Below are 112830 nucleotides of genomic sequence, written 5' to 3'. Positions count from 1 at the left end.
GCAGCGCAACCACTCACCTGTTGCTCGATAACGGTTGGCAGGTGGCCGCCCTTTCCCGCCGTCCCTCGCAAACGCCGGGCGTGATCCCCGTCGCAGCGGATCTGCAAGACCCGGCATCGGTCAAGCAGGCCCTCGCGGACCTCAAACCGAGCCACGTCTTCCTTACCACCTGGTCGCGTCAGGCGACCGAAGCCGAAAACATTCGCGTCAACGCGGCCATGGTGCGCAACGTGCTGGACGCCCTGAGCCCGGCGAAGAGCGTCAAACATGTCGCGCTGGTCACCGGACTGAAGCATTACCTTGGCCCGTTCGAAGCCTACGGCAAAGGCACCCTGCCGCAGACCCCGTTCCGCGAGTCCCAGGGTCGGCTGGACATCGAAAACTTTTACTACGCCCAGGAAGATGAAGTCTTTGCCGCCGCCAAACGCGATGGCTTTACCTGGAGCGTGCACCGTCCGCACACCGTCACCGGCGTCGCGGTGGGCAATGCGATGAACATGGCGACCACCCTCGCGGTGTATGCGTCGATCTGCAAAGCGACCGGCCGCCCGTTCGTGTTCCCCGGCTCTCGCATGCAGTGGGACAGCCTCACCGACATGACCGACGCCCGGCAACTGGCCAAGCAGCAGCTGTGGGCGGCGACCACGCCCGCTGCGGCGGACCAGGCGTTTAACATCACCAACGGCGACGTGTTTCGCTGGAAGTGGATGTGGGGGCAGATCGCCGAATACTTCGGTGTGCACCCTGCCGAATTCCCGGAGAAGGTTTCCCCACTGGAAGAGCAGATGGCAAACGATCAGGCCGCATGGGACGAACTGGTCCGCACTCACGGTCTGAAAGAAGCCGACATCACGCGCCTCATTTCGCCATGGCACACCGATGCCGACCTCGGCCGCCCGATCGAAGTGGTGACCGACATGTCGAAAAGCCGAGCCCTGGGCTTTAACGCGTTTCAAGCCAGCGACCAGGCGTTCTTTGACGTGTTCGATACGTTGCGGGCACAGCGCCTGATTCCGTAACGGCACCGATCACCGCCACAAAAAAACGCAGCGATGATGACCATCATCGCTGCGTTTTCGTATCCGGATCCCCTCGACAGCGAAGAAGCGAAGCTCACGCCTTTTCCAGCGCGTCCTCCTTGTGCATCGCCAGGTGGCCGGTCTTGTCACTCCTGACCTCGTACTGCGGCGCATCGGGTGAGGCATGGCGATGACGGCCCATGAACTCCACCTCCTTGGTGTGCACCTTGGTCACTTTGCCGACGACGTGCCCGGCCTCGGAATTCCAGCGCACGTGGTCACCGACCTTGAATGCATGAGCCATCGATTTTCTCCTTTAATGCCGGAAGTCAGGGCTGCCAGAGGGTCTGGCTGCCTTCGAGTTTGCGGTCCAGAAAACTCGCCGCACTGATCAGCGCGAGGTGGCTGAGGGCTTGCGGCGTGTTGCCCAGATGGTGGCCGTGGGCGTCGAACTCCTCGGCGTACAGACCCAGCGGGTTGGCGTAGCGCAGCAGTTGTTCAAACTCAAGATGCGCCTGCTCCACCCGCCCGGCGCGGGCCAGGCACTCGACGTACCAGAACGAACAGGCCACGAACGCGCCTTCCTCACCTTCAAGGCCATCCTGGTGGTCATCGTCATTGCGATAGCGGAACACCATGCCGTCGCGCACCAGCGTCCGTTCGATAGCCTCCAGGGTTTTCAGCCACTTGGGATCGCTGGCACCGACGAAGCGCACCAGCGGCATCAGCAGCATCGACGCGTCGAGGTTTTTGCTGCCCTTGTGCTGGACGAAATGGCCCAGGTCGGCGTCCCAGAAGTTGTCCCAGATGTCGTCATGGATGGCCTGGCGCGCCTTGTCCCAGCGATCGAAGGGTGCCGGCAGGGAACGTTTCAGCGACAGGCGAAGCGCGCGGTCCAGGGCGACCCAGCACATCAGCCGCGAATGCAGGAAATGCTGGTCGTCGCCACGCATCTCCCAGATCCCGACGTCCTTGCTGTTCCAGGTTTCGCACAACTCGTTCACCAGCCGGGTAACGTGCTTCCAGCCCTCGTGGGAAATGGCCTCACCGTATTTGTTGGCCAGGTACACCGCGTCAAGCAGCTCGCCATAGATGTCCAGTTGCGTCTGCTTGTAGGCCTCGTTGCCGATGCGCACCGGCGACGCACCGCCGTAGCCGCTGAGGTGATCCAGCTCTTCTTCGGGCAATTCTTCGCGGCCGTCCAGGGCGTAGAGAATGCCGAGCTTGTTGGCGTCCTCGCAGCAATCGCCCATGCGGTCGCGGACCCAGTGCATGAAAGCGTTGGCCTCCTCGGTATACCCCAGGCGCATGAAGGCGTAGACGGTGAATGAGGCGTCGCGGATCCAGGTGTAGCGGTAGTCCCAGTTGCGCTCGCCGCCCTCTTCTTCCGGCAGGCCGAAGGTCGCCGCAGCGACGATACCGCCATGCTTGCGCGAGGTCAGCAGCTTGAGCGCCAGGGCCGAGCGGTTGACCATTTCACGCCAGCGACCGCGGTAGTTGGAGTGCCGGCTCCAGTGCTGCCAGTAGTTGACGGTGTTTTTCAGATCGCAATCGCAATTGGTCGCTTTGACCAGCGGATCGTCGGCACCGCCGAGCATGAACTCGACCACATCGCCCTGCTTCATCTCGAACTCTGCCACTGCGGCCTGGCCTTCGAGCATCAATCCGGTGGTCGCCGCCAGACGCATGGCAGGCTGGCCTTGGGCCTCAAAACGAATGTCCTCACCGTCCATCTGCGCGGTGGTGTCAGCCCGGCTGTAGTCATGGCGCACCCGGCAGAGCATGCGCACCGCGGCCTGGCCATGACGAACATGAATGCGGCGGATCAGGCGCGGCAGGCTGTCTACTTCGGACGCAATGGGCATCAGGTCAGTGACCTCGACGACCGCGTCCTTGGCGATCCAGCGTGTCATCAGCACGTTGGTTTGCGGCAGATACAGCTGCTGGCGACGGGCATCCGGCAAGATCGGCGCCAGCTGGAAAATCCCTGCGTCAGGGGTGTCCAGCAGCGCGGTGAAAATACTCGGGCTGTCGAAATCGGGCCAGCAGCAGAAGTCGATGCTGCCGGTGTCGGCCACCAGCGCGGCGCTGCGCATGTCGCCGATGATGCCGTGGTCTTCGATGGCGTTCTGGGGCTCTTGTTCATCGGGGATCGGAGAGTGTTCAGCCATTGTTGCGGAACTCCGGATAGAGGCTCATGCCACCGTCGATGAACAGCGTCGTGCCATGCACATAGTCGGACGCATCCGACGCCAGCCAGACAACGGCATTGGCGACATCATCGGCCTCGCCCACGCGACCGTAGGGAATCAGCTCCAGCAGTTTCTTCTCGGCGTCGCCGCTGGTGGCCTTGGTGTTGATGGCCGTGCGAATCGCCCCGGGCGCAACGCTGTTGACGCGGATGCGCTGCTCGCCGACCTCTTGCGCAATGCTGCGCATCAACAGATCGACGCCGCCCTTTGAAGCGGCGTAATTGACGTGGCCGGCCCAGGGAATGACCTGATGCACCGAGCTCATGTGGATGATCTTGCCCCGGGCGCGGGACACCTCGGGGCGGATGTCCTGTTTGGCGAATTGCCGCACCGCAGCGCGGGCGCAGAGGAACTGGCCGGTGAGGTTAACGTTGATGACAGTGTTCCAGTCTTCGAGGGTCAGGTCGGCGAAGGCGGCATCCTTCTGCAGCCCGGAATTGGCGACGAGGATGTCCAGGCGGCCGAACGCCTTGAGGGTCTCGGCGAACAATTTCTCCACGTCCTGCTCGTTGGACACGTCGGCGCCTATGGCGATGGCCTGGCCGCCGGCGTCGATGATTTCTTGCGCAAGCTTCTGCGCGGGTTCGGGCTGCGAGTGGTAGTTGACGACCACTGCCGCGCCTGACGCTGCGAGCCCTCTGGCCGCGCCAGCACCCAGTCCTGAACTGGCGCCAGTGACAAGGGCGACCTGGCCTTTCAAGGAAATCTGCATGGAATGTGGAGCCTCATGGTGAGCGTTTTAATGCTGACTCATGGGGTTCTGCTGAAGTTCATCGGGAAAAGCGCATTGCCTGTGCTCATTTGAATGCCCTGGCAGCGAAGGAGGTGACACGTTCTACAACGCCTTTGATCAAGAGCAGTTTGTAAGGCATGTCCCCGTAACAAACCCGATCACCCCTACGCCGCGCCCAGAATCGGCCTACATCCCCGCACCAAACGAGATGATTGACTGCCGCCCGCCACCTTTCATCCCTCAACGCCCTGCATGGATGCAATGAACCCGATATCGCTCGCCTGACGATCCGACGATCAGGGGCCGGGCGCAGGAGACCGCATGCTCAACAAACTGGCCGATATCTTTTCACCTCAGAACCGCCGCCTGATCACCCTCAAAACCGTTCTTCACGGCGAGCAGGAGTTGTTGCTCGATTCATTCACCGGCCGCGAAGCACTGTCGGAGTTGTTTACCCACGAGCTGGAACTGCTCGCCCAGGATGCCCACATTGAGCTGAAGTCACTGATCGGCACGCCTGCGCAATTGCAGATCGAGCTGGCGGACGGCGGTGTGCGCTTCATAGACGGCTGTATCAGCCGCTTCAGCATGGTCAGCAGTGACGGCGGGCTGTGTCGCTACTCGGCGACGTTAAGTCCATGGCTATGGCTGCTGAGCCAACGTCAGGATTCGCGGATCTTTCAGGAGAAAACCGTTGAGGGCATTCTCCGCGCTGTGTTCGCCGCTTACGGCTCGGTGGCAAGCTTCGAACTTCGGCTGTTCGATCAGCTGAAGCCGCACAGCTATATCACTCAGTATTTCGAAAGCGATCTCGATTTCGTGCTGCGCTTGCTCGAACACGAAGGGTTATTTTTCTACTTCGAGCACAACGCCGACGGCCACAGTCTGGTGATCACCGACCGCTCACAGGAATTGGCCGAATTGCCGGAGCAGCCGCGCATCCGCTACCACCGCGCGTCCGTCACCGAACCCGAAGACGCCATCACCCAGTGGAGCGCCCATCGGCAGCTGCAATCCACCCGAATCAGCCTGCAGACCAACGATTACAAACAGCCCGCCAACGCGATGCCGGTGAGCATGGTCAGCCTCAATCGGCAGGGAGATGTGCCGCCCCTGGAGATCTACGACCGTACGCAACCCTATTCCCATCGTGATTACGTGGCGGGCGAAACGCTGCTGCGCCGGCGCATCGAAGCCCATGAGGGCTCGGGTAAAGGCTTTACTGGCGCCAGCAATTGCCGCAGTTTGCGCGCGGGCTTCACCTTCGAGCTCACTCAGCATTTCGACCATGACCTGGGCGCCCGGGAGGAACGCTGTTTCCTGCTGCTCAGCGTCGAGGATCAAGGCCGCAACAATTACCTGTCAACCAAGCCCGCCGAGTACAGCAACACCTTCAGCTGCATCCGCCGCACGATCCCCTTTCGCCCGACGCTGACGGTGCCGCGACCAGTCATTTCCGGGCCTTTGACCGCCGTGGTGGTCGGGCCGAAAAGCGATGAAGTGTTCACCGACGAGTTGGGGCAGATTCGCGTGCGCTTTCACTGGCAGCGGCATGCCGACACCACGGACAGGGCGCCGCGCGAGGACGCTGAGGACACGGCCTGGCTGCGCGTCGCGATGCCCAGCGCCGGCACGGGTTTCGGCCATCAGTACGTGCCGCGTATCGGTCAGGAAGTGTTGGTGCAACACCTTGCCGGCGACGTAGACCGGCCGGTGGTGACCGGCGTGATGTACAACGGCACCCACGCCCATCCGTATTTCAGCGGCGAGGCCGGCCTGCCCGGCAACAAGGCGCTGTCGGGCATCAAGAGTCGTGAGCACAGCGGCCGGGGCTACAACGAACTGCTGTTCGACGACACCTGCGGCGAACTGCGCACGCGGCTGGCCAGCACTCATCAGGCCACGGCGCTGAACCTGGGCAAACTGACCACCCCGCGTGTGCGGGGCAGCGCCAGACCCCGTGGCGACGGCGCGGAATTGCGCACCGACGCCGCCATCGCCCTGCGCGCCGCCCAAGGCATGTTGCTGACGACCTACGCGCGCACCCAGGCCAACGGCGCGCAACTGGATCGGCGCGAGCTGCTCGACCTGCTCGCGGAATGCGGCGAGTTGTTCAAGGCGCTCGGGCAAACAGCAGGCGCTCAGGGCAGCCAACCCATCGACGAACAAGGCTTCGAAGGCCTGCAGCAATCGCTGCGACAGTGGCCGGAACCGGACAGCGCCCTGTCCGGCGATCCTGTGCTGGCGATTGCCGCTGTCGCCGGGACGGTCAGCGCAACGCCGGCCTCCCACCTGCAGGTCGCCGGGGAAAACCACGATACCCTCGCCCGCCGCCATGTGCAGGTCACCAGCGGACAGGCGACGCGCCTCAATGCCGGGCAAGGCATCGCGTTGTTTGCCGAGGATCAAGGCATCAGCGCCATTGCCAATCGCGGCGCGGTGCGCGTTCAGGCCCAGCACGCCGACATCGCCTTGACTGCCCAGCAAAACGTGCAGATCTGCGCGCAGCAGGGGGAAGTGGTCATCAGCGCGCCCAGCCTGCGGTTCGTCGCTGATGACGGCAGCTACATCAAAATCGGCGGCGGCATCGAGATGGGCACACAGGCTAAGGTGTTAACCCATGCCAGCGCCTACCACTGGACGGGCCCGAAAACCGATCGGGTCTCGGTGACGATGCCCCCACCCGGCGATCCGATCTGCCTGAAGTGCCTGCTCAAGGCCGCACTGAACGGCGCCGCCGAGGTGACCCTGTGAACGCGCTGCCGAAATCCTATACCGCTCTGGTCGAGGCCAAAGCGCTGAGCAGCGTGATCTTGCTCGACGGGGCCATGCAGCAACGGCTTGGCGAACGACTGGCGCGGGACCCTGACGGCGCGGTGTCGCTGTTCGCCGACTATTCCAGGGCGGCCCAAGCCCTCGGGCCCTGGTTGATGACCCCGGAGCGTGCCGCAACGCTGGGCATCGATGGCTGCGCACGCAGGGTCAACTGGCTGGCGAGCGCCCTGCCGATGGACGCGGTGCGCGAGCATTTGCTGCACTGGATGCGCGGCCCGGACCCGACCGCCAGAACCTGGCAACGGCTGGCGGATGGTCGGGCGCTCACCGCGCTGATGAGCGTGTGGGTCCACAGCCAGCGCACCGCGTTTTGTCAGCCTTGGCAGGCCTGGTGTTACGGCGACCGCAACGGCATGGGTCGGCTGCTCGCCCTGCCCGACAAGCAGGAGATGTTGACGCCGGTGTCGACGGCGCTGGATGCCGTGCAGCAGCAACGTTTGCGTCTGGCGACAGCGGCGGATCGGTTGATCCACGAGCTCAAGACCACGGTTGATTTGCACGCCTCGATCAAAAATTGTCGGGAGAGCCGTCATGCCACGGTGCAGGGTGTGCTGGCCCAAGCGGCCGCTGCGGGGTATGCGGTTGAAAACGACCTTGGGCAGTTTGTGGTGTGGGCGTTGCGTACCGGCGCTACAGCGGCGCAGCGATGGGCGGGGTTGGGGGCGGTGGAACAGCGATTGACCGGCAGTGCACTGTCCGAGGCGCTTGGGGAGGACATGGGGCCAGAGAAGTTGACCCTGTGAAGCGCGCGCCGTTGGGGGTGTTTTGGGGCGTGACCGTGGTGCTGATCGGAGTGGCTCGGTGGGGGTTGATGCCGCCTTCGAAGCCAGTGTCGACAACGCGATATTTCGGCAGCAGCGTGACGCCGATGGATCACGACATGAGCGATACGTTTGTGCGGCCGGTGTTTGTTAATGGGTCGGGAGTTGGTGAAGCAGGGAGAGGCGGCGGTACTTCTTTAGGGGCGCTTAGTCTGCCGGCGCCATGGCATCCGGGTTTGACGGTTAGGGTTAAGTGGAGGCGGTGTGAACCTTATGGCGAGAGCTGTCGATGGACTGAGAAAGATGTTTTGGTTCATCCCTACGACCATTCGGGCGGTACTCGCCTTCATATTCTTGAGAACGACGACGTATTGGTTATCCCCAGCATGTTGGGTACCCGCCACCCTGATTACCCTGGCCCTGAATATCCTATTAAAAACTTTGACAAATGAAAGGCTTTATCCGTGAACATCGTTAAATGGATGAGAACTGCCTGCACTCCATCACACGAGTGCATCATGAAACGGATGAATCTAGGCACAATCTTGGGAGGAGCCGCGATATTAAGTGCAGTTATCAGCTATGCGTAATACCCACGGCCTGAGCCGGCTGTTAAGGAACTGTATTTCGGGAGCAGCGTAATTCCCATGGATCACGATACGAGCGACACATTTGTTAGACCTGTATTTCTGGACGGTAGCGGCGTTGGTAAAGCCGCGACCGTTGGTAGCACTGTGCTCGGAGCCCTGAGACTGCCTGCACCTTGGCACCCGGGACTTACCGGGAGAGTTAAATGGAGACGCTGTGAACCTTATGGAAAAAATTGCAAATGGACTGAAAAGGAGGTTTTGGTACATCCCTACGACAAAACGGGAGCTACTCATCTTCATATTATGGAAAACGATAATGTACTCATCATCCCAAGCATGATCTCGCCTCGACATCATGACTATCCTGGAACTCGTTATCCTAAAAAGGATTTCTACAAATGAAAGGAATCATCAAATGAACAACCTGAGCTGGCGGCCTTCAGAAGCACCTGAGTCATATATGATCTTTCCGAAACTATTTGCACCAAGCACAGAATTCCCGTGCAGGCTCAAACTGAACTTCTCTATTTATTTCGATGGCACGCGTAACAACAGAGACATGGATAAACCTACCAGTTCCCAAAGTAATGTTGTCAAGCTGGCAGATCTTGCGATTGAAGAGCCGGATGACTGTATTTTTCGGCTTTATATCCAGGGTGTAGGAACAAGCTTCCCTGAAATCGGTGAACCGGAACCACATCCGGAAGGTGCTAAAGACGGCTCGATGGGGGATCGGCGTATTCGCTATGCAATGTTGTATATAGCTAACAGGGTTGCCGACGTTGCTAACAATCAGTTACTCGTCGACGAAGACCCTAGATCTATCACCCACGCCGTAAAAAACGACAACCTGATCCCCCGCTGGCGCGACCAGATCACCACGATGCTGATCCCCCGCATCGGCGGCCCGAAGATCGATGAAATCACCCTCGACCTGTTCGGTTTCTCCCGAGGCGCCACCGCCGCACGCTCGTTCCTCAATCAACTGCTCAAGCACTTCGGCAACAACGACAGCACCTTCTGCGGCATCCCCCTGCGCGTGCGTTTCATGGGGTTATTCGACACCGTCGCCTCAGTCGGACTGGCCGACGCCTACCCCCTTCCGGTGGACGGCCACCAATACTGGGGCGATCAGTCGCTGCTGACCATCCCGCCTTGTGTCGAGCAATGCGTACACATGGTCGCCGCCCATGAAAACCGTGCCTCTTTCCCGGTGGACCTGATTCGCGCCGGTGAGACCTACACGCCCAACTGCCTGGAGATCGTTTACCCCGGCATGCACGCCGATGTCGGCGGCGGCTACGGGCTCAGAGACCAGGGCAAAGGTACTCAACAAGCCGACGGAAGCATGCGCCATTCCACCGCCGACAAGCTGTCGCAAATTCCGCTTAACGATATGTATGAGCGAGCGCTGAAAGCTGGCGTGCCACTGAGGAGGCTTGATAAGGCAGCCCGCCGCGATCTGTCGGACGACCTCGCCATCTCCCCCGACCTCCAGGACAGCTTCGACACCTACATGTCGCAGCTCACCGCCCTGCAACCCGGCGCACCCGTCACCCATCACTTCCTCGCCCACCGCAAGCTCTACCTGGGCTGGCGCAAGCAAGTCATCGCCGACGAGGATTTCAGTCAGCTGTCATTCGTGCGCGCCAGTGGCGATCAGGAGCGGGTAGACATGATCGAGGCCAATCGTCAGTTACGTCATCGCGTGGAGGCCTTTACCCACGACACCCAGCGGCAAAAATACCTCGAGAAGCTCCAGTACAGCCTGGCGTCGCCGCTGGAGAAAGGCTTTCACCTGGAATGGCGTCACGCCCCCGCCCTGCACCCCGAAGTCGGTCTATTTCTTGAGCAGTACGTGCATGACTCCCGCGCGCACTTCGTGCTCACCGATCCGCAAACCGAGGATGAGCGCCGGGTGTTGCACGAGTCTCTGGAGCGGCAGGACCGCGAGTACCAGCAAGCAATGACAGCGTGGCGCGCCCAGCAAAAGGCCGATGAGCGCGCCGTGATGCAGGGCAAATCCGTGGTCCCGACCGTTCGCCCTCGCGACCCTCTGAGTGGCCTGGGGCGCGAAATGCTGCGCCTGCACCGCGCCGGCCAGCCGGTCATATTCAACGACGCCACCCCCGGCACGAGCGTGGACGGCGTGAACGACAGCCGTGACCTGCTCAATCGCTATTCCGGCCGGCGCGAAGACTGGAGCTACCTGCGCCTGCGACAGGTATTTGCCGGCGCACGGGTGCACTACGCGCCTTACGCCCCACCGGCTCCAAAACCAAGACGATCCATCGTTGACCTCAGGAGAAGCGCATGACCCGTTTTTGTTCATTCAAATAGGACCTTGCTGATGATGAAAGGATGCATGAAATGAAATACCAGATTTTTCAACTACTTTATTTAACTGACGGCCGTACCGTATTCAAAAACAGGCCCTGCCCCACCGATAAGCTTCAGCGGAATTTCAAGTATTGGCTGCGGCTCGATATAAGTAAGGCGTGCAATAACACCAACGAAGAGCAGTGAGCCCGCCGATGAAAAAAATCAACCTCGGCATGTTTCTGGGCGGGGCTGCGATATTGATCGCAGTGGTTAATTATGTGAAATACCCACGGCCTGAGCCTGTTATCAAGAAACTGTATTTCGGGAGCAGCGTGATTCCCATGGACCACGACATGAGCGATACCTTTGTACGGCCGGTTTATGTCGATGGGAATTGGGTTGGCGCTGCGGGTACGGGAGGAAGCACCGTCTCTGGCGCGCTCAGTCTTCCTGCACCTTGGCACTTGGGATTAACGGTTCGCGTTAAATGGAGGCGTTGTGAACCTTATGGAAAGAATTGCAGATGGACCGAAAAAGATGTGTTGGTGCATCCCTACGACAAGTCGGGAGCTACGCACCTTCATATTCTGGAGAACGATGATGTATTGATCATCCCGAGCATGTTATCGCCACGAAACCCAGACTACCCCGGCCCTGGCCATCCAAAAAAAGACTTCTATAAGTGAAAGGATTCAAAGAATGAGCAATCTCAGCTGGCGTCCATCAGAAGCGCCCGCATCATATAGATTTTTTCCAAAGCTATTTGAGCCAACCGCTGAATTTCCATGCAGGCTTAAACTCAGTTTTTCGATCTATTTCGATGGCACTCGAAACAGTAAAGATGTAGATAAGCCAAGCCAATCTCATAGCAACATCGCCAGACTTTTTGATCGAGCGCTTGATAAAGAAGAGGAATGTATATACCGACTGTACCTACAGGGAGTAGGCACAAGCTTCCCCGAAATCGGCGAGCCGGTGCCTCATCCAGACGGAGCTAAAGCAGGGGCAATGGGCGATCGCCGTATTCGCTACGCGATGCTGTTTGTCGCCAATCGTGTGGCCGATACCGCATATGGCCGATATCTGGTGGATGAAAATCCTCAGTCCATAGCCCACGCCGTCAAGAACGACAATTTAATCCCTCGCTGGCGCGACCAGATCACCACCATGCTGATCCCCCGCATCGGCGGCCCGAAGATCGATGAAATCACCCTCGACCTGTTCGGCTTCTCAAGGGGCGCAACCGCCGCGCGCTCATTTCTCAATCAACTGCTGAAGCACTTCGGCAACAACGACAGCACCTTCTGCGGCATCCCGTTGCGCGTCCGCTTCATGGGGTTGTTCGACACCGTCGCCTCAGTCGGACTGGCCGACGCCTACCCCCTTCCGGTGGACGGCCACCAATACTGGGGCGATCAATCGCTGCTGACCATTCCACCGTGCGTAGAGCAATGCGTGCACATGGTCGCCGCCCATGAAAACCGTGCCTCTTTCCCGGTGGACCTGATTCGCGCCGGTGAGACCTATACGCCCAACTGTCTGGAGATCGTCTACCCCGGCATGCACGCCGATGTCGGCGGCGGTTACGGTCTCAGAGATCAGGGTAAAGGTACCCAACAGGCCGACGGCAGCATGCGCCATTCCACCGCTGACAAGCTGTCGCAAATTCCGCTTAACGATATGTATGAGCGAGCGCTTGAAGCTGGCGTGCCTTTGATTAGCCTCGACAAAAAAGTGCGCGGCGATCTGTCGGACGACTTCGCCATCTCCCCCGAACTCCAAGACAGCTTCGACACCTACATGTCCCAGCTCACCGCCCTGCAAACCGGCGCGCCCGTCACCCATCACTTCCTCGCCCACCGCAAGCTGTACCTGGGCTGGCGCAAGCAGGTCATCGCCGACGAGCATTTCAGTCAGCTCTCCTTCATTCGCGCCAGTGGCGATCAGGAGCGGGTGGATATGATCGAGGCCAATCGGCAGTTGCATCAGCGTATCCAGGCGTTCAGCGACGACACCCAGCGGCAAAAATACCTCGAAAAGCTGCAGTACAGCCTGGCCTCGCCCCTGGAAAAAGGCTTTCACCTGGAATGGCGTCACGCCCCTGCCCTGCACCCTGAGGTCGGCCTGTTTCTTGAGCAGTACGTGCATGACTCCCGCGCGCATTTCGTGCTCACCGATCCCCAAACCGACGATGAACGCCGGGTGTTGCACGAGTCTTTGGAACGTCAGGACCACGAGTACCAGCAGGCGTTGACGGCGTGGCGCGCCCAGCAAAAAAGCTGACGAGCGCGCCGTGATGCAGGGCAAATCCGTGGTCCCGACCGTTCCCCCTCGTGACCCTCTGAGTGGGCCGGCTCGCGAAATGCTGCGCCTGCACCGCGCCGGCCAGCCGGCCATCTTCAACGATGCCAACCCCGGCACGAGCGTGGACGGCGTGAGCGATAGCCGCGACCTGCTCAACCGCTATTCCGGCCGCCGCGAAGACTGGAGTTACCTGCGCTTGCGACAGGTGTTCGCCGGCGCTCGGGTGCACTACGCGCCTTACGCCCCACCGGCCGCAAAACCAAGACGATCCATTGTTGACCTCAGGAGAAGCGCATGAACCACAAAGGACTGTCGCAAGGATTCTTCCTCACGCTGGCCGCCTTGATGGCCTGCCTGGCAGGCTGCCAAAAAGAGCCGGAACCGGCGCCGGATAAATCCCGACCGCTGCAAACCACCGTCTGGAAACTCGCTCAACTAGACCTGGGCGGAACGCCCTATGCCCTTACCGATATTCCCCAGGAGAGCCATGTGGGTTTCGTGATCTTCAAGGCCGAAGACCAGACGCTGATCGGCTTCGCTGGCTGCCAGCAGGTCGACGGGCACTACCGCGTCGAAGGCGAGCGGCTGTTGGTAGAGGACGTCACCCTGACCGGCTCGCGCTGTCACAACCCGCGCTTCGATCACGTCGGTGACCGCTTCGCCCAGGCGTTGCGCGGCGTGACCACGTATCGCCTGGCCAGTGACGACGCCCGTCTGGAGCTGATGACCGATGGCAGCGTCACCGCCGTGCTGCTGTTCCGCCAGCCGGAAAAGGACATGTGGTGATGGATATTCAAGACACCCAAACTGGACGACCCGTGATCAAGACCCGACGCGTGATCAACCCGCCTGAATTCCTATGGCCACGAGGCTATCTTCGTGTGCTGGCGTTGCTGATCGGCCTGTGGCTCGCTTTTCTCTTTGCAGTGGCACGCAGTGTGGCTGCCAGCGGATCGCCAGTGCGGGACATGCAGCAGCTAGCCTGGAACGGCTGTATCTGGATCGTTCTGGCGCTTGCCTTCCTCTTCATGGCCTATAGCTTGATCAAGTTCATGCTGTGCGAGCGTCGCTGCGACGCAGAATCCGAGGCCCACCGTCAGTGGCTCTACGGCGAAGCGCAACTGAGTTGGGCTCTCGATATTCAAGGCACCGGGCTGGGCATGCATGGCATTACGCTGAAGCAGATATGGACCTCGCTGAGCAGTGGCGAGCAGACAGTCCCCATCGCGCCCACGGCATCGCCCCATGACTACACCACCCGGGACTGGCTCTTCCCGCTTCGACGCGCCGCGTTTCGCGGTTCCGCCGCCTACGCCGTGACGTTCTGGCCGATCCCGACGTTTGTGGTCGGCTCACTGCGCCCTGCCAACGAACAGGTCAGCGCCGCATGGATGATCAACGAAGGTCGCAACGCCGCCGTTCTCGGACAGAGCCAGTTCGTGACACAGTTCGCCGAGCGGGGTGACAAAACCCAGGCCATGATCGAGCACCTGTTTGCGTTCATGGAGAAGCATCGCCGGGTACCGCAGGCCCTGCTGGTCAGCGACGAGGAAGGTGGCTCGGCCGAAACCGACAATTCCCCCACCGCCAACACCGCCGCGCTGTTGCTGAGCAACCGCGTGTCAGGACTGGAGCGTACCTCCGTCGACACCCCTACTGGAGAGGCATTCATGCGAACGGCGCCGGGCAGGCTGTGGACGTTCTTCTGGCAGACGGACAAGGCCTATGCCATGGAATATCAACAGGCGAAGACGGCTGCGGGCGAGCCGGCCGCGATCATCCCCAGGACGATGCCGACCGACTATTGGCACGCGCACCTGCGCGATTTCTTGAAAACCTATGAAGACGACGGCCCTTATTTTGAACCCAGTGTGTGGCTGCCGGTGCGCTGGGGACGGTTCCAGCTGGAGGCGTACAACGCGGCTCCGGTGTGGGGTTATCTGCATCGGCCGATCAAGGTGGCGACCCGCCCGACCGCGGGCGCTGCGGCCACCGCGCATAACCTCCGGATGTTGGAGGACGGCTGGATTCATGCGCTGAATTCGTTGCCCGTGGACGAGCGCCCGGTGCGGGTGTTTTACGACAGCCGCCAACTGCCCGGCTTGAACACGATGCTCCTGCAAGCGCTGGCTGAGTTGAACCGCGCGGGTCAGGGCCTTGCTCCTGAGCATTCCGGCGACGTCTATGACTTAGGGCTGCGCGTGGGCGATACCGGCGTCGGCAGCACGTTGCTGCTGCTGAATGTCGCCACCGTCGCCAGTTATGAGAGCGGCGGCATCAGCGCGGTCATGTATGCCGGCGAGGATCAAAGCATCACCGTGCAGATGGTGCGCCCGCCCGATGCCCAGTGCAAAAAACAAAATCAGCGCAACGCCGAAGCGGCCGGGGATGGTTGAAAAGGCGGCGCACTCAGCTGGGTGGACTGGCTTCAGCCAAGAAGGCTGGACGCCGAACGACCGTGCTCCATAAACTGCGTCCATCTGTCGCAGACCTCTACAGCAGGGTGAAGAATGTCGGGTAACGGGGACGATGTATGAATCGCAATGAGCTGCGCAAGGCCGACATCAACCTGATGGTGGTGTTCGAAACCTTGATGCAAGAGCGTAACGTGACCCGCGCCGCCGAGAAGCTGTTCCTCGGCCAACCCACCATCAGCGCTGCCCTCAACCGCCTGCGTGCGCTGTTCAACGACCCGCTGTTCATTCGCGTCGGGCACCGCATGGAACCCACGGCGCGGGCCAACGAGATCATCAGTCACCTGTCGCCGGCGCTGGACGCCATGTCCGTGGCCCTGAGCCTCACGCGGGAATTCGATCCGGCCAGCAGCGACATGACCTTCCGCATCGGGCTGTCCGATGACGTCGAATACAGCCTGTTGCCGCCGATGCTGCGCGCGATCCGTGAAGAAGCGCCGGGCATCGTGCTGGTGATCAAGCAGGTCAATTTCTGGAATGTTTCGGAGCTGCTCATGTCCGGCGACATCACCGTCGGCGTCTGCCTGACCCGTGAGCTGCCGGCCAATGCCAAGCGAAAAATGCTGCGCATCATGCGGCCGATGGTGGTGCGGGCCGATTCTTCGCCCGAGCCAATCACCCTGGATGAATACTGCACCCGGCCCCACGTCGTGGTTTCCCACGTGGCGAACATTTCAAGCTTTGCGGATGAGTGGCTGGCGGCGATCGGGCGCAAGCGCACCGCCGTACTGTCGGTGCCGCAATACAGCACATTGCCGGCGTTGATGGAGGGGACGGATCTGCTGTGCAACTTGCCGGATCACCTGACCCGTGCCATGGCCCGGACCGGTCTGCGCGGTGAGCCGCTGCCGTTCGTGACGCCGAATCTGGAGCTGTCGATGGTCTGGCTCAGCGTCATGGACACCGACCCCGCCGAACGCTGGCTGCGCAAGCGGCTGGAGGCGTTCATGGGGGATTCAAGCGCTACCAGCTCTGCGCGGTAGCGCCTGCCCCCTTCCCGGCTAAAGCCGGTCCTACAGACAAATCGCGATCCCGCCATAGGACCGGCTTTAACCGGGAAGACCCCAGCCATATTCCCAATCAGCCAAAACGACCGGTGATGTAATCCTCGGTCTGGGTCTTGGATGGCTTGGTGAAGATGGTGTCGGTGTCGCCGTGTTCGATCAGTTCGCCCATGAACATGAACGCGGTGTAGTCCGAGCAGCGCGCGGCCTGTTGCATGTTGTGGGTGACGATGATCACGGTGAACTGCTCTTTGAGCTCGGTGATCAGCTGTTCGATGCGACCGGTGGAGATCGGGTCGAGGGCTGAAGTCGGTTCGTCCAGCAGCAGCACTTGCGGGCGCAGCGCGATGGTGCGGGCGATGCACAGGCGCTGTTGCTGACCACCGGACAGGCTCTGGGCGCTCTGCTTGAGCTTGTCTTTCACTTCATCCCACAACGCCGCGCCGCGCAGGGCCTGCTCGACGCGCTCTTCCATCTCGCGACGAGAAAGTTTCTCGTGGTGGCGCACCGCGTAGGCGATGTTGTCGTAGATCGACATCGGGAACGGCACCGGCTTCTGGAACACCATCCCGACATTGCTGCGCAGGCGGTTCATCGAGTAGCCCGGGGCGAGAATATTCTCACCGTTGAGCATCACTTCGCCTTTGGCTTCCTGCTTCGGGTACATCGAGTAAATGCGGTTGAACACGCGCAGCAGCGTGGACTTGCCGCAGCCGGACGGGCCGATGATCGCGGTGATGCGCTTCTCGGGGATGATCATGTCGACCGACTTCAGCGAACGCTGAGTGCCGTAGTAGAAATCGAGACCGCGTACCTGGATTTTGGTTTTTTCGTCGGCGAGGGAAAGGTTGTTCATCAGGACGCCCTATTGCGCAAAAGGAGAAGACGGGAACTGAGGCTCAGTACCAGCACAAACATGGTCATAATCAAGGCGCCGGCCCAGGCCAGGGAGTGCCAGTCATCGAACGGACTCATCGCGTACTGGAAGATCACCACAGGCACGCTTGCGATCGGTTTGAGCAGGTCACTGCTCCAGAACTGGTTGCCGAAGGCGGTGAACAGCAGCGGCGCGGTTTCGCCGGTGATGCGCGCCAGCGCCAGCAGAATGCCGGTCACCACGCCGGCCTTGGCGGCACGCAGGACGATCTGCAGCGTCAGCTTCCATTGCGGCACACCCAGCGCAAGCGCGGCTTCGCGCATGGTCGACGGTTGCAGCTGGAGCATTTCGTCGGTGGTGCGCACCACCACCGGGATCACCAGCAGAGCCAGGGCCAGAGCGCCGGCGATGGCGGAGAAACCCACCTGGTGGTTGGTCACGGCGCTGAGGGGCAGGATCACCGCGGTGTACACGAACAGACCGAGCACGATCGACGGCGCCGACAACAGAATGTCGTTGATGAAGCGCACCGCGTTGCCCAGCTTGGTGTTGCGGGCAAACTCTGCCAGCCAGATACCGGCCATCAAACCAATCGGCGTGCCGATCAGCAGGCCGATGCCGGACATCAGGATGCTGCCGTAGAAGGCGTTGGCCAGACCGCCGGACGAGCCCGGTGGCGGGGTCATTTCAGTGAACAGCCGCAGGTTCAGCGCTTCGAATCCGTTGACGATCGTGGTCAGCAGAATCCACACCAGCCACAACAGGCCGAAGGCCGTCGCGGCGCAACTCAGGACCATCGCGATCCTGTTCTTGATGGCGCGTGAGCGGTACAGGTTTTCGTTATCGGCCTTACTCATAGACCCTCCTTGCGCGACAGACGAGAGAGCATCAGACGGGCGATCGCCAGCACGATGAAGGTAACCACGAACAGCAGGAAGCCCAGGGCGATCAGTGCAGAACGGTGCAGGTCGGTGTAGGCCTCGCTGAACTCGTTGGCAATCACCGAAGCAATCGAGCTGCTCGGCATCATCAGCGATGCGGAGAACTGGTGCGCGTTACCCAATACGAAGGTCACCGCCATGGTTTCACCGAGCGCACGGCCCAGACCCAGGAACACACCGCCGACCACCGCCGAGCGGGTGTAAGGCAGGACGATGTCCCAGACCACTTCCCACGTCGTGCCGCCCAGGGCGTAAGCCGACTCTTTAAGGGCGATGGGCACGCTGCGGAACACTTCGGTCATGACCGAGGTGATGAACGGGATAATCATGATCGCCAGCACGATGCCGGCGGTGAGCATGCCGATGCCCAGGGGCGGGCCTTGAAACACCGGGCCGATCAGCGGCAGCGCGCCAAGGTTGTCGTTGATCCAAGGGGCCATGTACTGGGCCATGAACGGGCCGAACACGAACAGGCCCCACATGCCGTAGATGATCGAAGGAATGCCCGCCAGCAGCTCCACCGCCGAAGCGATGGGCATGCGCAACCAGGGCGGTGCGACTTCAGTCAGAAAAACCGCGATGCCGAAGCTCACCGGAACGGCGATCAGCAGGGCGAGAAAGGAGGTGACCAGCGTGCCGTAGATCGGTACCAACGCGCCGAACTTGCCGTTGACCACGTCCCATTCGGTACTGGTAAGAAATTCGAAGCCAAACGTCTTGAATGCCAGGGCACCGCCCCAGAGTGTCGAGCCGGCGATACTCGCCAGCAACAGCAGCACCAACAGAGCCGCTCCCAGCATCGTGCGCCGAAACCAGGCGTCGTGTCGGTGATCGCGGGCCGCGCGTTTTTCGCTCTCGGATATTGCATCCGGAATCACAGCGGACATGTATTGGGTGTTATCAGTCATGGTAGGTCCACTCGCAAGGAAACCCTGCCATCGAGCGCTCGGTGGCAGGGGTAAGCCGGATTACGTCGAGTTACTTGGTGAACTCGGTTTTCCAGTAGTCTTCGATCTTGCTGACCAGCGATGCAGGCAGAGGTACGTATTCCAGTTTTTCAGCGGCGCTCTGACCTTTTTCCAGGGACCATTTGAAGAAGTCGAAAGCAGCCGCGCTTTTCTCGGCGTTCTTCGGTTGCTTGTACATGATGATCCAGGTGGTCGCGGTGATCGGCCATGCCGTCTTGCCCGGCGCGTTGGTCATGATCAGGTTGAAGTCTTTGGCGTTGGCCCAGTCGGCGGTGTCGGCCGCTGCGGCAAAGGCTTTGGCGTCAGGCTTGATGAACTCGCCAGCCGAGTTTTGCAATTGGGTGAAAGCGATATCGCTCTTGGTGGCGTAGGAGTATTCAACGTAACCGATCGAGCCCTTGATCTGTTTTACGTAAGCCGCCACACCTTCGTTGCCCTTGCCGCCCACGCCCACTGGCCATTGAACGGCGGAGCCGGTGCCTGGACCGGATTTCCATGCGTCGCTGACTTTGGTCAGGTAGCTGGTGAAGTTGAAGGAAGTGCCCGAGCCGTCCGAACGGTGAACGACGGTGATGTTGGTTTCAGGCAGTTTCACGCCTTCGTTCAGTTTGACGATCGCAGGGTCGTTCCACTTGGTGATTTTGCCCTGGAAGATGTCGGCGAGGACCTGCCCGCTCAATTTCACGTCGTTGGCTTTCACGCCTTCCAGGTTGACGACCGGAACGATACCGCCGATCACGCTTGGGAATTGACCCAGACCGCCGGCCTTGAGGTCTTCCGCGGACATCGGGGCGTCGGACGCGCCGAAGTCAACGGTGGCAGCCTTGATCTGGGCGATACCGCCACCCGAACCGATCGACTGGTAGTTGACGCGATTGTCAGCAGTTTTGCTGTAGTCCTGCGACCACTGGGAGATAACCGGGAATACGAAACTCGAACCAGCGCCAGTCACATCAACGGCGTGTGCCATACCCGACAGGCACATCGAAGCCATCAGAAGCGACAGGCGTTTTTTAGTCAGCAGAATCACGGCAATACCTCAACAAGAGAATTTTGTGTGTGTGGTCACAGTTAAAGACCCGAGGCAGATTTAAAACCGGAAACATTTCTGTTTGATGACAGTCTTGAGACCGCGCGCAAAAACGGAGGCGTCTGTCAGCCATTTCTTACAGCGTGTAAATCTGAAGTGCCCGGATTTGCTGGCCGAGGCTGAAGTTGTCTAGCGGAGGGAATTTAATATCAATGCGCCATACATCGGCGTGAAAGAAAGGCGTTTTTCGGCCATTGAGCGCAACATCGGCCGCAGCAGGCCCGGCCTAAGACCTGCCCAGCGCCGTCATCGGGCGTGGGAAGAGACGACCGGTAGGCTGCGCACGGCTGATTCATCGAAGCAATGTGTATCGAGATTTTTCGGCCCGTCCCAATCCTTTCGAAAGCCAGCCTTTACATCGCTGCGGCAAGTCGCCCGATGTCTGCCATCAGCGCGTTGATCTGATCACCGCTGGCCTTGGAACAGGTGTAATAGGCCGTGACCAGCATGGGACCCCGCTCGCCGGGCCAGATGACGGCGACGTCGTTGCTGGCATTGTTGGCCCCGGAGCCGGTTTTATCGCCCACACGCCAACTGACAGGGACCCCGGCGCGCAGCTTCTTGTCCCCGGTCTGGTTGTTCACCAGCCACGCCGTCAGCTGATCCCGCGAGGCCGGCGTCAGCTTTTCACCCAGCACCAGCATGTTCAGTGTCTGCAACATGGCGACGGGGGTGGTGGTGTCGCGCAGGTCGTCCGGCCGGTTTTCATTCAGTTCGGGCTCACGGCGGTCGAGGCGGGTCTGCGTGTCCCCCATCGACCGCAACCAGGCGGTCAACCCTTCGGGACCGCCCACGCTGTCGAGCAGCACGTTGGCCGCGGTGTTGTCGCTCAGCGTCATCGCCGCCTCGCACAGCGAACCCACGCTCAGCCCCTGCCCGCCCGCATGCAGCTCGGTGGTCGGCGAATACGCCACCAGTTGCTCGGCGGAATAGGCGATGCGCCGCGACAGTTCTTCGTGCTTTTGATCGACCCGCGCCAGCACGCAGGCGGCGGCCAGGCATTTGAAGGTGCTGCACAGGGCAAAGCGTTCATCGCCGCGATGGCTGATCAGGCGCTGGCTGGAGGTGTCCAGCATGGCGACACCCAGGCGGCCGCCGTGGCGACGTTCGAGTTCGGCGAGTTGCTGCGCAATGGCCAGGTCGGAAGACGGCCCGGCGCGACGCTCGGCAGCCAGTGAGGAAAGGCTCAACAACGTGGGCACGGCCAGCAACGACGCGCCGATGAGGGTTCTGCGGGTGATCAAGATGAACGTCCTTGTGAAGGGCAACGAGCGCCGCACGGATCACGGCACTCACCCCGATGGGATGAGTCGCCGGTGAGCCGCTGCGAACGGTGAGCAAACCGGCGCACATCATCCGACCAGACGCGGCTTCATTTCAACCGTTGGCAGCGCAAACGTCCTGTTTGCCCCACCGTTGCCGTTATCGCGGCCGGTCGAATCCCGACACCGACCGCACCCACACGAACAGCCGCAGGGTCGCCGGGTTGTCGATGGGCTCGTGGTTTTCTGCAAGCTCGCCGGCCAGGGACGCCAGCGACTGCGGCAACAACCAGGAAATCTCCTGCTCGGTGGCCTGATAGGGCATCGGGGTTTCATCGTTCTCGATCGCTGGCCATGGGTTCATCGCCTTTTCTCCCGCACACGCATGGATGGTTACAGATCGAGCACCAACGGCCCTGAAGCCGGGACTGCGCAACAGATCAGCACGTGGTCCGCCGCCGGCCTTTCAGCGGGCGGAACCGGGTAATGCACCTGGCCACTGACGAGCCGGGTCTTGCAGGTGCCACAGGATCCAACGCGGCAGCTGAATTCCGGGTTCAGACCGCGGCTCTCGGCCAGTTCCAGCAAGCTGCCACCGCCGGGCCGCCAGCGTGCTTCCTTGGCAGAACGTTCGAACACCACCGGCACCGCTTCTGTCGCAGCGGGTGGTTGCTCAAAGGCGATCGCCTGGGAATCGCCGCTGCGCTTGAGGCTGGACGGGCCGAAGGTCTCGGCATGGATGCGCTCGTCGCGAATGTGCATCCCGCGCAGGCCGTCGTAGATTTCCTGGGTAAACGCGGCCGGCCCGCACACATAGAAATCGAAATCGTCGAACGGCAGCAGTGCCTTGAGCAGATCGAGGTCGATGCGGCCGCTCAGGTGAAAATCTTCACCCACACGCGCCGACGTTTCCGGCTGGCTCAGCACGCGGATCACGGTCAACTGATCGCCGACCTTCGCAATGAGTGTGTCCACTTCTTCGCGAAACGCCAGTTCGACCAGACGACGGGCACTCTGGATGAACCAGGTCGCCCGCCCTCCCCGCACCCGTTTGCCTTCGTAGATGACCTCTCGCAGCATCGACAGCATGGGCGTGACGCCAATGCCCGCACCCAGCAGCACCAACGGCCGGCGCTCTTGCGGGTCCACCACGAAACGGCCCTGGGGTGCCCGCGCCTCAAGCAGATCGCCGACCTTCACCTGATCATGCAGATACGCCGAGGCGAGTCCGTCGCGCCTGACGCTGATGCGGAAAAATCCGTCGGACGGCGCGCTGGACAGGCTGTAGGTGCGAATTACCGGCGGCGTATGGCCTTCAAGCGCCAGGCGCAGCGGCAGGTGCTGACCGGCCTTGAACGCGGGCAACCCTGCGCCGTCGGCAGGCCCGAAATAAAACGAACGGATGCCGTCACTTTCGTCCTCGATCCGCGTCACCCGCAGGGGCCGCCATTGATCGCGCAGGGCATCGGCCTGCAAACGGGCGGCGGTTTGCTGCCAGTCGCCGGTCATCAGGCTGTTCGGTGACCACCCCTGAAAGGCCCAGCGTGAGCGCAACGCCGCCGGCCGACGCGCCACCTGTTCCACCCGCACTTGCCAGAGCCGTTCGGCGCCCTGGAACGCCGCGATTTCCGGCCCTTCGAGCACCAGCGTGACAGTGCCTGCCACTTGCAACAGCTCGCCGGTCTGGAAATCAACGAACAGCAGACCGGCCTTGGGATTGAGCTGGAAGTTGCCCAGCGTGTTGAAAAACAGGTTGCCGGCGAAGTCCGGAATGGTCAGCACGTCGCCGTCCACCCGCACGAACCCGGTCTGGCCGCCGCGGTGGGACACGTCCACCGATCGATGGGGCTGCGCGCCTTCAAGGTCGACATAGCTGGCGACGAAGAACGTGTCAGCACCACGAATGGTGGCGATGGCGGCGTCATCCAGCGCGGTCAATCGCTGCACAGGGGGACGCTCCGCCACAGCTTTGAGCGGCACCTGCTTCAATGCCCGCAGCTGAATGTACTGCGGACAATTGCCATACGAGTGCTCGACGCTCACGGAAAAACCGTTTTCCCACACCTTACTGATGTGCCCGTTGAGGCGATTGCGACGGCGGGTGTGCAGGTCGATACCGAGCATGCCCACCGCCGCCCCCGGCGCGAATCCGGCGCCGGCCGGGTCTTCGGCATCGAGGCGTCGGCTGATGTCCAGACGCCTGGCATCGGGTGATTGGATGAAACCCGACTGGGCGTCCAGCAGGCTCGCCCACGGCCAGCCTTCAGGGTCCACGGCGCCAATGATCAGGTACGGCAAGTGCTCGTAGAACTCACGGTGCTGATCGGGCATGTAGTCACGAATGACGCGCTTGCCCAAGGTTTCCATGCGCTCTGCAACGCCGACCTTGGCCTGCAGAGCGCGCTCGCCGGAATGCCATGGCGATGCCGTTTCAGTGCGAATCTCGTTCATGGCGCGAACTCCCTGGCATCACGGAGGGTTACTTGACCAAGCCTGCTGCCGTGCGCGGCATGGGCGTGAAGCCCGGCAGCTTCTCGATGCGCGCGAGCCATGCCTGCACGTTGCCGTAGTCGTCCAGCGAGACGTTGCCCTCCGGCGCGTGGGCGATGTAGCTGTAGGCGGCGACATCAGCGATGGTGGCGTGATCGGTGGCGAGAAAATCGCGGCCACTCAGGTGCTGATCGATGACCAAGAGCGTCTCGTGGGCCCGCTGGATCGTGTCCTGGGGATCGAAACCGGCACCGAACACGGTGATCAGACGCGCCCGCGCCGGGCCCAGATAAATCGCGCCGGAGGCGGCAGACAACCAGCGCTGCACCTGCGCCGCGCCCTCGGGATCATTCGGCAGCCAGCGGCCCGAGGGGTCGTACTTCTTCGCCAGGTACACCAGGATCGCCGTGGAATCGGCGACGATGACCCCGTTGTCGTCAATCACCGGCACTTGGCCGAAAGCGTTGATCGCGAGGAATTCCGGCTTCCGCTGCTCGCCCTTGGCCAGGTCGACGAACTGAATGTTCGGTGCAAGACCCAGCAGCGACAACATCAACTCGGCGCGATGGGAGTGGCCGGACAGCGGAAAGTGATAGAGGGTAATGGCGGTCATGGGTGGGCTCCTGAGCAAGGTTCGACTCAGCGCGGGGCGGCGGTACTGCCGTGGTTGTGCCGCGCTGGTGAAACCGATAGTGGGCCCGACCACTGGATTGGGGAATCACCAGAAACGGCAATCCACTGTTTCACTGGGTGAAATGCTGAGGACGACATCATGTTGCTTTGCCGGCGCGCGGGGCTGACCACCCTCTATAGGCGGAATTCAGAAACATCCCCGGCCTGCTGAGCGCGATGGCCCCATTGATCGCGCACAGCCGGCCGGGGGAAACGGCCGAGGCTACTTCTACCTCACAAAGGGCTCACAGCCACTGCCGTGCCGTCAGCCACATCCCATAACCCACGGCCATCAGCGCCCAGGCCAGCAGCGGGTGAAACATCACCCGCCAGGCCAACGCCCGCGGCTCGAAACCGACGCCGTGGACGAACCCTCCGGCCACGCCCCACATGATCAGCATCAGCAGGCCGTGGGAATAACGGCCGTTGGCGTCAAGCATCGACGCGGGGTGAATCAGCAGCACCAGGCTCAGGGGCACGGCCATCAACACGGACAATGTCCGGCCGACGGCGTGCCTGAAGGGTGCGTTCAGCGCTTCAGCGGTCACGGCCGCTCTCCAGCGCGTCGGCGTCGGATGACTCCAGCCACAGCGCGTTGATGATGCCGAAGCTGCAGGCCAGCAACACGCCGAGAATCCAGGCGAAATACCACATGATTGTCTCTCCTCTTAAACGCGGGTCAGTACAGGCCGTGGGGGTTGCAATCGATGTGCGCGGTGGTGACCTTGCCCCACATTTTGGCGTAGCACCACAGCGTGTAGCAGAGGATCAACGGCACGAAGATGGACGCCGCGATCAGCATGATCATCAGGGTTTTATGGCTGGACACGGCGTCCCACACGGTCAGGCTCGACGCCGGGTCCAGGCTCGACGGCATGACGAACGGGAACAGCGCAAAGCCTGCCGTGCACAGCGCGCCGACGATCGCCAGGCTGCTGCCGATGAACGCCGTTCTGCCCTGCCCCGCACTGGCGCCGAGCAAGGTCAGCAAGCCACCGAAGATCCCCAGCAGCGGCGCGATCACCGTCAGCGGGTGCTGCTGATAATTCGCCAGCCAGCCGTGGTTGCTGGCCGTCACGGTTTTCGCCAGCGGGTTGAGCGCAGCGCCTGCATCGAACGCCGAGGTGATCGCCAGGCCTTGAATGCCGCCCAGCAACAGCCACGCGCCGGCGCCGATGAACGACAGCAAAAACAACAGCGACAGCCACTGGGCCGCACGGCGGGAGCGTCGGGCAATGGCGCCTTCGGTGCGCATCATCAGCCAGCTGCCGCCGTGCAGGCCGAGCATGCTCAGGCTGACCACCCCGGCCAGCAAGCCGAACGGGCTCAGCAGCTGCCAGAAGTTGCCGTGATAACTGGAGCGCAAGGTCTCGTCGAACTGGAACGGCACGCCCAGCAACAGGTTGCCGAACGCCACGCCGAAGACCAGCGACGGCACCACGCCACCGACGAACAGGCCCCAGTCCCAGCTCTGCCGCCAGCGGGTGTTTTCCAGTTTGCTGCGGTAGTCGAAACCCACCGGGCGCACGAACAGCGCAAACAGCACCAGCAGCAGCGCCCAGTACAAGCCGGAGAACGCAGCCGCGTACACCAGTGGCCAGGCCGCGAACAGCGCGCCGCCGGCGGTGATCAGCCAGACCTGATTGCCATCCCAGTGCGGGGCGATGGTGTTGATGACCACGCGCCGCTCGGTGTCGCTGCGCCCGACGTAGGGCATCAGCATCGCTGCGCCCAAGTCGAAGCCATCGGTGAGGGCGAAGCCGATCAGCAGCACGCCGACCAGCACCCACCAGATCATTTTCAGTGTCTCGTAATCGAACATCGGGAATTCCTCAGGCCAGGGCCGGTTGTCTGGCGTCAGCAGCGTTGCCCTGCGCGCCTTGCTCGAAGTGGTAGCGACCGGTGTGCAGGCTGCTCGGGCCGAGTCGGGCGAACTTGATCATCAGGTACATCTCGATGATCAGCAGGACGGTGTAGAAGCCGACCAGCGCCACAATCGAACCGATCACATCCGCCGCCGACAGGGTCGAGGCCGAGAGGTGCACGGGCAGCACTTCACCGATGGACCAGGGCTGACGACCGTGCTCGGCGACCCACCAGCCGGTCTGGGTGGCAATCCACGGCAGCGGCAGGCTGAACACCGCCCACTTGAGCAGCCAGCGCTCGCGGGTCTCGTTCTTGCGCGCCGAGGCCCAGAAGGCACAGGCGAACAGCAGCAGCATGAGCATCCCGCTGAGCACCATCACGCGGAAGGTCCAGAAGATCGACGCCACCTGGGGGATCGAATCCAGCGCGGCCTGTTTGATCTGCTGCTCGTTGGCGTCGACGACCTTGTCGGTGTACTTCTTCAGCAACAGGCCGTAGCCGAGGTCTTTCTTCACCCCATTGAAGGCGTCGAGGGTCTGCTCACTCTTGTCGCCGCCGCGCAGCTGGCCGAGCAGGTCGTAGGCAGTCATGCCGTTACGGATGCGGCCTTCGTGTTCGCGGACCAGGTCCTTGATGCCGGTGACCTGTTTATCCACCGAGCGTGTGGCGATGATGCCCATCACGTAGGGAATCTTGACGGCGTAATCGGTGCGCTGCTCGGCCTGGTTGGGCAGGCCGAACAAGGTGAACGCCGCCGGAGCCGGTTCGGTGTCCCATTCGGCCTCGATGGCGGCCAGCTTGGTCTTCTGTACGTCGCCGATTTCGTAGCCGGATTCGTCACCCAGCACGATCACCGACAGGATCGAAGCCAGGCCGAATGCCGAGGCGATGGCGAACGAACGCCGGGCGAAGGCGATGTCGCGGCCCTTGAGCAAATACCAGCTGGAAATCGCCAGGACGAAGATCGCGCCGGTGACGTAGCCGGAGGCCACGGTGTGGACGAATTTGACCTGGGCGACGGGGTTGAACAGCAGGTCGCTGAAGCTGGTGAGTTCCATGCGCATGGTGGTGAAGTTGAACTCGGCGCCGACCGGGTTCTGCATCCAGCCGTTGGCGATGAGGATCCACAGCGCCGACAGGTTGGAGCCGATCGCCACCAGCCAGGTGACGCTCAGGTGCTGGACGCGGGTCAGGCGGTCCCAGCCGAAGAAGAACAGGCCGATGAAGGTCGATTCGAGGAAGAACGCCATCATGCCTTCGATGGCCAGTGGCGCGCCGAAGATGTCGCCGACGTAGTGGCTGTAGTAGGCCCAGTTGGTGCCGAACTGGAATTCCATGGTCAGGCCGGTGGTGACGCCGAGGGCGAAGTTGATGCCGAACAGTTTGCCCCAGAACTGGGTCATGTCTTTGTAGATCGGCTTGCCGGTCATGACGTAGACCGATTCCATGATGGCGAGCAGGAAGGTCATGCCGAGGGTCAGCGGGACGAACAGGAAGTGGTACAGCGCGGTCATCGCGAACTGCAGCCGGGAGAGGTCGACGACTGATTCCGATATCATTTTGGGTTTTTCTCAGAGGGTGCGGGTGGGGTGCTCAGTAGGTGCAGGCCGGCTTGCACGCCGTCGTCCTTGACTTCGACCGGGGCGTCGAACCAGACGCTGCGGATGCCCATGAGCAGGACGAGTTTGATCAGGAGGATCAGACTGATGTCTTTGGCCAGGGGGTGTTTGAGGAAGTCGAAGGGGCCGGGCATGTTGAGGACTCGTCGGGGTGCGGGGTATTTTTCCTACAGACGTTTCCTACGGGTTTGATCCAGGTCAATAAGGCGCATTTGCTCTGATGTGGCAGAACGCCACAGGTCTGCCTAACGGCAGAGGGTTTCGCCTTCGGCGACTTACTTTTGAAAAGCACCAAAAGTAAGCAAAAGTGCCTGCTCCTGGCTGGGCCCTCCTGCGTCGGGTTCCCTCACTCCGACGAAGCTCCGTGGGCCCGCGCCGAACGGACATCCATGTCCGCAACGGCGCTCTCGCCGCATCCATGCGGCTCGGCCCACTCCGCGTCGTCTGCGTTCGGCCTGCACCCAAGTCGCGTTTGGCGGTGACTGGACCTTCTGTGTACGAAGATCAAAAGCAGATCAAAGGCAGATCAAAAGCTTCCCGGCTGAAGCCGGTCCTACGCACGCGACGCCCTGGTAGGACCGGCTTCAGCCGGGACTGCCAAGGGGACTGATTTATTTACAGCGCTTCACCGTAAATTAATCTGTCCCCGACTCCCCGTGGCCAAAACCGGCCTGGGCCGACCACCGCCGGTAGGGCGAAGCAACTAAACCGACCGCCACCGCCTGCCCTGTTAGGATGAACGGCAGGATGCCGTCTCAAGTGGCGGATTATTCAGCCGATATTCCGGTGTGCAAGGCAGTCGGTGACGGTTGCGCCGGTGTGTTCACGGCCCGGAATCTGTCGCTTTTGCACCCCATGAGGTAGTTATCGATGACACTCCATTCGCTCATTCACACACTGGGCAGCGCACTCTGTGTGGCGCTGTTGCTGTGCGTGGGGTCTGGCGCGTCGGGGGCTGAATCGATTAACTCGAATGCGCCTGGGGTCGAGATCCATGTCGTGACCGAAGAGCTTGCGCCCTACAACATGACCCGCGACGGGGTGCTCACCGGTATGAGCACCGAGGTGGTTCAGGCGGTGCTGAAGGAGGTCAATGTGCAGGCCCCCATTCAGTCCATGCCCTGGGCGCGGGCTTACGATCTGGCGCTGCACAACCCCAATGTGCTGATCTACTCCATCACCCGCACCGCCGAGCGCGAGCGGCTGTTCAAGTGGGTCGGGACCATTGCCGCGTCGCGCTGGTTTCTGTATTCGTCCGCCCGCCATCCCGTCACGCTGCTGAGCCTGGACGACGCCCGGGGCTGGCAGACCGCAACCGTCAATGAAGACGTTGGCGAGCAGTACCTGATGGCGCGCAGATTCGAGATCGGTCATCAGCTGCAATCGAGCAACCGCTACGAATTCAATTACCAGAAACTGCAGACCGGCCACGTAGACCTGTGGATTTCCGACGAGCTCAACGCTTACTACCTGGCCCGGCAGGTCGGCGATGACCCCGCGCGGACCCTGGTGCAATCCCTGCGCATTAAAGAGCTGGAGGAAGCCGGCGGGTTCAACATGGCGTTCAGCACCGGAACGCCCGACGCCACGGTGCAGCTGTTTCAGAAAGGCCTCGACACCCTTCGCGCCAATGGCACCTACGACGCCATCGCGCGCAGGTGGCAGTGAGCATGCAGAGCGAAACGCCTTCCGATCCACCCGGCGCACCACACCCGCCCCCGCGCAGCGCACAGCGCACCGGTTCGCTGGCGCGGCGTCTGGTGCTGGCGACGCTGGCGTTTTGCGTGCTGTTCACGGCGGCGACGGTGCTGGTGCGCACCTGGTTCGCCTGGAACACCAACCTGGCGAACATGAACGCCGAGCTGACCCTGATCGATCAGGTGTTCCAGGGCACGCTGTCCAAGGCCGTATGGGAGATGGATGATCAGGCGCTGCAGACCCAGATCGACAGCGTGGCCACGGCGGCGCCGGTGGGCCGGGTCCAGCTGAAAATCCTGCGGCCCGGCCGCGCCCCGGAAATTCTGGAGCGCCAGCACCCCGGCCACACCGGCTCGATCCGCGCCCCGACGCTGCATCGGCAGTTGACCATCGCCCCCTATCCCGGCGCCCGCGAAGTGGTCGGCGAGCTGACCATCGAAGGCGACGAAAGCCTGCTGTGGAAACGCCTGTGGAAAGAAGTCGCGGTCATCATGGTCACCCAGATCATCCAGTCCCTGGCGCTCGCCGGGCTGATCATGGGCATGTTCAACCGCTCGGTGACCCTGCACGTGCGGCGCATTGCCCGGCACCTCGAACACCTGACGCCGCTCAACCTGAAGACGCATCTGACCCTGGACCGTCGCGGCAAGGGGGGTGACGAACTCGACCTCCTCGAAGCGGGCGTCAATGACCTGCAAGACAAACTGGCCGCGCACCTGGAGCGTCAGGCCCATGACGAAATCGCCCTGGCCGCCAGCCGCGACCAACTCGCCGAACTGGTCGAGCAGCGCACCGCACAGCTCAAGGCCGCGAACACGCGACTGGAAGCCCTGACCCGCTTCGACCCGCTCACGGGCCTTGCCAACCGCCGCCATTTCGACGAGCTCAAGGAGCTGGAATTCAATCGCGCCTTGCGTCATCGCCACCCGCTTTCGGTGCTGATGTGCGACATCGATTTCTTCAAGCGTTACAACGACACCTACGGCCATGCCAGGGGCGATCAATGCCTGCGCGATGTGGCGCTGGCCATGAGCGCGCTGTTCTCGCGTTCCGGCGAACTGGTGGCGCGGCTCGGCGGTGAAGAATTCGCCGTGCTGCTGCCGGGCCAGGATGATCAACAGGCGCTGGCGTCGGCCGATCGCCTGCGCGCCCTGCTGCACCGGCAACAACTCGTGCACAGCGCTTCACCGGTCTCGCCTTTCGTGACCCTGAGCATCGGCGTGGCCGAGCTCGATCCGGCGAACATGGAGCACTTCGATCAACTGCTGCAGAGTGCCGACCGGGCGCTGTACCGGGCGAAAAGCCAGGGCCGGGACCGCTGTGTGATCTGAACCGAGAGGGATGCCATGGGAAATAATCATTGTCAGCGCAGCGTTCTGGCCGCTTTCCTGATGCTGTTCGTGGGTCTGAACGCCAGCGCCACGACGCTGCAAGTGGTCACCGAAGACTCCTCGTACAGCGCACTTGAGGGCGACAAGGTGGTCGGGGTCGCCAGTGAAGTGGTCGAGATGACCCTCGCCAAGGCGGGCATCAGCGACTACCACATGGCGCTCTATCCCTGGGCGCGGGCCTATGACATCGCCCGGCTCGAAGCGAACGTGCTGATCTACCCGATGATTCGCAACAGCGCACGTGAGGCGCTGTTCAAGTGGGTCGGCGAGCTGGAACACGTCACACCGTCGTTTTACAAACTCCGCGAGCGCCGGGATGTGGTCGTCAACGCCCTGGAGGACGCCAGCCACTACACCGTCGGGGTCGTGCGTGACGATTCGCGGCAGCAGTACCTGGAGGGCAAGGGTTTCAACAGGATGGTGGTCTCGCCCAATAATCTGGACAACCTGCGCACACTGATCAGCGGCCAGGTCGAGCTGATTCCCATGCCCGAGCGCGAAGCGCGGGAGCAGTGTGCCGATCTGCAGATCGCGTTCGAGGACCTTGAAAGCGTCTACACACTCGACGAACTGTCCAAAGGTCTGTACGTGGCCCTCAGCGCCAGCACGCCGGACGAAACGGTCCAGCGAATCGCCGCTGCATTTGCCCGGCTCAAGCAGGAAGGCACGGTCGACAAGGTGATCGCGGGGCAGTAGTTGCAGGCCACCGCGAGCGCATTACCGCCTGGGCAACCTGTATTCAGGCCCCGAAAGCCGCTGCCTCGGACATTTCACAAAGCCTTCACAATCGTTTTGGAAAACTCCGCGCGATCTGTCCCCGCCTCCCCCTTCCAGCAGCCATCGACTCGCGCTGCGGACGTCTCGGCACCCCGGATGGAGCGGCCTGGTGAACCCGCACACCCGGCACTGCGCGGCCCCTTATACGGAACTGAATTCGATGGTCAAACCGGTCACGTCCACCCGTCTGGTGATGCTGTTTTCCCTATGTCTCGTAGCGTTTTACAACCTGGCGACCTGGCGCGCACTGGTTGATCTGGCGCAGCTGCACGGCGTCAAAGCCATCGCGTTCTATGCCTCGTTTGCCTTTCTGCTGTGGGCCGCGATCACCCTGCTGCTGACGCCCTTCTCCTTCCGCCCGACGCTCAAACCGGTGCTCAGCCTGGTCGCGCTGTGCTCGGCCGCCGCCGCCTATTTCATGAACACCTACGGCATCAGCATCGACACGACGATGATGCAGAACGTGCTCGAAACCAATTTTGGCGAGGCCGAGGCCCTGTTGAGCGGCACGCTGCTTTTCTACCTGGGCCTGCTGGGCGTGCTGCCGATTGCACTGATCTGGTGGCTGCCGGTGACCTATCGCCCCGTGCTGCCCGGGCTGGTCAACAAGGTGCTGGTGTGCGTTGGCTGTGTGCTGGTGATCGCTGCCGCCGTCGGGCCCTTCTACTCAACCTACGCGCCGATCTTTCGCGATGAAGACAAGCTCACCCACTTCATCAATCCGACCAACTACCTCTACGCCATCGGCAAGCTGACCAAGCAGACCGTGGCCATCAAAGAGACCCTGAACATCCAGACCGTCGGCGCCGACGCCGCCCTCAGCCCGCAAGCGCAACAGCGGCCGAAAAAAAGCCTGATGATCTTCGTCGTCGGCGAAACGGCCCGGGCCGACCACTTCTCCCTCAACGGTTACGGGCGGGAAACCAACCCGGAACTGAAGCAGCAGGACATTCTCAATTTCACCCACGTGGCCTCGTGCGGCACCTCCACTGCCGTGTCAGTGCCGTGCCTGTTTTCGAAGTTTCCGCGCACCGATTACAGCGACAAGAAGGGCAAGACCTACGAGGGTCTGCTGGACATGCTTCAGCGCGCCGGCCTGAAGGTGCTGTGGCTGGACAACAACAGCGATTGCAAGGGCACCTGCCTGCGGGTGCCCCACAGTGACATTCCGAAAAACCAGCCGAGCCCGTTCTGCGACGGCCAGAACTGCCTCGACGAATCGCTGCTGGTGGGTTTGCAGGACTACATCGACTCGCTTCAGGACAACGCCATCATCGTCCTCCACTCCGATGGCAGCCACGGTCCGGAATACTACGACCGCTACCCCAAAAGCCTTGAGCGCTTCACCCCCGTTTGCCACACCAATCAGCTGGGCAGTTGCACGTCCGACGAGCTGAAAAACGTCTACGACAACACCATTCTCTACACCGACCATTTCCTCTCGCAGACCATCGAGTTGCTCAAGCGCAATCAGGACAAGGTCGATGCGTCGATGATCTATGTCTCGGACCACGGTGAGTCACTCGGTGAAAACGGCATCTACCTGCACGCCGCGCCCTACGCCATTGCCCCGTCAGCCCAGACCCACGTGCCGATGGTGATGTGGTTCGGCCACTCGACCCTGGAAGACGCCAGCGTCGATCGCAGCTGTCTTGCTGCCAAGCAAGACCAGCCGGACCTGAGCCATGACTACCTGTTTCATTCGGTGCTAGGCTTGCTCGGCGTCACCACCACGGAATACCAGCCGGCGCTGGACCTCTTTCACAGCTGCAAGCGCAACAAGGGATGAGTTGAAATGACCTGCCAGAACCCGTTGAAACGTCTTGATCAACCGGTGTTCTGGCGGGACGCGCAGCTGCCTTTCATCGAGGCGCGCTCCATCGATGATGGCCGCAAGGTCTGCTATTCCCGTCACGCCCACGACGTGTTTTCCATCGGCGCAATCACCGCCGGGCAAAGCACGTATCTGCACGAGAAAACCACCCAGACCATCACCACCGGCACCGTTGTGGTGATGAACCCCGGCGAGGTCCACGCCTGCAACCCCATCGACGATCAGCCGTGGTCCTACCTGATGCTGTACGTCAACGCCCCGTGGCTGGGGGCGCTTCAGCGCGATTGCGGGGTCAGCAACGGCGGCGTGTTTCGAGGATATCCGGCCACCCATTGTCGTGACCCGCTGTTGTTCAACGGGCTGCTGGAGCTGCACCGGCGGCTGGTGGATGCGCAGCTGGACACGCTGGCAAAACAGGAGGCCGCTGTGAGGTTTTTCACCCTGGTCGAACAGCGCCTGGGCGGCTCGACATTGACGCCCAAACGGACCAATCCCAAGGTCGAACGTGCGGCGCATTACATTGATGCGCATTATCTGCAGCCGATCCGGCTGGAGGACTTGTGCGCGGTGGCGAATCTGTCCGAGGCCTACCTGATTCGTGCGTTCGAGCAGCATTACCACATGACCCCGCACGCCTGGCTGGTCAACCGGCGCATCCAGCACGGCCAGGCGCAATTGCGCAGCGGCGAGCCCATCGCCGACATCGCGCAGCAGAGCGGTTTTGCTGATCAGGCGCACTTTCAGCGGGCGTTCAAAAAGCATCTGGCGGCAACGCCGGGTCAGTACAAGCCCTGATCAGCGGTTGCTGCTCGCAAGGGAGGGCTCAGACGTAAAACAGCGACACCGCGCAGCCTGCCAACAGCGCTGCCATGCTGCGGTTGAACACGCGGATGCGCCGAGGACTGCGCAGATACGGACCGAGAAAGGCACCGGCGTAGGCCCAGCAGCCCACTGACAGGTAGCACACGACGAAGTAAATCAGCGCAAACAGACCGATCAGTCGCGCTTCGCCATCGGCCACGAACGCGCCCATCCCCGCCACCGCCGCCAGCCACGCTTTCGGGTTCAGCCACTGCATCGCCGCGCCATGGAGAAACGACGGCTCGCGGGTCGGTCTGGTGACGTCGAGGCGGCCGTCGTCCATCGCCAGCTTCCACGCTAGATAGAGCAGAAACGCCACCCCGGCCCAGCGGATGATCTCGGTCAGCATCGGGTAGCGCTGCAGCACTTCATGCAGGCCGAACCCGGTGAACATCAGCAGCACGACGAAGCCCACCGTCGCGCCGAGCACGTGGCGCAAGCTGGGGATCAAGCCGAACTGCGCGCCCGAGCTGAGCGCCACGACATTCACCGGGCCCGGCGATATCGACGCCGCCAGCGCGAACGCCGCCATGGACATCATCAGGTTCATTGCACGTCTCCCCACCTCATTGACTGTGGGTTGAGTGTACGAAGGGCGCACGAGCGGGTGATTGAACAAAACTGACCAATCGCCGACAGCCTGCCGGGGTCAGTCGTGGGCCTGGGACAACGGCCGCGCCACTTCTTCGAGGGATTTACCCTCGGAGGCGACGCCCCAGATCGCCTGCACCACGGCGGCCAGCACCATCAGCGCGGCGCCAATCAGGTAGCCGAAAAACACCGGGGCCCGCTCATGGGTATCGATCAGCTCACCAAACAGCATTGGGCCGACGATGCCGCCCAGCGCCGTGCCGAACGCGTAAAACACGGCGATGGCCAGCGCGCGGATTTCCAGCGGAAAGGTTTCGGCGACGGTGAGATACGCCGAACTGGCCGCTGCCGAGGCGAAGAAGAAAATGATCATCCAGGCGATGGCCTGCTGCGTGACATCCAGAACGCCCTGCTGGAACAGATAGCCGCTAATGGTCAGCAGGACCCCGGACACGGCGTAGGTCAGGCTGATCATCACCCGCCGACCGACCACATCGAACAGCCGGCCCAGCAGCAAGGGCCCGCAGAAATTGCCCAACGCCAGCGGCAGCACGTACCAGCCGATCGAGGCGGACGGCACTTGGTAGAACTCGGTGAGCACCAGCGCGTAGGTGAAGAAAATCGCGTTGTAAAAGAACGCCTGGGCGGTCAGCAACGTCAGGCCCACCAAGGCGCGACGGCGGTAGGTGTTGAACAGCGTATGGAAAATCTCTTTCAGCGGCGTGTGGTCCCGTGCATGCAGACGCAAGGGCGGGCCCGTTGGCGCTGACAGGTCATGGCCCTGGCGACGCAGGCGTTCTTCGATGCCTTCCACGATCACCCTCGCCTCCTCGCCCTGGCCATGGATCAGCAACCAGCGTGGGCTTTCCGGCAGCCACAGGCGCATCAGCAGAATGATCAGGCCGAGCACCGCGCCGATGCCGAAACACAGGCGCCAGCCCATGTCCGCGCCGACCCACGGGGCGTCCAGCAGCACGATGGAGCCGACCGCGCCCAGGGCCGCGCCGATCCAGAAGGTGCCGTTGATGGTCAGGTCGACCCAGCCCCGAAACCGTGCCGGCGTGAATTCCTGGATGGTCGAGTTGATCGCCGTGTACTCGCCGCCGATGCCCATCCCGGTGAGAAAGCGGAACAGCAGGAAACTCCAGAGGCTGAAGGAAAACGCCGTGGCGGCGGTGGCGGTGATGTACAGCGCGAGGGTGATGAAGAACAGCTTGCGCCGGCCCAGACGGTCGGTCAGCCAGCCAAAGAACAACGCCCCCAGCACCGCGCCGCAGATGTAGGCGCCGCCGGCCAGACCGATGTCGGCGTTGGTCAGGTGCAGGACGGGGCTGTCTTTCAACGCCCCGGACACCGAGCCCGCCAGCGTCACTTCGAGCCCGTCGAGCAGCCAGGTGATGCCCAGCGCAAACACCAGCAACGTGTGAAAGCGCCCCCACGGCAGACGATCGAGCCGGGCCGGGAGATCCGTTTCGAACACCTCCCCTTTGCTGTCTGCCGCTCCTGCCTGCACGCCGCTGATCGCCATGACTCGTCCCCGTGGATCGGAAGTGATCTGTGGGTTCAGAGTTCGCGGGGGACGTGGGAGTTCAGCGGGGTGTTGCCCGATATCTTCGGCACGCCACCGAACCTGTGGGACCGAGCTTGCTCAGGAAGGGGCCGGAGCAGTCAGCTACTTTTTTCGGTGGGTGAGAGCAAGCCTTCGCGAGCAAGCTCGCTCCCACAGGATCGCGGCCGGCTCGGTGGCAGAGAGTGACAGAGCGAGTGGCAAAGCAGGGCAAAGGGGACCAGGGGCAAAGGGGACTGATTTATTTACAGCGTTTCATCGTAAATGAATCTGTCCCCGGCTGGATTCAACATTGAGGCTGCCGGTACTGGCGCCTTCCCGGCTGAAGCCGGTCCTACAGTCAACGCCAATCCTGCTGGATGCATGCGATGCCATCGTAGGACCGGCTTTAGCCGGGAAGGGGCCAGTGCGGGTGCTGACATTCGATCGGTACCAAGCGGCGCACGCTAGATCTGCATCAACTGCTGGGCGTAGGCGTGGAGGACCTCTCGCTGGATCATGAAGCTGGCGTATTTGCCCTCGCGCAGGGTGGCGATGAGGCCGGCGCGCTCGAGCTCTTTGGTGTGGTGGGAAACGGTAGCGGCGCTGACCGGATTGACCTTCAGCACCTCGGCGCAGGGCAGCGCCTGTTCGCTGTTGCCAATCTGAACCAGTATCCGGAAGCGGCGGCTGTCAGCCAGCGCCCGGGCTATCAATGCGATTTGCGACTCACTCAACGGAAACTGCTGTGCCGTGCTCTCGATCATCGTGACGCCTCAGTAAAAACCTCCTTGTCCAGAGATACTGCGGAATAAACCGACAGGCTAATGACGGTGGGCACTGGCGGTCAATACTATGGAGGCTCACGGCAAAAGATGGTTCAGCGCCGTGAGGATTCGCCTGCGAACAACTCGACGCTGCCCGCTGACCTGCGTAGGGTTTTCTGGCATCCTGCGCGCCCTTTTCCCCTGCGATCGACCGCCATGCCTGCACCCTCCGACCTCATCTACGGGCTTGAAGACCGGCCGCATTTCACCGCCGCGATCTTCGCGGCGTTGCAGCACGTGCTGGCCAGTTTCGTCGGCATCATTACCCCAACCCTCATCGTCGGCAGCGTGCTCGGGCTCGACAGCGAAGTGCCCTACCTGATCAGCATGGCGCTGTTCGTCTCCGGGCTGGGCACCTTTGTTCAGGCCAAACGCTTCGGCCCTATCGGCTCGGGGCTGCTGTGCCTGCAGGGCACCAGCTTTTCCTTCCTCAGCGTGATTCTAAGCGCCGGGTTTCTGGTCAAGAGTCGCGGCGGCGGCACCGACGAAATTCTCTCGACGATCTTCGGCGTGTGCTTTTGCGCCGCGTTCGTCGAGGTGGTCCTCAGCCAGTTCATCGGCAAGTTGCGCAAGCTGATCACCCCGGTGGTCACCGGCACGATCATTACCTTGATGGGCCTGTCGTTATTGAAGGTGGCGATGACCGACATGGCCGGCGGCTTCGGCGCCAGCGATTTGGGCTCGGCGGCGAACATGGGCCTGGCCGGTCTGGTGCTGATCACCATCGTGGTGCTCAACCGGTTCAATATTCCGTTACTGCGCCTGAGCGCGATCATCATCGCCCTGACCCTGGGCTTCGCGGTCGCTTGGCTTATGGGTCGGGTGGATTTCGCGCAGATGCCTCAGGTGCCGGTGATGAGCCTTCCGGTGCCGTTCAAATACGGGTTTTCCTTCGATCTGCTGGCGTTCATCCCGATCGCGGTGATCTTTCTCGTGTCGCCGCTGGAGGCCGCCGGCGACCTCACCGCCAATTCGATGATCTCCCGGCAACCGGTGAGCGGGCCGGTGTACATCCGCCGGATCAAATCAGGGCTGCTGGCGGACGGCCTGAATTCGGCGCTGGCCGCGACCTTCAACAGCCTGCCCATGGTGACCTTCGCGCAGAACAACGGGGTTATTCAGCTGACCGGTGTGGCAAGCCGCTACGTGGCGTTTTTCATCGCCGGGATTCTAGTGCTGCTGGGCCTGTTTCCGATCATCGGCGCCGTGCTGCAACTGATGCCGAAGCCGGTGCTGGGTGGCGCGACCCTGATCATGTTCGGCACGGTCGCGGTGGCGGGGATCAAGATCCTGTCGGAGGCCGGCCTGCATCGGCGCAATATGCTGATCGTGGCGATTTCCCTGGGCATGGGCCTGGGCGTCGCTGCCGTGCCGGAAGTCTTGCGCGAGCTGCCCAAGGCGCTGCACAACATTTTCGAATCGCCCATCACCGTCGGCGCGTTCTGCGCGATCATCCTCAATATCTTCCTGCCGGAGGAGTACCAGGAGCCGGAGCTTACTGAGTTCGACCCGGAAGCCGCGACCTTGAAGGTGCTGCAGGACCCGCCCCTCGGCTCTCGGGGAGACTTTGACGCAGAACCTGCCGGAGAACCTCTTGGGGCCCGCGAGGTCGCACAGTTGAATCGTCAGGACGTTTGAAGGGGCGTGTTGCGCCCCAGCTGCCTGCCACGGGAGTCACCGATGCCGCTACGCCCGATCCGCACCCTCCTCGCCGGCCTGGCCATGGTTCTGGCACTGAGTGCCTGCGCGCTGTTTCCCAACCGCGACCCGCTGAACATCAACGTGGTGGGCGTTGATCCCCTGCCCGGCCAGGATCTGGAAATTCGCTTCGCCGTGAAGCTGCGCCTGCAGAACCCCAATGACACCGACATCCAGTACGACGGCGTGGCGCTGAATCTGGACGTCAACGGTCGCTTGCTGGCGTCTGGCGTCAGCGATCAGAAAGGTACGATCGGGCGGTTCTCCGAAGGCGTGCTGACGGTCCCGGTCACCGTTTCAGCCTTTGCCGCCTTGCGCCAGGCGGTGGGCCTCGCCGATCAGCAGCGCCTCGACAACCTGCCCTACGAACTGCACGGCAAGCTGGCTGGCGGGCTGTTCGGCACGATGCGCTTTGAGGACAGCGGCACGCTGAGCCTGCCGAAACCGGCCAGCGGCAGTTGGTGATGGCGGACTGCGTGACCGGCTTTACGCTTTTAGTGGGACCTGCTTTAGCCGGGAAGGCGTGAGGCACCACACCGCAAAAATCAGGCAAAAGTAACGTCGCCAGGACCGGCCTCTTCCCGGCTAAAGCCGGTCCTACAATGGGCGGGATCGAATGCCTCAGCCCCGCGCCGCTGCCACCTGACGATTGACCTCGGCGCGCACCATGTTGGCGTACTCCGGCGGCGACATGGCGTCGAGTTCGCCGCGCACCCACTCCGACCATTTGCCCTTGCGCTTGGCCCGCTCGCCCATCAGCCGGGCGGCGTCAGCCTTGGCCTTGCCCAGATTGCTCTGCCACAGATCGAACAGGCGAGACTTTTCGTCCTCGATGGCGGCGCGTTCCGGAAGGGTTTTGTTGGCCAGGTTGTAGCTCATGGTATGTACCTCGATGTGCAAAACGAAACGCATAAACGGAGCCGGTGGCCGGCTCGAAAAACGTCAGCATCTTACACCCGCGGACGGTGAATCCCGACCCCATTCGTTGTACTTTTTGGTCGCTGGCAGAATTGGGCTGCAACTTTTGGGGCGCTCAAAACTCCATTGCACACTGCTATAACCACTGAAAGGAAATTTGCCATGGCTCGTAAAACTGCTGCTCAGAACGCCGCTGTCGAACAGATCAAGGATCAAGCGTTCAGCGAACTGGCCGCCCTCATTGAAGAGTCCGATAAACTGCTCAAGGACAGCGCCTCGCTGGTTGGCGAAGAAGCCGACACCGTGCGCGCCCAATTGAGCCAGAAGCTCAAGCAGGCCATGGAATCGGTGGGCAGCGTGCGCGAACGCGCCAAGCCAGCCGTTGATGCCACCGAAAACTACATCGGCGGTCACCCATGGCAGACCGTGGCGATCTCGGCAGGCTTCGGTCTGGTGGTGGGTCTGCTGCTGGGCCGTCGTTGATTAGCGACGTCTGATTCTGTAGCCAGACTCGCTTTGGCCGGTGGCATCGCCTGATGCCACCGGCTTTAAATCCTCAAGATCGAGGCGAGATCACTTCCAGCTGTGACAGGCGGTGGCCTTTGACCATCGCGGCATCGATCTCTGTCTTGGCCTTATCGGCGTCTGCCTGAGACTCGAACGGCCCGATCATCACCACTTCCCTGCCATCGACCTTCACCACATAAGACGGGTAATGGTGCTCGACCAGCCAATAGGTCATGTCGCTCAGCGCTTCTTTCAAATGGACACGAATGGTCCATTGCGGCGAAGCCGGCGTCGGCGCTTCCGCGGTCGAATCAGTGCTCGGAACCTGGGCGGGCGTTGCGGGCTTGCCGCCATCACAACCCGCCAGCATCAACACCGCCACCATCATTGCCATCTTGCGCACGTCTGTCGCTCCTCGTTTGAAGTGGCGGGAGTCTACCACCGCAGGCGAGTGCGAGTTTAACGTCCAGCCGGTACACTGCTCGGCGACCGCCCTGAACGGGTCTTCAACCCTCACCGGTGACCGAGCCCCTGGAAGATTGCTGCCGGGCCCACAAATAACCGAACGCGATGATGGCACTGTGGTCAATCTCTCAAGTCTTTTCGCAGGCTCACCTTGATGACGTTCATTTCCGATAATGCCAGCCTGCGCCTCACCGACCGGGTACTGCTGCCCGCCCGCCCCACAGGCGCGCAATCGACAACAGCCGATCTATCGCGAACACGCCCATGAATTCCGCGACGCCCACGCCGATGACTGACATTTCTCACCGCCAGGCTCATGCCCCCGAGCAGCCGACCGCGCCAATGATCGCCGAGCCCCATAGCCACGGTGATCAGTGGATCATTTGCGAGCACTGCGACTCGGTCTATGAGTCCATGCCCCTGAACAAGGGCGAGGCAGCCTATTGCCTGCGCTGCGCCGCGATCCTGCGTCGCAGCCATCGGCTGACCCTCGAGCAACTGCTTGCCCTGAGCATTGCGGCCTGCATTCTGTTCATCTTCGCCAACGTATTCCCGGTCATCACCATCAGCATGCAGGGCCTGCACAACGAGGTAACGCTGTGGGGTTCGGTTCAGGCGCTGGCCCAGGGGCAGATCACGTTGATTGCGCTGGTGGCCGGGCTGGCCATCATTCTTGCCCCGGCACTGCAGATCGCCTTGTTGTTCTGGGTGCTGGCCCATGCCCATCGCGGCGAAATCGCCCCCGGCTTCAAAATGTGCATGCGCACCCTCGAACACCTGCGGCCCTGGAGCATGCTGGAGGTATGCCTGCTGGGGATTCTGGTGGCCATCGTCAAACTGGCGGGCATGCTCGATGTGCACGCAGGCGTCGGCCTGTGGGCCATGGCGATGCTGATGGTGCTGATCCTGCTGATCGCCGGCAAGGACATCCGCCGCCTGTGGGATGAACTGGGAGTCCAACCTGAATGAACGACATTCCCTACGCTCGGGAGTACAAGATCACCCTGTGCCACGTGTGCAGTTACGTCTGTGCGGAAGAGGCCCATGAATGCCCGCGCTGCAACTCGCCCGTGCATCGGCGCAAGCCCAACAGCCTGACGCGCACCTGGGCCTTTCTGATCGCCGGTCTGATCTTCTATATCCCGGCCAATCTGTTGCCGGTGATGTACACGACGATGCTGGGCAGCAGCAGCGAGAACACCATCATGAGCGGGGTGATCGAGTTCGCCGAAAGCGGCTCGTGGGACATCGCCATTCTGATTTTCATCGCCAGCGTGGTCGTGCCCTGCATCAAGTTTCTGGTACTGGGGCTGATGCTGGTGACCTGCCAGCGCCGCAGCACCTGGGCGATGCGCGAACGTTCGCGGCTGTTTCGTTTCATTGAGTTGATCGGCTACTGGTCCATGCTTGATGTGCTGGTGGTCGCGCTGGTGGCAGCCCTTGTTCAGTTTCGCGGGCTCAGCACCATCGAGCCGCGCCTTGGCATTCTGTTTTTTGGTTTGGTGGTGGTGATGACCATGCTTGCCGCCATGACGTTCGATCCCCGGCTAATCTGGGACGCAGAGGTTGAAGATGTCCGATAACACCCTACCCCCCTCCCCGCCGACTCGACCGCAAGTCAAAGCGCGCAAGATGCGCGTTTCGCTGGTCTGGCTGGTGCCGATCGTCGCGGCCCTGATCGGCCTGTCGATGGTGGTTCATGACTTCCTCAACGTCGGCCCCAAAGTGGTGGTGAGCTTTCTCACGGCAGAGGGCCTGGAAGCCAAGAAGACCCAGGTCAAGTATAAGAACGTAGTCATCGGCATCGTCACCGACATCGAACTCAGCGATGACCGCACCCACGTGCTGGCGAGCATCGACCTGAACCAGTCGGCCGCGCCGTTCACCCGCGCCGATACGCAGTACTGGGTGGTGCGTCCGCGCATCGGTGCCCACGGCGTCACCGGTGTCGACACGCTGTTGTCGGGGGCTTTCATCGGTGCCGACGCGGGCAGCTCGGAAGAAACCAAAAAAGACTTCACCGGCCTGGAAACCCCGCCCGCCGTGACCTTCGGCGAGAAAGGCAAACGCTTCATTCTGCACACCGACGACCTCGGCTCGCTGGACATCGGCTCGCCGGTGTACTTCCGCCGCATCCAGGTGGGCCAGGTCGTGGCCTACGAACTGGCGAAGGACGGCAAGGGCGTCGACGTCGAAATCTTCGTCGGCGCGCCCAATGATCAATTCGTGCTCACCGACTCGCGCTTCTGGAACGCCAGCGGCGTGGACGTGACCCTCGGCGCCTCGGGCCTGAAAGTGTCGACCCAGTCCATGGCGTCGATCCTCTCCGGCGGTATCGCCTTCCGCGAACCCAAATACAGCCCCGACGCCAAGCCAGCCGACGGCAACGCCGAATTCAAACTGTTCGAAGACCAGACCACGGCACTGGCGCCGCCCGATGGCGAACCCAAATACATCCGCATGCGCTTCAACCAGTCGCTGCGCGGCCTGGTGGTCAATGCGCCGGTGGATTTCCTTGGCGTCAATATCGGCCGTGTGGTGTCGGTGGACCTCGACTATGACGCTGCCACGGGCACATTCCCCGGCATCGTCGGTGCGGTCATTTATCCCCAGCGCCTCGGTGCGGCCAATGACAAGCTCAAAGAGCAGGCAGGCGCTGGCGATGACGAAGAGCAGACCTCAAGGATTCTCGGGAAGTTCGTCGAACGCGGGCTGCGGGCGCAAGTGCGTACCGGCAACCTGTTGACCGGCCAGCTGTACGTCGCGATGGATTTCGATCCCAAGGCGGCGAAGATTTCCTACAACGCCAAGGCGCGGCCGCTGGAGATCCCGACGGTGCCAGGCAGTTTCGACAAACTGCAGGAGCAGTTGCAGGCGTTCGTCGACAAACTGGGCAAGATCCCCCTCGACGACCTGGCGAAGAACCTCAACGGCAGCCTGATCGAACTTCAGAAAACCATGAAGCAGGTCAACAGCGATGTGTTGCCGCAGATGCGCGGCGCGCTGCAGCAAGCGCAGAAAACCTTGGGCACGGCCAACGAAGCGTTGTCGGATGACTCGCCTGCGCGTCAGCAACTGGGTCAGGCCATGGACGAAGTCCAGCGCACGGCGCGCTCGGTCCGTGTGTTGACCGATTTCCTCAGCCGTCACCCTGAATCGCTGATTCGCGGTCGTACCGGCGATGCGGCGCCCGGCTCGTACAAAGGATCATCCTCTTCCCGTGAAATTGCTCCGGAGCCTGCTCAATGACCTTGCGTAACTCGTTCCTCGCCCTGACCTGTGTGCTGGGTGTGACGGCCTGCTCCTCCACGCCGACCCACTATTACACGCTGATCGCGCCGGCCACTCCGACGCCTGCAAGTGTGGGTCAGACGCCGTTCCAGTTTGAAATGCAGGCGGTGCTCATGGCGGTTCAGGTCGATCAGCCGCCGCTGGTCATCCGGCAGGGCAACGGCAGCCTGGCGATTCTGGAGAATGAGCGCTGGGGCGCCCCATTGGGCGATGAGTTCCATGACGCGCTGACCGGGCAACTGGAGCGCCGCTTCGGCTCACGGGACTTGGCGGGCTTGCCCAAACAACGTGATCAACCGGTGCTGTCGGTCCGAACCGACGTACGTCGCTTTGAATCGGTGCTGGATCAATATGCGCTGATCGATGTCGTCTGGAACCTGAGCCTGCGAGGCATCGGGGCCGAGCCCGGTACCCGGCGGCAAACCCTCACCTGCAGCAGCGTCATCAGGCAACCGGCGAGCATCGGCATGGAAAATCTGGTCATCGCGCACCAGAAAGCCGTGTCAACGCTGGCCGACACCATCGCCCGCACCGCCACGCAATGGGCGCGTCAACCCGACGCCCGCTGCCCTTCCTGAGAGCATCGACGCCGGGGCTGCAGAGGCCCCGGCTGTTTACCGCCCTTCGCTCCCTCGCACCCCCGCTCAGAACGCCGAACAGTCCACATAAAAGCACTTCATTCGGGCAGTTATCGTACAACTGTTTGAGAATAATCCTACAAACCGGTATGTTTGGATCCACATTCCAACCAGATGGTTGTATTGTCTGGCCCGGTATGAGTTGGTTAAACCTCATCAGCCGCACCCGTTTGCGTTGATCTGCTCATTCTCGCGCCGAGTCGATTCATGAATTCGCAATCAGCTGCTTAACGTCAGGGATCGTCAAATGGAGTTGATCACATGAACGGCATAGGCCTGCGACTCAGGCAGGAACGCACCAGACTGAAGCTGTCACAGAGCGCATTGGGAGCGATCGGTGGCGTCGAGACGAACGCTCAGGGCAATTACGAGAACGGCACTCGATCGCCCAAGGCCGATTATCTGCTTCGCATTGCGCAAGCCGGTGTCGACCTCAACTACGTCCTGAGCGGCAACCGATCTTCTGCGGACGTCATGAATACGGCGGCTGTGATTGATCCTGAGGGGAAGCCGGACGTCTATCCGCATCTGACCAAAGTCACCCACCAGCTGCACCGTAACCTCTATGGCCTCATCGACGCCTCGTTGCAACTGACGCAACTCATTGAGGTGCGCAACCACGACGCCCGGTTTAACGAGGCCAAAGTGCAGCTGGAGACGATACGGGTTGAAGCGCAGTCGCTGGCCCAGGCGACGATGAAGTTGATCTTCGAGACCTCGAAGCTGGTGTAAGGCGGCTTCGTAGCAGGCTTGCGCTGTGTGGGGAGGGCCTCTCCCTACACAACGCACGCCTGGAAACTCCGAATCAGCGACGCTTCAACCGGTCGATGATCACCGCCAGCAGCAGGATCGTGCCGCGAATCACGTATTGGTAGAAGGTGTCGATGTTCTTCAGGTTCATGGCGTTCTCGATAATCGCCAGAATCAGCACCCCGGCGATGACATGGCGAATCATGCCGATGCCGCCACTGAGGGAAACCCCGCCCAGTACGCACGCGGAAATCACCGTCAGCTCGAAACCCTGGCCGATCATTGGCTGACCCGAGGTCATGCGCGAGGCCAGCACCACACCGGCCAGCGCGCCAATCAAGCCGTGCACGGCGAAGATGATGATCTTGGTCCGATCAACGTGGACGCCTGCCAGCAGCGCCGCTTCCTGGTTGCCGCCGATGGCCAGCGTGTTGCGGCCGTAGGTGGTGTAGTTCAGTAGCCAGCCGAAGAATATAAAGCAGACGATGGTGATCAGAATCGGCACCGGCACACCGAACAGCTGACCGTTACCGAACACGAAGAAGGCCTCGTCGCCCACGCCCACGGCTTTACCGTTGGAGAAGATATAGGCCAGCCCCCGCACGATCTGCATGGTCGCCAGGGTGGTGATCAACGCATTGATGCGCAACTTCGCGATGACGATGCCGTTGATCAGCCCGACCAGCAAACCCATGGCCAGAGCAGCCGATACGCCGAGAAACACGCTGTCGGTGTCGCGAATGACGATCCCGGCAATGACCCCGGAGCATGCCAGCACCGAACCGACCGACAGGTCGAAATGCCCGGACGCCAGGCAGTAGAGCATGGTGCAGGCGGCGATGCCGACCGTGGAGATCGCCAGGCCCAGGCCGCGCATGTTCAGCGGCGACATGAAGTTGTCGATCAGCAGCGCACAGAGCACAAAAATGCCCAGGGCGGCCATGAGCATGGCCCAGTCGTCGACGAATCGACGCAAGTTCATGCCTTGGCGGGGAGCCGTCAGGCTGGATTCGGTAGACATACGCACCTCGTTCTTATTTTTCATAGCCAGTTTTCATAGCCAGGTTCAACCGCGCGTACGCGGCAATGCCAGTTGCAGAAGACGCTGTTCATTAGCCTCTTCCCGGGACAATTCGCCGGTGATGGCGCCTTCACTCATGACCAGAATGCGATCGGAAATGCCCATCACCTCCATCAGGTCGCTGGACACCACGATGACCGCGATGCCATCGGCGGCCAGGTTATGGATGATCTGATAGATCTCGGATTTCGCGCCGATGTCGATGCCGCGGGTGGGCTCGTCCAGCAGCAGCACCTTCATTGGCATCGACAGCCAGCGGCCCAGAATGGCCTTCTGCTGATTGCCACCCGACAGGAACAGCATCTGCTGCTCGGGCGAAGGCGTCTTGACGTTCATTGATTTGATCTGGTGCCGGGCGTTGTCCCGCTCCCAGCGCCCCTGGATCAGGCAACCCAGGCTGAGGTGCCGAGGCCGCGCGCCGATGTTGATGTTCTCCGCGACACTGGAGAGCGGCACGATGCCTTCTTTCTTGCGGTCTTCCGGGCACAGCAGAATGCCGGCGTCGATGGCGTCACGGGGTGAACGCAGGTTCAGCGGCTTGCCTTCCAGCTGCAAGGTCCCGGCCTGACTGCGCGTGAGCCCCGACAGCATGCGAAACATCTCGGTCCGACCGGCACCGACCAGGCCGAAAAAGCCGAGAATCTCGCCCTTCTCCACGGCAAAACTGGCGGGCTCCTGCAAGCCCGGACCCATCAGGCCGGTCACCCGCAGGCTCGGCCCCTGGTGCTGACGCGGCCGATAGTTATAGATGTCCTGAATATCGCGCCCGACCATGCAGGTCACCAGGCGGTCATGGTCCAGATCGGCCATGTCCTCGAAGGTGCGCACGAAGCGGCCGTCTTTGAACACGGTGACGGCGTCGCAGACGCGGAAGATTTCTTCCATCCGGTGGGAAACGTAAAGAATGACCCGGCCTTCATCACGCAGCCGGGTGATGATCGCCATCAGACGATCGATCTCCCGCGCCGACAGGCTGCTGGTGGGTTCGTCGAACGCGATGACGTGGGCATTGCGCGACATGGCCTTGGCGATTTCCACCAGTTGCCGTTGACCCAGGGACAGATCACCCAGGCGCGTGTTCGGGTCGATCTCGTCGGCCAGGCCTTTGAGCAGTTCCCGCGCGCGGCGGACCATCGCCCGACGGTTGATCATGCCCCAGCGATTGGGCATGTGACCAAGCAGCAGGTTTTCCGCCACCGACATTTCCGGGACCAGATGCAGTTCCTGGTGAATCACCGCCACGCCGGCCGCGATGCTGTCGGCAGTGGATTTGAACGCCAGGTGCTGATCGCCGATCTGCAGATCGCCGCTGTTGGGTTGGTAGGAGCCGCCGAGAATCTTCAGCAGCGTCGATTTACCCGCGCCGTTCTCGCCCATCAGCGCGTGAACGCTGCCTGGCCGAGCTTCGAAATTGATGTCCGACAGCGCCTTCACGCCGGGGAAGGTTTTAGCGATCCCGTTGAAGCGCAGGCTGCCGCCGTGCTGGATCTGTTGCTGAACCGATGCCTGTTGCATGAACCACCTCCACCCCGCCCCACCCTTGTCGGGTGGAGCGAGGCCTCGCAGATATCCGCCTGATTGCCAGGCGTCCCGACTCGACTGCCGCGCTTACTTGTACAAACCGAGCGGGGTCAGCACGTCCTTGAAGTTGCCGCGATGAATCAGGGTCACGTCATCCATGGCGGTGTATTTAGGCGGTTCTTTGCCGGTGGTGACCCACTCGTACACCATCAGCGCCGTGTTATAGCCCTCTTTGTCAGGGCTTGGCAGCATCGACCCGTAGAAGCCGCTTTCCTTCTTCTTCAGTTCATCGATGGCGTCAGTGCCATTGATACCGATGCCGATCACGTTGGCCGGTGCGAAACCTGCCCCCGCCGTGGCCCGCACGCCACCCAGAACGGTGTTGTCGTTCATGCCGCCGACAATGAGGTTTTTCGCCCCGCTTGGAAGCTTGGGCAGGGCAGCGCCGGTGGAATCCATGCTGCCCGGCACATCGAGGGTCTTCTGTGGTGCGAAGAGGATGTGATCCTCAGGCAGCCCGGCTTTCTTCAACGCATCCACCGAACCGTCGGTGCGCTTCTTGCCGGTGTCCAGCTCGTTGTAGGTGTTGATGATCGCGTAGGTTTCTTTCCAGTCCCACTTGCGATTCTTCGCTTCGTCGGCCATGGCGGCGCCCTGTTTCTGGCCGACTTCGAACGCGGCCATGCCCAGGTACGGCACGTCTTCCATGAACTTGCCTTTGGCATCGACGAAACGGTCATCGACGGCCATGACTTTCAAGCCGTTGGCCTTGGCTTTGGCGACGATGGACGGGCCGAGGGAAACATCAGGCGGGCAGATGACAAACCCTTTGGCGCCGTTGGCGGCGAGGCTGTCGATGGCAGAGAGTGTTTTTTCACCGTCGGGAACGGCGATTTTGATGACTTCGAAACCGTGTTCTTTACCGGCCTTTTCGGCGAACTGCCATTCGGTCTGGAACCAGGGCTCTTCAGCCTGCTTGACCAGAAAACCAATCTTGACCTTTTCGGCGTCGGCGGCGGATGCACCGGCGCTCATGCCCAGAATGGCGGTGGCAACAGCAGCACAGCACAGGGAACGAATCCCGTGGCGACTCAACATAGCTAACTCCTTATTTTTATTGACTAGCTACAGCGTTCAGCAGTGAGTGTCGGGGCGGCATACAGCTGGAAACAGTGCAGGCCGCTCGACTGAAAACAGTCATATCATATTATCAATGAAGCCTATGTAACCGAGTGTCACACCCCTTGAGCACAGGGTTTGGATCATCCCGCGAAGCGGTGTGAGGCCATGCCCTTGACGCCGATTTCCATCTGAATCACAGACCCGTCCAGCTCCAGTGCGCCCTCCGCAGGCCGCGCGCTGGTCACAAATAAAGTGGTCATGTCGGGCCCGCCGAACACGCAGCTGGTCGGGTGACTGACCGGCAGTTCGACGATCCGGTCAACGCTGCCATCGGGGGCAAAGCGGATCAGGCAACCGCCATCCCAGCGGGCGTTCCAGACAAACCCGTCTTCGTCCATCGCCGAGCCATCGGGTGCGCCGCGAGCATGCTCATGGGCCCAGACTTCCCGCTCGCCGAGGGAATGATCATCGTTGATCGGGTAGCGATAGATCACGCCGTCCAGGGTGTCGGCGGTCAGCACCGCTGAACCGTTTTCCGGCCAGACCAGGGTGTTGACGATGCCCTGACCTTGGACCAAAGGAGCGACCGAGCCATCGCTGTCGACGCGGTAAAGCCCGCCCGAGCGACGCTCGATAGGCAAGTCGTTGCCCTGCTCGTCCAGGTTGTTCTGCATCGTCCCCAGCCACAGTCTGCCGTGCCGGTCGCAACGGGCTTCATTGGAACGGTTGCCCGGCACCGGGTCGGCTGCGCACAGCAGAGAAACAACGGGCTGATGGAACGGGGAATCAAGGTCGAGACGATGGACGCCGCTGGCGAGGGTGACCAGTGCATCACCTTGCGTGGTGGGGATGAAGGCCGAAACCGGCTCGCTGAATTGCCAGTGGGACAGCGTGCCTGCATGCAGGCGCAACGCACGGAAGCCGGCGATATCGACCCAGTACAACGCCTGCTGGGCATGATCCCAGAACGGCCCTTCGGCCAATTTGAAACGCTGGTCACAGACCGGCAGCCACTTCATGAACAATTTCCTGCTTATTATTGTAGGTCCGTGAGCCACTCAAAAAGCTCACCTGTCGAACGTCAAACTGGCCTGTTCAAGACTCGCGCGCCAGCGGTTGTTCCCGTGAACGCGCAATCACTTCACCCGCGTTTTCAATCAGGCTCATGCAAGCCCAGACACCCCGCGCCGAATCCCGGTTGGCGATGGCATCCGCCAGATCCTTATGCAGCGGCAAGGTTCTGCCGAGCTCTCCGGGCACCCCCGACGACACTTCGAACGAGATCGCCAGCAAGGCACCCAGTGCCGGCAACATCTGCTCGATGAACTGGTTATGACTCGCCGCCAGCACCGCTTCATGGAAACGTTGGTCCGCAGCGTTGTAATCACTCGGGTCCGCGACGCTGGCTGCAAGCCGCGCATAGGCCGCGTGAATCCCGGCAATCTGCTCCGGTGTCGCCCTTTCGCAGGCCCAACGCACCGCCATCGGTTCTATGGCGCGCCTCAAATCCAGCAGGTCCAGCACAAAACTTTGGGGCAGGCCTTTGGCCGCCAACCAGCCCACCACTTGTGGGTCGAACAGATTCCAGCTGCGTACCGGCATGACCCGCGTACCCACTTTGGGCCCGACCTCCAGCAACCCTTTGGCCACCAGTGTTTTGATGGCTTCGCGAATCACCGTACGGCTGACCCCGAATTCTTCACCCAATGCCGCTTCAACCTTCAGCGACTGGCCCGGCGTTACATTGCCTTGAGCAATCCAGGCTCCCAGACGGTCTACCGTCGACGCGTGAAAACTGCTGCTCATTGATCCGCCCCTGTCTGCGTTGTGTTCCGCAAATCGAGGCTAATGATCATACGATTAGGAGTCAAACGCCTGTACAGACGGCCAATCCTGGGCTAGACCTTCCCGGGTCGTAACCGACACGGCCTTTCGCCAAATAGTATTACAATTTATTTTTAAAGCGAGTGCTTTTGATCTATAACTCGAAATATCAGGGCCGACCGGCTCAAATAGTATGACCAATCAGCCGTAGCTGCGCCTTCTTCGGTGGCGACGGGCCGCAGCATCCTGAGCAACAAGGATGCTGCCCTGAGCGGTACCCGCGACAACGTCCACAGCAACATGCTCATAACTACCTCCCATAAGAAGAAAGGATCAACGCAATGAGAAAGACGCTCATACCTGCCCTAGGCCTGTCGCTGATGGCCGCCGCCCTGCAAGTGCACGCCGCCGGACTGACCACCGAACACGGTGCGTTCGGCAAACTCGCCGATGGCACCCCGGTCGAGAAATACACCCTGCGCAACAGCCAGGGCATGCAGGCGACCGTGATCACTTACGGCGGCACGCTGCAGTCGCTGCTGGTACCGGACAAGCACGGCAAGGCTGAGGACGTGGTCCTGGGCTTCGATGACGTGGACGGCTACGTCAAAGGCACCGCGTTTTTCGGCGCCACCATCGGCCGCTTCGGCAATCGCCTGGCCGGCGGCAAGTTCTCCCTGGATGGCAAGAGCTATCAGGTGCCGCTGAACGACAAGACCAATTCCCTGCATGGCGGCCCGAAAGGCTTCGACAAGCAGATCTGGAAGGCAGAAGAGGTCAAGGACAAAGGCTCGGTCGGGGTCAAGCTGACCTATGTCTCCGTCGATGGCGAGATGGGTTTCCCCGGGACATTGAAAACCGAAGTCACCTACAGCCTGAACGACAAGAACGAGTTGCGCATTCAGTACCACGCCACAACTGACAAGCCGACCGTGCTCAACCTTACCAACCACAGCTACTTCAACCTGGCCGGCGCTGGCAACGGTGACATCCTCGACCAGGTGGCCGTGGTGCACGCAGCACGCTATACGCCGGTGAACGAGACGCTGATCCCGACGGGTGAGCTGGCGCCTGTGGCGGGCACACCGCTGGACTTCCTCAAGCCTGTCGCCTTCGGCAAGCGCATCCGTGAAGACAACGTGCAGCTCAAGTTCGCCGAAGCCACGCAGGGCGGCTACGACCACAACTGGGTGCTCGACACCAAGGGCAAGCTGTCGAATCTGGCAGCGGACGTGGTCGATCCGAAGTCCGGTCGCCGTTTGCAGCTATTCACCACCGAGCCTGGCGTTCAGCTGTACACAGGCAACTTCCTCGACGGCACCGTCAAAGGCAAAGGCGGCAAGATCTACCCGCACTGGGGCGCATTCACCCTGGAAACCCAGCACTACCCGGACTCGCCCAATCAGCCAGCCTTCCCTTCCACTCGCCTGGACCCGGGCAAGTCTTACACTCAGACCACTGTGTTCAAATTCCTGAACAAGTAACCATTTGAGTGTAAAAAAGGTGCGGCAGGACGGCTTTCATCGTCGTCCCCGCCGCATCGCGTCCTGCTTCATGCCGCCATGGCGCCGCTGAAACCGCTCAACACCGGGGGTTTGCCATCCATTTGTGAGGGTGGCCGACGGTTCGCTCACCGTTCTGTACTAAAGCTAACCGTTTGGCTTAGAACGGTAATTTCGAGTGAATTTTCCCGGCGGTGACGACTCAGTTACAAAGAGAGTGACTGATAGGGAGGTTTGCAAGCGTGGCACAGTACAAGCATTTCAGAATCGATTATCTGCTGCACGGCAGTTACAAAAGCTTTTACATCAGCGCCGAAGCCATGGACAACGCGTCGGCCTGGCACTGGGCCTCGGTGGATGCCGGGTTCGGTCAGATTCCAAAATACCGCTCGGACCGAGTCCCTAAAGTGACCAAGCCAAAAGCCGAGCAACTGGGTTTGACCGATGTTGAGTGGGCCGAGTCCTGATCAGCTGATCAGGACTTCTTACCCGCTAACCTGTTCGCTTAACCACCTGATTGCTCCCTACGGGAATCTGCCTTGGCAGGGCGTCATTGTCGTCGTCCTGCCGGGCATACCGTCGGCCCATCCCTCCCCCGCGTTAACCCGCTCAGTCCAAGCCTGATCCGAAGAGAATTCTGACGATTAACTCGCCCCATCGACGCCATTAGCAAACCTGATCATTAAACGACCATTGCAGCTAAAGCCTTGCAACTACAGGCTTACAGAAACTTATCCACAGAGATATTCACGCTTTCCGTGGACAACTTTTTCAACGAAATGGCGTTGACTTTATTGCCCTCTCCAGCGTAGCCAGCTTTCTAAAAAAGAGCCTGTCCATCCCGACGACAGCCTGCTTCAAGCGGCGCTGAGCACCCTTGCCAGTGTGGCCTTGACCTTGCCAATCCCGTCGTGCAGCGCCTGCTCGATTTCCGCCATCGTAATGACCGCTGCCGACTTGCCGGCGGCCGGATTCACCACCAGCGCCAGGCAGGCGTATTCCAGTTCGAGCTCACGGGCCAGGGCCGCTTCCGGCATGCCGGTCATGCCGACGATGTCACAGCCGTCGCGCTCCAGACGCGCGATCTCGGCCACGGATTCCAGGCGCGGGCCCTGGGTGCAGGCGTACACGCCGAAGTCGCTATGGGCGCACCCTTCAGCGGCCAGTGCTGCAATCAGTCGAGCCCGCAGTGGCGCGCTGTAGGGGAAACTGAAATCGATGTGGGTCACGTGCTCCAGGTCATCGGCAAAGAACGTATGTTCGCGACCGCTGGTGTAGTCCACCAGATCATGGGGCACGCAGAAATGGCCGGTGCCCATGTCGGGATGAATCCCGCCGACGGCGTTGACCGCCAGAATCGCCTCGGCCCCGGCCTGCTTCAGGGCCCAGATGTTGGCGCGGTAGTTGACCTTGTGCGGCGGAAAGCGGTGCGGGTGCCCGTGACGCGCCAGAAACATCACCTCGCGGCCGGCGTATTCGCCCAGATGGATATCGCCCGACGGCGTGCCGTACGGGGTATTCACTGACAGGGACTGACGAATCGTCAGCCCGTCAAGCTGGGTCAGGCCGGTGCCGCCGATAATTGCGTAAACAGTCATGGGGATTCCTTATTCGATCAGTTGAGCAGCGCGCAGGGCACTCAGCGCCGCCAGCCAGCTGGGGTGCTGCCGGTATTCGGTGGACGCCATGCCCTGGCCGCGCATTCTGTGAAGTCGCGCCGCAGGAGGCGAGACTTTCATGCGCTGCGCCGCGCTCAACGCGAGCTCAGCCGCCGCCCGGTCGTTGCAGACCAATCCCATGTCACAGCCTGCGCCAAGCGCTGCCTCGATGCGGCTGGCAGCATCACCGACAACATGGGCGCCGGCCATCGACAGGTCATCGCTGAAGATCACGCCATCGAAGCCCAGCTCGCCACGCAGGATGTCCTGCAGCCAGCGGCGGGAAAAGCCCGCCGGTTGCGAATCGACCTGGGGATAGATCACGTGGGCAGGCATGACTGCGGCCAGGTGTTTGCTCAAGCGCTGAAAGGGCACCAGGTCATTGGCGCGGATGGTTTCCAGACTGCGCTCGTCATGGGGGATGGCCACGTGAGAGTCAGCCTCGGCCCAGCCATGCCCGGGAAAATGCTTGCCCGTGGCGGCCATGCCCGCCGCGTTCATGCCACGGATAAAAGCGCCCGCCAGCATGGCAGCCCGCTCGGGGTCGCCTTCGAATGACCGGGTGCCGACCACCGCACTGCGTTGATAGTCCAGATCCAGCACCGGCGCAAAGCTGAGGTCCAGCCCCACCGCCAGCACTTCGGTTGCCATCAGCCAGCCGCAATGCTCGGCGAGGCTGTCGGCATCCGGATGAGCCGCAATGGCGCGCATCGGCGGCAGTCGCACAAACCCCTGGCGCAAGCGCTGCACCCGTCCGCCCTCTTGATCGACAGCGAGCAGCAATTCGGGACGAATGGCACGAATGGACGCGCAGAGTTCACGGACCTGCCGTGGACTTTCGATGTTGCGCGCGAAAATGATCAGGCCGCCCACTTCGGGCTGACGCAGAAACTGACGGTCTTCGGAGGTCAGCCAGGTACCGGCGACATCAACCATCAGGGAGCCTTGCAGGCCAGAACTCATAGGAAGATCCTTCAACTACCAATGCTCAGGCCGGCATGGTGAGGGATCGAAGGATGTGATGCAAATTCCGCCATCGCCAGCCAGTGGCGGGCCTCAGACCTTGGCAGGCATCGGCGTCGAGGTTTTGATCCGGGGGCGCAGTTGCGCGGTGAGCATGGCGTTGTCGGTGACGCCCGATTCAGCGCGCATACCGGCCGCCAGGAACGGCACCATGAGGCGCATGACCTGCTCGATGGACGTGTTGACGCCGAAATCGGTCTCGGCAATGGCCCGCAGTGCTTTGATACCGGACATGCTGAACGCGGCAGCGCCCAGCATGAAGTGGACCCGCCAGAACAGCTCGATGGGGGGAATGCGCGGTGCGGCTTCATTGACCAGCAGCATGTAACGACGGAACACCTTGCCGTACATGTCTTCGAGGTAACGGCGCAAGTGACCCTGGCTCTGACTGAACGCGAGGCCCAGCAGGCGCATGAAGATGGACAGGTCGTTGTTGCTGCGCGGCTGAACCACCAGCGCTTGTTCGACGAGGATTTCCAGCAACTCTTCAAGGGTGGGTTTGTGTTCAGGCTTGGCCTGACGGCGTTCCAGCTCGCGGTCGAGACTGACGCAGAACGGCCCGAGGAAGCGGGAGAATACCGCCTGGATGAGGGCCTTCTTTGAACCGAAGTGGTAGTTCACCGCTGCCAGATTGACTGACGCCTTGCTGGTGATGAGCCGCAACGAGGTTTCGGCAAAACCCTTCTCGGCAAACAGCTGCTCCGCTGCATCGAGAATTCGTTCAACTGTTTCCGACTGAGCCATGGTTCAACGCCTGACAAACACGTGTTTGAAACATACGTTTCATACACGGCACTGTCAACCCTGAGCGTCGCTTTCCGTCCGGTCAGTCACGGGCATTTAACCATACAAACCGGGGCCTGTAGCCATTCATGGCACGGGGTGATTACAGACGTCGCGAAAAGGATCATTGCCAAGACCCAAGCACTGTATATAATCCCAGTCACTGTATAAAAAGCCAGAGCGATGCACATGATCAAACTGACGTCACGCCAAGCCGAGATTCTGGACTTCATCAAGCGCTGCCTGGAAGACAACGGCTACCCGCCGACCCGCGCCGAGATCGCTCAGGAGCTGGGCTTCAAATCGCCCAACGCTGCCGAAGAGCACTTGAAAGCACTCGCGCGCAAAGGCGCCATCGAAATGACCCCGGGCGCTTCCCGCGGTATTCGCATTCCCGGCTTCGAAGCCAAACCCGATGACAGCGGCCTGCCGATCATTGGCCGCGTCGCAGCGGGTGCGCCGATCCTGGCCCAGCAACACATCGAAGAATCCCTCGCCATCAACCCGGCCTTCTTTCACCCGAGTGCAGATTACCTGCTGCGGGTACACGGGATGAGCATGAAAGATGTCGGCATTCTCGACGGCGACCTGCTGGCCGTCCACACCACCCGCGAAGCGCGCAACGGCCAGATCGTAGTGGCGCGAATCGGCGACGAAGTCACGGTCAAACGCTTCAAGCGTGAGGGCAACAAGGTCTGGCTGCTGGCCGAGAACGCCGACTTCGCACCGATCGAAGTGAATCTCAAAGATCAGGATCTTGTCATTGAAGGCTTGAGCGTCGGCGTGATACGTCGATAAGGAGAACGTAGATGCAGCTCCCACAGACACCGCAACAACATGCACAACTGCCACTGTTCGAAGCATTCATGGCGCCCGGCCTGCCCATGCTCGACGTCCCGCTGCTGCAGGTCCCGACGCTGGCAGAGATTGCCGAGTCGCCCTGGAGCAACGAGCCGGAAGTCTTCAGTGAATTGTCTTTGCGCGGCGCTGCCGGGAACTGCCTCAACTTGCTGGCGCCGATTCTGCGTGAGCTGAGCCAGGACACCAATGATCGCTGGCTGACGCTGGTGGCACCGCCTGCCAGTGTGACCCAGGCTTGGCTGCGTGACGCCGGTTTGAATCGGGAACGTATTATTCTGATGCACCCGCGAGGAACCCAGAGTGCGCTGGAACTGACCCGTGAAGTCTTGCGCCTGGGCCGCAGCCATACGGTGGTCAGCTGGATCAATCCGATCTCGGGCAATGCGCGCCAGCAACTGGCAAGCGCAGCACGTATCGGCGACGCGCAGAGCCTCAACATTCGGCTGGGCTGATCACGTCGGCAGCACTATTCAGGGTATTTAGAGCATGTAGGCGCTTCTTGAGGATCGAGAAGCGGGATAGCGTGTGAGCGACCGGCAGATTCCGAGGATCAATGCAGGACGCGCGGCCCGTCTTCATCCTTGGTCAACTCACCTTCGGCCAGCCGACCTGCCATCTGCACACCCACGCTGAGCATCGCCTTGGCGACCTCAACGTGTTGACCCTGCAAAAACGCCTTGGCGTCTTCGGAGAAATTCAGCGTGACGAGGGACCCTTCGTCTTCAGCGCGGCGCAGTTCGATGCGGCCGTCAGGCAGTTCAACAATTTCCAGAAACGAAGTTGGCATCAGAGCAGTTCTCCACGAAAGGCCGGCATTGTAACAGCCAGACGACTCAGCCCCTAGCCCATCGATCACTCCGTATCAGCACTCGCTCAGGCCTTCTCTGAACCGGATGGCCAGGCTTTTGATCTGCTGACGCCAGCTCTCCATCTCTTCCCGCGTCAATGGCTGCTCAGGCTCTTCTTCGGCGCCCACTGAAATGATCAAAGGCTGCGTGACATCGCCTTTCGGCTTTCGCGGCGCGCTGGGCGGCATAAACAGCGCACGGTACGAAGCCAGCAACTGCGCCAGCCACGTTTCGCGGTTGTGGGCGAGCTCGACCAATTCGCCCATTTCCGGAATGGCGATGGCTTCCAGTACCTTCGGTGACAGCAGGTCCTCTGCACGCGGCGTACTGGCCTGCGGCAGCCGGTAGTAGCCGGCGATTTCATGGCACAGCCCCAGCAACGCACCATACAAATGAAAGATCGCGGACTCACGCTCGGCCTGCTCAAGCCCTTGGGCGTTCATGGCGCGACTGTCTCTGGCCTTGGCCATCGCTTCCAGGGCGAGACCTGCAAAGAAAATCTTCTGATTGGTGCGGGTATAGAGTTCGTGAGCCATGACAGCGGCCTCTGTAGAGATGAGTGAATCGCAACGCGCCTGCGGCCGGTCAACCGCAGACAAAAAAATCCCTCGGAGCGCAAGAGCACGCCGAGGGATTCTTTTAACGCAAAGCGTCGGGGCTGACCAGTCGGATCGAGATCAAACGATCAACGCTTGTCCTCGACCTTCCACTTGCCGCCGTCGTAAAAAGCACGCCAGCCAGTAGGCTTGCCCTCCACTTCGGTCTGCACGTACTGCTCCTTGGATTTGCGGCTGTAGCGGATCACTGCCGGACGACCATCGGGGTCCTTCTTTGGCGCTTCGCACAAGAAGTGGTACTTAGGATCGATCTCGTCCTTGTGCGGCGCAATTTCCATGACCAGGGGTGCACGGGTCTCGCGGTTTTTCGGGAACTGGCTGGCCGCCAGGAACAACCCGGAAGCACCGTCGCGCAGGATGTAGGTGTCGTCGACCTTGTCGCATTTGAGCTCCGGCATCTTCACCGGGTCCATCTTCGGCGGTGCGGCTTCACCGCTTTTCAGCAGCTTGCGGGTGTTCTTGCAGTTGGTGCAGCCGAAGAACTTGCCGAAACGGCCGGTCTTGAGCTGCATTTCGCCGCCGCACTTGTCGCACTCGACGCTCGGGCCCTCGTAGCCCTTGATGCGGTACGTGCCCTCTTCGATCTCGTAACCCGAGCAATCCGGGTTGTTGCCGCAGATGTGCAGCTTGTGCTTCTCATCTAGCAGGTACGCATCCATCGCGGTGCTGCAGATCGGGCAGCGATGCTTGCCACGCAGTACGCGGGATTCGGACTCGCCCTCATCGTCGTCGGCGATTTCGTCGCCCGGCGTGAGGTTGACCGTGGCCTTGCAGCGCTCTTTCGGCGGCAGGCTGTAGCCCGAGCAGCCGAGGAACACGCCGGTGGACGCGGTACGAATCTGCATCGGGCGGCCGCAGACCTTGCACGGGATGTCAGTCATCACCGGCTGGTTGGCGCGCATGCCGCTGTCGGGTGCTTCGGCCACTTCGAGTTTCTTCTTGAAGTCACCGTAGAACTCGTCGAGGACGTTCTTCCAGTCGCGCTGCCCGTGGGCCACGTCGTCGAGGTTTTCTTCCATGCCGGCGGTAAAGCCGTAGTCCATCAGGTTCGAGAAGCTTTCGGACAAACGCTCGGTGACGATATCGCCCATCTTTTCGGAATAGAAACGACGGTTGTGCAGGGCCACGTAACCACGGTCCTGAATCGTCGAAATGATCGCCGCGTAGGTCGATGGACGACCGATGCCGCGTTTTTCCATTTCCTTGACCAGGCTCGCTTCCGAGTAACGCGCAGGCGGCTTGGTGAAATGCTGGCTCGGGTCGAGCTTGATCAGCTTCAGCTTGTCGCCCTGGGCCATGTCCGGCAGTACGTCATCATCGCCCGGCTTGCTCATTTGCGGCAGCACGCGGGTGTAGCCGTCGAACTTCAGGATGCGGCCCTTGGCGCGCAGCTCGAAATCGCCAGCCGCGACGCTGACAGTGGTCGACAGGTATTGCGCAGGCGGCATCTGGCAGGCCACGAACTGGCGCCAGATCAGCTCGTACAGACGCTCGGCGTCGCGTTCCATGCCGGTCAGCTTGCTCGGGTGCGTGTTGACGTCGGAGGGACGAATCGCTTCGTGAGCCTCTTGCGCGCCTTCCTTGCTGCTGTAGACAATCGGCGATTCCGGCAGGTACTTCTTGCCGAACTCGGTTTCGATGTAGGTGCGGGCCATGGCCACAGCGTCAGCCGACAGGTTGGTCGAGTCCGTACGCATGTAGGTGATGTAACCGGCTTCGTACAGACGCTGGGCCATCATCATGGTTTTCTTCACGCCGTAGCCCAGGCGGTTGCTCGCAGCCTGTTGCAGCGTGGACGTGATGAAGGGCGCCGACGGCTTGCTGCTGGTCGGTTTGTCCTCACGCTTGCTGATGCTGTAGGCCGAAGCCTTGAGCTTCTCCAGCGCCGCCATGGCGGTCGCTTCATTCAGCGGCTTGAAGGCTTCGCCTTTCTCGCGAGCGACTTCGAAGCGAACGTTGGCGCCCTTGGCGGTGCCGAGGTCTGCGTGGATCTCCCAGTACTCTTCCGGGTTGAACGCACGGATTTCACGCTCGCGCTCCACCACCAGCTTCACTGCCACGGACTGCACACGGCCGGCCGACAGACCGCGAGCGATCTTCTGCCACAGCAGCGGCGACACCATGTAACCGACGACGCGGTCGAGGAAACGGCGTGCCTGCTGCGCATTCACGCGGTCGATATCGAGCTCGCCCGGCTTCGAGAAGGCTTCCTGAATGGCTTTTTTGGTGATCTCGTTGAAGACCACACGCTTGTAGCGCGAATCGTCGCCGCCAATGGCTTCGCGCAGGTGCCAGGCAATGGCTTCCCCTTCGCGGTCCAAGTCCGTCGCGAGATAGATGGTGTCGGCGTCTTTGGCCAGGCGGCGCAATTCGTCGATCACCTTCTCCTTGCCGGGAAGGATTTCGTACTTGGCCTTCCAGCCGTGATCCGGATCGACACCCATGCGCGCCACGAGCTGGCGCTTGGCCTTTTCCTTGGGCGACAGGACGGGCGCTTCGGCCACGGCCTTGCCGCGCTTGGCAGCAGGCTCTTTGGAGGCGCTAGCCGAACCGCTGGTGGGCAGGTCTCGGATATGGCCGATACTCGACTTCACCACGTACTGGTTGCCCAGGTACTTGTTGATGGTCTTGGCCTTAGCCGGGGATTCCACAATGACCAGCGATTTGCCCATGGATCGGAAAATTCCTAATGCGAGTAAAAAAGACGTCAGAGCCGTCGAGGCCCCGCTATATATAGTGGCTGAAAGGTGAGGTCAAGCAATGGCTGCTGCGAGGTCCCGCCTCAGGGCCGGGGAAAAAGATCCGGTTCGGCCTGGACCAAAGCAAAGCGCGGCACTTGCTCGCCGTCAACCTCAACTGACTGCAGAAACATGCTCAAAGGGCGTACCCACAGGCCGTATTCGCCGTACAGCGCCTGATAGCACACCACTTCTTCTTCGGTCTCCGAATGCCGCGCGACACCGATAACACGGTATTCAGGGCCTTTGTAGTGACGGTAGAGACCTGGCTGTAGCGGCATGCGGGGAACCTCGGGTGTGACAAGAAAAAAAATGGCGAAAATACATTTCCGGAAAAAAACAAAAGCCGGGGCACCAGGCCCCGGCTCGCACACTGACACCGTTTAGACGCGTTCGAATACGGTGGTGATGCCCTGACCCAGACCGATGCACATGGTGGCAACACCCAGGGTGCCGCCATTCTGCTTCATCACGTTGAGCAAGGTGCCGGAAATCCGCGCCCCCGAGCAACCGAACGGGTGACCCAAGGCGATGGCGCCGCCGTGCAGGTTAACCTTCTCGTCCATCTTGTCGAGCACTTTCAGATCTTTCAGCACCGGCAGGGCCTGCGCAGCGAACGCTTCGTTAAGCTCGAAGTAGTCGATATCGGCGATGCTCAGCCCGGCGCGCTTGAGCGCTTTCTGCGTCGCCGGAACCGGTCCGTAGCCCATGATTGCAGGGTCGACACCGGCCACTGCCATCGAGCGGATCACCGCCAGGGGCTGGATGCCGAGGTCCATGGCGCGCTGGCCGGACATCACGATCATGCACGACGCACCGTCGGTGATTTGGGACGAGGTGCCGGCCGTGACCGTACCGCCTTTCGGGTTGAACGCAGGCTTGAGGGCCGCCAGGCTTTCCAGCGTCGTCTCCGGACGAATGGTCTCGTCGTAGTCGAATATCTTCAGGAAACCGTTCTCGTCGTAGCCCTGCATCGGGATGATTTCGTCCTTGAATTTCCCTTCCAGCGTGGCCTTCTGCGCGAGTCTGTGGGAACGCACACCGAACGCATCCTGCGCCTCACGGGTGATGCCGTGCATCTTGCCCAGCATTTCGGCGGTCAGGCCCATCATGCCGGAGGCTTTGGCGGCGTACAGCGACATGTGCGGGTTCGGGTCGACACCGTGCATCATGCCGACGTGGCCCATGTGCTCGACACCGCCGATGACGAAGACGTCACCGTTGTTGCTCATGATGGCCTGCGCCGCCGTGTGCAGCGCGCTCATGGACGAACCACACAGACGGCTGACCGTCTGTGCTGCGGAGGTGTGCGGAATCTGGGTCATCAGCGACGCCATGCGCGCGATGTTCCAGCCCTGCTCCAGGGTCTGGTTGACGCAGCCCCAGATCACGTCCTCGACTTCCGCCGGGTCAACCTTGTTGTTGCGTTCCAGCAATTTGCTGATCAGGTGCGCCGACATGTCTTCGGCGCGGGTATTGCGGTGCATGCCACCCTTGGAGCGGCCCATCGGTGTGCGACCGAAGTCGACAATCACGACGTCTCTCGGATTCAAGCTCATATCTTCACCTGTTCGTTGGGCACTTAGCCGAAGAAGCGCTGGCCGGTCTTGGCCATTTCACGCAGCTTCGCAGTGGGGTGGTACAGAGCGCCCAGATCAGCGTATTGGTCAGCCAGGGCGACGAATTCAGCAACACCGATCGAATCGATGTAGCGCAGCGCGCCACCGCGGAACGGAGGGAAGCCGATGCCGTAGATCAGGCCCATGTCGGCCTCGGCCGCCGTGTCGACGATGCCGTCTTCCAGGCAACGCACGGTTTCAAGGCAGAGCGGGATCATCATCCAGTTGATGATGTCTTCGTCGCTGACTTCACGCTGCTCGTAGATCACTGGCTTGAGCACTTCCAGCACGGAAGCGTCGACCACTTTCTTCGGCTTGCCCTGCTTGTCGGTCTCGTAGACGTAGAAGCCCTTGCCATTCTTCTGGCCCAGGCGATTGGCGTCGTACAAGGCGTCGACAGCGGTGCGGCGATCGTCCTTCATGCGGTCCGGGAAACCTTCAGCCATGACGTCGCGACCGTGGTGGCCGGTGTCGATGCCGACCACGTCCATCAGGTACGCCGGGCCCATTGGCCAGCCGAATTTTTCCATGACCTTGTCGATGCGCACGAAGTCGACACCGGCGCTGACCAGCTTGGCGAAACCGCCGAAGTACGGGAACAGGATGCGATTGACCAAAAAGCCCGGGCAGTCGTTGACCACGATCGGGTTCTTGCCCATTTTCTTGGCGTAGGCCACGGTGGTCGCCACGGCGACTTCGCTGGACTTCTCGCCACGGATGACTTCGACCAGCGGCATCATGTGCACCGGGTTGAAGAAGTGCATGCCGACGAAGTTTTCCGGACGCTTGAGGGCCTTGGCCAGCAAGCTGATGGAGATCGTCGAGGTGTTGGAAGCGAGAATGGTGTCTTCACCCACCTGCCCTTCCACTTCGGCCAGCACGGCTTGCTTGACCTTCGGATTCTCGACCACGGCTTCGACGACGAGGTCGACGGTGCCGAAATCGCCGTAGGACAGCGTAGGACGAATCGCGTTGAGCGCTTCGGCCATCTTCGCGGAGGTCAGACGGCCTTTTTCGACGCGCTTGCCCAGCAGCTTCGATGCTTCGCCCAGGCCCAGTGCGATGGCTTCTTCACGGATGTCCTTCATCAGGATCGGCGTGCCTTTGACCGCCGACTGATAGGCGATGCCGCCGCCCATGATGCCGGCGCCCAGTACGGCGGCCTGCTTCACGTCCTTGGCCACTTCGTCGTAGACCTTGGCTTTCTTTTTCAGCTCCTGATCGTTCAGGAACAGGCCGATCAGGCTCGCGGCGGCCGAGGTCTTGGCCATCTTCACGAAACCGGCCGCTTCCACTTCCAGCGCTTTGTCGCGACCGAAATTGGCGGCTTTCTGGATGGTCTTGATCGCTTCGACCGGAGCCGGGTAGTTCGGGCCGGCCTGGCCTGCCACGAAACCCTTGGCTGTTTCAAAGGCCATCATTTGCTCAATGGCGTTGAGCTTGAGCTTGTCCAGCTTCGGCTGACGCTTGGCCTTGAAGTCGAACTCGCCGGAGATGGCGCGTTTGATCAGGTCCAGAGCAGCTTCCTGCAGTTTGCCCGGGGCGACCACTGCATCGACGGCGCCCACTTTCAGTGCGTCTTCGGCGCTGTTGTCTTTGCCGGACGCGATCCACTCGACGGCGTTATCGACACCGATCAGACGTGGCAAACGGACTGTACCGCCGAAGCCCGGGTAGATGCCGAGTTTGACTTCTGGCAAGCCGACCTTGGCGGTGGCGGACATGACGCGGAAGTCAGCGGCCAGGCACATCTCCAGACCGCCGCCCAGCGCGATGCCGTTGATGGCCGCGAGGGTCGGTACGTTGAGGTCTTCGAAGGCGCTGAAAATCTTGTTGGCTTCGAGGTTGCCGGCGACGAGTTCAGCGTCCGGCAGCTTGAAGTTATCGACGAATTCGGTGATGTCGGCGCCGACGATGAACACGTCCTTGCCGCTGGTGACGATGACGCCCTTGATCGAGCTGTCGGCCTTGATGGCTTCGATGGCCTGACTGAGGTCGTTGAGGGTGAGACGATTGAACTTGTTGACGGACTCACCCTTGAGGTCGAACTGCAGTTCGACGATGCCACTTTCAAGAGCCTTAACCGTGATGGCTTTACCTTCGTAAATCATCAACTGATCTCCACGATATGGAAGCTGAACAATACGCATCAGACGCTGAGATCCGGCGCTATGCACGACGTTGCCGTCGAGGCGAAACACCAAACGCCAGTCACCCCGTCGACGCGATTCGAGCGTCTGTCAGAGCATTCCTACGGCAAACGCTCAATTCATACGCCCGTTTGATTTGGGTGCGGCTACCTTCTGCCATATTCCAGCAATTGTCAATTCAGCAGACAGCGGGCAAAACAGGCAAATCGCAGGTAAAAAGCGCGCCTGATACGGGCCCATTCAAGGTAATGATTGCCTTGGTGGCGAAAGCCGCTGATCAAGCGCTGGCGCGTGGAGAAGCTTGGCACGGAGGGAATAAAAAGCAGCAGGGCAGCAGACAAATGCACCATTAAGGTCTACATTCAGCGCACTGCGCATCAAGACGGGTCATTTAAGCGTCGCCACCAAGCGATAGGTGACCCCGGTCGCGGCATTGCACCGCACCGCACAGGAATTACGGCCTGCCTGGCCAACCCCGGCCCGATGTTGTTATCGGGCTTTTTAATGCCCGCGATTCGGGCATCGGGGCGGATTACGCCAGGGCCTTCAGCACCGCTGCAATGTGCTGCAACACTTCGGGTTCGCCACGCTCGGCCCAGTACAGGGCAATCAGCTGCTTGCCCGCTTCCACCTTGTAGACGTCTGCCGGCAGCGTCATGAACTGCTCAAGCAGCCGCGGATCTTCACACGGCTCGCGCCACTGGTTAAGCCACACGCCCGGTTCCATCTGCCAGTACACCCAGACATCGGGCGCACGTGCGGTACGAGGCCGGTGATACTGCGGGCACGGGCTCGGCGGCTCGGTCGGCAACCAGTGCGGCCACTCCTGGGGGATCAACTGCATGGCCAGCCCCATTCGACGCGCCTGCATGCGCATGGCCATTCTGCCGCTCTGGGAGCGCGACGGGCGCAGCCAGACCATCGGACTTAAAACCACCGCGATGATTGACAGAACGATCCACACCGTCATATTTGTACGCCCCCCGCGGCGGCAAGCGGCGGGCGGACCACATCGGCGTGCCAGAGGCGCGTGAAAAGAGCCATAATCAAAACCATCGCAAACCTCAGAAGGAAAACCCCATGTCCTATGTACATATTCTGGTAGCCGTGGACCTCACTGAAGAGTGCGATCCGGTGATCAAAAAAGCCATGGCGCTGGCATTGGCCGGCGGCTCCAAGCTTTCGCTGGTGCACATCGTCGAACCCATGGCCATGGCCTTCGGTGGCGATGTCCCCATGGACCTGTCGCAGCTGCAACAACAGCAGTTCGATCAGGCCAAGGAAAAGCTGGAAGCGCTGAAACGCAAATACCCTGACGTCAAAACCGGCGACAGCCATCTCACCTATGGCCAGCCGCGTCAGGAAATCCACAACCTGGCGAAGGAGCACCAGGTCGACCTGATCGTTGTCGGCAGCCATGGCCGACACGGTCTGTCGCTGCTGCTCGGTTCAACCGCCAATGACGTGCTGCACGGCGCACCGTGCGACGTACTGGCTGTGCGACTGGTCAAGCGCGTCGACTGATTCAGGCCCGCAAACAAAAGCCCGGCCCTTGAAAAAGGACCGGGCTTTTTTATGGCCGCAGGTGACCGATCACTCGTCCAGCTCGGCCCAACGCTCAAGCAGCCCGTCCAGTTCGCCTTGCAGGCTTTCCAGCTGCGCCATCACGGCAGTGGTTTGCTCTGCAGGACGCTGATAGAAACCGGCCTCGGCCATCTCGGCAGTGAGCGCAGCCATTTGCGCTTCAACAGCGTCGATCTGTGCGGGCAGCGCTTCCAGCTCGCGTTGCAGCTTATAGCTGAGCTTCTTTTTCGCGACCGGCATTTCGGCCGCCGCGACGGGTGCTGCCTGAACCACGGCAGTGGCCAGCTCGGACTTGCCGGACTTGCTGTCGGTGACGCCCAGCAGACGCGGTGAGCCGCCCTGACGAATCCAGTCCTGATAACCACCAACGAACTCGCGGACCTTGCCCTCGCCTTCGAACACCAGGGTGCTGGTGACGACGTTATCGAGGAATGCCCGGTCGTGGCTGACCATCAGCACCGTGCCCTTGAAGGTCAGCAGCACTTCTTCAAGGAGCTCGAGGGTCTCGACGTCCAGGTCGTTGGTCGGTTCGTCGAGCACCAGCAAGTTGGCCGGTTTGCTGAACAGTTTGGCAAGCAGCAGACGCGCCCGCTCACCGCCCGACAATGCCTTGACTGGCGTCCGCGCCCGCTGCGGGCTGAACAGGAAATCGCCCAGGTAGCTGAGGACGTGACGGCTCTGGCCGTCGATGTCGATGAAGTCGCGCCCTTCGGCGACGTTATCGATCACGGTCTTTTCCAGATCGAGCTGGTGACGCAACTGGTCGAAGTAGGCGACGTCCAGACGGGTGCCGACTTCCACCTTGCCACTGGTGGGCTGGAGGTTGTCGAGCATCAGCTTGAGCAGCGTGGTCTTGCCGGTGCCGTTGGCGCCGAGCAGACCGATACGGTCTTCGCGCTGCAGGACCATGGAGAAGTCCTTGATCAGCATCGGGCCGCCCGGGTGAGCGAAGCTGACGTTGTCGAGCACCATCACCTGCTTGCCGGATTTGTCTGCGGTGTCGAGCTGAATGTTGGCCTTGCCGGTGCGTTCGCGGCGGTCGCTGCGCTCGACGCGCAATGCCTTCAGGGCGCGTACGCGGCCTTCGTTACGGGTACGACGGGCCTTGATGCCCTGACGAATCCACACTTCTTCCTGGGCCAGACGCTTGTCGAACAGCGCGTTGGCGGTTTCTTCCGCCGCGAGCATGGCTTCCTTGTGCACCAGGAAGCTGGCGTAGTCGCCATCCCAGTCGATCAGGCCGCCACGGTCGAGCTCCAGAATGCGGGTCGCGAGGTTCTGCAGGAAGGACCGGTCGTGGGTGATGAACAACACCGCGCCCTGGAATTCCTTCAAGGCTTCTTCGAGCCAGGCAATCGCGCCGATGTCGAGGTGGTTGGTCGGTTCGTCGAGCATCAGCAGATCAGGCTCGGACACCAGCGCCTGGGCCAGCAACACGCGACGACGCCAGCCACCGGACAGTTCGGCGAGGGTCTTGTCGGCCGGCAGTTGCAGACGGCTGAGGGTGCTGTCCACCAACTGCTGCAGGCGCCAGCCGTCACGGGCTTCGAGGTCCGACTGCACGTGCATCAGCTTGTCGAGGTCTTCGGCAGTGACGATGTTCTGGCTCAGGTGGTGGTACTGAGCGAGCAGCTCGCCCACGCCGTCCAGGCCTTCGGCCACCACGTCAAACACGGTACGGCCGTCAGCGACCGGCAACTCCTGGGGGAGCTCGCCGATCTTCAGGCCGGGGGCGCGCCAGACATTGCCGTCGTCGGGCATCTGAATGCCTTTGACGAGCTTCAACATGCTGGACTTGCCCGTGCCGTTACGGCCAATGATGCAGACCCGCTCACCACGGGCGATCTGCCAGGACACCTTGTCCAACAACGGCATGGCGCCGAACGCAAGGGACACATCGCTGAATTTGAGCAGGGTCATGAGCTTCTCCAAAAACCGGGCGCGCATTCTACCTGAGATAACCCGGCAGAGGGGCGGCTAATCGATGACAGGACGTCGTCCGCACCCGGTGGCCGGCCGATTGTAGGCCGGGTTTGTTTCCATCCATCACGACGGGCGAGGCAGCGCTTCAACCCGCGCGGGCAACAGGCTAAGCTAGCCGCACTTTTCACGATGCATCTGAACGGAAGTCTCATGCGCAGTCGTTTCTTCAGCCTTTTGTCCTGCTTGCTTCTGTCGGCCACCGCTGCCCAGTCCGTCCACGCGGTCGATCTCACCACCCAGCGTCAGTATTACGATGAAGCCAAACGCGCTTTGGCCAAGGGCGACGGCGGCCCTTATCGCACCTATGCCGCCGCGCTGGCGGATTACCCCCTCGAGCCGTATCTGGCCTACGACGAACTCACCGCACGCCTGAACAGCGCGAGTGACGAGGAAGTCGAAAAATTCTTCGCCGAGCATGGCGACCTGCCTCAAGCCAACTATATGAAGCTGCGTTGGCTGCGACTGCTGGCCTCGCGCGGTGACTGGCAGCCCTTCGTCAAGTATTACGACCCCAAGCTGAATTTCGTCGAACTCGACTGCCTGTACGGCTCCTATCAGCTCAGCCATAACCAGCGCTCAGAAGGCTATGCCAACGCCGAGAAGACCTGGATGACGGGCAAGACGCTGCCGGCAGCCTGCGACACGTTCTTCACCCAGTGGGCGGTCGAAGGGCAGCTGACCGAGCAGAAACGCTGGCAGCGTGCCAAGCTCGCCGCCCAGGGGCGCAACTACGCGCTGGCCAATCAACTGGTCAACAGCATGACCACCCTCGCGCCCCAAGGCCGTTTGCTGATCGCCGTGGCGCAGAAGCCGGAAATGGTCAACAACCAGGGCCAGTTCATGCCGGCCGACGAGGCCATGTCCGATGTGGTCGGGCTGGGCCTGCGTCGCCTCGCCAAGCAGGACCCGCAGCGGGCCATGGAACTGCTCGACAGTTACGCGCCGGTGCTGCATTTCTCCCATGAAGAACAGGTGCAGATCGCCAAGGAAATCGGCCTGACCCTCGCCCGCAGTTACGACGGCCGTGCCCTTGAGGTCATGACCAAGTACGACCCGGACCTGCGCGACAACACCGTCACCGAATGGCGCCTGCGCCTGTTGCTGCGGCTGGGCCGCTGGAGTGACGCGTACGAGCTGACCCGTCGCCTGCCCCAGGACCTGGCGACCACCAACCGCTGGCGTTACTGGCAGGCCCGCTCCCTGGAACTGGCCCAGCCCAACAGCCCACTGCTGCCGGGGCTGTACAAGGCGGTCGCGAAGGAGCGTGATTTCTACGGTTTCCTCGCCGCCGACCGCACCCAGACGCCGTACATGCTTAATAACAAGCCGTTGGCGATGAGTCAGGCGCTGATGACCAAGGTGCGCAACACCCCGGGTGTGCGCCGCGCGCTGGAGTTCTACGATCGCGGGCAGATCGTCGACGGTCGCCGCGAGTGGTACCACGTCACCCGTCGCTTCAGCCGGGACGAAATGGTTGCCCAGGCCAAACTGGCGTACGACATGCACTGGTACTTCCCGGCGATTCGCACCATCAGCCAGGCGCAGTACTGGGACGACCTCGACATTCGTTTCCCGATGGCCCACCGCGACACCCTGGTGCGTGAAGCGCAGGTTCGCGGGCTGCATTCAAGCTGGGTATTTGCGATCACTCGACAGGAAAGCGCGTTCATGGACGACGCCCGCTCCGGCGTCGGTGCCGCAGGCTTGATGCAACTGATGCCTGCGACGGCCAAAGAGACCGCACGCAAATTCAGTATTCCGCTGGCCTCGCCGGCGCAGGTGCTCGATCCGGACAAGAACATCCAGCTCGGCGCCGCGTACCTGAGCCAGGTCCATGCGCAGTTCAATGGCAACCGGGTGCTGGCTTCGGCGGCGTATAACGCAGGCCCGGGACGTGTCCGTCAGTGGCTGAGGGGCGCCAACCACCTGGCCTTCGACGTCTGGGTCGAGAGCATTCCGTTCGACGAGACCCGTCAGTACGTGCAGAACGTGCTGTCTTACGCGGTGATCTACGGCCAGAAGCTCAACTCGCCGCAGCCGCTGGTGGACTGGCATGAACGGTTCTTTGATGATTTGTAAGGCTGCGCGGTCGTAGGACCGGCTTTAGCCGGGAAGACATCGGGCTGCACGGCGGAGATTCGCGGCGTGACTGCCGGCCTCTTCCCGGCTAAAGCCGGTCCTACAGTGCGAATCGAGTGCATTTTGTAGGACCGGCTTTAGCCGGGAAAGCTTAAGAGCAAGCGCTCAACTACTCCAGCACCTCAACCTCCATCCCCACCTCGACCTGCCCCGGTCCATTACTCACCAGGTTCTGCCCAAACCAGATCTGACCCTCCCGCTCCCGATACGTCTTCAGCGTCGTCATCGGTTCGCGGTCGGCGCTACGTTCACCGGTTGCCGGATCTATCGTCGTCAGAATGCAGCGCGAGCAGGGCTTTAACACCCGCAATTCAACGCCGCCAATTCGAATCCGCTTCCAGCCATCCTCCGCAAACGCCTCGGAGCCAGTGACAACCAGATTCGGGCGAAACCGCAGCATCTCCAGCGGGCGGCCGACCTTCTGCGATAAATCATCCAGCGAGGACTGGCCGATCAACAGCAGCGGGAAACCGTCAGCAAACCCGACCTTGTCTTCGATCGCCCCGTAACCGGAAGGCAACCCGCGAGCGCGGGCCTTCGGCACATGCACCAGCCGTGTCGGCTTGCCCACCAGGGCACTGACCCAACGCGCCGCGTCTTCGCCCGCGTCCGGCACACGAAAACTGTCGCGCCAGATCGTGATGCCGCGCAGATTGGCCTCTTCATCGGCTGGCACCGGCACATTCAGACTGCCCAGACCGGGGGCCGACAACGTCACGCCATCGCCCTGCCACAGCACCGACAGCTGCGACATCTGCGGCAGCACACGCTGGCTGTAAAAGCGCCCGGTGGCCTCATCCACCAGCATCCAGCGGCGATCACCACTCATGCCCAACTCATCGAAACTGGCCTGCTGCAACGGCTCGGCCATGCAGGATTTGAGGGGGTACCGATACAGTGCGCTGAGGTGAAACATGTACGCGTCCTTATGCCAGAGCGGAAAGCCACCACTCTATACGAGACGCCGGAAAACCAAGCGGTACAGATGCAAAAAAGCCCCTCCATACAGCAAGGGGCTTGAAACAGAACCGGATCAGTTGTCGAGCATGAGCCGCTCGCGGACCACATCGACCAGCTTGTCCGGCTGGAATTTGGAGAGGAAATTATCGCAGCCGACCTTCTTGACCATGGACTCGTTGAAGCTGCCGGACAGCGAGGTATGCAGCACCACATAGAGGCCGCGCAGGCGGGGGTCGTTGCGGATTTCCGTGGTCAGGCGGTAGCCGTCCATTTCCGGCATCTCGGCGTCGGTAAACACCATAAGCAGCTTGTCGGTCATCACTTCGCCGGTGTCCGCCCAGCCCTTGAGCATGTTCAGGGCTTTCAACCCGTCACGGGCGACGTGCATTTTCACGCCGAGCTGACCCAAAGTGTCACGCAACTGCGAGAGCGCCACGTTGGAGTCGTCCACCAGCAGCACTTCGCGGCCAATGGCGCGGGTGAGGACCGGATCTTCCAGCTTGTCGCGGGAGACCTTTGCGCTGTACGGCACTATCTCGGCGAGAACTTTCTCCACGTCGATGATCTCCACCAACTGGTCATCGACCTTGCTGATGGCGGTCAGGTAGTGCTGACGCCCGGCGCTGGTCGGTGGTGGCAGGATCGCCTCCCAGTTCATGTTGACGATGCGGTCGACGCCGCCCACCAGAAAGGCCTGAACCGAGCGGTTGTATTCGGTCACGATGATCGTGCTCGAAGGGCCCGGCACCAACGGGCGCATGCCGATGGCCTGGGACAGGTCGATGACCGGCAGGGTCTGGCCGCGCAGGTTGACCACGCCGCACACGAACGGATGACGCTGGGGCATCAGCGTCAGCTTGGGCAGTTGCAGGACTTCCTGAACCTTGAATACGTTGATCGCGAACAACTGCCGGCCAGCCAGGCGGAACATGAGGATTTCCAGGCGGTTCTCACCTACCAGCTGTGTACGTTGGTCTACTGTGTCGAGAATGCCAGCCATCTGTTGCTCCTGGAGCAGGGTTCAAGTAAGTCCGCCTACCCTTTATCGGCAGCCCCATGACAGACCTTAATCGGAATAGAATGCGCACGGCGCAATTGATGTCACATTAACATCACCAAAAGCCCGTCGACAGACCCGAGCGCTGGCAGACCGGCGAACGGCGTGGCTTTCAGACGCGCGGCCCGATGACGACCTGCTGCAGAGCGACACCGCGAGTAGGGGTAACCCTTAAGGGCAATCGGGGCGAACCCGATATTCGGCCTTCCCAATAGCCATTACTGTGACGCCCTTCTCGTAAATGAATGGAGTCAGGCATGCGGTTGCGCTCGCGGAAGTATCCCCCTCAGTGGCCGGCCGCCTTGCAACGGACCGTTCTCGCGAGCCCTGTGGGCAGATGATCGTCCGACGCGCTCATGCCGATTGCCCCGCCCTGCCCGACCATTCGCAACAATCAGAAACGCCCTACAGACTTTCCAGTGCCTTCAACATTAACTTTGGGCCACTCGCCCCACGCGACCTGACGTCGCCATTTGAGAAGAGTGGAGATTGCACATGCTGAACGGCAATGAATGGCAGCAGTTGCATGCAGAGTTTCTCAGCGACACCCAGACACTCATGTGCCGCGCCGATGAATGCCTCAGCCATCTGGAATTGATCAGCGATGATCGTGACGCGATGGAATGCCTGCTCACCACACTGCAACAGATTGCCGGCGAGGCAGACACCCATGGCGTTGAAACCGTCTGTGATTTCGCCCGCCAGTTGCGTTACCTCCTTTACTTCGCCCACGCTGCCGGGCAATTGCAGCCAAAGGCATTGCACACCCTCAAATGTTGTTTCGAGCTGATGGCCTGGCAGCTTGAGCTCATCGACCCCCACACTGGATCGCTGGCGCTTGACGACTGCGAGCAGCGCGATTTGCTGGACGCATTCGCCTGCCAGTGCGGGGCCGGCACGCGGGCGCAAAACGTCGCCGTCAACCCGGGCTGGACGGTCAGTGGCGGGAAGTACGACGGGCTCGCACCCGAGCGTGCCGATCACCGTGAAGCGCCATGAATTGCTGCTGATAGCGCCCATCGCACGCCCGTCCCGCACTTGAAAAGCTGGCTGAACGGACCCTCGGCGTTGTGATGGGTGTCAATCAGTGCTCAACCTCAGCCCTCAATAAAACCGACAATTAAGGTACTATCGGCGCGCTCGAAGGGACGCTTGAAGCAGCGCTTTTTCGGTCCATTCGAACAGTCGTCTGGACGCGCTATACCCCTACACAGGAAGTTCAGCATTGGGTTGTTCGCAGTGCTCGTTCAAATGGCCTGACAGATCCGTCAGGTGTAGACATCCATTATCGATGGCTTCATTCGCTATGCATGGCAGCAGGAAATTACGTGGCGTTCATCGGATGAACCCCGGCAGCATGATTCGCTGGGCAGCCTTGCTCGGCCTGGCGACCACGGGCTGCAATGTGGTCGCGTATCTGGCGAGCGGCGCGCTGCCGCTGGGGTTGGCGCTTATCAACGGGCTGGCGTTTGCCGGCCTCTGCTACAGCCTGACCCGCCCGAACCGGACCATTCAGTTTCAGCCCAGGGAACTGGCCGAGCACATGCTGCAGGTTCAGGAAACCGAGCGGCATCGTCTGAGCCGCGAGCTGCACGATGACATCGGCCAGATGCTCACGGCGGCAAAAATGCAGAGTGACTGGCTTCAGCGCCGCGCGCCGCAGGCATTGCACGCGCAGTGCACAACGCTCATCAACACCCTCGATGAAACCCTGGCGAAGGTTCGCGACGTGTCCGCCATCCTCAACCCCCGCCAGTTGACCAGCCTGGGACTGGAAGCCAGCCTGCGCGCGCATTTGCTGCGCACGCTGTCGGCCACGTCCGTGCAGTGGAGCCTGGAATGCCAGCAGCGCCTGGACGGTATTCCCGAAGAAATCGCCGTGGCGGCCTTCCGGATTACCCAGGAGGCCGTCACCAACATGCTGCGCCACGCCCAGGCAAAAAACCTGCGCGTGCAACTGCAGCGTCGTCCGGAAGGGTTGTCGCTGAGCATTCGCGATGATGGCCTCGGGTTCGCCCCGGCGCTGAGCCCCGCTGGACAGGGACAGCGCGGTATGGCCGGCATGGCGGAGCGCGCGAGCCTGTTGGGCGGTGAATTGAGCGTCGCAAGCGAGCCCGGACAAGGCACCTCCATTCAGGCATTGTTTCCGTGGGCGCCGCGTGTTCGCGGACGCGCCAATGGCAGCAAGCCGTGAGGGTCTGCAACGTGCTGCTGGTGGATGATCACGCGCTGATCCGCGCCGGTGTTCGCGCGCTGGTGTCAGACATTCCGGGTTACGCAGTCATTGGTGAGGCCAGCGACGGCCATCAGTTGCTGGAAATGAGCCTGCAGCTGAAACCCGACATCATTTTGCTCGACATCTCCATGGGCGACAGCGACGGTCTGGAGGCCCTGCAACGCCTGCGCCGGACGCTTCCGCACAGCAGGGTGCTGATTCTGTCGATGCACACCGAGCCGTGCCTGATCATGGGCGCGCTGGCCAGCGGCGCCCACGGCTATCTTCTCAAGGATGCGACCGCCAGCGAGATCGAGCACGCGCTGAACGCCCTGCGCGATGGCGAACGCTACCTGAGCCCGGCCATCGCTCACACGGTCATCAGCCAGGCGCTGGTCAGCAGCCAAATCGCGCCTGCCGAACCCGCCGAGAACCACAACCTCACCGCGCGGCAGCTGGAAATCCTGCGGCTGGTCGTGCGGGGTACCTCCACCCGCGAGATCGCTGCCGGCCTCGGCCTGAGCGTCAAAACGGTGGAAACCCATCGCGCGCAAATCATGAAGCGGCTGCACATCTATGACGTGCCCGGGCTGGTGCTGTTCTGTGTGAGGGAGCGAATCATCAGCCTGGATGACTGACGGCGCCGGATGAGCACGCGTGCGCGGCTCATCCGACATTTCAAGGCTCAGGCGAGCTGTCGCGTCTGCCCCAGCAGCGGCGAATGCGACGGCAGGTGAACGCGCAACGCACCCGCTCGCGCCTCGAAACGGTTTGCTTCGCCGCTCAGGGGTTCGCCGTCGAGGTTGATATTCAGCCCCTGCGCCGACTTGAGCTCCACCCACGGCAGCCGCGCCCGAACGAACATGTTGTCGAGGCCCAGACCGCCTTCGAGCAGGCTCTTCAGGGTGCTCACCACCTCCTGGGGCGCTGGCAGAATGCTGATGTCCAGCAGCCCGTCATCGGCCAGGGCTTCCGGGCACAACGGATGGCCACCGCCCGCCTGACGACCGTTGCCGATCCCCAGCGCCAGCATCTCGCCCTTCCAGTGAAAGTCCGGGCCGTTGAATTCGCCGTAGGCGGCCTTCAACTCACTGAAACGTGTGAGGCCGGTGAACAGATAGGCCGCACCGCCGAGGATTTTTTTGAGGTCTTCGGAGGTGTTGGCGGTGACCTGGCTGCCAAACCCGCCGGTGGCCATGTTGAGGAACATTTGCCCGCCCACGGCCCCCATGTCGACCGGGCGCGCCGGCACGTCCAGCAGGTCGAGGGCCTGATCGGGTTCCAGCGGCACGCCCGCCGAACGGGCGAAGTCGTTGGCGGTGCCCAGCGGCATGATCACCAGGCTGGCGTCGACTTCAGACAGCGCCAGCGCCTCCGCCACGTCCCGCAGCGTGCCATCGCCGCCACCGGCGATGATGTGCCGATGACCGGCCTCCAGCCCCTCACGTACCAGGCGCTGGGCATCCCCCGCTTCCCAGGTCACGCGCACGTCCAGTTCCCAGCCATGTTTGCGCTTGCGCTCCACCGCCTCGCGGACATCCTCGTTGAGCGCCTGCTTGCCGTGAAGAATCAGTAATGCCCTGCGCGCTGTCATATCCCTTCCTTCTACCTGTACGAATTGATGCGTGATGTGTTGACCGCGCCCGCTGCAAAAAAAGCCCGTGGGGGAAAAATCTTTTGAGCCAGCGTCCCGGATGAGAGACGTTTTAAATACCTCCGGACAGCCGTGAAATGGCAGGTCGAGAGCCCAGTGATGGCAAAAAGCCTTGCGCGGCAGGGACTTAGACAAGGCTGCTCCTTCTCTGCCCTGCGCCCCGATGCTGCCACTGCCAGAGCGCATTCGGCCAGCGCCCCGCAGATAAGGGACGAGAGGCGTTAATTCTGCGTTACAGACCCTTGAAATGCATCGGAGGAAAGCGCTTAATCGACAAATAATTGGCTAATTTGACCGGTCCTGAATTAAAAGTCAGTAAATTGACTTTTTACCGATTGGCCTGGCATGCCGCCGAGTCATTGATTCACGGATCGAAAAGGCGAGAAACGACATGCAACTGATTCCCTGCATTATTGCTGGCGGCGCCGGCACCCGGCTGTGGCCTGTTTCACGGGAGGCGATGCCCAAACCCTTCATACGCCTGCCGGACGGCGAAAGCCTGCTGCAGAAGACGTTCAACCGCGCCAGCCAGCTGGACGGCGTTGGAAGCGTTCTCACCGTCACCAATCGGGATGTGTATTTCCGCACTGTCGATGACTATCGGCTGCTGAACAAGCACCAATTGGCGCTCGAGTTTCTGCTCGAGCCGTTCGGCCGCAACACTGCCCCTGCCATCGCTGCGGCGGCGCTGCACGTTCAGGCGCGCTACGGCGACGACGCGCAGCTGCTGATCCTGCCGGCTGACCAACTCATCAGTGACGTCGCCGCCTTCGAGACGGCCGTGCAAAGCGCACGCAAACTGGCCGACGAAGGCTGGCTGGTGACGTTCGGGCTGATTCCCTCCCGCGCAGACACCGGTTTTGGTTACATCGAGAAAGGCCAGGCCCTCGGTGGCGAGGCCTACCAGGTCGCGCGCTTCGTCGAGAAACCCGACGCCGTCACCGCCCAGGACTATCTCGCAGGCGGTCTGCATTTGTGGAACGCCGGGATGTTCTGCATGCGCGTCGATGTGCTGCTGAACGAAATGGACACTCACGCGCCGGAGGTGCTGGCCGCCGTGCGCCATTGCCTGTCGCAGTGCAACACCAAGGAAGGCCGCAACGAGTTGCAGATCGAACTGGACAGCACGACCTTCGCCCAGGCACCGGACATTTCCATCGATTACGCGTTGATGGAGCGTTCGCAGAAGGTCGCGGTGGTGCCCTGCGAGATGGGCTGGAGCGATATCGGTTCGTGGCGCGCCATTCGCGAGCTGGCCCCGGCGGATGAAAACGGCAACCAGTGCAACGGCCAGGTGGTGCTGCACGACGTGACCAACTGCTACATCGACTCGAAAAAGCGCCTGGTGGGTGCGGTGGGTCTGGACAATCTGATCATCATCGACACGCCGGATGCTTTGTTGATCGCCGACGCCGATCGCAGTCAGGAGGTCAAGATCATCGCTCAGGAGCTCAAGCGTCAGGGCCATCCGGCGTATCTGTTGCACAACACCGTTACCCGGCCGTGGGGGACTTATACGGTGCTTGAGGAGGGCAAGCGCTTCAAGATCAAGCGCATCGTGGTGAAACCGCAGGCGTCTTTGTCGCTTCAGATGCATCACCACCGCAGCGAGCACTGGATTGTGGTCAGTGGCATGGCGCGTGTTACGAATGGCGAGAAGGAGTTCATGCTCGACACCAATGAGTCGACGTTCATTCAGCCCGGCCACACCCATCGTTTGGTCAATCCGGGGGTGATTGACCTGGTGATGATCGAGGTGCAGAGCGGGGAGTATCTGGGGGAAGACGATATCGTGCGGTTTACCGATGTGTATGGGCGGGTGCCTGAGGCTGCGAAAGCTTAGGCGTAGCCTCATTAGATCAAGATCAAGATCAAAGGCGTCTGCCTGGGGGCAGACTGTTTCGCCTTCGGCGAGTTACTTGGAAAAGCACCCCAAGTAACCAAGGGTGCTTGCTCCTGGTTGGGCCCTTCGTTCCTCAGGGTTCCTTCACTCCGGTCCCGCTCCGTGGGCCCTGCGTTCAGCCTGCACCAAAGTCGCGTTTCGCGGTGTCTGGGCTAGCGCGTATAAAATCAAAAGCGAAGGCAAGAGCAGAAGCTTCCCGGCTAAAGCCGGTCCTACGACGCGTGCAGTCAATAGGCCTCACTTGATCGTGCCCACGCTCCGCGTGGGAATGCAGCCGTGACGCTCCGCGTCAACTCCCCCGGCCTGAATGCGCGTTGTCTGCGGGACGCGGAGCGTCCGGAGGGGCGTTACCACGCGGAGCGTGGGAACGATCAGAGCAACCGCCCCTTTCCCGGCTAAAGCCGGTCCCACCACAGACCGCGCGCTCCCGTAGGACCGGCTTCAGCCGGGAAGCTTTTGATCTGCTTAAACGCGCCTTTGATCTTGATCTTCATACAAAAAAGGCTCAAACACCGCTAATCGCGATTTGGGTGCAGGCTGAACGCAGGTCTCGCGCAGTGGGCCGAGCCGCAGGGATGCGGCGAGAGCGCCGTCAGGACATGGATGTCCGTTCGGCGCGGGCCCACGGAGCGAGACCGGAGTGAAGGAACCCCGACGCAGGAGGGGCCCAACCAGGAGCACAAGCCCTTGGTTACTTGGGGCTTTATCAAGTAACTCGCCAAAGGCGAAACTGTCTGCCCCCAGGCAGACGCTTTTGATCTTCATACGCCCTTGACGTACTCAATAAACCTCATCACCGCCGGCGCCTTCTCGTGGCGTCGGTGGATCAGCGACAACGACGAGCTCGGCTGACAATCCTCAATCCGCCGATACACCACATTCGGCAAACGAATATGATCAACCACCGACTCCGGCACCACCGCCACCCCCTGCCCCAGACTCACCAACGCAATCACCGACACCAGCCCTCCCGGCTGCGGACCCAGCGTCGGCGCAAAACCGCCGTGGGCCGCCACCTCCAGCGTGCCGGAAATCTGCTCGGGGAGAATGAACGTCTCGTTCTGCAGATTCACCGCAGTGATGACCTTCAGCTTGCCCAGCCACGAACTGTCCGGCAGCGCCAGGGCGAAACCCTCCGTCAGCAACTCCACGGCGCTCAAGGCATCCGGCAGCTGCATGGGAGAACGGATAAAACCCACGTCCAGCCGCCCCTCCTCGATCAGCCGCGGCAGCGTCGGCATCAGGTGCTCGTTGATGCTGAATTCAACCGCCCCATAGCGCTGCCGAAACTGACTGACGTGTTGCTGCAACACCCCGGAAAACACCGCTGAGGCGACGTAGCCCAACTCGATCCTGCCGGCCTCGCCACGGCCGGCGCGCTGGACGTTGTACTGCGCGGTTTCAAACTGACGCACCGCCAGCTCCGCCTCGATCTGCAGCGCGCGCCCGGCCTCCGTCAGCCTCACCTCCCGCTGTTCCCGCAGAAACAGTCGGGTGCCCAAGGCATTTTCCAGGTCCTGAATCTGACGCGTCAGCGTCGGCGGCGCGATGCCCAACTGCTCGGCCGCGCGGGTGAAATGCCGATGGCGGGCGACCGCCAGAAAGTAGCGAAAATGGCGGATTTCCATGGAGCGTTACCTGGCAGGTAATGAAAACGCGAGGCGCGGGTAACAGAGCATAGGGCATATCCGCTTACTCTGTTGCGGCGAAGCACCACCCCGCCCCACTTCTTCACCACCCGCGTTAGTCCGCACCTAACAGCCCCCCCGGAGCCCCGCACATGTCTCGACCCAGTCCCCGCATGACCCTGCTCACGGCCTCCGGCGTGTGCGCGTTGATCGTCCTCGACACCAATATTGTCGTCGTGACCCTGCCGAGCATCGCGCGGGACCTGAATGCCGGGTTCGCCGACATCGAGTGGGTCGTCAGCGCCTACATGCTGGCCTTCGCCGCGCTGCTGCTGCCGGCGGGCAGTCTGGCGGATCGCTTTGGCCGCAAGCGCATGCTGGTCACCGGGCTGGTGCTGTTCATTCTGGCCTCGCTGGGCTGCGGCGCGGCGGCGGACATTCTGTTCCTCGACATCGCCCGGGCGATCAAGGGCGTTGGCGCGGCCTTGCTGCTGACCTCGGCGCTGGCGACCATCGGCCACGTTTTCCACGATGAAGCCGAGCGCGCCAAAGCCTGGGCGTTCTGGGGCGCCTGCATGGGCGTGGCCATGACCGCAGCGCCCACGGTGGGCGGGCTGATCGCCGACCTGATTGGCTGGCGCTGGATTTTCTACCTGAACCTGCCGGTGGGGTTGGGCTTGCTGCTGATGGTGTTGCGTAACATCGAGGAGACGCGCAACGAGCAGTCGGCGCGTCTCGACCCGTGGGGCAGCCTGTTTTTCAGCGCCAGCCTGCTGAGCCTGATCTGGGGCCTGATCGAAGCCAACCGAATCGGCTGGGACCACCCGCTCACGTCTATGCGTCTGGCAGCGGGGGCCGTGCTCCTCGTGCTGTTCGTCATCGCCGAGCGCCTGCAACGGCGGCCGATGGTCGATTTGCAGCTGTTCAACTACCCGCGCTTCATCGGCGCCCTGCTCGGGATGTTCGCCTACGCCGGCTGCGCCCAGGTGATGATGACGTTGCTGCCGTTTTACCTGCAAAACGGTCTGGGCTTCAGCGCCATCGGCTCGGGGCTGGGGATGCTGCCCTTCGCGATCACCATGTTGCTGCTGCCGCGCTTCGGGCCGACGCTTTCACGCCACCTGTCGCCGGCCGCCATGATGGCGCTGGGCCTGACCCTCGTCGGCATCGGCAACCTGCTGTGCGCCTGGGCCACAGGGATTGGCGGCTACCCGGCGTTCGCGGCGGCGATGGCGGTGACCGGTGCGGGCGCGGGCTTGCTCAATGGCGACACGCAGAAAAACATCATGGCCTGCGTGCCACGGGAACGCACCGGCATGGCGTCGGGGATGAGCACGACCATGCGTTTCAGCGCGATCATGCTGGCGATCGGCGTCTACGGCGCGCTGCTCGCCAGTCATACGCTCGGTTCGCTGAAAGACTCACTGACGACTGTCACGCCCCGTCTTCTCGATCAGGCCGAGCACATCGCGTCACGGGTGGTGGCCGGCGACATGCACGCCGCGCTGCAAACCATGGATGCCGGCGCGCGGGGCATGATTGAGCCGCTGGCCCGGGATGCCTTCGTCTCGGGCTTCGGCTCGGTGCTGTGGGTGGCAGGTCTGATCGCGCTGTTCGCGGCGGTGCTGGTGGGCACGTTGATGCGCAAACCGATTCCGCTGATGCACCTGAAGACCGCCTGATCGACGGAAACGATCAGGCCAGCGTCAACGGGCAGCGAGGGCCCACACCCGGGCGATATCCCGCACGCGGTCGTGGAGCAACGTCGCCGCGTTGGCGCAGGCGAATTCCAGCGTCATCGGCCCGCTTGTCACGGCGAATGCGGCGCTGATGCCGTGGGCATACAGGTCGGTGTAGCCCTCGCCCAGTGTCCCGGCCAGCACAATGACCGGCACGTTGTTGCGCTGCGCTATCCGGGCGACGCCGAACGGCGTTTTGCCGCGCAAGGTCTGGGCGTCGAAACGGCCTTCGCCAGTGATCACCAGGTCTGCACCCTCCAGCGCCTCGGCCAGCCCGGTCAGGTCGGCCACCACCTCCACACCGGGGCGGAACGACGCGTTCAAATAGGCCTTGGCCGCGAAGCCCATGCCGCCTGCTGCGCCGCTTCCCGGATATTCGCTCTCGTCGCGGCCCAGCGCCTGAGCCGAGTGCTCGGCGAAATGCCCCAGCGCTGCGTCTAGCGCCAGCACCTGTTCGGGCGACGCGCCCTTCTGCGGGCCGAATATGTGCGAGGCGCCTTGCATGCCGCAGAGGGGATTGTTGACGTCGGCGGCGACTTCGAACTGCACGCTGTTCAAGCGCGGGTCGAGCCCGGTCAGGTCGATTCGCGCCAGTTGCGCCAGGGCCAGACCACCGGCCGGTAGGGCCTGGTCGTCGTGATCAAGAAAGCGCGCGCCCAGCGCCGAGAGCATGCCAGTGCCGGCATCATTGGTCGCGCTGCCGCCGATGGCCAGAATCACCCGCTCGGCGCCGGCATCCAGAGCGGCCTTGATCAGCTCGCCGGTGCCGAATGTGCTGGTGGTGGTTGCGTCGCGCTGGTCCAGGCTCAGCAGTTGCAAACCGCTGGCCATGGCCATTTCGATGATCGCCGTGCGCGTTTCGGCCAGCCACCCCCACTGTGCCTGCACCGATTGAGTCAGCGGTCCGCTGACCTGATTGCTCATCCATTCACCGTCGCACGCCGCCAAGACCGCTTCGATGGTGCCCTCCCCGCCATCGGCCATCGGGCACTCGACCAGTTCTGCGTCTGGCCAGACATCCCTCAGCCCGCGGGCAATGGCTTGGGCGACACTCTGGGCGCTGAGGCTGTCTTTGAAAGAGTCCGGGGCGATGACGATTTTCATATTGTTCTCCTTGTCTGATGGCCGATCTTCGCACCGTGGGGCGACTTTACCGCCTTACGCTTGCACAACAGGTGGCTCTCTCGGTTGTTCATACGAACAAAGCCGCGAAAGCCTCTTACCTGACGGCCATCTGCGCGCCTGCCAGCTTAGGGGACTGATTTATTTACAGCGCTTCACCGTAAATCAATCTGTCCCCGCCCCCCAAAAGCCCTCACCTGGCCACCATCTGCGCGCCGAGGTACAGGCGCAAGAGATCTTCGGTCCGGTAGGGATCACAACCGGTCAGTTCGGTGATTTTCTCGAGCCGGTAACGCAGGCTGTTGCGATGGATGCCCAGCGCGTCGGCGCAGGCCTGGCTTTCGCCGCTGTAATCGAACCAGGCGCGCAGGGTGTCGAGCAACTGCGGGTTGTCGAGCAGGCGCTGAATCGGCTCGGCGATGCCTTCGGCCAACCAGTCGTGGCGGTTGCGCCAAAACAGCAGCGCGACGCGATGGCTGGCCAGACGCAGGAGTTTGACGGCCGGCCGCAGGTGGCGTGCGTATTCGAGCAGGTCGCGGGTGGCGGTGCACGCGGCGCGCAGGGAGGGGAGGTCTGACGATGGCTCGACGGTCGCCATGCGCTGCACTGGCCAGCCTTGTTCGTTGAAAAGCGCCAGTAACACGTTGTCATCACGGTCTTTGCCCAGCGCACGGCACCAGTAAATTAACCCCGGCTCGCACGGCAGGCACCAGCTGTTGGCGTAGCGCCCCGACAGCCACGCACTCATGGCAGCGGCATAGGTGGCGTCTTCAGGCAGTTCGAGCAACGCGGCCTGGCGCGGCAACTGCGGCTGCAGACCCAACTGTTCAGCTTCGGCGACCAAGTGGGCAGCGCTGTCGCCGAGCAATAACTGCGACAGCAAGTCTTCACTGCGCTGATGCCGCCACTGCTGATCAGCCTGCTGGCGTCGATGCTCCATGAGCATCTCGGCGGTCATCTTCACCAGCTCCGCGTAGACCCGCACCTCATCCGGCTCGCCGGTGATACCGAGCACGCCGATCAGTTTCTGATCCAGCATCAATGGCAGATTCACCCCCGGGCGCACGCCGTCGAGCTGCCGCGCCGTGTGCGAATCGATCTCCACCACGCGGCTGTTGGCGAGGACCAGTTGCGCCCCCTCATGCCGGGTGTACAACCGCTCCACCTCGCCGCTGCCAATGATGATGCCCAGGTAATCCATGACATTGACGTTGCACGGCAAAATCGCCATCGCCCGGTCGACGATGTCCTGGGCGAGGGCGTGGTCAAGGGCGAACATGAGGGGTGGCTGCACAGCAAAGGGAATGAGGGTTCATACACATCAGGTCTTGTTTTTGTGGGTGGTGGGAGTCTGCCTGAATTTTTCCAAGACTTCTCGCGCCAGTCCTGAGTGCATCGATATCCAACAGCGAGAGGCCGTGGCAGAGTGCGACCGTACCTTTATGGCCCTATCGAGTAATGCCTATTTATGTTGAGAACTGCCATCAAAAAGCTGCACCGTGTCACCCTCCTCCTCTGCGCCATGACTCTTCAGGCCTGCGCCTCCAGCGAGCCGCCTTTGGGGCAGGCGAGTTTTGCCGAGTATCGCCAGCAGACCATTGACTGGATGCAGGAGAACCGCACCTTTCAGACGACCGATCACCCTGCCGAGATCGAATGGAATGCGCCTCGGGAATGGCGGCCCGAAGCGCCAGCCACTCGGGGGATTCTGTTGGTGCATGGCTTGGGCGACTCGCCCTGGTCGTTCAATGACGTCGGCGAGGCGCTCGCCGCGCAGGGGTTTCTGGTGCGCACAGTGTTGCTGCCGGGGCATGGCAGCAAGCCGGCGGACATGCTGGATGTGACGCTCAAGCAGTGGCAGCAGGTGGTGCGCGAGCAGACGCAGCTTCTTGAGCGGGAGGTGCCGACGGTGTATCTGGGCGGGTTTTCGACCGGGGCGAATCTGGTGCTGGATTACGCCTACGAGCACTCGAATATCGCCGGCCTGGTGCTGTTCTCTCCGGCGTTCAAACCGGCGAACACCTACGCGTGGGTCACCCAATACATCGGCTGGTTTAGGCCCTGGCTGGCAAAACCGGATGATGGCGTGCGCCCGATGCAGACGCCGGTCCGCTACCTGAACGTGCCCACCAACGGTTTCGCCCAGTTCTATCGCAGCGCGCTGCTGGCGCAGAAGCATCTCGACAAAGGGGCCTACGACAAGCCGGTCTTCGTCGCCATCACCGAGCACGATTCGGTGCTGGACACCGCTTACGTGCTGGACACCTTCAACGCGCGCTTCATCCATCCGCTCAGCCGGCTGATCTGGTATGGCAACGAACCGGCACCGGGGCAGAAAAACCCGAAGGTAGTGGTCCGCAACGACTTCCTGCCCGAATACCGCATCGCCCGGTTCTCGCACATGGGGCTGATGTTCTCCCCGGCGAATCCGCTGTATGGCGTGAACGGCAGCCAGCGGATCTGCTGGAACGGCCAGTCATCCGCCGACATGCAAAAGTGCCTGAATGGCGAGCCGGTGTGGTATTCCGATTGGGGCTATCGAGAGCCAGGCAAGGTCTTCGCGCGGCTGACGTTCAATCCGTATTTCGAGTGGCAGTCGGGGGTGATGATGGAGGTGCTGGCGTACCCATAGTAGAACCGCGCACGCTTCGTAGGACCGGCTTCAGCCGGGAAAAGGCCGGTGTGAGCGCCACGAATTTTGCGGTGTGACGCCCGACGCTTTCCCGGCTAAAGCCAGTCCTACAGGACGACCGCGTTCAAACAGTAGGACCGGCTTCAGCCGGGAAGAGGCCGGTGTGAGCGCCACACATTTCGAGCGATAAAGACCTTCACTCAACCGGCGCCAGCCGTTCTCGGCTGTTGCTCAGGTGCGTCCACATCGCGGCGCGGGCGGCGTCGGGGTCCTGGCGGCGGATGGCGGCGAGGATGGCTTCGTGTTCGAGGTTGGCCAGATACGCACTGTGGGTGAGGCTCGCGCCGGCCCGTTCGCTGGTGGCAATGCGGCTGCGGGGGATGACGGCGATGCCGAGGTTTTGCAGGATCTCCACGAAATAAGGATTGCCGGTCGCTTCGGCGATCAGCAGATGAAAGCGCCGGTCTGCTTCGACGCAGCTGTCCTCCTTGGCCAGCAGGTCCTGATAATCATCCAGCGCGGCGCGCATCGCCGTCAGCTGGGCCTGACTCCGGCGTTGCGCGGCCAGGGCGACGGCCTGGGTTTCCAGGCCCATGCGCAGCTCGATAATGTGCCGCACACTGAACGCCGTCTCCACCTTCAGGTGCAGCCCGCTCTGCTCCGAACGCGCCAGCACGTAGGTGCCTTTACCCTGATGGGTCTCGACCAGCCCGGACGCCTGCAATTTGGAAATCGCCTCACGCACCACCGTGCGGCTTACGCCGTGCTCGCGGACAATCTCGCTCTCGGACGGCAGTTTCGCGCCGGGCGCAATGGTGCCCATCAAAATCCGCTGACTCAGGTCGGTGACCAGGTCCGTCGCCAGGCTGTGTTGGCGTCGCTTGGGTGGCAAGGGTCCGGTGCTGTTCAAAAAAGGTCGTCCTATAAGTATTGAAATAACGACGGCTGGCAACGCCTGCCGTCCACTTGTATTTTCCTGACACCCCAGGCTCGTCACTCGTATCAAACCACTCGCTGGAAACCCAAGGCGATACGACCGGGGCCCTTGGAAACACAGCCACTCAGCACCCCACACCCACTCATCCAACTTGTCAGACAAGCGAGACTAGCCCGACGAAATACTTCCCGCAAGCCCCGCAAATACGGTTGCCAAGGCGATCATTACTTGTATGATGACTGGCAACAGGGCCTACACACCTTGTCACACACAACTTGCTTAATTACCCGCATAAAAATAATCAGTGGGAGTTACCAGAGTGAACACATCCTCATCACGGGCGGATGACGCCACCGATTCCGTCCTGCAATCGGCGGTTTCGAAAGTCAAACGACACATCCTGCCGCTGTTCGTCATCATGTTCATCGTCAACTACATCGACCGGGTCAACATCGGCTTCGTGCGTAGTCACATGGAACATGACCTGGGTATCGGCGCGGCCGCCTACGGCTTCGGTGCCGGCCTGTTCTTCATCGCGTATGCGATGTTTGAAGTCCCCTCCAACATCCTCCTGCAGAAAGTCGGCGCGCGCATCTGGCTGACCCGCATCATGCTGACCTGGGGCATCGTCGCGGCGTGCATGGCGTTCATCCAGACCGAAACCCACTTCTACATCCTGCGCTTCTTGCTGGGCGTGGCCGAAGCCGGGTTCTTCCCGGGCGTGATCTACTACTTCACGCGCTGGTTGCCCGGCGTCGAGCGTGGCAAGGCCATCGCCATCTTCCTCAGCGGCTCGGCCTTTGCGTCGGTGATCTCCGGCCCGCTCTCCGGCCTGCTGCTGCAGATCGACGCGCTGGGCTTCCACGGCTGGCAGTGGATGTACTTCATCGAAGGCATGTTCTCCGTCGGCCTGTGCTTCTTCGTCTGGTTCTGGCTTGACTCCAAACCCCACGACGCGAAATGGCTGACCGAGGCCGAGAAAGACGCGCTGGTCAACACCATCGACGCTGAACAGAAAGCTCGCGAAGCGGCCAACCCGGTCAAGCTGTCCATCGGCAAACTGCTCAAGGACCCGCAGATCATCCTGTTCTGCCTGATGTACTTCTTCATCCAGCTGACGATCTACGCGGCGACGTTCTGGCTGCCGAGCATCATCAAGAAGATGGGCGATCTCACCGACTTCCAGGTCGGTCTGTTCAACTCGATCCCGTGGTTCATCGCCATCGTCTGCATGTACGGTTTTGCCTCGCTGTCGGCCAAGTGGAAACACCAGCAGGCGTGGGTTGCCGTGGCCCTGTTGATCGCGGCGGCCGGAATGTTCATGTCGACCACGGGCGGTCCGGTGTTCGCCTTCGTCGCCATCTGCTTCGCGGCGATGGGCTTCAAATCGGCATCGTCGCTGTTCTGGCCGATCCCCCAGGGCTATCTGGATGCACGGATCGCCGCCGGCGTCATCGCGTTGATCAACTCGGTGGGCAACCTCGGCGGCTTCGTTGCGCCGACCACCTTCGGCATCCTCGAACAGCAGACCGGTTCGATCCAGGGCGGCCTTTATGGCCTGACCGTCACCTCGATCATCGCCGCCATTCTGGTGTTTACCGTGCGCACGACGCCCAAGCCCGGCGCGGTGCCGGTGGCCAAGGTCGACGTCACACCCAGCCACACTTGAGCCAAGCGCTTGGGCCCTGAGCTCTGAGCAATGAAGACCGTAAAGACAGCGCCCCCGCCGCGCTGGGTACTCACAAGGATTTAGACATGAACACACAGCATTCCGGCAGCACCCCCGTCATCACCGACATGCAGGTCATTCCGGTGGCCGGCCACGACGACATGCTGCTCAACCTCAGCGGCGCCCACGGTCCGTATTTCACCCGCAATATCGTCATCCTCAAGGACAACGCCGGCCACACCGGCGTGGGTGAAATCCCTGGCGGTGAGAAAATCCGCCAGACCCTCGAAGACGCCCGCTCCCTGGTGGTCGGCAGCAGCATCGGCAACTACCAGAAGATCCTCAACGACGTGCGCCGCACCTTCGCCGAGCGCGATGCCGGCGGTCGCGGCCTGCAGACCTTCGACCTGCGCATCACCATCCACGCGGTCACCGGCATTGAAGCTGCAGTGCTGGATCTGCTCGGTCAGCACCTTGAGGTGCCGGTCGCGGCGCTGCTCGGCGAGGGCCAGCAGCGTGACGAAGTGAAGATGCTCGGTTACCTGTTCTACGTCGGTGACCAGACGAAAACCAACCTGCCCTATCGCACCGAAGCCGACGCGGACAACGAGTGGTTTCGCGTCCGCCACGAAGAAGCCCTGACCCCGGAAGCCGTCGTGCGTCTGGCCGAGGCGGCTTATGCGCACTACGGTTTCGAGGACTTCAAGCTCAAGGGCGGCGTGCTCAGCGGCGATGCGGAAATCGAAGCGGTGACGGCGCTGGCCGAACGTTTTCCGAAAGCGCGCATCACCCTCGACCCGAACGGCGCCTGGTCACTGAAAGAAGCGGTGCGTCTGTGCCGCGATCAGCACAAGGTGCTGGCCTACGCCGAAGACCCCTGTGGCGCAGAGAACGGTTATTCGGGCCGCGAAGTGATGGCTGAATTCCGTCGCGCCACCGGCCTGCGTACCGCCACCAACATGATCGCCACCGACTGGCGCGAAATGGGTCATGCCATCCAGCTTCAATCTGTGGACATCCCGCTCGCCGACCCGCACTTCTGGACCATGCAGGGTTCGGTGCGCGTCGCGCAGATGTGCAACGAATGGGGCCTGACCTGGGGCTCGCACTCCAACAACCACTTCGATATCTCCTTGGCGATGTTCACCCACGCGGCCGCCGCTGCGCCGGGCAACATCACCGCCATCGACACCCACTGGATCTGGCAGGACGGCCAGCGCCTGACCAAGGCGCCGCTGCAGATCATCGGCGGCAGCGTTCAGGTGCCGAAGAAGCCCGGGCTGGGGGTCGAGATCGACATGGACCAGGTGGCCAAGGCCCACGAGCTGTACAAAGGCATGGGCCTCGGCGCGCGGGATGACAGCGTGGCGATGCAGTTTCTGGTGCCCAACTGGACGTTCAACAACAAGCAGCCGTGTCTGGTTCGCTGATTCAGTGATTTCAACCGGTCAACCTCCCACTGGACGGGCCGGTTAACAGATTCACCTAAACTGCCAAATGGCGACCGGCGCGTAACCCCTTGCGCGCCGTTTTTCTTCATCATCTGCTGTAGCGGCCGCGTGCTACTGTTCGCGCATCTCACTGCCGTGAATTCCTCTATGTCCCGCCTTGCCAAGACCCACCCCCGCCTGACCATCGCCACCCTTGTGGGCGTCGCTGCCGGTATCGCCAGCGCGTTCGTCGCCCCCGACATTTCAGTCATCAGCAAATGCCTGATCGGCTGGAACGTCGCCGGCTGGCTGTACATGGCGATGATCATGCGCCGCACCTTCAAATCCAGCGCGGAGGACGTGCGCCGGGTGGCCGAAATCGAGGACGAAAACGCCGGCGTGGTGCTGTTCGTCGTCTGCGTGGCGGCCATTGCCAGCCTGGCGGCAATCATCCTCGAACTGGCCGGCATTCAGGACATGAAGGACGCCGATAAAGCGCTGCATTACGCCTTCACCGGCTTCACCATCCTCGGCTCCTGGCTGCTGATCGGCGTGGTCTTCAGCCTGCACTACGCCCGGGTGTTCTACACCTGGAACGGCGACAAGCCGGCGTTGCGCTTTGCCGATGGCGAAGAGAACCCGGACTACTGGGACTTTCTGTATTTCTCCTTCACCTTGTGCGTTGCGGTGCAGACCTCCGACGTCGGCGTCGCCACGCGCGGCCTGCGCAAAGTGGTGCTGGCGCAGTCGCTGATCGGGTTCGTGTTCAACACCTCGATTCTGGGGTTCTCGATCAACATCGCGGCGGGGTTGTTTAACTGACATTCAGCGCAGGTACCAGCACCTTCACGAGCAAGCTCACTCCCACACACGGACTTCCAGACCGCCCCGCGCAGGCGTACTGTGACCGCCACAAATCCAACATCGCTGCTGAACGAGGCCTCGCTCAATGACTCAGGATTCCGGGCTGAAGATTGCCGTACTCGACGACTGGCAATCGGTCGCCGAACACGTTGTGGACTGGACCGTATTGCAGCGGATCGGCGAGGTCAGTTTTCTCCATGACTACCCGGCGGATACCGACGCCATGGTCGCCCGCCTCAAGGACTTTCAGATCCTCTGCGTGATGCGCGAGCGCACGGTTTTCGATGACGCCCTGCTCAGTCAGCTGCCGAACCTGAAACTGCTGGTGACCGGCGGCATGCGCAACGCGGCGCTGGACCTCAAGGCCGCCGCGCGCCTGGGCATCACCGTGGTCGGCACCGACAGCTATAAGTACGCGGCGCCTGAACTGACCTGGGCGCTGATCATGGGCGTGACCCGCAACCTGGTCGACGAAGCCAATTCCCTGCGCGCGGGCGACTGGCAGATCGGCATCGGCAGCGACTTGTACGGCAGGACCCTGGGCATCGTCGGGCTGGGCAGCATCGGCCAGAAAATCGCCCGCTACGGCAAGGCTTTCGACATGAAGGTGATCGCCTGGAGCGAGAACCTCACCGCTGAACGGGCCGCCGAGCATGGCGTGACCTACGTCAGCAAGCAGGAACTGTTCGAGCAAGCGGACGTGGTCTCGGTGAACTTGGTGCTCAGCGAGCGCAGCCGCGGGCTGGTCGATGCCGATTCGCTAAACCGCATGAAGCCGACGGCGTATCTGGTGAACACCGCCCGCGGGCCGATCGTCGACGAGGACGCGCTGATCGAGGTGCTCAAACAGAATAAAATCGCCGGCGCCGCCCTGGACGTTTACAGCGTCGAGCCGCTGCCCGCCGATCACCCGTTTCGCACGTTGCCCAACGTCCTGGCCACACCCCACGTGGGCTACGTGACCGAGAACAACTACCGGATGTTTTTCAACCAGATGATCGAGGCCATTCAGGCCTGGCACGCCGGCGCGCCGATCCGCGTGTTGGCCTGACCGCGAACCGACTCATTGCCCCAAGACTCACTGCATCAAGGACTCAGATGATGACCACGCCGCTTTCCCGATTGCCCTCCGACCCACGCGCCGCGTTGCTGGTGATCGACATGCAATACGACTTCATGCCCGGCGGCGCGCTGGTCGTGGCCGAAGGCGATGCCCTGGTGCCGTTGATCAACCGCCTCGGCGCGCAGTTTCGCAACGTGGTCATGGCCCAGGACTGGCACCCGCGCGGGCATGTGTCGTTTGCGTCGAGCCACGCCGGGCGCGCGCCGTTTGACAGCATCACCCTGCCCTACGGCGCGCAGACGCTGTGGCCCGATCACTGCGTGCAAGGCAGCCACGGTGCCCGGTTGCACGCCGACCTGGACATCACCCACGCACAGTTGATCCTGCGCAAGGGCTGCAACGCCGGCATCGACAGCTATTCCGCGTTTGTCGAAGCCGACCGCACCACGCGCACCGGGCTGGCCGGCTACCTGAGCGAGCGTGGCATCGACAGCGTGTTCGTGGTCGGCCTCGCCCTGGATTTCTGCGTGGCCTGGACCGCGCTGGACGCCAGGGCGGCGGGTTTCAACACCTGGGTGATCGCCGATGCGTGCAAGGCCATCGACCTGAACGGCTCGCTGGACCAGGCCTGGAAAGACATGGCCCTCGCGGGCGTCAACCGGATCGACAGTGCAGAGCTGACTGACTAGATGGCTCAATCCTGCCCTTCTGCAAAGCGCTTCAACCCTTCCCCCTCCATCCGGTAGCGCACCCACTCGTCCTGGGGCTCGGCGCCGATCGATTTATAGAAGTCGATCGCCGGCTGGTTCCAGTCCAGCACGCTCCATTCCAGACGGCCGCAGCCGCTGTCCTGGGCGATCCGGGCCAGATGGCGCAGCAGCTTCTTGCCCGCGCCGACACCCCGCTGCGCGGCCGACACGTACAGATCCTCAAGGTACAGGCCCTTGCGACCCAGCCAGGTGGAGTAGCTCAGGAAGTACACGGCGAAACCGATGGGCTGGCCCTCCAGCAGACAGATCAGCGCCTTGGCCGGAGAGGCTTCGTCGAACAGACTGCGCTCGATGTCGGCGACACTGGCCTTGACCTCGTGCTCGGCTTTTTCGTAGATCGCAAGCTCGGTGATGAAGCCCAGAATGACGGCGGCGTCGGCACGGGCGGCGTCGCGAATGTGAAGGGTCAAAAGAGGTTCTCCCACATCAATGAAAAGGCTGCCGCCGTTGGCGAACGACGGGTAACGGATTGTGTCTCAAGCAGCAGCGCCGCGCAGCAAGCTTGTGCAAGCGAACCGTCGCCTCCCGAGCACTCTTGAACCGAGCACTCTCCCAAAGAACACGTTTCAACGTGCACTGACACCCAAAGGATCGCCATGGAACACGAACCAGACGGCAAGACCCCCGGCCTGACGCCGGAAGAAGAACGCGACATCGACGAAAACCAGCCGCCCCGGGCCGCCGTCCTTCACGAAACCATCCGCATGCAGGGCGATCAGGAACTGGAGCGTAACGTCGCTGCACTGTTCTGGTCGGCACTCGCGGCCGGGCTGACCATGGGCCTGTCCCTGATGGCGATGGGGTTGTTGAACTCGCGACTGCCCGATGCCGAAGGTTTCAAAGTCATCGCCAGCCTCGGTTACAGCGCAGGGTTTCTGGCGGTGATTCTTGCTCGTCAGCAACTGTTCACCGAAAACACCCTGACTGCCGTGTTGCCAGTGATGAGCAAGCCGACGCTGAACAATGTCGTGCGTCTGTTGCGGCTGTGGACCGTGGTGCTGGTGGGCAACCTGTGCGGCACGTTGCTGGTGGCCTACGTCATGCTGCATCTGCCGATCTTCGACACCAAGACCGATCAGGCCTTCCTCGAAATCGGCCGCAAGGTGATGGAGAACGACACCTGGCAAATGTTCTCCAAAGGCATCATTTCCGGCTGGATGATCGCCACCATGGTGTGGATGATCCCGTCCATGGAAAGCGCGAAAATCGGCATCATCGTGATGATCACCTACCTGATGGCGCTGGGGGATTTCACCCACATTGTCGTTGGCTCGGCTGAGGTGTCTTATCTGGTGTTCGCCGGCGAACTGCCGTGGAAGGATTTCTGGATGATCTTCGCCGGCCCGACACTGGCCGGTAACATCATCGGCGGCAGCTTCATTTTCGCGTTGATCAGCCATGCGCAGATCCGCAGCGAAGGCGAAACGCCGGACAAGAAAGGCAAGAAGAAAGCGCTGGACGAAAAGCTGAAGCAAGAGCTGGGTCAGCCCAAAGCAGAATCGGATCGCAAAGGCGCGTAAGGCAACTGTAGGAGTGACCGGGGTGGCGCTCCACCTTGCTCGCGAAGCGTCCGACCAGACAAAACATGGTCGCCTGACGGAATGCATTCGCGAGCAAGCTCACTCCCACTAATTGACAGCACGATCAGAATTCTCCAGCGTGCCCCCTCCCCTCGGCTAGCACCAAAAAGTCCCTCATGCCCTTCTTAAATTATTTTTAAGAAATCCCGACTACGTTTAAAGGCAAAATGCAGGCTTCTGTCCTCTCACGTGGCCCTGACCTCACATGACGCGAATTCTGACAATCGAAGACGATGCCGTCACCGCGAAGGAAATCGTTGCCGAACTGAGCAGCCACGGCCTGCAAGTGGACTGGGTCGACAACGGTCGCGAGGGCCTCGTCCGTGCGGTCAGCGGCGATTACGACCTGATCACCCTCGACCGCATGCTGCCGGAAGTCGACGGCCTGGCGATTGTCACCACCATGCGCGCCCTGGGCATTGCCACGCCCATTCTGATGATCAGCGCGCTGTCGGACGTCGATGAGCGGGTGCGAGGGCTGCGTGCCGGTGGCGATGATTACCTGTCCAAACCCTTCGCCTCCGATGAAATGGCCGCGCGCGTGGAAGTCCTGCTGCGCCGCAGCAATCCGGTGACCCAGGCCGAGACCATGCTCAAGGTCGCCGACCTCGAACTCAATCTGATCACCCGCGAAGCCAGCCGCGCCGGGCAGCCCCTTAACCTGCTGCCGACCGAATACAAGCTGCTGGAATTCCTGATGCGCAACAGCGGGCAGATCATCACCCGCATGATGATTTTCGAAGAAGTCTGGGGTTATCACTTCGACCCGGGCACCAACCTGATAGACGTGCACATCGGTCGCTTGCGCAAGAAAATCGATCCCCCTACCCTGACGCCGCTGATACGTACCGTTCGAGGCTCAGGTTATGTCATTGCCGAACCCGTCTAAGGGCTGGCGCTCCTCCAGCAGCCGGCTGCTGGCGCTGTACAGTTTCCTGTTTGTGGCCTGGAGCAGCATCCTCATGGGGGTGCTGTACTGGGAAGTCACCAGTTACCTCAACACCCTTGCCCGCCACTCGTTGATGCAGCGCCAACAGTTGTTCTCGCGCTTTGAAGGCGCGCAGCTCGACGATGCGTTGCGCACCAGCGACAAATTCGACATGCGCTCGGTCGACGCCTACGGCCTGTTCGACAAGGACATGAAGCCCATCAGCGGCCCGATCCAGAGCATTCCCGACGGCCTCAAGCTGACCGGCGAAATCCAGGAACTGAACACCTGCATCGATTCCGACGACCCGGACCTGCCCAGCTCGGGCTGCGACGCCGTGGCGATCCATACGCTGGATGATCGCTGGCTGATTCTGGTGCGCGACAACGGTTCGCTGTTCGCTGTGACCACGCTGATCCTGCGCGCGCTGCTGTGGGGAATTTCGCTGACGATCATTCCGGGCATCGCCGGCTGGCACCTGCTGGGACGCCGGCCGCTGCAGCGCATCCGGGCGATCCAGGCCAGCGCCGAAGCGATCGTCACCGGCGACCTGGCCCGCCGCCTGCCCGTCTCGGACCGACGCGACGAGCTGGACATGCTCGCCGACATCGTCAACGCCATGCTCGACCGCATCGAGCGCCTGATGAACGAGGTCAAGGGCGTCTGCGACAACATCGCCCACGACCTGCGCACCCCGCTCACCCGGCTGCGCGCGCAGCTTTATCGAATCCAGCAGCAGTCCCCGGAAGACTCGGCGCTGGGCGAGCAGATGGCCCAGGTGATCGCCGACGCCGACACACTGATGGCGCGCTTTCGCGGATTGCTGCGGATTTCCGAACTGGAAGATCACCAGCGGCGTTCGGCTTTCGGTCAGCTGGACCCGCAGCCGCTGTTGCAGGAGCTGCACGATTTCTACCTGCCGCTGGCCGAAGAAGGCCGTGTCTCGTTGCAGCTGAAAGTCGCCGAGCGCCTGCCGCCGATGGTGGGTGATCGGGCCCTGCTGTTCGAGGCGCTGTCGAACCTGCTGAGCAACTCGATCAAATTCACCCCGCCGGGCGGGCAAGTGCTGCTCATCGCCCGCGCCGAAGGTGACACCACCTTCATCGAAGTACAGGACACCGGCCCCGGCATCCCCGACGCCGAACGCGAAGCGGTGTTCAAGCGCTTCTATCGCAGCGAAAACGGCAATCAGCAAAGCGGCTTTGGCCTGGGATTGTCCATCGTCGCCGCCATCGTCAACCTCCACGGCTTCAAACTGCGCATCGGCAGCAGCCCGTCCGGCGGCGCGAGCCTGGTGCTGGAATGCCGACGGGTGTTGGCGTTGGGGTAAAAAGACTGGGGCTGCAAGCTGCAAGCTGCAAGCAAAACGACAAAGCCGCCTCGAGGGCGGCTTTGTTAATTGGGGGCGGGGTTACATTTTCCGGGCTTGCTCGATGATCTTTTCCTGCCGCGCCCAGGCTTTCTCCATGACCTCCAGATAAACCCGTTCCTTCTCCTCGAAGGTGGCGTTGCGGACGAAGTCGGAAAACGGCGTCGACTTCACTGTTTTGAGTTTTTGTGGAGTAGCCATTATTCGTACCTCCTGGAATTCAGCCTGCGTTCAAGCGATGCCCGATCATAGGTTTCGGGTATGTGGGTGTCAATTTGCTGGATGTTCTGCCGGTAAGACTTGGTAGAACCATCATGATTCTTGATAAAAACATCCACGGTCACTGCATGGCCAAACTCGTATTTCAAACGGTTCACCACCTCCCGAGCCGCAAAGTATTGATCCACGAACCCCTGCATAGGGATGTTCCGGCCCTCCACTTTCTCGCGCGCCTGAACGAACTCCCAGGCTCTCTCGGGGTTTTGATAGACATAGAGCACCAACACGAACCGACCCCGCTTGAGCGAGCGCCGGATGTTGAGTGAAACCGTGTCGAAATTCGATGCCGTGCCGTCCAGCAGAAACGATTGCTGCAGCCGCAACGCCTCATCGTGAACGGCAGACACCAAAACAGAAACCGCTCGTTGAAACAGAGAAGAATTACTTCCCGTGTAGCCCGGCAATTCGGCGCGATAGGTATCCGGGTCGATCCGCAGCACTGATCCGCCGAATCGGCCGAGAAACTCCAGGGATGCTTCGGTTTTACCAGCCCCGGGTGAGCCCGCCATAAACACCGATACAGGCGAATCCTCCGAAAGGTATATCGAAGGATCCGTCAGCCTCTTTGCAATCTCCTTCCTGTTCGCCTTGGCAAAAACAACAGCCTCTTCTGATATCCGTCGATCATCCGTATCCACAGTCACCCATCCTTTTATGAAGTCACGACAGTCCAGCGCCGCGCAGTATTCACGGGCGCTTCGACTGCGCCTATCCGACGTCACAAAACGAAACAGGATGCGCTGGTGAGCATTCACCGATGTGGATTCGTGCACACTGCCACGCAGCAAACACGAATCCTGTGGGAGCGAGCTTGCTCGCGAATAGGCCGGTACAGCCGCTCATTATCCGGCAGCCGGAATGCCGTCTTCGTGAGCAAGGTAGGTCGCCACCCCGGTCACCCCCCACATGGATCAGGTGTGCCGCGTGACAGTGCGCGACATCACCCGAACCACAAAGCAGCTTCCCCATCACCCCGGCATACAGGTGAAATCCACGCTGTGCCCCAGGGATTTCCCTTTCGCATCCTCAAGCTTCACCCGGTATTCCTCGCCCAGACTCGACTCCACCAGCTTGTAATGCTCGCCTGCCTGGAACTGGTCGTATTTGATGCCGGTCTGGCAGTTCATCTCATCATTGTCGCCGCTGCGTTCGACGATCAGGTTGACGTCGAGGGTATGGACGCCGGGTTTGACTTCGAAGAAGCGCCCGTCATTCAGGCGCTTGCCGTCCAGGTCCTCGGCCATCAGCACGTCGGCGGGCTGTTCCTGCAAGCTGATCCACGCCTCGCCCGGGTCGGCTTTGGGCATGGGACCGGCGCAGGCGGACAGCACCGCAACCAGGCTGAACATCGGGACCAGCAATAACGATGTGGCTTTCATGACACGACCTCGGCAGTTGAAAAAATCCCTGATGTGCAGGGTGAATTTCGAGGTGCGCAGGGTGCGTGGGCCACGGATGAACAACAAATGAATCCCCCATGAAAGCGCCATGCTCGCCGCACTAACGATTTGTTCATCTGGCTGAAAGCCGCGTGTTAGGTACGTCCCCCAAGACTGCGCCCATTCGAAATGGGAGGTTTACGGCATGCTCGGGCTGGTCAGGACTGCATTGCTAAAGCCGTACACGTTTATCGTGTTGGCGATTTTCATCTGTATTGTCGGGCCGATGGCGGCCCTTAAAACGCCCACCGATGTGTTTCCGGACATCGGCATTCCAGTGGTCGCGGTGGCCTGGCAATACGCCGGGCTGTCGCCGGATGCCATGGCCGGTCGGGTGATCTACACCTACGAGCGCTCGCTGAGCACCACGGTCAACGACATCGAACACATCGAGTCGCAGTCGCTGCCCGGCATGGGCATCGTCAAGATTTTCTTTCAGCCGGGCGTGGATATCCGCACCGCCAACGCCCAGGTCACGGCGGTCTCACAGACCGTGCTCAAGCAAATGCCGGCGGGCATCACGCCGCCGCTGATCCTCAACTACAGCGCCTCGACCGTGCCGATCCTGCAGATGGCCTTTTCCAGCCCGACGCTGTCGGAAGCGAAGATTCGCGACCTGGTGCAGAACAGCGTCCGCCTGCCCCTCAGCGCCGTGCCGCGGCTGGCGATGCCGACGCCCATGGGCGGCAAGCAGCGGCAGATCACCCTGGACCTCGACCCGCAGGCGCTGGCCGCCAAAGGCCTGTCCGCGCAAGACGTCGGCAACGCACTGGCCGCCGGTAACCAGATCATCCCGGTGGGCACGGCGAAGATGGGCAGCGACGAATACACTGTGCTGCTCAACAACAGCCCCAAGGCCATCGACGAACTCAATGACCTGCCGATCAAGACCGTCGACGGCGCGCTGATCACCATCGGCCAGGTGGCCCACGTGCGCGACGGTTCGCCGCCGCAGACCAATATCGTGCGCGTTGATGGCCGCCGCGCCGTGCTGATGCCGGCACTGAAGAACGGCAACATCTCAACCCTGTCCATCGTCGACAACATCCGCAACATGCTGCCGCTGATCAACGAGACCCTGCCGCCCGCCCTGAAAACTTCGTTGCTGGGCGATGCCTCGGTGTTCGTCAAAGCGTCGGTGGGGAGTGTGGCCCGGGAAGGCATCATCGCCGCCTTGCTGACCAGCGTGATGATTCTGCTGTTTCTCGGCAGCTGGCGCTCGACGCTGATCATCGCGGCGTCAATTCCCCTGGCGGTGCTCTCGGCCATCGCGCTGCTTTCCGTGACCGGACAAACCCTGAACGTGATGACCCTCGGCGGCTTGGCGCTGGCGGTGGGGGTTCTGGTGGACGACGCAACGGTGACCATCGAGAACATCAACTGGCACCTGGAGCAGGGCAAGGCGGTGAAGGACGCGATCATGGACGGTGCGCGGCAGATCGTCGGCCCCGCGTTCGTGTCGCTGCTGTGCATCTGCATCGTCTTCGTGCCGATGTTCATGCTGCAAGGGATCGCCGGTTATTTGTTCCGGCCGATGGCGCTGGCGGTGATCTTCGCCATGGCCAGCTCGTTCCTGCTGTCGCGCACCCTGGTGCCGACCCTGGCGATGTTTCTACTCAAACCCCACGTGCTGGAAACCGGCCCGGGCCATCACCCGGAAGACCCGTTCATCAATCACCACGAAGGCGATCAGCATGGCCGACAAGGCAACCTGATCCTGCGCGGCGCGTTGAAGTTTCAGCAGGGTTTCGAGGCACGTTTCTCAACGATTCGCGACACCTACCACGGCCTTCTTGGGCTGGCATTGCAGCGGCGAAAAGCGTTTCTCCTCGGCTTTCTCGCCTGCGTGCTCGCCAGTTTTGCGCTGCTGCCCAGCCTGGGCGAAGACTTCTTCCCGGCCACCGACGCCGGCGCGCTGTCGATGCACGTGCGCCTGCCACTGGGCACGCGCATCGAAGAAAGCGCGGCGGCGTTCGACCGCATCGAGCAGCGCATCCGCGAGATCATCCCGGCGGATGAGCTGGACACGGTGATCGACAACATCGGCATCCCCCTGAGCGGCATCGACATGGCCTACAGCAGCAGCGGCACCATCGGACCGCAGGATGGCGACATTCAGGTCACCCTCAAGGCCGATCACGCGCCAACCGCCGATTACGTCAAACGCCTGCGCGAAGCCCTGCCGCAAAGCTTCCCCGGCAGCCAGTTCGCCTTCATGCCCGCCGACATCAGCAGCCAGATCCTCAACTTCGGCGCCCCGGCTCCGCTGGACCTGAAAATCTCCGGCCCCAACGGCGACGCCAACCGCGCCTACGCACTGGAACTGCAGCGCCTTTTGCAACATGTGCCGGGCATCGCCGACCTGCGCATTCAGCAATCCACCGGTTACCCGTCGTTGCAGGTGAACGTCGATCGACTGCGGGCCAAGCAACTGGGGATCACCGAAAAAGACGTCACCACCAGCCTCGGCGCTTCCCTGGCCGGGACCTCCCAAGTGGCGCCGACGTACTGGCTGAACCCGAAAAACGGCGTCTCGTATTCGGTGGTCGCGGCGACACCGCAGTACCGTCTCGACAGCCTGCCGAGCCTCGAAGCCCTGCCGATTACCGGCAGCAACGGGCAGTCGCAGATTCTCGGCGGCCTGGCGACGATCAGCCGCGCCGACAGCCCGGCGGTGGTCACCCACTACAACATTCAGCCGACCCTGGACCTGTTCGCCAACGTGCAGGGCCGCGACCTCGGCGGCGTGGCGGCGGACATCCAGAAGGTCATCGACGAGACCGCGCACCTGCGGCCCAAAGGCGCGACGGTCAGCCTGCACGGACAGATCGATGCGTTGCATGAAGCGTTCAGCGGTTTGAGCCTGGGCCTGCTCGGCGCGGTAGTGCTGATCTACTTGCTCATCGTGGTCAACTTTCAATCGTGGATCGATCCGTTCGTGATCATCACCGCCCTCCCCGCCGCGCTGGCCGGCATCGTCTGGATGCTGTTCCTCAGCGGCACGTCGCTGTCGGTACCGGCGCTAACCGGGGCGATCCTCTGCATGGGCGTGGCCACCGCCAACTCGATTCTGGTGGTGAGTTTCTGCCGCGAGCGCCTTGCCGAACACGGCGATGCCCTGCTCGCCGCGATGGAGGCTGGCTACACGCGCTTCCGCCCGGTGTGCATGACCGCGCTGGCGATGATCATCGGCATGCTGCCGCTGGCGATTTCCCAGGAACAGAACGCGCCGCTCGGCCGTGCGGTGATCGGCGGCCTGATCCTCGCCACCACTGCGACCCTGCTGTTCGTGCCGGTGGTGTTCAGCCTCGTCCATCGCCACTCAACACCCTTGCCTGCGAATGCCCTTGATGGAGAAACATCCCATGTCGTCTGAACACGCCCCTTCGCGCAAACGCCTGATGTTGCTCGGCATTGGCGGCCTGACTTTGGCGGCGCTGCTGGTCGCCAATGGCCTCGCCGCACGCACCCGCGAGGCACACGCCGTCGACGCCTGGACCGAGCGGCAATCGGTGCCCGTTGTCAGCGTTGTCGTGCCGACCCAAAGCGACCAAGGCAACACCCTGCGCCTGCCCGCGCGCCTCGAGGCCTGGAGCAATGCGGCGATCAACGCGCGGGTCAGCGGTTACCTGAAAGACTGGGACGCCGACATCGGCAGCCATGTGCAGGCCGGTCAGGTACTGGCCCACATCGACAGCCCCGAACTCGACCAGCAACTGGCTCAGGCCCGGGCGCGTCTGGCCCAGCAACACGCCAGCGCGCGCATCGCCCAGACCACGGCGGCACGCTGGCAGCACCTGCTGACAACCCATTCGGTGTCGCAACAGGAAGTGGATGAAAAAGTCTCCACCGCCGTCGCCGCCAATGCCGATGTGCAAGCGGCAAACGCCGACTATCAAAGGATCGTAGCGCTGGAGGATTACAAGACCATTCGCGCGCCATTCAGTGGCACTGTCACCGCGCGCAATACCGACATCGGGCAGTTGATCAAAGCCGATGACGGCGGCGCCCGCCCGCTGTTCAGCCTCGCCGACACCCATCGCCTGCGGCTGTATGTGCCGATCCCGCAGAACTACGCCAGCGTGGTCCGCCCCGGCATGCAGGTTCAGCTAAGCGTGCCCGAGCATCCGGGTCAGACCTACAGGGCGACATTGCTGGGGGATTCCACGGCGGTGGATCCGCGCTCCGGCACCCTGCTGGCCCAGTTCATCGCCGACAACCCGGACGGCGCGCTGATGCCCGGCGACTACGCCGACGCCACGCTGCCGGTAAACAACGCCAGCGGCGGGCTGAGCATTCCGGCCAGCGCGCTGATCTTCCGCGCCAAAGGCACCCAGGTTGCCACCCTCGACCGCACCGGCCATGTGCACCTGCGCGACATCCACATCGCGATGGATCTGGGGGACCGGCTGATCATCGATCAAGGCCTCAAGCCGGCCGATCACGTCATCGATAACCCGCCCGATGCGCTGCGGGAGAACGATGCCGTGCAACTGGCGGACGCCGGAGGTGACCATGCGCACAAGGCTTGAAGCGCTGGCGCTGGCCATTGCCGTGACGCTGCAGGGCTGTTCGCTCGCACCGGTTTATCAGGCGCCGGCGGTTCAACTGCCCGCGCATTTCGCCGAGGACGCCGGCCCCTGGCATCCGGCGCAGCCTGCCGATACGGTGCAAGCCCAGTGGTGGGAAGCGTTCGAGGACGCGCAACTGAATGATCTGCAACAACGGCTGCTCAATGCCAACGCGGATTTGACGGCCGCGCTGGCGCACTACGACGCCGCGCTGGCGTATGCGGCTCAGTTGCACGCGGGGCTGATGCCTCAGGTCAACGCCAGTTTGAGCCCGGTTCGCCAACGGCAGTCGGATCGACGACCACTGCGCAGCGGCACACAGCCCTCGATCTACAACAGCGACACCGCCGGGTTCAGCCTCAATTTCGACCCGGACCTGTGGGGCAAGATCCGCAACCAGGTGGCGGCCGGCGACGCCCAGGCCCAAGCCTCGGCGGACGATCTGGCGGTCGCGCGCCTGAGCCTGCAACGCCAGTTGGCGACGCTGTATGTGCAGGTGCGCGGGCTGGACGCGCAAAGCCGCATCCTGCAGACCTCGCTGGACGATTACACCCAGGCCCTGCAACTGACCGGCGATCGCTACGAGGGGAAGATCGCGTCGGCACTGGACCTGACCCGTGCGCAAAGCCAGCTCGCCGAGGCCCGGGCGCAGCTGGATGACGTCAACGCCCAGCGCGACCTCAGCGAACACGCCATCGCCGAACTGGTGGGCGCGATGCCCGGAGATGTTCATCTGGCCCAGAACGCGCAACCGCTGAAACTGCCCGGCATCCCCCACACTTTGCCCGGCAGCCTGCTGCAACAGCGCCCCGACGTCGCCGCCGCAGAGCGTCGCGTGTTCGCCGCCAACGCCAACATCGGCGTGGCGAAAGCGGCGTGGTACCCGGACTTCAGCCTGACCGGCCTGCTCGGCGGGCAAACCCAGGGCAGCGGCAATCTGCTGGCGGCAGCCAATCGTTACTGGGCGCTGGGGCCGCTGGTCAACCTGCCGATTTTCGACGGCGGCCGCCGCAGCGCGAACGAGCGGCAAGCCAAGGCCGAATTCGAAGAAGCCGCCGCGCACTACCACAGCCAGGTGCTCAAGGCGGTGTGCGAGGTGGAAGACAATCTGGGTCAGCTGCGCGATCTGCAGCGCGAGTCCGAGGACCAGCGCGCCGCCGTCGACGCCGCACAAAGCGCCGAACAGATGGCGATGAGCAGCTACCAGGCCGGGGCCGCGAGTTACCTGGATGTAGTGACCGCGCAAACTGCGGCGCTTCAGGCACAACGGCGGTTGCAGGTGGTTGAGACCAGCAGATTGCAGGCCAGTGTCGGGCTGATGGCGGCGTTGGGTGGGGGGTGGAAAAGCGGGTGAGTTTGTCGGCGCCGGCGCTGATCTTCCCGCTGAAAGATCCCGGGACACGTGGGAGTGACCGGGGTGGCGCTCGATCCTGTTCACGAAGAGGCCGAGGCATTCAGCCACATTTTCTGCCGGCTGAAAGTGAGCCTTCGCGAGCAAGCTCGACTCCCACGGGATGGTGGTTCGGCTCGATATTTCGGCCAGTTCGGGGGACCTGTGGGAGTGAGCTTGCTCACGAAGGGGCCGGGCCATTCAGCCACATTCTCTGCCGGCTGAAAGTGAGCCTTCGCGAGCAAGCTCGACTCCCACGGGATGGTGGTTCGGCTCGATATTTCGGCCAGTTCGGGGGACTTGTGGGAGTGAGCTTGTTCACGAAGGGGCCGGGGCATTCAGCCACTTTTCTGGTGACTGAAAGTAAGTCTTCGCGAGCAAGCTCGACTCCCACGGGATGGTGGTTCGGCTCGATATTTCGGCCAGTTCGGGGGACCTGTGGGAGTGACCGCGGTGGAGGTCCACCTTGTTCACGAAGACTCATTGATGGGCAATGACTCAGGCAGATCATTGTTGATTCCTAATAAAAGCTTAAGAAACTCACTCCCGGACTCTCCGAACTCCACCCCTGAACCTGGCAACCCAAAGGAGTCCCATAGTGGATAATCTCCGACCCGGCTGACTAACCCTGCCCGGAGAGGATTGGCCACGATATAGCGGGCGAAGTGAATCAGATCATCCTCATGGCGTGCGGCTGCATCGTGATATCCAGGCTGCCACAGTCGCCCCTGATTGCCGGTGACCCTGTTCACCGCAATGGCGGTCTTCGACTTGATTCGCTGAACAATGCCCGCAAGCGAGCCATGATGAAGCTTCACTAACCAGTGAAAATGGTCAGGCATCACAACCCACGCCAGCGTTTTTGCAAATCCGCACTCGTGCACCTCTCTCATTTCCTTTACGAGCAGCCGACCCACCCGCCAATCACTAAAATCATCTCTCATACGGTCAAGCCGGGAGGTAACCAGATAGATCCTCCCCATTTCGGAATACCGCCCTATGCGCAAGCTGTGCGAACGCGCTTTCGTGACCATGCTGACTACCTCGACTGTGGATGCACAAACCACGGTAGCCGCTTCATGAGCCATGCCTGTGAGGGTGTATTTCACGCTATGTCCTGTTCATCCAACGCGGATGCACCCGGCCGCGCAAACAACAACGCCTCCACAAGGGAGGCGTTGGGTCTTACAGGTCGAGGGCTATGAAGCACGCACCTCAGGCAAGATCAAAGCGGTCCAGCTCCATCACTTTGGTCCACGCAGCGACGAAGTCCTCGACGAACTTCTGTTGCCCGTCCTCACTGGCGTACACCTCAGCCACTGCCCGCAACTGGGCGTGTGAACTGAACACCAGGTCGACGCGGGTGCCGGTCCATTTGACGGCGCCGGTGTTGCGGTCGCGGGCTTCGAACAGCTGGTCGCCACCCGACACGCCCTTCCACTCCACCCCCATGTCCAACAGATGCTTGAAGAAGTCGTTGGTGAGGACACCTGGCCTTTCGGTCAGGACACCGTGCTGGCTGTGGCCGGCATTGATGTCCAGCACGCGCAGGCCGCCGAGCAGGACGGTCATCTGCGGTGCCGTCAGGTTCAGCAATTGGGCCTTGTCCACCAGCAGTTTTTCCGCCGAAACGCGGTAATGGCCCTTGAGGTAATTGCGGAAACCATCGGCGATGGGCTCGAGGAAGCCAAAGGACTCGACGTCTGTCTGCTCTTGCGAAGCATCCGCACGCCCAGGGGTGAACGGCACGGTGACGTGATGACCGGCATTTTTCGCCGCCTGTTCGATACCGACGCTGCCGCCGAGAACAATCAGATCAGCCAGCGAAATCTGCTTGCCGCTGGACTGGGCGCTGTTGAACTCATCGCGGACACGCTCCAGTGCTTCCAGCACGACCGCCAGATTGGCCGGCTGGTTGACCGCCCAGTCTTTCTGCGGGGCAAGACGCAGACGGCCGCCGTTGGCGCCACCACGTTTGTCGGAGCCACGGAAGGTGGACGCCGCCGCCCAGGCAGTGCCGACCAGTTGCGAAACCGACAGCCCGGACGCGATGATTTTTTCCTTCAGTGCGGCAATGTCGCTGGCGTCCACCAGCGGGTGGTTGACCTCCGGAATCGGGTCCTGCCAGAGCAGTTCTTCGCCTGGCATTTCCGGGCCGAGGTAACGGGCCAGTGGCCCCATGTCACGGTGGGTCAACTTGAACCAGGCGCGGGCGAACGCGTCGGCCAACTGGTCGGGGTTTTCCAGGAAGCGACGGGAGATCAGCTCGTAGGCAGGGTCCACGCGCAGGGCCAGGTCGGACGTCAGCATGCGCGGTTCCTGGCGCTTGGACGGGTCATGGGCATGAGGAATCCTGCCCGCGCCCTCGCCATTTTTCGGCCGCCACTGATGGGCGCCGGCCGGACTCTTGGTCAGCTCCCACTCGAAGCCAAACAGGTTTTCCAGGTATTCGTTGCTCCAACGGGTCGGGGTCGAGGTCCAGGTCACTTCCAGACCACTGGTGATGGTGTCGCCGGCCTTGCCGGAGCCGAAACTGTTACGCCAGCCCAGGCCCTGTTCTTCAAGGCCTGCGGCTTCCGGCTCTGCCCCGACGTTGTCCGCCGGCCCGGCACCGTGGGTCTTGCCGAAGGCGTGGCCACCCGCGATCAAGGCAACGGTTTCCTCATCGTTCATGGCCATGCGGCCGAAGGTCTCGCGAATATCCCGCGCCGATGCGGCAGGGTCCGGCACGCCTTCCGGGCCTTCAGGGTTCACGTAGATCAGGCCCATCTGCACGGCCGCCAGCGGGTTTTCGAGATTGCGCTCACCGTTGGCGGTGCGGGTCTGCTCTTCGCTGTGGTGCTCGGGCTCTGCAACGAGTGTGCCCTCGCCCGGCTGTTGCATGTCTTTGTGCGCGCCATACCGGTCTTCACCGCCCAGCCAGGTGGTTTCGGCGCCCCAATACACGTCCTCGTCCGGTTCCCAGACATCGGCGCGCCCGCCGGAATAACCGAAGGTCTTGAAGCCCATGGATTCCAGCGCCACGTTACCGGTGAGCACGATCAGGTCGGCCCAGGAAATCTTGCTGCCGTATTTTTGCTTCACCGGCCAGATCAGGCGGCGTGCCTTGTCGAGGTTGACGTTGTCCGGCCAGCTGTTGAGCGGCGCAAACCGCTGCTGCCCGGCCCCTGCACCCCCACGGCCGTCACCGGTGCGATAGGTCCCGGCACTGTGCCAGGCCATGCGAACGAACAGTGGACCGTAATGCCCGAAGTCGGCAGGCCACCAGTCCTGGGATTGGGTCATGACCTCAAGGAGGTCGCGTTTGACCGCGGCAAAATCGAGGCTTTTGAATGCTTTGGCGTAGTCGAAGCCCTCGCCCATCGGGTCAGTCAAGGAGGAGTGCTGATGAAGAATCTTGAGATTCAGCTGGTTCGGCCACCAGTCACGGTTTGTCGTCCCGCCTCCGGCTGCGTGGTTGAACGGGCATTTCGATTCAGTCGACATGGTCTAATCACCTTCTTGTTTACTTTTTACTTTTCAGCCATCTGCGAGACGGCTAACGCTAGCACTCGCACAAGACTAGCCGACTCGGGCCAATCGTCTAATAGGCAAATGTTTTGGCGACCATAGAGTGATTCTGTTAGCGGAGTATTTAACCCGGATGCTTGTATTTTCCGGCGCTTGGGCCTAACTGTACGTGGAGCATCACGTGCAGATTGCAGCATCAGGTGCAGAGCCGGCGTCGACCGGCGTTTTGATCACCGTGGCAACATCCAGGAGATTTTGGCATGGCCACCACCGCTTCACTGGCCCCGCTGTTCCGGCAATCAGTGGGCTTTGATCGCTTCAATGATTTTTTCGAGTCTGCGCTGCACAGCGAAATCAACGCCAGCGGCCCCCCTCACAACGTCGAACGATACGGCACCGATCATTACCGGATCGTGATTGCCACGGCCGGGCTCGCCGCTGCCGACCTTGACCTGACCCTGGAAAGAAATGTCCTCACGGTTTGCGGGGGTGAGGCGCACACCGACGGCGGCGTGACCTACCTGCATCAAGGCATCGCCCACGGCCCGTTCCGGCTGGTCTTCCATCTGGCCGATCACATCGAGGTACAGGGTGCGACGTTCAAGAATGGTTTGCTGATCGTCTTCCTGCTGCGCGTCGAACCCCAAGGGGCCAAGGCGAGACGGATCAGTATCCACAGCCCGGGGGATGATCCCGACCGGCCGCACATCAGCCGGCCTTGATCACGTTGATATACCGCCTGATTTCTCTGGATCAGGCTTCGATCAGCGCGAAATCAAACAGCACCCGGGGCGCCTCGATCAGCAGCGAGCGCATCAATTGGGCGGTGCAGCCCAAGGCCTGCAACTGCTCGACCACCGAGCCATAGCTCACCGCGCGTTCATGCTGAGTGTGCGGCCAGTCACTGCCCCAGACCAGCCGCTGCCTGCCGAACGCATCGATCAATAACGGCAGCGCGGCACGGGCGAAATCGAGGTTTTCCCGGGCGCTGCCTTCCAGCCGGTAAATGCCCGACACCTTCATCCACAGTTGACCGCTGCGGCCCAGCTCCAGCATCTGGCGAAAGCCGGGCTGTTCGAGGCCCAGTCGGGCATCAGGCCGGCCGAAGTGGTCGATCACGATCTTCATCCCGAAGGGCATCAGCCCGGCCAGCAGCGCCGGCATATCGGCGACGTGGCGGTGCACTTCAACGTGCCAGCCGAGGGCTGCGATGTGCCCGAAAAACACCTGCCACTGCGGCTCGGAAAAGTCCGGCAGCGCCTTGCCCATCAGGTTCAGACGCACGCCGACGACGCCCAGCCTATCCATCTCGTCCAACGCGGCGCGGCTGATGTCACGCTCGACCACCACCACACCGCGCAGTTGACCCGGCGCCTGCTGAAGGGCGTCGAGCAAGTAGCGGTTATCGGTGCCGAGAAAACTCGGTTGCACCAGCACGCCATGGCTGAGGCCGTGCTGATCAAGTTGATGTCGGTACATCGCCAGCGTGGCGTCGTAGTCGGGTGAATAGCGTCGTGCCGATGCCAGGTCCAGCTTCCTGCTGAATATGTGTGCGTGACCGTCGATACCAAGGATGGACGGAGGAAGCGCGGAAAAAAGGTCGGACATGGATCTCATCTGTCAAAAGGTGCGCGACGCAACAGGCGGCGCGCGGAAGGAAAACTCAGGCGCGGGCGGTTTCGCTGCGTGTCTCTGCGGCGGCGCCGGCCATGGGGCTGGCTTCCAGGCTGCGACCGCGGGTTTCTGGCAGGCACAACGCGGCAATCACGGCGACGCCATAGGCGATCCCGGCGTCGATGCCGATGGCCGAACCCAGCGACATCGATTCGCTCATGTGGCCCACCAGAAACGGGAAGACCGATGACAGCACGCGGCCGAAGTTGTAGCAGAAGCCCACCCCTGCCCCGCGCACGTCAGCCGGATAAAGCTCGTTGAACAGCGCGCCGAGGCTGGCCGGGATGCCGGCGGCGAAGAAGCCCAGCGGGAAACCCAGGAACAGCATCTGCGTGTTGGTCAGCGGCAGGAATACGTAGCACTGCACGGTGATCACGCAGCACAGGGCGAACAGCACGATGTTCAGACGACGGCCGATGCCGTCGATGAGAAAGCCGCTGGCGATGCAGCCGCACCAGAACGCCACGATGATCACCGCCAGGTAGCCGCCGGAGTTGAGCACCGAGAGGTTGCGTTCGGTTTTCAGGAACGTCGGCAGCCAGGTCATCACCGCGTGGTATCCGCCGTGGGCGCCGAGGCCGAGCAAGCCGCCGAGCAGCGTCACGCGGATCAGTTCCGGGCGGAAGATGCCGGCCAGTGACGTGAAAAAGCTCTGGGGGATGGCGTTGTCTTTTTGCAGGCGCTGGAAGCTGTCCGGCTCCTCGACGTTTCGCCGCACCCAGATGATCAGCAGCGACGGCAGCAGGCCGACCAGAAACATCACCCGCCAGGCCATGTCCTGAGGCACAAAAGAATAGATCAGGGTAAACACGCCGACGGCCAGGCCCCAGCCCACCGCCCAGGCGCTCTGCACGGTGCCCATGACCTTGCCGCGGTATTTCGGGTTGATGGTCTCGGCCATCAATACGGCGCCTGCGGCCCACTCGCCACCGATGCCGAAGCCCTGCAACGCCTTGACGATCAGCAGCGAGCTGAAGCCGGTCACGAACGCCGACAGAAAGGTGAAGAACGAGAACCAGAGGATCATCCACTGCAGCGTGCGCACCCGGCCGTAGCGGTCGGACAGCGTGCCACCGACCCAGCCGCCGAGGGCCGAGGTGATCAGCGTCACGCCACTGATCAGGCCGGCGTCACCCTTGGTCAACGCGAAGGCGGCGATCAGCGCCGGGATCGCCAGGCCGAACATCTGGACTTCCAGGGCGTCCAGCGACCACCCGCCGAAGCAGGCCCAGAACGTTTTGCGCTCCCGAGGGGTGACGTGGCGATACCAGTTGAACATGGTTTTTGTCCTTATGAGGGTGGAGCGGCAGGTGTTGTAGTGCCCGTTCTGCGTGACGGGCTCCGGTGCAGCTGTTGGCGCTCGACGGCGCGGGTCAGCGGATGTCGACGCTGTAGCGGAAGTGGCTGGCATGGCCGCGTGAACGGCGCCATTCCAGCGGCTCGCCGGCGTAGTTGCGCGCCAGACGCTCGATCACCACCACCGGGCTGTTGACCGGCACCTGCAGCAAACGGGCGTGGGTCTCGTTGAGGGCTTCGGCGGTCAGGGTTTCTTCGGCGTAGGCCACCACCTGGCCGCATTGCTCTTCGTAGATCGGATAGAGCAGCGGGCCCTGGCGGCTGAGGTCGATTTCCAGCAGGGTCTGAAATTGCACCTGGGGCAGCCAGATTTCTTCGGCGAGCACGGGCTGAGCGTCGAGCAGCCGCAGGCGGATCAGGCGAATCACCGGCGCATCCAGCGGCAGACCGAGGGCCTGGGAAACGGCCGAGGGCGCGGTGACGGCTTCGATGGAGAGGATGCGGCTTTCGGGCACCTGGCGTTCGCCGGAAACGCTTTGAAAGCGGAAGAACCGGAACAGCGAGGACTGGAACTGTGGCCGGCGAATGAAGGTGCCCCGGCCCTGTTGGCGCTCGAGGATGTTTTCGTTGACCAGCATGTCGATGGCTTTGCGCACGGTGCCGGTGGACAGGCAGTACTCGCTGGACAGCGCAGCTTCGGTGGGAATGGCCTCGCCCGGCCGCCAGCGGTTGTTGGCGATCTGCTCGGCGAGCTGGTCGCGCAGGCGTTGGTAAAGCGGCAAGCGGACATCGCTGGAGAGTCGGTTCATGGAGGCGCTTCGCTGTTGTAGTTATTTAGTCATCTATATGAATCTGCGCTGAGTATTGTCCCGTTGCAAATGGCCGTCAAGGGAGGGAATGGGGGTTGGCGGATGAATGGCGGCGTAGTGCGTTTTTGGTGGGTACGCAAAAACGGCAGAGGTCGGTCTGCCGTTAGGGTGGGGTGCAGCGGGGAGGATCGGGTGTGGGCAGATCCAGCGGCTCAATCAGGTGGGCGAGATGGTTGCCAGGGCACCGATCATAAGGGTCAGGGCGAGAAAGCCGAACAGGAAGATGGCGAGCTTGGCCATAGAGTCTCCAATGTGAGCTGGGGGTACAGAGGATTCGAGCCGGGTGATAGCGTCCGGTCGGGCTCGATCGGTCGGCCGGGGTTGGAGTGATTTTGAGGGCTGACGCTGTTTCAGTACAGATTCAGGTACGGCTTATAAATACAGATCAGATGAGTCCGCACTTACGTCAAGATCAAGAGCATCTGCCTAACGGCAGATCGTTTCGCCTTCGGCGAGTTACTTTTAAAAAGCACTAAAAGTAACCAAAAGTGCCTGCTCTCGGTTTGGCCCGACTTCGTCGGGTTCCCTCACTCCGACGACGCTCCGTGGGCCCGCGCCGAACGGACATCCATGTCCTGGCGGCGCGCTCGCGGCATCCATGCCGCTCGGCCCACTCCCCGTCGCCTGCGTTCGGCCTGCACCCAAGTCGCGATTGACGGTGTCTGGGCTGGCTGTGTAGGAAGATCAAGATCAAGAGCAGATCAAAAGCTTCCCGGCTAAAGCCGGTCCTACGGTCGGGGGTCTCCACCGCTTTCACTGAATGCACCCGCTGCTGTAAGTCGGACCGGCTTCAGCCGGGAAGAGGCCGGAATGAGCGTCACAAGATGTCCGATCGTTCCCGTGCTCCGCGTGGGAATGCATCCTGTGACGCTCCGCGTCACCCTGCGGCTGACATGACACCCCACCAATCGCGCTGCTACGCTCCCTGCCCTTTCTCCACTTCAGGCGCCAGCCATGCCCATCATCCGCCCCATGACCCTGGACGATTACGACGCCATCACCCAACTGATGCGCGACACGCCGGGCATTTCCCTGCGTGACGCCGACTCCCGCGAGTCCACCGAGCGGTATCTATTGCGCAACCCTGGGTTGAGCTTCGTCGCAGAGGAAGATTCGCGCATCTGCGGCTGTGTCATGTCGGGCCATGACGGTCGGCGCGGGTATTTGCAGCATTTGCTGGTGCTGCCTGAGTATCGGCGGCAGGGGATCGCGCAGGCACTGGTCGAGCGCTGCCTGGTCAGCCTGGAGGCCGAAGGCATTCACAAATGCCACATCGACGTGCTTAAGACCAACCCGTCGGCGGCAACCTATTGGGCGAATCAGGGCTGGCAGCTGCGGGTCGATATCCACCGCTTTTC

General features: G+C 61.8%; 103 protein-coding genes and 1 pseudogene (2 of these 104 running past the window's edge). 51 read left to right on the top strand and 53 right to left on the bottom strand.

Annotation, left to right across the window (positions count from 1 at the left end; translation table 11 throughout):
- Positions 1-1019: the 3' portion of an SDR family oxidoreductase gene (locus tag SLW75_RS07430; protein ID WP_410934053.1), read on the top strand. It extends 43 nt beyond the left edge of the window; the window shows 1019 of its 1062 coding nt (coding positions 44-1062); the start codon falls outside the window, past its left edge; its stop codon occupies positions 1017-1019.
- A 94-nt stretch (positions 1020-1113) separates the two neighbouring features.
- On the opposite strand, the gene SLW75_RS07425 is transcribed toward SLW75_RS07430, so the two are convergent.
- From SLW75_RS07425 to SLW75_RS07415, 3 genes are read right to left on the bottom strand one after another with little or no spacing between them, the layout of a single operon-like run.
- The gene (locus SLW75_RS07425) at positions 1114-1323 is read right to left on the bottom strand and encodes a DUF2945 domain-containing protein (protein ID WP_065988534.1); all 210 of its coding nucleotides are present in this window, start codon (positions 1321-1323) and stop codon (positions 1114-1116) included.
- Between the two features lie 25 nt (positions 1324-1348).
- Entirely contained in the window at positions 1349-3190 is a 1842-nt protein-coding gene (locus SLW75_RS07420; protein ID WP_410934052.1) for a glycoside hydrolase family 15 protein, read from the bottom strand.
- Entirely contained in the window at positions 3183-3983 is an 801-nt protein-coding gene (locus SLW75_RS07415) for a glucose 1-dehydrogenase (protein ID WP_065988535.1), read from the bottom strand. The genes SLW75_RS07420 and SLW75_RS07415 overlap by 8 nt, the downstream gene beginning before the upstream one ends.
- 342 nt (positions 3984-4325) lie before the next feature.
- Between SLW75_RS07415 and SLW75_RS07410 the strand changes: the two genes are divergently transcribed.
- The 11 genes from SLW75_RS07410 to SLW75_RS07360 all read left to right on the top strand — a co-directional run bounded on the left by SLW75_RS07410 (position 4326) and on the right by SLW75_RS07360 (position 16273).
- Entirely contained in the window at positions 4326-6758 is a 2433-nt protein-coding gene (locus SLW75_RS07410) for a type VI secretion system Vgr family protein (RefSeq protein ID WP_410934051.1), read from the top strand.
- Positions 6755-7582, top strand: coding sequence for a DUF4123 domain-containing protein (locus tag SLW75_RS07405; protein ID WP_410934050.1), 828 nt, complete (start codon positions 6755-6757; stop codon positions 7580-7582). Before SLW75_RS07410 ends, SLW75_RS07405 begins: the two co-directional genes overlap by 4 nt.
- A gap of 137 nt (positions 7583-7719) precedes the next feature.
- Positions 7720-8052 (top strand): DUF3304 domain-containing protein, encoded by a 333-nt coding sequence (locus SLW75_RS07400; protein WP_410934049.1) that lies wholly within the window; start codon positions 7720-7722, stop codon positions 8050-8052.
- 195 nt (positions 8053-8247) lie between these two features.
- On the top strand, positions 8248-8592 hold the full coding sequence (locus tag SLW75_RS07395; RefSeq protein WP_410934048.1) for a DUF3304 domain-containing protein: 345 nt from the start codon (positions 8248-8250) through the stop codon (positions 8590-8592).
- Positions 8546-10507 (top strand): T6SS phospholipase effector Tle1-like catalytic domain-containing protein, encoded by a 1962-nt coding sequence (locus tag SLW75_RS07390; protein WP_410934047.1) that lies wholly within the window; start codon positions 8546-8548, stop codon positions 10505-10507. Before SLW75_RS07395 ends, SLW75_RS07390 begins: the two co-directional genes overlap by 47 nt.
- Before the next feature lie 217 nt (positions 10508-10724).
- Complete coding sequence (locus SLW75_RS07385; RefSeq protein ID WP_410934046.1) at positions 10725-11198, top strand: DUF3304 domain-containing protein; 474 nt, start codon at positions 10725-10727, stop codon at positions 11196-11198.
- Positions 11199-11211: 13 nt separating this feature from the next.
- Complete coding sequence (locus SLW75_RS07380) at positions 11212-12795, top strand: T6SS phospholipase effector Tle1-like catalytic domain-containing protein (RefSeq protein WP_410934045.1); 1584 nt, start codon at positions 11212-11214, stop codon at positions 12793-12795.
- A 79-nt stretch (positions 12796-12874) separates the two neighbouring features.
- The gene (locus SLW75_RS07375; protein WP_410934044.1) at positions 12875-13114 is read left to right on the top strand and encodes a hypothetical protein; all 240 of its coding nucleotides are present in this window, start codon (positions 12875-12877) and stop codon (positions 13112-13114) included.
- Entirely contained in the window at positions 13111-13602 is a 492-nt protein-coding gene (locus SLW75_RS07370; protein ID WP_410934043.1) for an META domain-containing protein, read from the top strand. The genes SLW75_RS07375 and SLW75_RS07370 overlap by 4 nt, the downstream gene beginning before the upstream one ends.
- Positions 13602-15212: a DUF2875 family protein gene (locus SLW75_RS07365; protein ID WP_410934370.1), complete on the top strand. Its 1611-nt coding sequence runs from the start codon at positions 13602-13604 to the stop codon at positions 15210-15212. The genes SLW75_RS07370 and SLW75_RS07365 overlap by 1 nt, the downstream gene beginning before the upstream one ends.
- A gap of 137 nt (positions 15213-15349) precedes the next feature.
- Positions 15350-16273: a LysR family transcriptional regulator gene (locus SLW75_RS07360; protein WP_065988536.1), complete on the top strand. Its 924-nt coding sequence runs from the start codon at positions 15350-15352 to the stop codon at positions 16271-16273.
- A gap of 97 nt (positions 16274-16370) precedes the next feature.
- Here the strand turns inward: SLW75_RS07360 and pstB are convergent, their stop codons facing one another.
- The 13 genes from pstB to cydP all read right to left on the bottom strand — a co-directional run bounded on the left by pstB (position 16371) and on the right by cydP (position 28213).
- Positions 16371-17150, bottom strand: a complete 780-nt coding sequence (gene pstB / locus SLW75_RS07355; protein WP_065988537.1) for a phosphate ABC transporter ATP-binding protein PstB — start codon at positions 17148-17150, stop codon at positions 16371-16373.
- Positions 17150-18028 carry a phosphate ABC transporter permease PstA gene (pstA, locus tag SLW75_RS07350; RefSeq protein WP_065988538.1) on the bottom strand — a complete coding sequence of 293 codons (879 nt, stop codon included), beginning with the start codon at positions 18026-18028 and terminating at the stop codon, positions 17150-17152. Before pstA ends, pstB begins: the two co-directional genes overlap by 1 nt.
- On the bottom strand, positions 18025-19020 hold the full coding sequence (gene pstC / locus SLW75_RS07345; protein ID WP_065988539.1) for a phosphate ABC transporter permease subunit PstC: 996 nt from the start codon (positions 19018-19020) through the stop codon (positions 18025-18027). The genes pstA and pstC overlap by 4 nt, the downstream gene beginning before the upstream one ends.
- A gap of 70 nt (positions 19021-19090) precedes the next feature.
- Positions 19091-20110, bottom strand: coding sequence for a phosphate ABC transporter substrate-binding protein PstS (gene pstS, locus SLW75_RS07340; RefSeq protein ID WP_192130204.1), 1020 nt, complete (start codon positions 20108-20110; stop codon positions 19091-19093).
- A 413-nt stretch (positions 20111-20523) separates the two neighbouring features.
- On the bottom strand, positions 20524-21414 hold the full coding sequence (bla, locus tag SLW75_RS07335; RefSeq protein WP_410934042.1) for a class A beta-lactamase: 891 nt from the start codon (positions 21412-21414) through the stop codon (positions 20524-20526).
- A 178-nt stretch (positions 21415-21592) separates the two neighbouring features.
- Positions 21593-21796 (bottom strand): hypothetical protein, encoded by a 204-nt coding sequence (locus SLW75_RS07330; protein WP_410934041.1) that lies wholly within the window; start codon positions 21794-21796, stop codon positions 21593-21595.
- Positions 21797-21825: 29 nt separating this feature from the next.
- Complete coding sequence (locus SLW75_RS07325; protein ID WP_410934040.1) at positions 21826-23883, bottom strand: pyridoxamine 5'-phosphate oxidase family protein; 2058 nt, start codon at positions 23881-23883, stop codon at positions 21826-21828.
- A 28-nt stretch (positions 23884-23911) separates the two neighbouring features.
- The gene (locus SLW75_RS07320; RefSeq protein ID WP_410934039.1) at positions 23912-24535 is read right to left on the bottom strand and encodes a glutathione S-transferase family protein; all 624 of its coding nucleotides are present in this window, start codon (positions 24533-24535) and stop codon (positions 23912-23914) included.
- A 304-nt stretch (positions 24536-24839) separates the two neighbouring features.
- On the bottom strand, positions 24840-25142 hold the full coding sequence (locus SLW75_RS07315) for a cyd operon YbgE family protein (RefSeq protein ID WP_065988545.1): 303 nt from the start codon (positions 25140-25142) through the stop codon (positions 24840-24842).
- Positions 25132-25248 carry a cytochrome bd-I oxidase subunit CydX gene (cydX, locus tag SLW75_RS07310; RefSeq protein WP_296308816.1) on the bottom strand — a complete coding sequence of 39 codons (117 nt, stop codon included), beginning with the start codon at positions 25246-25248 and terminating at the stop codon, positions 25132-25134. Before cydX ends, SLW75_RS07315 begins: the two co-directional genes overlap by 11 nt.
- Before the next feature lie 25 nt (positions 25249-25273).
- Positions 25274-26416 carry a cytochrome d ubiquinol oxidase subunit II gene (gene cydB, locus SLW75_RS07305; RefSeq protein WP_410934038.1) on the bottom strand — a complete coding sequence of 381 codons (1143 nt, stop codon included), beginning with the start codon at positions 26414-26416 and terminating at the stop codon, positions 25274-25276.
- A gap of 10 nt (positions 26417-26426) precedes the next feature.
- Positions 26427-28019, bottom strand: coding sequence for a cytochrome ubiquinol oxidase subunit I (locus SLW75_RS07300; protein WP_410934037.1), 1593 nt, complete (start codon positions 28017-28019; stop codon positions 26427-26429).
- Positions 28016-28213, bottom strand: a complete 198-nt coding sequence (gene cydP / locus SLW75_RS07295) for a cytochrome oxidase putative small subunit CydP (protein WP_065988549.1) — start codon at positions 28211-28213, stop codon at positions 28016-28018. Before cydP ends, SLW75_RS07300 begins: the two co-directional genes overlap by 4 nt.
- A gap of 736 nt (positions 28214-28949) precedes the next feature.
- Here cydP and SLW75_RS07290 point away from each other — a divergent pair.
- The 5 genes from SLW75_RS07290 to SLW75_RS07270 all read left to right on the top strand — a co-directional run bounded on the left by SLW75_RS07290 (position 28950) and on the right by SLW75_RS07270 (position 34574).
- The gene (locus SLW75_RS07290; RefSeq protein WP_410934036.1) at positions 28950-29747 is read left to right on the top strand and encodes a substrate-binding periplasmic protein; all 798 of its coding nucleotides are present in this window, start codon (positions 28950-28952) and stop codon (positions 29745-29747) included.
- A 2-nt stretch (positions 29748-29749) separates the two neighbouring features.
- Positions 29750-31108, top strand: a complete 1359-nt coding sequence (locus SLW75_RS07285) for a diguanylate cyclase (protein ID WP_083233084.1) — start codon at positions 29750-29752, stop codon at positions 31106-31108.
- Positions 31109-31123: 15 nt separating this feature from the next.
- Positions 31124-31864, top strand: coding sequence for a substrate-binding periplasmic protein (locus SLW75_RS07280; RefSeq protein ID WP_410934035.1), 741 nt, complete (start codon positions 31124-31126; stop codon positions 31862-31864).
- 241 nt (positions 31865-32105) lie between these two features.
- The gene (locus SLW75_RS07275) at positions 32106-33734 is read left to right on the top strand and encodes a phosphoethanolamine transferase (protein WP_410934369.1); all 1629 of its coding nucleotides are present in this window, start codon (positions 32106-32108) and stop codon (positions 33732-33734) included.
- 6 nt (positions 33735-33740) lie between these two features.
- Positions 33741-34574 (top strand): AraC family transcriptional regulator, encoded by an 834-nt coding sequence (locus SLW75_RS07270; RefSeq protein ID WP_410934034.1) that lies wholly within the window; start codon positions 33741-33743, stop codon positions 34572-34574.
- Positions 34575-34602: 28 nt separating this feature from the next.
- Here the strand turns inward: SLW75_RS07270 and SLW75_RS07265 are convergent, their stop codons facing one another.
- The 3 genes from SLW75_RS07265 to SLW75_RS07255 all read right to left on the bottom strand — a co-directional run bounded on the left by SLW75_RS07265 (position 34603) and on the right by SLW75_RS07255 (position 37544).
- Positions 34603-35190 carry a LysE family translocator gene (locus tag SLW75_RS07265; protein ID WP_410934033.1) on the bottom strand — a complete coding sequence of 196 codons (588 nt, stop codon included), beginning with the start codon at positions 35188-35190 and terminating at the stop codon, positions 34603-34605.
- A 99-nt stretch (positions 35191-35289) separates the two neighbouring features.
- Positions 35290-36759, bottom strand: coding sequence for an MFS transporter (locus tag SLW75_RS07260; protein ID WP_410934032.1), 1470 nt, complete (start codon positions 36757-36759; stop codon positions 35290-35292).
- Between the two features lie 485 nt (positions 36760-37244).
- The gene (locus SLW75_RS07255) at positions 37245-37544 is read right to left on the bottom strand and encodes an ArsR/SmtB family transcription factor (protein WP_065988555.1); all 300 of its coding nucleotides are present in this window, start codon (positions 37542-37544) and stop codon (positions 37245-37247) included.
- 216 nt (positions 37545-37760) lie between these two features.
- Between SLW75_RS07255 and SLW75_RS07250 the strand changes: the two genes are divergently transcribed.
- Positions 37761-39242, top strand: a complete 1482-nt coding sequence (locus SLW75_RS07250) for a nucleobase:cation symporter-2 family protein (RefSeq protein ID WP_410934031.1) — start codon at positions 37761-37763, stop codon at positions 39240-39242.
- A 42-nt stretch (positions 39243-39284) separates the two neighbouring features.
- Complete coding sequence (locus SLW75_RS07245) at positions 39285-39767, top strand: LEA type 2 family protein (protein WP_410934030.1); 483 nt, start codon at positions 39285-39287, stop codon at positions 39765-39767.
- Positions 39768-39923: 156 nt separating this feature from the next.
- Here SLW75_RS07245 and SLW75_RS07240 read toward each other — a convergent pair whose 3' ends face one another.
- Positions 39924-40181, bottom strand: coding sequence for a hypothetical protein (locus SLW75_RS07240; RefSeq protein ID WP_065988751.1), 258 nt, complete (start codon positions 40179-40181; stop codon positions 39924-39926).
- Between the two features lie 201 nt (positions 40182-40382).
- Between SLW75_RS07240 and SLW75_RS07235 the strand changes: the two genes are divergently transcribed.
- The gene (locus tag SLW75_RS07235) at positions 40383-40703 is read left to right on the top strand and encodes a YqjD family protein (RefSeq protein ID WP_065988557.1); all 321 of its coding nucleotides are present in this window, start codon (positions 40383-40385) and stop codon (positions 40701-40703) included.
- Between the two features lie 73 nt (positions 40704-40776).
- Here SLW75_RS07235 and SLW75_RS07230 read toward each other — a convergent pair whose 3' ends face one another.
- Entirely contained in the window at positions 40777-41130 is a 354-nt protein-coding gene (locus SLW75_RS07230; protein ID WP_410934029.1) for an SPOR domain-containing protein, read from the bottom strand.
- Positions 41131-41534: 404 nt separating this feature from the next.
- Between SLW75_RS07230 and SLW75_RS07225 the strand changes: the two genes are divergently transcribed.
- From SLW75_RS07225 to SLW75_RS07205, 5 genes are all read left to right on the top strand, one after another.
- Positions 41535-42161 carry a paraquat-inducible protein A gene (locus SLW75_RS07225; RefSeq protein WP_065988752.1) on the top strand — a complete coding sequence of 209 codons (627 nt, stop codon included), beginning with the start codon at positions 41535-41537 and terminating at the stop codon, positions 42159-42161.
- A complete protein-coding gene (locus SLW75_RS07220) occupies positions 42158-42775 on the top strand; it encodes a paraquat-inducible protein A (protein ID WP_410934028.1) in 618 nt (205 codons plus the stop codon). Before SLW75_RS07225 ends, SLW75_RS07220 begins: the two co-directional genes overlap by 4 nt.
- Positions 42765-44441 carry an intermembrane transport protein PqiB gene (locus SLW75_RS07215; RefSeq protein WP_065988560.1) on the top strand — a complete coding sequence of 559 codons (1677 nt, stop codon included), beginning with the start codon at positions 42765-42767 and terminating at the stop codon, positions 44439-44441. The genes SLW75_RS07220 and SLW75_RS07215 overlap by 11 nt, the downstream gene beginning before the upstream one ends.
- Positions 44438-45061 (top strand): membrane integrity-associated transporter subunit PqiC, encoded by a 624-nt coding sequence (locus tag SLW75_RS07210; protein WP_065988561.1) that lies wholly within the window; start codon positions 44438-44440, stop codon positions 45059-45061. Before SLW75_RS07215 ends, SLW75_RS07210 begins: the two co-directional genes overlap by 4 nt.
- 321 nt (positions 45062-45382) lie before the next feature.
- Positions 45383-45853, top strand: coding sequence for a helix-turn-helix domain-containing protein (locus tag SLW75_RS07205; RefSeq protein ID WP_410934027.1), 471 nt, complete (start codon positions 45383-45385; stop codon positions 45851-45853).
- A 73-nt stretch (positions 45854-45926) separates the two neighbouring features.
- On the opposite strand, the gene araH is transcribed toward SLW75_RS07205, so the two are convergent.
- The 5 genes from araH to SLW75_RS07180 all read right to left on the bottom strand — a co-directional run bounded on the left by araH (position 45927) and on the right by SLW75_RS07180 (position 51401).
- Positions 45927-46892, bottom strand: a complete 966-nt coding sequence (araH, locus tag SLW75_RS07200; protein ID WP_065988753.1) for an L-arabinose ABC transporter permease AraH — start codon at positions 46890-46892, stop codon at positions 45927-45929.
- 45 nt (positions 46893-46937) lie between these two features.
- Positions 46938-48467 (bottom strand): L-arabinose ABC transporter ATP-binding protein AraG, encoded by a 1530-nt coding sequence (gene araG / locus SLW75_RS07195; protein WP_065988563.1) that lies wholly within the window; start codon positions 48465-48467, stop codon positions 46938-46940.
- Positions 48468-48560: 93 nt separating this feature from the next.
- Positions 48561-49571 carry a substrate-binding domain-containing protein gene (locus SLW75_RS07190; RefSeq protein WP_065988564.1) on the bottom strand — a complete coding sequence of 337 codons (1011 nt, stop codon included), beginning with the start codon at positions 49569-49571 and terminating at the stop codon, positions 48561-48563.
- A gap of 164 nt (positions 49572-49735) precedes the next feature.
- Entirely contained in the window at positions 49736-50614 is an 879-nt protein-coding gene (locus SLW75_RS07185; protein WP_410934026.1) for an SMP-30/gluconolactonase/LRE family protein, read from the bottom strand.
- Between the two features lie 76 nt (positions 50615-50690).
- Positions 50691-51401 (bottom strand): FadR/GntR family transcriptional regulator, encoded by a 711-nt coding sequence (locus SLW75_RS07180; RefSeq protein WP_192130186.1) that lies wholly within the window; start codon positions 51399-51401, stop codon positions 50691-50693.
- A 359-nt stretch (positions 51402-51760) separates the two neighbouring features.
- Here SLW75_RS07180 and SLW75_RS07175 point away from each other — a divergent pair, with 359 nt between their 5' ends.
- Complete coding sequence (locus SLW75_RS07175) at positions 51761-52903, top strand: aldose epimerase family protein (RefSeq protein WP_065988567.1); 1143 nt, start codon at positions 51761-51763, stop codon at positions 52901-52903.
- A gap of 260 nt (positions 52904-53163) precedes the next feature.
- On the top strand, positions 53164-53388 hold the full coding sequence (locus tag SLW75_RS07170) for a DUF6555 family protein (protein WP_037011182.1): 225 nt from the start codon (positions 53164-53166) through the stop codon (positions 53386-53388).
- 390 nt (positions 53389-53778) lie between these two features.
- On the opposite strand, the gene SLW75_RS07165 is transcribed toward SLW75_RS07170, so the two are convergent.
- The 3 genes from SLW75_RS07165 to SLW75_RS07155 form a co-directional block, all read right to left on the bottom strand.
- Positions 53779-54519: an S-methyl-5'-thioinosine phosphorylase gene (locus tag SLW75_RS07165; RefSeq protein ID WP_065988568.1), complete on the bottom strand. Its 741-nt coding sequence runs from the start codon at positions 54517-54519 to the stop codon at positions 53779-53781.
- A 9-nt stretch (positions 54520-54528) separates the two neighbouring features.
- Positions 54529-55530 (bottom strand): beta-N-acetylhexosaminidase, encoded by a 1002-nt coding sequence (gene nagZ / locus SLW75_RS07160; protein ID WP_410934368.1) that lies wholly within the window; start codon positions 55528-55530, stop codon positions 54529-54531.
- Between the two features lie 105 nt (positions 55531-55635).
- Positions 55636-56346 (bottom strand): TetR family transcriptional regulator, encoded by a 711-nt coding sequence (locus SLW75_RS07155; RefSeq protein WP_410934025.1) that lies wholly within the window; start codon positions 56344-56346, stop codon positions 55636-55638.
- Between the two features lie 228 nt (positions 56347-56574).
- On the opposite strand from SLW75_RS07155, the gene lexA reads away from it, so the two are divergent.
- Positions 56575-57183: a transcriptional repressor LexA gene (gene lexA, locus SLW75_RS07150; protein WP_065988571.1), complete on the top strand. Its 609-nt coding sequence runs from the start codon at positions 56575-56577 to the stop codon at positions 57181-57183.
- Positions 57184-57194: 11 nt separating this feature from the next.
- Positions 57195-57698: an SOS-induced cell division inhibitor SulA gene (sulA, locus tag SLW75_RS07145; protein WP_065988572.1), complete on the top strand. Its 504-nt coding sequence runs from the start codon at positions 57195-57197 to the stop codon at positions 57696-57698.
- 98 nt (positions 57699-57796) lie between these two features.
- On the opposite strand, the gene SLW75_RS07140 is transcribed toward sulA, so the two are convergent.
- From SLW75_RS07140 to fadB, 6 genes are all read right to left on the bottom strand, one after another.
- Positions 57797-58033 (bottom strand): hypothetical protein, encoded by a 237-nt coding sequence (locus SLW75_RS07140; protein ID WP_065988573.1) that lies wholly within the window; start codon positions 58031-58033, stop codon positions 57797-57799.
- Between the two features lie 75 nt (positions 58034-58108).
- A complete protein-coding gene (locus SLW75_RS07135) occupies positions 58109-58630 on the bottom strand; it encodes a DUF6586 family protein (RefSeq protein ID WP_065988574.1) in 522 nt (173 codons plus the stop codon).
- Positions 58631-58779: 149 nt separating this feature from the next.
- Positions 58780-61383 carry a type I DNA topoisomerase gene (gene topA / locus SLW75_RS07130; protein ID WP_065988575.1) on the bottom strand — a complete coding sequence of 868 codons (2604 nt, stop codon included), beginning with the start codon at positions 61381-61383 and terminating at the stop codon, positions 58780-58782.
- A 110-nt stretch (positions 61384-61493) separates the two neighbouring features.
- Entirely contained in the window at positions 61494-61730 is a 237-nt protein-coding gene (locus SLW75_RS07125) for a DUF1653 domain-containing protein (RefSeq protein WP_065988576.1), read from the bottom strand.
- A gap of 102 nt (positions 61731-61832) precedes the next feature.
- Complete coding sequence (fadA, locus tag SLW75_RS07120) at positions 61833-63008, bottom strand: acetyl-CoA C-acyltransferase FadA (protein WP_065988577.1); 1176 nt, start codon at positions 63006-63008, stop codon at positions 61833-61835.
- 23 nt (positions 63009-63031) lie between these two features.
- A complete protein-coding gene (gene fadB / locus SLW75_RS07115) occupies positions 63032-65179 on the bottom strand; it encodes a fatty acid oxidation complex subunit alpha FadB (RefSeq protein WP_192130181.1) in 2148 nt (715 codons plus the stop codon).
- A 17-nt stretch (positions 65180-65196) separates the two neighbouring features.
- On the opposite strand from fadB, the gene SLW75_RS07110 reads away from it, so the two are divergent.
- Complete coding sequence (locus tag SLW75_RS07110; protein WP_410934024.1) at positions 65197-65571, top strand: hypothetical protein; 375 nt, start codon at positions 65197-65199, stop codon at positions 65569-65571.
- A 179-nt stretch (positions 65572-65750) separates the two neighbouring features.
- Here the strand turns inward: SLW75_RS07110 and SLW75_RS07105 are convergent, their stop codons facing one another.
- The gene (locus SLW75_RS07105) at positions 65751-66188 is read right to left on the bottom strand and encodes a hypothetical protein (RefSeq protein WP_410934023.1); all 438 of its coding nucleotides are present in this window, start codon (positions 66186-66188) and stop codon (positions 65751-65753) included.
- Between the two features lie 110 nt (positions 66189-66298).
- Here SLW75_RS07105 and SLW75_RS07100 point away from each other — a divergent pair, with 110 nt between their 5' ends.
- Entirely contained in the window at positions 66299-66742 is a 444-nt protein-coding gene (locus SLW75_RS07100; protein WP_192130178.1) for a universal stress protein, read from the top strand.
- A gap of 69 nt (positions 66743-66811) precedes the next feature.
- Here the strand turns inward: SLW75_RS07100 and SLW75_RS07095 are convergent, their stop codons facing one another.
- A complete protein-coding gene (locus tag SLW75_RS07095) occupies positions 66812-68722 on the bottom strand; it encodes an ATP-binding cassette domain-containing protein (protein ID WP_282371897.1) in 1911 nt (636 codons plus the stop codon).
- Positions 68723-68935: 213 nt separating this feature from the next.
- Here SLW75_RS07095 and SLW75_RS07090 point away from each other — a divergent pair, with 213 nt between their 5' ends.
- Positions 68936-70864, top strand: a complete 1929-nt coding sequence (locus SLW75_RS07090) for a transglycosylase SLT domain-containing protein (protein WP_410934022.1) — start codon at positions 68936-68938, stop codon at positions 70862-70864.
- Positions 70865-71033: 169 nt separating this feature from the next.
- On the opposite strand, the gene SLW75_RS07085 is transcribed toward SLW75_RS07090, so the two are convergent.
- Together SLW75_RS07085 and SLW75_RS07080 are read right to left on the bottom strand one after the other, a co-directional pair.
- Positions 71034-71840 (bottom strand): MOSC domain-containing protein, encoded by an 807-nt coding sequence (locus SLW75_RS07085; RefSeq protein WP_410934021.1) that lies wholly within the window; start codon positions 71838-71840, stop codon positions 71034-71036.
- Positions 71841-71957: 117 nt separating this feature from the next.
- Positions 71958-72884: a chemotaxis protein CheV gene (locus SLW75_RS07080; RefSeq protein WP_065988584.1), complete on the bottom strand. Its 927-nt coding sequence runs from the start codon at positions 72882-72884 to the stop codon at positions 71958-71960.
- Positions 72885-73436: 552 nt separating this feature from the next.
- Between SLW75_RS07080 and SLW75_RS07075 the strand changes: the two genes are divergently transcribed.
- The 3 genes from SLW75_RS07075 to SLW75_RS07065 all read left to right on the top strand — a co-directional run bounded on the left by SLW75_RS07075 (position 73437) and on the right by SLW75_RS07065 (position 75794).
- The gene (locus tag SLW75_RS07075; RefSeq protein WP_410934020.1) at positions 73437-73940 is read left to right on the top strand and encodes a hypothetical protein; all 504 of its coding nucleotides are present in this window, start codon (positions 73437-73439) and stop codon (positions 73938-73940) included.
- A 358-nt stretch (positions 73941-74298) separates the two neighbouring features.
- Entirely contained in the window at positions 74299-75135 is an 837-nt protein-coding gene (locus SLW75_RS07070; protein WP_244160343.1) for a sensor histidine kinase, read from the top strand.
- On the top strand, positions 75132-75794 hold the full coding sequence (locus SLW75_RS07065; protein ID WP_192130172.1) for a response regulator transcription factor: 663 nt from the start codon (positions 75132-75134) through the stop codon (positions 75792-75794). The genes SLW75_RS07070 and SLW75_RS07065 overlap by 4 nt, the downstream gene beginning before the upstream one ends.
- A gap of 47 nt (positions 75795-75841) precedes the next feature.
- On the opposite strand, the gene yegS is transcribed toward SLW75_RS07065, so the two are convergent.
- The gene (yegS, locus tag SLW75_RS07060) at positions 75842-76750 is read right to left on the bottom strand and encodes a lipid kinase YegS (protein ID WP_065988588.1); all 909 of its coding nucleotides are present in this window, start codon (positions 76748-76750) and stop codon (positions 75842-75844) included.
- Positions 76751-77201: 451 nt separating this feature from the next.
- Here yegS and SLW75_RS07055 point away from each other — a divergent pair, with 451 nt between their 5' ends.
- Positions 77202-78653: a mannose-1-phosphate guanylyltransferase/mannose-6-phosphate isomerase gene (locus SLW75_RS07055; protein ID WP_410934019.1), complete on the top strand. Its 1452-nt coding sequence runs from the start codon at positions 77202-77204 to the stop codon at positions 78651-78653.
- Between the two features lie 821 nt (positions 78654-79474).
- Here SLW75_RS07055 and SLW75_RS07050 read toward each other — a convergent pair.
- Positions 79475-80341: a LysR family transcriptional regulator gene (locus SLW75_RS07050; RefSeq protein WP_410934018.1), complete on the bottom strand. Its 867-nt coding sequence runs from the start codon at positions 80339-80341 to the stop codon at positions 79475-79477.
- 152 nt (positions 80342-80493) lie between these two features.
- Here SLW75_RS07050 and SLW75_RS07045 point away from each other — a divergent pair, with 152 nt between their 5' ends.
- Positions 80494-82023, top strand: a complete 1530-nt coding sequence (locus SLW75_RS07045) for an MFS transporter (protein WP_410934017.1) — start codon at positions 80494-80496, stop codon at positions 82021-82023.
- A gap of 24 nt (positions 82024-82047) precedes the next feature.
- Here SLW75_RS07045 and SLW75_RS07040 read toward each other — a convergent pair whose 3' ends face one another.
- Together SLW75_RS07040 and SLW75_RS07035 are read right to left on the bottom strand one after the other, a co-directional pair.
- On the bottom strand, positions 82048-83184 hold the full coding sequence (locus tag SLW75_RS07040; RefSeq protein WP_410934016.1) for a glycerate kinase: 1137 nt from the start codon (positions 83182-83184) through the stop codon (positions 82048-82050).
- 211 nt (positions 83185-83395) lie between these two features.
- The gene (locus SLW75_RS07035; RefSeq protein WP_410934015.1) at positions 83396-84481 is read right to left on the bottom strand and encodes a CdaR family transcriptional regulator; all 1086 of its coding nucleotides are present in this window, start codon (positions 84479-84481) and stop codon (positions 83396-83398) included.
- A gap of 189 nt (positions 84482-84670) precedes the next feature.
- Here SLW75_RS07035 and SLW75_RS07030 point away from each other — a divergent pair, with 189 nt between their 5' ends.
- Complete coding sequence (locus SLW75_RS07030) at positions 84671-85834, top strand: alpha/beta fold hydrolase (protein WP_410934014.1); 1164 nt, start codon at positions 84671-84673, stop codon at positions 85832-85834.
- A 196-nt stretch (positions 85835-86030) separates the two neighbouring features.
- Here the strand turns inward: SLW75_RS07030 and SLW75_RS07025 are convergent, their stop codons facing one another.
- Entirely contained in the window at positions 86031-86744 is a 714-nt protein-coding gene (locus SLW75_RS07025; RefSeq protein ID WP_065988595.1) for a FadR/GntR family transcriptional regulator, read from the bottom strand.
- 346 nt (positions 86745-87090) lie between these two features.
- Between SLW75_RS07025 and SLW75_RS07020 the strand changes: the two genes are divergently transcribed.
- The 5 genes from SLW75_RS07020 (at position 87091) to pncA (ending at position 92486) form a co-directional block, all read left to right on the top strand.
- Positions 87091-88440, top strand: coding sequence for an MFS transporter (locus tag SLW75_RS07020; protein ID WP_065988596.1), 1350 nt, complete (start codon positions 87091-87093; stop codon positions 88438-88440).
- 86 nt (positions 88441-88526) lie between these two features.
- Positions 88527-89870, top strand: coding sequence for a glucarate dehydratase (gene gudD / locus SLW75_RS07015; RefSeq protein WP_410934013.1), 1344 nt, complete (start codon positions 88527-88529; stop codon positions 89868-89870).
- A 168-nt stretch (positions 89871-90038) separates the two neighbouring features.
- Complete coding sequence (locus SLW75_RS07010) at positions 90039-90692, top strand: DUF1345 domain-containing protein (RefSeq protein ID WP_065988598.1); 654 nt, start codon at positions 90039-90041, stop codon at positions 90690-90692.
- 127 nt (positions 90693-90819) lie between these two features.
- A complete protein-coding gene (locus SLW75_RS07005; protein WP_065988599.1) occupies positions 90820-91785 on the top strand; it encodes a D-2-hydroxyacid dehydrogenase family protein in 966 nt (321 codons plus the stop codon).
- A 50-nt stretch (positions 91786-91835) separates the two neighbouring features.
- Positions 91836-92486 (top strand): bifunctional nicotinamidase/pyrazinamidase, encoded by a 651-nt coding sequence (pncA, locus tag SLW75_RS07000; protein ID WP_065988600.1) that lies wholly within the window; start codon positions 91836-91838, stop codon positions 92484-92486.
- A 5-nt stretch (positions 92487-92491) separates the two neighbouring features.
- On the opposite strand, the gene SLW75_RS06995 is transcribed toward pncA, so the two are convergent.
- Entirely contained in the window at positions 92492-92977 is a 486-nt protein-coding gene (locus SLW75_RS06995; protein ID WP_065988601.1) for a GNAT family N-acetyltransferase, read from the bottom strand.
- 186 nt (positions 92978-93163) lie between these two features.
- Here SLW75_RS06995 and SLW75_RS06990 point away from each other — a divergent pair, with 186 nt between their 5' ends.
- The 3 genes from SLW75_RS06990 (at position 93164) to SLW75_RS06980 (ending at position 96405) form a co-directional block, all read left to right on the top strand.
- Positions 93164-94087 (top strand): formate/nitrite transporter family protein, encoded by a 924-nt coding sequence (locus tag SLW75_RS06990; protein WP_065988602.1) that lies wholly within the window; start codon positions 93164-93166, stop codon positions 94085-94087.
- A gap of 265 nt (positions 94088-94352) precedes the next feature.
- Positions 94353-95036 (top strand): response regulator transcription factor, encoded by a 684-nt coding sequence (locus SLW75_RS06985; protein WP_065988603.1) that lies wholly within the window; start codon positions 94353-94355, stop codon positions 95034-95036.
- Positions 95014-96405 carry a sensor histidine kinase gene (locus SLW75_RS06980; protein ID WP_065988604.1) on the top strand — a complete coding sequence of 464 codons (1392 nt, stop codon included), beginning with the start codon at positions 95014-95016 and terminating at the stop codon, positions 96403-96405. Before SLW75_RS06985 ends, SLW75_RS06980 begins: the two co-directional genes overlap by 23 nt.
- 81 nt (positions 96406-96486) lie before the next feature.
- Here the strand turns inward: SLW75_RS06980 and SLW75_RS06975 are convergent, their stop codons facing one another.
- The 3 genes from SLW75_RS06975 to SLW75_RS06965 all read right to left on the bottom strand — a co-directional run bounded on the left by SLW75_RS06975 (position 96487) and on the right by SLW75_RS06965 (position 98102).
- On the bottom strand, positions 96487-96645 hold the full coding sequence (locus SLW75_RS06975) for a hypothetical protein (protein ID WP_410934012.1): 159 nt from the start codon (positions 96643-96645) through the stop codon (positions 96487-96489).
- Entirely contained in the window at positions 96645-97511 is an 867-nt protein-coding gene (locus SLW75_RS06970) for a zeta toxin family protein (protein ID WP_410934011.1), read from the bottom strand. The genes SLW75_RS06975 and SLW75_RS06970 overlap by 1 nt, the downstream gene beginning before the upstream one ends.
- 180 nt (positions 97512-97691) lie before the next feature.
- Positions 97692-98102 (bottom strand): hypothetical protein, encoded by a 411-nt coding sequence (locus SLW75_RS06965; RefSeq protein ID WP_410934367.1) that lies wholly within the window; start codon positions 98100-98102, stop codon positions 97692-97694.
- A gap of 205 nt (positions 98103-98307) precedes the next feature.
- On the opposite strand from SLW75_RS06965, the gene SLW75_RS06960 reads away from it, so the two are divergent.
- Genes SLW75_RS06960 through SLW75_RS06950 form a run of 3 tightly spaced genes read left to right on the top strand, consistent with a single transcriptional unit; the run spans position 98308 to position 104087 of the window.
- Positions 98308-101538 carry an efflux RND transporter permease subunit gene (locus tag SLW75_RS06960; protein ID WP_410934010.1) on the top strand — a complete coding sequence of 1077 codons (3231 nt, stop codon included), beginning with the start codon at positions 98308-98310 and terminating at the stop codon, positions 101536-101538.
- On the top strand, positions 101528-102694 hold the full coding sequence (locus SLW75_RS06955) for an efflux RND transporter periplasmic adaptor subunit (RefSeq protein WP_410934009.1): 1167 nt from the start codon (positions 101528-101530) through the stop codon (positions 102692-102694). The genes SLW75_RS06960 and SLW75_RS06955 overlap by 11 nt, the downstream gene beginning before the upstream one ends.
- A complete protein-coding gene (locus SLW75_RS06950; protein WP_410934008.1) occupies positions 102678-104087 on the top strand; it encodes an efflux transporter outer membrane subunit in 1410 nt (469 codons plus the stop codon). The genes SLW75_RS06955 and SLW75_RS06950 overlap by 17 nt, the downstream gene beginning before the upstream one ends.
- A gap of 614 nt (positions 104088-104701) precedes the next feature.
- Here SLW75_RS06950 and SLW75_RS06945 read toward each other — a convergent pair.
- Positions 104702-105157: pseudogene (locus tag SLW75_RS06945) on the bottom strand (REP-associated tyrosine transposase); the annotation flags it as partial.
- Positions 105158-105338: 181 nt separating this feature from the next.
- The gene (gene katG / locus SLW75_RS06940; RefSeq protein ID WP_192130153.1) at positions 105339-107609 is read right to left on the bottom strand and encodes a catalase/peroxidase HPI; all 2271 of its coding nucleotides are present in this window, start codon (positions 107607-107609) and stop codon (positions 105339-105341) included.
- Positions 107610-107893: 284 nt separating this feature from the next.
- On the opposite strand from katG, the gene SLW75_RS06935 reads away from it, so the two are divergent.
- Positions 107894-108355, top strand: coding sequence for an Hsp20 family protein (locus SLW75_RS06935; protein WP_065988612.1), 462 nt, complete (start codon positions 107894-107896; stop codon positions 108353-108355).
- A gap of 31 nt (positions 108356-108386) precedes the next feature.
- On the opposite strand, the gene SLW75_RS06930 is transcribed toward SLW75_RS06935, so the two are convergent.
- Genes SLW75_RS06930 through SLW75_RS06920 form a run of 3 tightly spaced genes read right to left on the bottom strand, consistent with a single transcriptional unit; the run spans position 108387 to position 111412 of the window.
- On the bottom strand, positions 108387-109241 hold the full coding sequence (locus SLW75_RS06930; protein WP_410934007.1) for an amidohydrolase family protein: 855 nt from the start codon (positions 109239-109241) through the stop codon (positions 108387-108389).
- 55 nt (positions 109242-109296) lie between these two features.
- Complete coding sequence (locus tag SLW75_RS06925) at positions 109297-110718, bottom strand: MFS transporter (RefSeq protein ID WP_410934006.1); 1422 nt, start codon at positions 110716-110718, stop codon at positions 109297-109299.
- The gene (locus tag SLW75_RS06920) at positions 110681-111412 is read right to left on the bottom strand and encodes a GntR family transcriptional regulator (protein ID WP_410934005.1); all 732 of its coding nucleotides are present in this window, start codon (positions 111410-111412) and stop codon (positions 110681-110683) included. Before SLW75_RS06920 ends, SLW75_RS06925 begins: the two co-directional genes overlap by 38 nt.
- A 1014-nt stretch (positions 111413-112426) precedes the next feature.
- Here SLW75_RS06920 and SLW75_RS06915 point away from each other — a divergent pair.
- Positions 112427-112830: the 5' portion of a GNAT family N-acetyltransferase gene (locus SLW75_RS06915; protein ID WP_410934004.1), read on the top strand. 31 nt of this gene lie beyond the right edge of the window; 404 of the gene's 435 nt are visible here — the first part of the coding sequence; the start codon lies at positions 112427-112429; its stop codon lies beyond the right edge, outside the window.

This window comes from Pseudomonas sp. W5-01, from assembly GCF_046540435.1.
In the GTDB taxonomy this organism is placed as follows: Bacteria; Pseudomonadota; Gammaproteobacteria; order Pseudomonadales; family Pseudomonadaceae; genus Aquipseudomonas; species Aquipseudomonas graminis_B.
The sequence above is the reverse complement of the archived record's forward strand: the minus strand, read 5'-3'. Positions and strand labels throughout refer to the sequence as shown.

What these genes read in the sequence shown, in the direction of transcription:
- SLW75_RS07425 (WP_065988534.1), bottom strand. Translation starts at nt 1,323, where the DNA reads ATGGCTCATGCATTCAAGGTCGGTGACCACGTGCGCTGGAATTCCGAG.
- SLW75_RS07420 (WP_410934052.1), bottom strand. Translation starts at nt 3,190, where the DNA reads ATGGCTGAACACTCTCCGATCCCCGATGAACAAGAGCCCCAGAACGCC.
- SLW75_RS07415 (WP_065988535.1), bottom strand. Translation starts at nt 3,983, where the DNA reads ATGCAGATTTCCTTGAAAGGCCAGGTCGCCCTTGTCACTGGCGCCAGT.
- SLW75_RS07410 (WP_410934051.1), top strand. Translation starts at nt 4,326, where the DNA reads ATGCTCAACAAACTGGCCGATATCTTTTCACCTCAGAACCGCCGCCTG.
- SLW75_RS07400 (WP_410934049.1), top strand. Translation starts at nt 7,720, where the DNA reads ATGAGCGATACGTTTGTGCGGCCGGTGTTTGTTAATGGGTCGGGAGTT.
- SLW75_RS07395 (WP_410934048.1), top strand. Translation starts at nt 8,248, where the DNA reads ATGGATCACGATACGAGCGACACATTTGTTAGACCTGTATTTCTGGAC.
- SLW75_RS07390 (WP_410934047.1), top strand. Translation starts at nt 8,546, where the DNA reads ATGACTATCCTGGAACTCGTTATCCTAAAAAGGATTTCTACAAATGAA.
- SLW75_RS07385 (WP_410934046.1), top strand. Translation starts at nt 10,725, where the DNA reads ATGAAAAAAATCAACCTCGGCATGTTTCTGGGCGGGGCTGCGATATTG.
- SLW75_RS07380 (WP_410934045.1), top strand. Translation starts at nt 11,212, where the DNA reads ATGAGCAATCTCAGCTGGCGTCCATCAGAAGCGCCCGCATCATATAGA.
- SLW75_RS07375 (WP_410934044.1), top strand. Translation starts at nt 12,875, where the DNA reads ATGCTGCGCCTGCACCGCGCCGGCCAGCCGGCCATCTTCAACGATGCC.
- SLW75_RS07370 (WP_410934043.1), top strand. Translation starts at nt 13,111, where the DNA reads ATGAACCACAAAGGACTGTCGCAAGGATTCTTCCTCACGCTGGCCGCC.
- SLW75_RS07365 (WP_410934370.1), top strand. Translation starts at nt 13,602, where the DNA reads ATGGATATTCAAGACACCCAAACTGGACGACCCGTGATCAAGACCCGA.
- SLW75_RS07360 (WP_065988536.1), top strand. Translation starts at nt 15,350, where the DNA reads ATGAATCGCAATGAGCTGCGCAAGGCCGACATCAACCTGATGGTGGTG.
- pstB (WP_065988537.1), bottom strand. Translation starts at nt 17,150, where the DNA reads ATGAACAACCTTTCCCTCGCCGACGAAAAAACCAAAATCCAGGTACGC.
- pstA (WP_065988538.1), bottom strand. Translation starts at nt 18,028, where the DNA reads ATGAGTAAGGCCGATAACGAAAACCTGTACCGCTCACGCGCCATCAAG.
- pstC (WP_065988539.1), bottom strand. Translation starts at nt 19,020, where the DNA reads ATGACTGATAACACCCAATACATGTCCGCTGTGATTCCGGATGCAATA.
- SLW75_RS07330 (WP_410934041.1), bottom strand. Translation starts at nt 21,796, where the DNA reads ATGAACCCATGGCCAGCGATCGAGAACGATGAAACCCCGATGCCCTAT.
- SLW75_RS07325 (WP_410934040.1), bottom strand. Translation starts at nt 23,883, where the DNA reads ATGAACGAGATTCGCACTGAAACGGCATCGCCATGGCATTCCGGCGAG.
- SLW75_RS07320 (WP_410934039.1), bottom strand. Translation starts at nt 24,535, where the DNA reads ATGACCGCCATTACCCTCTATCACTTTCCGCTGTCCGGCCACTCCCAT.
- cydX (WP_296308816.1), bottom strand. Translation starts at nt 25,248, where the DNA reads ATGTGGTATTTCGCCTGGATTCTCGGCGTGTTGCTGGCCTGCAGCTTC.
- cydB (WP_410934038.1), bottom strand. Translation starts at nt 26,416, where the DNA reads ATGTTCGATTACGAGACACTGAAAATGATCTGGTGGGTGCTGGTCGGC.
- SLW75_RS07300 (WP_410934037.1), bottom strand. Translation starts at nt 28,019, where the DNA reads ATGATATCGGAATCAGTCGTCGACCTCTCCCGGCTGCAGTTCGCGATG.
- cydP (WP_065988549.1), bottom strand. Translation starts at nt 28,213, where the DNA reads ATGCCCGGCCCCTTCGACTTCCTCAAACACCCCCTGGCCAAAGACATC.
- SLW75_RS07290 (WP_410934036.1), top strand. Translation starts at nt 28,950, where the DNA reads ATGACACTCCATTCGCTCATTCACACACTGGGCAGCGCACTCTGTGTG.
- SLW75_RS07285 (WP_083233084.1), top strand. Translation starts at nt 29,750, where the DNA reads ATGCAGAGCGAAACGCCTTCCGATCCACCCGGCGCACCACACCCGCCC.
- SLW75_RS07280 (WP_410934035.1), top strand. Translation starts at nt 31,124, where the DNA reads ATGGGAAATAATCATTGTCAGCGCAGCGTTCTGGCCGCTTTCCTGATG.
- SLW75_RS07275 (WP_410934369.1), top strand. Translation starts at nt 32,106, where the DNA reads ATGGTCAAACCGGTCACGTCCACCCGTCTGGTGATGCTGTTTTCCCTA.
- SLW75_RS07270 (WP_410934034.1), top strand. Translation starts at nt 33,741, where the DNA reads ATGACCTGCCAGAACCCGTTGAAACGTCTTGATCAACCGGTGTTCTGG.
- SLW75_RS07265 (WP_410934033.1), bottom strand. Translation starts at nt 35,190, where the DNA reads ATGAACCTGATGATGTCCATGGCGGCGTTCGCGCTGGCGGCGTCGATA.
- SLW75_RS07260 (WP_410934032.1), bottom strand. Translation starts at nt 36,759, where the DNA reads ATGGCGATCAGCGGCGTGCAGGCAGGAGCGGCAGACAGCAAAGGGGAG.
- SLW75_RS07255 (WP_065988555.1), bottom strand. Translation starts at nt 37,544, where the DNA reads ATGATCGAGAGCACGGCACAGCAGTTTCCGTTGAGTGAGTCGCAAATC.
- SLW75_RS07250 (WP_410934031.1), top strand. Translation starts at nt 37,761, where the DNA reads ATGCCTGCACCCTCCGACCTCATCTACGGGCTTGAAGACCGGCCGCAT.
- SLW75_RS07245 (WP_410934030.1), top strand. Translation starts at nt 39,285, where the DNA reads ATGCCGCTACGCCCGATCCGCACCCTCCTCGCCGGCCTGGCCATGGTT.
- SLW75_RS07240 (WP_065988751.1), bottom strand. Translation starts at nt 40,181, where the DNA reads ATGAGCTACAACCTGGCCAACAAAACCCTTCCGGAACGCGCCGCCATC.
- SLW75_RS07235 (WP_065988557.1), top strand. Translation starts at nt 40,383, where the DNA reads ATGGCTCGTAAAACTGCTGCTCAGAACGCCGCTGTCGAACAGATCAAG.
- SLW75_RS07225 (WP_065988752.1), top strand. Translation starts at nt 41,535, where the DNA reads ATGATCGCCGAGCCCCATAGCCACGGTGATCAGTGGATCATTTGCGAG.
- SLW75_RS07220 (WP_410934028.1), top strand. Translation starts at nt 42,158, where the DNA reads ATGAACGACATTCCCTACGCTCGGGAGTACAAGATCACCCTGTGCCAC.
- SLW75_RS07215 (WP_065988560.1), top strand. Translation starts at nt 42,765, where the DNA reads ATGTCCGATAACACCCTACCCCCCTCCCCGCCGACTCGACCGCAAGTC.
- SLW75_RS07210 (WP_065988561.1), top strand. Translation starts at nt 44,438, where the DNA reads ATGACCTTGCGTAACTCGTTCCTCGCCCTGACCTGTGTGCTGGGTGTG.
- SLW75_RS07205 (WP_410934027.1), top strand. Translation starts at nt 45,383, where the DNA reads ATGAACGGCATAGGCCTGCGACTCAGGCAGGAACGCACCAGACTGAAG.
- araH (WP_065988753.1), bottom strand. Translation starts at nt 46,892, where the DNA reads ATGTCTACCGAATCCAGCCTGACGGCTCCCCGCCAAGGCATGAACTTG.
- araG (WP_065988563.1), bottom strand. Translation starts at nt 48,467, where the DNA reads ATGCAACAGGCATCGGTTCAGCAACAGATCCAGCACGGCGGCAGCCTG.
- SLW75_RS07190 (WP_065988564.1), bottom strand. Translation starts at nt 49,571, where the DNA reads ATGTTGAGTCGCCACGGGATTCGTTCCCTGTGCTGTGCTGCTGTTGCC.
- SLW75_RS07185 (WP_410934026.1), bottom strand. Translation starts at nt 50,614, where the DNA reads ATGAAGTGGCTGCCGGTCTGTGACCAGCGTTTCAAATTGGCCGAAGGG.
- SLW75_RS07180 (WP_192130186.1), bottom strand. Translation starts at nt 51,401, where the DNA reads ATGAGCAGCAGTTTTCACGCGTCGACGGTAGACCGTCTGGGAGCCTGG.
- SLW75_RS07175 (WP_065988567.1), top strand. Translation starts at nt 51,761, where the DNA reads ATGAGAAAGACGCTCATACCTGCCCTAGGCCTGTCGCTGATGGCCGCC.
- SLW75_RS07165 (WP_065988568.1), bottom strand. Translation starts at nt 54,519, where the DNA reads ATGACTGTTTACGCAATTATCGGCGGCACCGGCCTGACCCAGCTTGAC.
- SLW75_RS07155 (WP_410934025.1), bottom strand. Translation starts at nt 56,346, where the DNA reads ATGGCTCAGTCGGAAACAGTTGAACGAATTCTCGATGCAGCGGAGCAG.
- lexA (WP_065988571.1), top strand. Translation starts at nt 56,575, where the DNA reads ATGATCAAACTGACGTCACGCCAAGCCGAGATTCTGGACTTCATCAAG.
- sulA (WP_065988572.1), top strand. Translation starts at nt 57,195, where the DNA reads ATGCAGCTCCCACAGACACCGCAACAACATGCACAACTGCCACTGTTC.
- SLW75_RS07140 (WP_065988573.1), bottom strand. Translation starts at nt 58,033, where the DNA reads ATGCCAACTTCGTTTCTGGAAATTGTTGAACTGCCTGACGGCCGCATC.
- SLW75_RS07135 (WP_065988574.1), bottom strand. Translation starts at nt 58,630, where the DNA reads ATGGCTCACGAACTCTATACCCGCACCAATCAGAAGATTTTCTTTGCA.
- topA (WP_065988575.1), bottom strand. Translation starts at nt 61,383, where the DNA reads ATGGGCAAATCGCTGGTCATTGTGGAATCCCCGGCTAAGGCCAAGACC.
- SLW75_RS07125 (WP_065988576.1), bottom strand. Translation starts at nt 61,730, where the DNA reads ATGCCGCTACAGCCAGGTCTCTACCGTCACTACAAAGGCCCTGAATAC.
- fadA (WP_065988577.1), bottom strand. Translation starts at nt 63,008, where the DNA reads ATGAGCTTGAATCCGAGAGACGTCGTGATTGTCGACTTCGGTCGCACA.
- fadB (WP_192130181.1), bottom strand. Translation starts at nt 65,179, where the DNA reads ATGATTTACGAAGGTAAAGCCATCACGGTTAAGGCTCTTGAAAGTGGC.
- SLW75_RS07110 (WP_410934024.1), top strand. Translation starts at nt 65,197, where the DNA reads ATGGAAGCTGAACAATACGCATCAGACGCTGAGATCCGGCGCTATGCA.
- SLW75_RS07105 (WP_410934023.1), bottom strand. Translation starts at nt 66,188, where the DNA reads ATGACGGTGTGGATCGTTCTGTCAATCATCGCGGTGGTTTTAAGTCCG.
- SLW75_RS07100 (WP_192130178.1), top strand. Translation starts at nt 66,299, where the DNA reads ATGTCCTATGTACATATTCTGGTAGCCGTGGACCTCACTGAAGAGTGC.
- SLW75_RS07095 (WP_282371897.1), bottom strand. Translation starts at nt 68,722, where the DNA reads ATGACCCTGCTCAAATTCAGCGATGTGTCCCTTGCGTTCGGCGCCATG.
- SLW75_RS07090 (WP_410934022.1), top strand. Translation starts at nt 68,936, where the DNA reads ATGCGCAGTCGTTTCTTCAGCCTTTTGTCCTGCTTGCTTCTGTCGGCC.
- SLW75_RS07085 (WP_410934021.1), bottom strand. Translation starts at nt 71,840, where the DNA reads ATGTTTCACCTCAGCGCACTGTATCGGTACCCCCTCAAATCCTGCATG.
- SLW75_RS07080 (WP_065988584.1), bottom strand. Translation starts at nt 72,884, where the DNA reads ATGGCTGGCATTCTCGACACAGTAGACCAACGTACACAGCTGGTAGGT.
- SLW75_RS07075 (WP_410934020.1), top strand. Translation starts at nt 73,437, where the DNA reads ATGCTGAACGGCAATGAATGGCAGCAGTTGCATGCAGAGTTTCTCAGC.
- SLW75_RS07070 (WP_244160343.1), top strand. Translation starts at nt 74,299, where the DNA reads ATGATTCGCTGGGCAGCCTTGCTCGGCCTGGCGACCACGGGCTGCAAT.
- yegS (WP_065988588.1), bottom strand. Translation starts at nt 76,750, where the DNA reads ATGACAGCGCGCAGGGCATTACTGATTCTTCACGGCAAGCAGGCGCTC.
- SLW75_RS07055 (WP_410934019.1), top strand. Translation starts at nt 77,202, where the DNA reads ATGCAACTGATTCCCTGCATTATTGCTGGCGGCGCCGGCACCCGGCTG.
- SLW75_RS07050 (WP_410934018.1), bottom strand. Translation starts at nt 80,341, where the DNA reads ATGGAAATCCGCCATTTTCGCTACTTTCTGGCGGTCGCCCGCCATCGG.
- SLW75_RS07045 (WP_410934017.1), top strand. Translation starts at nt 80,494, where the DNA reads ATGTCTCGACCCAGTCCCCGCATGACCCTGCTCACGGCCTCCGGCGTG.
- SLW75_RS07040 (WP_410934016.1), bottom strand. Translation starts at nt 83,184, where the DNA reads ATGAAAATCGTCATCGCCCCGGACTCTTTCAAAGACAGCCTCAGCGCC.
- SLW75_RS07035 (WP_410934015.1), bottom strand. Translation starts at nt 84,481, where the DNA reads ATGTTCGCCCTTGACCACGCCCTCGCCCAGGACATCGTCGACCGGGCG.
- SLW75_RS07030 (WP_410934014.1), top strand. Translation starts at nt 84,671, where the DNA reads ATGTTGAGAACTGCCATCAAAAAGCTGCACCGTGTCACCCTCCTCCTC.
- gudD (WP_410934013.1), top strand. Translation starts at nt 88,527, where the DNA reads ATGAACACACAGCATTCCGGCAGCACCCCCGTCATCACCGACATGCAG.
- SLW75_RS07010 (WP_065988598.1), top strand. Translation starts at nt 90,039, where the DNA reads ATGTCCCGCCTTGCCAAGACCCACCCCCGCCTGACCATCGCCACCCTT.
- SLW75_RS07005 (WP_065988599.1), top strand. Translation starts at nt 90,820, where the DNA reads ATGACTCAGGATTCCGGGCTGAAGATTGCCGTACTCGACGACTGGCAA.
- pncA (WP_065988600.1), top strand. Translation starts at nt 91,836, where the DNA reads ATGACCACGCCGCTTTCCCGATTGCCCTCCGACCCACGCGCCGCGTTG.
- SLW75_RS06990 (WP_065988602.1), top strand. Translation starts at nt 93,164, where the DNA reads ATGGAACACGAACCAGACGGCAAGACCCCCGGCCTGACGCCGGAAGAA.
- SLW75_RS06985 (WP_065988603.1), top strand. Translation starts at nt 94,353, where the DNA reads ATGACGCGAATTCTGACAATCGAAGACGATGCCGTCACCGCGAAGGAA.
- SLW75_RS06980 (WP_065988604.1), top strand. Translation starts at nt 95,014, where the DNA reads ATGTCATTGCCGAACCCGTCTAAGGGCTGGCGCTCCTCCAGCAGCCGG.
- SLW75_RS06975 (WP_410934012.1), bottom strand. Translation starts at nt 96,645, where the DNA reads ATGGCTACTCCACAAAAACTCAAAACAGTGAAGTCGACGCCGTTTTCC.
- SLW75_RS06965 (WP_410934367.1), bottom strand. Translation starts at nt 98,102, where the DNA reads ATGAAAGCCACATCGTTATTGCTGGTCCCGATGTTCAGCCTGGTTGCG.
- SLW75_RS06960 (WP_410934010.1), top strand. Translation starts at nt 98,308, where the DNA reads ATGCTCGGGCTGGTCAGGACTGCATTGCTAAAGCCGTACACGTTTATC.
- SLW75_RS06955 (WP_410934009.1), top strand. Translation starts at nt 101,528, where the DNA reads ATGTCGTCTGAACACGCCCCTTCGCGCAAACGCCTGATGTTGCTCGGC.
- SLW75_RS06950 (WP_410934008.1), top strand. Translation starts at nt 102,678, where the DNA reads ATGCGCACAAGGCTTGAAGCGCTGGCGCTGGCCATTGCCGTGACGCTG.
- katG (WP_192130153.1), bottom strand. Translation starts at nt 107,609, where the DNA reads ATGTCGACTGAATCGAAATGCCCGTTCAACCACGCAGCCGGAGGCGGG.
- SLW75_RS06935 (WP_065988612.1), top strand. Translation starts at nt 107,894, where the DNA reads ATGGCCACCACCGCTTCACTGGCCCCGCTGTTCCGGCAATCAGTGGGC.
- SLW75_RS06930 (WP_410934007.1), bottom strand. Translation starts at nt 109,241, where the DNA reads ATGTCCGACCTTTTTTCCGCGCTTCCTCCGTCCATCCTTGGTATCGAC.
- SLW75_RS06925 (WP_410934006.1), bottom strand. Translation starts at nt 110,718, where the DNA reads ATGCCAGCCACTTCCGCTACAGCGTCGACATCCGCTGACCCGCGCCGT.
- SLW75_RS06920 (WP_410934005.1), bottom strand. Translation starts at nt 111,412, where the DNA reads ATGAACCGACTCTCCAGCGATGTCCGCTTGCCGCTTTACCAACGCCTG.